The following is a 115,343-nucleotide window of genomic DNA, read 5'->3' on the forward strand; positions in this document are numbered from 1 at the left end:
GAGCCGGATGCGGCGATGGATCAACTCGAGCATCTGCTCTCGATACCTGCGGAAATTTCCGTGCCGTTGGTACGCATCGATCCCAGATGGGCTCCGCTCCGCGGCACCCCCCGGTTTCAGGCAGCCGTGGCGGCGAGATGATCGGCAAAACAATCTCGCACTACAAGATCATCGACAAGCTCGGCGAAGGCGGCATGGGCGTGGTGTACAAGGCCGAAGACACCAAACTCGACCGGATCGTTGCGTTGAAATTCCTCCCCCATCACCTGACGGCAAACGACGCCGAGAAGGCGCGCTTTCTCCAGGAAGCGAAGGCGGCATCCTCCCTGAACCATCCCAACGTCTGCACGATTTACGGGATCGAAGAGGCCGACGGGCAGCAATACATCGAAATGGAGTACGTGGACGGCGTCACCCTCCGCCAGATCATCCCGATCCAGAAGCTCAGCGAGGTGATCGCCTATGCGATTCAGATTGCGGATGCCCTGCAGGAAGCCCACTCGAAGGGGATCGTCCATCGCGATATCAAAGCCGACAACATCATGCTGAATGCAAAAAAGCAGATCAAGGTGATGGATTTTGGGTTGGCAAAGCTGAAAGGCACCTTGAAACTCACCCGGACTTCCAGCACGGTGGGCACGCTCGCCTACATGGCGCCAGAGCAAATCCAGGGGCAGGATGTCGATCAGCGAAGCGATATTTTTTCGTTCGGCGTGGTGCTGTTTGAAATGCTGACCGGCAAGCTCCCGTTCAGGGGAGACCATGAAGCCGCAATCATGTATTCGATCGTCAACGAAGAGCCGGAATCCGTGCAAAAATACAAGCCGGATCTCCCTCCGGAATTTCTGCACATCCTCGGCCGCGCGCTCGAGAAGGACCCCGCAGACCGGTATCAGTCCGCGCAGGAAATGCAGATCGATCTTCGCCGGCTGCAGAAGCAATCGACCAAAGTGTCGCGCACGTCGATGGCGGACATGCCCGTTCCGACGCAAGAATCGTTGAGATCTCCCGGACTCGAAGCGCCCCCGGCGCGGAAAGCGTTTCCCCGGAACAGCATGCTCGCAATCGGTGCGGTACTGCTCCTCGGCGTTGCAATCGCGATCTACAGGATGTTCGTCTCGGGGACATTCACCAGTCGTGAGGAGCCCTTCAAGTCCCACGGGATCACCCGCCTTACGACATCCGGGAAGGCGTCCCGGGCCGTCATCTCCCCGGACGGCAGATACGTCGTTCATCAGGTCGTCGAGGGAGAGCTGAAGAGCCTCTGGGTGCGGCAGGTTGCGACGACAAGCAACGTGATGATCGTGCCCCCCGCCGACTTGACGTATCGCGGCATCACCTTCAGCAACGACGGCAACCTGATCTACTACGTCGCGATCGACGACGCCAATCCCAATGGCGCGCTCTTTGAGATTCCAGTGTTGGGCGGCAGGCCGCGTAAAATACTCAGCGATCTTGCCACCGGCGTGACGTTTTCTCCCGACGGCAAGCGATTCGCATTCGTCCGGCAGTACCACACCGCGGGGGAGGAGGCCCTGATGATTGCGAATCTTGATGGATCCGGGGAACGGAAGCTGGCAGGGCGTGTCGGAGACGACTTCTTCATCACGCAAGCCGGAATGGCGCCCTCCTGGTCGCCGGACGGGAAGATGATCGCAATACCCGCCGCGAGTAACAAGGGCGTGCAACACGTCAACCTGATGGGATATTCGGTGGAGGATGGATCGGAAAAGATGCTATCGCCCGAGAATTGGATGTTCGTCGGACGCATCGCCTGGTTTCCCGACGGCAGAGGTCTCGCCGCTCTGGGGACAAAGGTGGGGTCGACCAACAACCAACTCTGGTATGTGGGCTATCCCGGAGGAACCAGCAGAAATGTCACGAACGATCTTAGCGACTACGATATGGCGAGCCTCGGCGTCACGTCGGACGGAAAATCCCTCGTAACGACGAACGTGGAGCTGCATTCGAATATCTGGGTGATGACGAAATCCGAATCGGGGACGGAAGCCTGGGATGTTCAACGGGCCGTGCAGATTACTTCCGGCGCGGCGACACGCGACGGTTTTTCAGGTATGACCTGGACACCCGATCATAAGATAGTCTATTCCTCGCTTTCGAGTGGGACGATGGGCCTCTTCAGCATGGACATGAATGGCTCCAACCCGCATCAGTTGACGCTCGGCCCTCATCGGGAATACAGTCCGGCTGTTTCTCCCGACGGAAAATCTATCGTGTATGTAAGCGATAAGGACACGACTGCGCACCTCTGGCGCATGGATATCGACGGCGGAAATCCGGCCAGGCTGTCTCATTGTGAAGATTATGGGCCAACGGTAACACCCGACGGGAAGTTCGCCGTGTACTCCGGGTGGGCGACCGGGAAGACGCTGCTTTACAAGATACCTCTGGCTGGTGGCGACTCCGTCAATCTCTCCGCCAATCCGGCCTCCTCTCCGGACATCTCGCCCGATGGCCGGCTGATTGTCTGCAACTACTATGATGAAAGGTCCCGGATTTGGGGAACGGGTATTCTCACACTGGCAGGCGGAGTCTTACAGCGGTTCTTCACCCGTTCTCATTCCTCGGACAATTTTGGATGGTACCCTGACGGAAAGTCGATCACCTATGTCGAGACTCGAAACGCAGTCTCAAACATCTGGAGCGTGCCGGCATCAGGCGGTGAGCCGAAACAGCTCACAAATTTTACGACAGGCCTCATTTACAGGTATTCGTGGTCCAATGACGGCAAGTATCTCGCGCTGGCCCGCGGGCAGCAGGAAACGACTGATGTAGTCCTGATCACTGAGAGCAAGTAGCACCCGACACCACCGTATCTTCAACCTGTGATTCTGAGTCCTGCCTGCGCGGGATGAACTTCGCGAAGGATCTCATTCATTCTGCAATAGATAAAGCATCATGATCGGATCAACAGTATCGCATTACAAGATTCTTGAAAAATTGGGGGAAGGCGGGATGGGCGTCGTCTATAAGGCCCAGGACCTGAAACTCGACAGGCCTGTCGCGATCAAATTCCTTCCACCACATCTCTCGGCGTCCGAAGAAAACAAAGCGCGGTTCATGCAGGAAGCGCGGGCAACCGCTGCGCTGAACCATCCGAACATCCTGAACGTGTACGATATCGACGAGCAGGAGAACCGGATGTTCTTCGTGATGGAATTCATCGAGGGGAAGACGCTGAAATCCCACATCATGAGCCTGAAAGCGGGGGAGGGCATCCCTGTCCGACAGGCGATCGATTGGACGATGCAGATCGCCCAGGGACTGAAGGCGGCGCATGAAAAAGGGATCGTCCACCGGGACATCAAGCCCGAGAATATCATGCTCACGAAGGACGGCCACCCGAAGGTCATGGACTTCGGAATCGCGAAGCTGAAAACCGGGACGGGATTGACCAAAACGGGCACTTCGCTCGGAACTCTCGCCTACATGTCCTCCGAGCAGGCGCAGGGCCTGTCGGCGGATCAGCGCTCGGACATCTGGTCCCTTGGAGTGGTCCTCTACGAGATGCTCACCGGCGAGCTCCCGTTCAAGGGAGAACACGAGGCGGCGCTCATGTACCTGATCGTGAACGAGGAACCGCTTATGCCGAGTTCGCACGACCGGAGAATCCCCCCGGCGGTCGATTCGTTCGTGTTGAAGATGATTACGAAGGACCGGGAGCGGAGATTTCAATCGATGGACGAGGTGCTCGCGTCTTCGCGGGCTGTTCTTTCTGACATCGAGAGCGCGGGCCAGGCCGGTAAAGCGAAGGCGATCGCACTCCTTCCGTTCGAGAATATCAGCCCTGACAAGGAGAGCGATTATTTTAGCGATGGGCTGACCGAGGAATTGATCCTGAGCCTGTCCAAATTGAAGAACATGAGGGTGGTGTCGCGGACAAGCACGATGCAATACAAAGGGACCAAGAAAGACATCAAGACGATCGGCCGGGAACTCGGCGCGAGGTATATCCTCGAGGGGAGTGTGCGGAAGTTTCAGGAGGATCTGCGCATCACCGTCCAGCTCGTCGATGTGGAAAGCGATGCCCAGCTCTGGGCTGCGAAATACAAGGGAAAACTTGCGGACGTCTTTGACATACAGGAACAGGTCGCCGAGCAGATCGTCGACGCGCTGATGGTGAAATTGTCGCCGTCTGAAAAAGTGGTCCTCACAAAACGCTCGACGGAAAACCCGGAAGCCTTCGATTATTACATGCGGGCGAGAAACGCCCTCTACCGGAGGACAAAGACGGACATCAACTCTGCCATACAGCTTTTCCAGAGGGCGATCGAGCTCGACCGGCGGTATGCGACCGCCTATGCCGGGCTGGGCGAAGCGTACGCGACCCTCTATCAGGATCTCGAACGGCAGGACAGCTATCTCGATAAGGCGGTGGAAGCATGCCATAAAGCCCTCATGTACGATGCGACGCTTTCGGAGGCGTACGCCGCACTCGGGATCGCCTACTTCAACAAGAAATTGCTGGAAGACGCGCTCGGATCGGGCCGGAAGGCCCTTGAGCTGGACCCGAATAATTCCACCGCCTATTGGGTGTTGGGGAGGATTTACCACAGCACAGACCAGGACCGGCTGGCAGTAGATGTCTACAAGAAATGCATCGATCTCAACCCCGATTTTTACTCCGCGCATACCGATCTCTACACCTCCTATGAAAAATTGGGTGAGGTGGAAAAGGCGAAAGATGCCCTACAGAGAGTCCTTCAGGTGATTCCTCGATATCTTCAGAGCCATCCCGATGACGGGCGCGCACACATGCTCCACGGGATTTTTCTGGTCTATGCCGGACAAAACGAGGATGCAAAGGTCGAGGCCGCCAAGGCGCTATCGCTCAATCCCACCGATCCTCTCATGCAATACAACGGGGCATGTTTCTACGCCCGCATCGGAGAAACCGCCCTTGCTGTTGAATCGCTGCGAAATTCAGTGCTCTCCGGCTACCAGAACTACGAATGGATCAAGCGGGACACCGATCTCGACAGCATCCGCAATCATCCCGGGTATTTCGAGTTGATGAAGGGAAAGTAAGAGAGTGATCGGTCAAGATCGTAGATTCTTCGCTTCGCTCAGAATGACAAAAAGGAACCAATGATCGGACAAACAGTTTCACACTACAAAATACTTGAGAAACTAGGCGAAGGCGGGATGGGTGTGGTCTATAAAGCCCAGGATTCAAAACTTGACCGCGCCGTCGCAATCAAGTTTCTTCCCCCCCATCTTTCCGCCTCCGCGGAGAACAAGGCGCGGTTCATTCAGGAGGCGCGCGCAACCGCCGCTCTCAACCATCCGAACATCCTGAACGTGTACGATATCGACGAGCAGGATAATCGAACATTTTTTGTGATGGAGTATATCGACGGGAAAACGCTCAAATCACACATCGCGAGCCTGAAAGCCGGCGAAGGGATCCCCGTCCGCCAGGCGATCGATTGGACCATCCAGATCGCCCAGGGTCTGAGGGCGGCGCACGATAAGAACATCGTGCACAGGGATATCAAACCCGAGAACATCATGCTCACGAGGGACGGCCATCCAAAGATCATGGATTTCGGAATCGCCAAGCTCAAAGGGGGATCCGGGTTCACGAAAACCGGCGCCTCTCTCGGGACGCTCTCGTACATGTCGCCGGAACAGGCACAGGGGTTGCCGGCGGATAACCGGTCCGACATCTGGTCCCTCGGCATCGTGTTCTACGAATTGCTCACCAGCGAGCTGCCATTTAGGGGCGAACATGAGGCTGCGCTGCTCTACCTGGTTGTCAACGAGCATCCCCCCGCGCCGAGCCACATCGACCGGAGGGTGCCGCCGCAGGTCGATTCTCTGGCCATGAGAATGCTTGAGAAGGATCCCTCCGCTAGATTTCAAAACGCCGGGGAGTTGATCAAGGCGCTGCAGGAGGTGCGCGCCGAACTGGACTCTGCGACGGCGGGGAAGACGAAGACCATCGCGGTTCTCCCGTTTGCCAACATGAGCGCAGATCAGGAGAACGAGTATTTCAGCGACGGATTGACCGAAGAGATCATCGCAAGCCTCTCCCGGCTCAAGGATATGAAGGTGATCGCGCGGACAACTTCGATGCAGTACAAAGGGACGAAGAAGGACGTCAAGACGATCGGCAGGGAGCTCGGGGCGCGCTACATGATGGAGGGGAGCGTGAGAAAATTCCAGGACAACCTTCGCATCACCGCGCAGTTCATCGACGTGGAGGACGGCACGCAGCTCTGGGCCGAAACCTACAAGGGGACGCTCGCGGACGTCTTCGAGTTTCAGGAGAAAGTGTCCAAGCAGATCGTGGATGCGCTGATGGTCAAGCTTACCCCAACAGAGCAGGTAGTTCTTACCAAACGATCGACGCTCAACCCGGAAGCCTTCGATTGCAACCTCCGCGCCAGGAATTTTCTCTATCGCCGGACAAAAGCCAGCCTGCAATTTGCCATCCAGCTCTTCCAGCGTGCAATCGAGCTCGATCCTCGGTATGCGGGCGCCTATGCGGGATTGGGCGAGGCGTATGCTTCGCTGTTTCAGGACTTTGAACGGAACGACTCCTGGCCGACCAAGGCGATCGAATTCAGTCTCAAGGCTCTCATGTACGACTCCACACTCTCCGAGGCATACGCGGCGCTCGGTCTTGCCTATCTCAACACGAAAGCCCTCGATGACGCACTCACGGCGGGCCGGAAAGCGATCGAGCTCGACCCGAACAACTTTACCGGTTACTGGATCATGGGGAGGATCTATCATATGACGGACCGGGATCAGGAAGCGGTTGGCATGTTCGAGAAGGCGTTCGCGCTCAATCCGGATTTCTATTCCGCCGCCGCCGATCTCTGCATTGCCTATAGCCGCGTCGGCGACAAAGAGAAAGCCACAAGCCAGCTTCGCTCGAACCTCGAATTATATCCGCGGTATCTCTCTCAACATCCGGATGACGCGAGGGGACATATGTTCTTTGCCACCGACCTCGCCCAGGTACAGAGAAGGGACGAAGCAAAAGTTGAGGCGGCGAAGGCGCTCGAGCTCAATCCCAGCGATCCCCTGATGCTTTACAACGCGGCATGCTTCTATGCGCAAATGGACGAGAAACGGCTTGCGATTGAATCGTTCCGGAACGCCATCGCCGCGGGGTATGCAAATTTCGAGTGGGCGAAGCGCGATACCGATCTCGACTCCATCCGAACCGAACCGGGGTTTGTGGAGTTAATGAAGGGGAAGTAAGAGTTGTCATCCTGAGGGAGCGTAGCGACCGAAGGATCTCACACGCGTGTTAACGCACAAAGGACCATGATCGGCCAGACGATATCACATCATTGTCACCCTGAGCGAAGCGAAGGGTCTCAAAGCTAGATTCTTCACTTCGTTCAGAATGACAAAAGGGAATGTATGATCGGTCAGACAATATCACACTATAAGATACTCGAGAAATTAGGCGAGGGCGGCATGGGCGTGGTGTACAAGGCCCAGGACCTGAAGCTCGACCGCTTTGTCGCCATCAAGTTCCTTCCGTCTCATCTTTCCGCTTCGAGCGAGAACAAGACGCGTTTTCTGCAGGAAGCGAAATCCGCGGCGGCGTTGAATCATCCCAATATCCTCTCCGTCTATGAGATCGATGAGCAGGATGGGTCGTTGTTCCTCGTCATGGAGTTCATCGAAGGGCAAACGCTGAAGAATTATGTTTCGAAATTAAAATCGGGCACGGGCGTTCCCCTCCATCAGGCGTTCGAGTGGACTTCCAGGATAGCCCAGGGGTTGAGGGCGGCGCACGAGAAGAACATCGTTCACCGGGACATCAAGCCGGAAAACATCATGCTGACAGGCGACGGGCAACTGAAGATCATGGATTTCGGGCTGGCGAAGCTGAAAAGCGCGCGCGGCATCACGAAGACCGGCACCTCGCTCGGCACGCTCTCCTACATGTCGCCCGAACAGGCGCAGGGCCTCCCGGCCGATGGGCGGTCCGACCTCTGGTCTCTTGGTGTCCTCTTTTTCGAAATTCTCACCGCCGAGCTTCCCTTCAAGGCCGAGCACGAAGCAGGCCTCCTCTATCTTGTGGTCAATCAGGATCCCCCCGCGCCGAGCGACTTCGACAGGACCATCCCGCCGGCCGTCAACGACCTCATGAAGAAAATGCTCGCCAAGGATCCCGCGGATCGCTATCAGAACGCGGACGAATTGATCCGGGGATTGAAATCGGTGCAGGATGCGCTCAGCGCTGCCCCAGCGGCGGTGGAGAAGAAGGCGATCGCAGTCCTTCCGTTCGCCAACATCGGGGGCGACAAAGATAACGAGTATTTCGGGGACGGGCTGACGGAGGAGCTGATCGTCAACCTTTCGCAATTGAAGGATATCGAGGTCATTTCGAGGTCGAACTCGATGCAGTTCAAGGGGAGCACCAAGGACATCAAGGCGATCGGACGGGAATTGAGGGCGCGCTACATCCTCGAAGGGAGCGTGAGGAAGTTCCAGGATAACCTGAGGATCGCGGTCCAGCTCATCGACGTCGAGAGCGCCCGCCAGCTCTGGGCCGGATCGTTCAAAGGCACCCTTGCCGACGTGTTCGACATCCAGGAACAGGTCTCCAAGCAGATCGTCGAGGCACTGATGGTGAAGCTCACCCCGACGGAAAAGACGGTTCTCACGAAACGGACAACCGTGAACGCGGAAGCGTTCGACTGCAATCTCCGCGCGAGGGATTTCATGAACCGCCGGACGAAGACGAGCGTCAACATGGCGGTGCAGTTTTTTCAGAAGGCGATCGAGCTCGATCCCCGCTATGCCTCTGCGTACGCCGGATTGGGTGAATGCTACGGAACGCTCTACCGCGATTTCGACCGGAAAGAGATCTGGCTCGACCGGGCGCTCGAAGCGAGCCTCAAGGCGATCATGTACGACGCCACGCTTTCGGAGGCCTACGCGTCGCTCGCAATCGCATACTTCGGAAAAAAATCCCTCGGGGAAGCCCTTGAAGCGAGCCAGAAGGCGATACTCCTCGACCCGAAGAATTCCAACGCCTACTGGATCCTCGCAAGAATTTATCACACCACCGACAGGGAGAAGGAAGCGGTCGCAGCCCTTGAAAAAGCGGTGGCGCTTCATCCCGACTTTCTTCAGGCCTATGACGACCTCGTCATGTTTTACGAGCGGCTGGGCGACAAGCAGAAGTATTCCGATCTCATGAGCTACGTGCTCGAGGCGTACCCCCGTTATTTATCGCAACATCCCGACGATGCCTACCGCCGCATGGCGTTTGCCGTCCACCTGACCTACGTGCAGCGCAACGAGGAGGCGAAACGGGAGGGGGAAAAGGCCCTCGAGCTGAGCGTGGGCGACCCGATCATGATGTACTACGGCGCCTGTCTCTATTCCCGGCTGGGGGTGAAAGGGAGGGCGGTGGAGCTGCTGAAGAGCGCCGTGACAAGCGGATACGAAAACTTCGAATGGATCAAACGCGACCCCGACTTCGACTCCATCCGCAGCGAGCCGGGATACTCTGAATTGATGGAAGGAAAGTGACAATTGTCATCCTGAGCACATTCGCTTCGCTCAGTGTAAACTCCGCGAAGGATCTCCCTCACTCGGCATTGGAAAAAGGACCATGATCGGACAAACGATTTCACACTACAAGATTCTGGAGAAACTGGGCGAAGGCGGCATGGGCGTCGTCTATAAGGCGATCGATTCGAAGCTCGACCGGACGGTTGCGATCAAGTTCCTGCCCAAAACGCTCTCGGCTTCGGAGGAGAACAAGGCGCGGTTCATGCAGGAGGCGAAGGCCGCGGCTGCGTTGAATCATCCCAATATCCTCGGGGTCTACGAGATCGACGAAACGGATGGCAACCTCTTCTTCGCGATGGAGTATGTCGAAGGGAAGACGCTCAAGTCGCATATTTCAAGCTTGAAATCCGCGGCCGGCGTCCCGTTCGAGCAGGCCATGATCTGGGCGAAACAGATCGCGCAGGCGCTGAAGGCTGCGCATGAGAAGAATATCATCCACCGCGACATCAAGCCGGAAAACGTCATGCTCACGGGCGACGGGCAGGTGAAGATCATGGATTTCGGGATCGCCAAGCTCACGGGCAGCACCGGCGTGACGAAGACCGGAGTCTCCCTGGGGACCCTCGCTTACATGTCTCCCGAGCAGGCTCAGGGAGTGGCGGCCGATGTCCGTGTCGATATCTGGTCTCTCGGCGTGGTTCTGTACGAGATGCTGACGGGCGAGGTGCCCTTCAAGGCCGAGCACGAGGCCGGTCTGCTCTACCTGATCGTGAACGACGTCCCCCCGCCCCCGAGCGCGATGGACAAGAAATTTCCCCGGCAGATCGATCCCGTCGTGATGAAAATGCTGGAGAAGGATCGTGACAGGAGGTACGCTTCGATGGGAGAGGTCGTGGTCGCGCTCGACCAGATGAAGAAGGAGTACGAATCTGCGGTCTCCGCGCCGAAGACCAAGGCGATCGCCGTTCTTCCCTTCGGCAACATCAGCCCGGACAAGGAGAGCGACTATTTCGGCGACGGTCTGACGGAGGAGCTGATCGTCAACCTCTCGAAATTGAAGGAGATCCGGGTCATTCCGCGCGCCACGTCGATGCAGTACCGGGGCACGACCAAGGACATCAAGACGATCGGAAGGGAGCTTGGCACCCGGCACATTCTTTCGGGCAACGTGCGAAAGTTCCAGGATAATCTCCGTATCAGCGTCGAGCTGATCGATAACGAAACGGAGGAGCAGATATGGGCCGAGACGTATAAGGGGAAGCTTGCGGATATCTTCGACATTCAGGAGCAGGTCTCGAAGCAGATCGTCGAAGCCCTCATGGTGAAGTTGTCCCCGACGGAAAAAGTCGTCCTGACCAAGCGCTCGACGGTCAACCCGGAAGCGTTCGACTGCTACCTGCGCGCCAGGGACGCCCTTTACCGGTTGACGAAGAACAATGTCCATCTGGCGATCCAGCTCTTCCAGCGCGCCATCGAGCTCGATACCCGGTATGCCGCCGCCTATGCAGGGCTGGGAGAATCGTACGCGACGATGCACCAGTATTTTGAAGCAAGCGACATCTGGCTCGACAAGGCGATCGAAACCTGCCTCAAGGCGCTCATGTACGATCCAACTCTGTCGGAGGCGCATTCGGCGCTCGGCCTCGCCTATTTCGACAAGAAGGAGCTCGACGACGGGATCAGGTCGACGCTCAAGGCGATCGAGCTGGACCCGAACAACTACGTGGCCTACTGGATCCTCGGAAGGATCTATCATTCTTCCGATCGCGACCGGGATGCGATTGATGTATTCAAAAAAGCCGTCGCCCTCAACCCCAATTTCTATAACGCGTACAATGATCTATCGATGGTCTACGACGGCCTGGGGGAGAAGGAAAAGTATCAGGAAATGATCAACACTCTGTTGGGGTTCTACCCCCGCTACCTGTCGCACACCCCCGACGACGCACGCGGTCATATGTACTATGCGATCATCCTCGCGCAGGCGAACAGATTTGAAGAGGCAAAAGTGGAAGGGAAAAAAGCGCTCGAATTGAATCCGGGCGACTCCCTTATGATGTACAACGCCGCATGCCTCTATGCCCGCCTGAATGACAAGCGTCTCGCGGTGGAAACGCTCAAGCGCTCGATCGATGCAGGCCAGGAAGACTTCGAGTGGATCAAGCGTGACTCGGATCTGGATTCGATCCGCGACGAGCCCGGATACCTCGAATTGATGAAGGGGAAATAGCCCCCATCGATTCGCCCCGCCTCATGAGCTTCCGCCTCAACGGCAGCACCCTCGCGTTTGTTACATCGAACGAGTTCCCCGATCTGACTCCGGGCGACCGGATTGCCTCCGACGCGATTCGCGCGGAAGGCGGTTCCATTCTCCCGGTCCTCTGGGATGATCCGCATGCCGATTGGCAGAAGTTCGACGCGATCATCATCCGCTCGACATGGGATTACCACCTACGCCCTGCCGAATTCGCCCTCTGGCTTGACTCGCTCCAGCGCCGTCAACTCCCTGTGTGGAACCCGGTCAAAACCCTCCGCTGGAATATGGACAAGCATTACCTCCTCGATGTCGGGAAGAAGGGGGTTCCCATCCCGAAGACGATGTTTCTCGGTTTAGACGAACCGTTCGAGCCGGCGCGGGTAGGCTCGATCCTTGGAACGGGCGATGTGGTCGTGAAGCCCGTGATTTCCGCTTCGGCATGGAACACGTGGCACTGTTCTCTGAAAAAGCTATCCGATCGGGACGCCCAACGCTTATTGACCCTGCACGCCCAATCACCCTTGATGGTGCAGGAATTCATGCCGGAAGTCGGAGCGGAGGGGGAGTGGTCGTTGATATTTTTCGGAGGGCAGTTCAGCCACGCCGTAAGGAAGTACCCTGCCACGGGCGATTTCCGCGTCCAGGAAGCGCTCGGCGGGAGGTCCGAACTCGAGCCCGACCCTCCGCAACAACTTATCCGGCAAGCCGCCGGGGCCCTTGCCGCGATCGACACCCCTCTCTTATATGCCCGCGTCGACGGCGTCGTGCGCAACGGGACTTTCATTCTCATGGAGCTTGAACTGCTCGAGCCCTCGCTCTTCTTCGAGTTGAATCCTTCCGCGGCGGGAATGTTCACCCAGCACGTCGCGGCCGTGTTGCGCCGGTAAGTTGACGTTTTCCGTTCGTTTTGCTATATTCACGCAAGTCTTCACGGTATCCACGATAGATCGCTCACACTTCTTGAGGATTGAACATATGAAACAGACCCGGAATATTATCGGATTCATTCTTGTCGGCGCAGCGATGCTCTTCCTGTTCGGATGCTCTCAACCTCCGAAGGAGGAGGAACAAGCCGCCCGGGTAGCGCTTGATAGCGCACGCACGGCGGAAGCGCCCGCGTACGCCGCGAACGAATGGACCGACGCCGATCAGGGCATGACGGCGGCGGAGGCGAAGATGGAAAGCAAGGATTATGACGAAGCCAAGAGGCTCTTCCTCGACGCCCACGCCAAGGCGGAAATTGCGATCGATGCGGCGGCAAGGGGCAAGGCGCAACTGACGACGGAGGTCGATCAGCTGAAGGAAGCCACGCAGAAAAAGGTGGATGCGGTGAAAGCAGATCTGAAGAAGGCGCAAAAGAAGCTCCCCAAGAAAACCGCGTCTTCGATCGCCGCGACGCTCGGCGAGGCGGAAACGGACAATGCCGATGCGAATCAATTAATCTCGACCGGGAAGCTGATTGACGGGAAGGCCAAGCTTGTTATGGCTTCGGGCAAAGCCGATGAGGCGGCCTCGGCGCTCGCAAGCGCGATCGCTCCGAAACACCCGGCGAAGAAGGCGGTAAAACATGTTGCGAAGAAAACTTCAAAGAAATCGGCAAAAAAGCCCGTCAAACATACCGTGAAGAAAAGGAAATAAGGAGAAGCGTATGGATGCCAATTTCCTTCCGGAGCTGATCTCTCTCGTTCCTCTCGGCATCATGCTCTATTTCCTCTGGAGGGAGAGGAGTCATTTTCGTGCGATGGTCCCCTTTTTCGCCGCGGTGGCCTGCTTTTTCATTGCCAGATTGTCGGAGATGATGATCGAGATCCCGCTCTCACCCGTCGCCCCTCTCGTCACGTCTTCAAGCCTCTATTGGAAATCATTCAACGCCGCCGGCGACGCCGCGGACGTTTCTGCCGTTTGTTTCCTGATCTATGGATTCATCAAGTCTTTGAAGATTCAAAAGACGGAAGAAAAGCATGTCGAAGAGCTTGAAGCCCTGCTTCCCTTGTGCTCGAATTGCAAAAAATATCGCGAGGAAACCGGTCAATGGAAACCGATAGAGAAATATCTCCTGGAACACGGGGGTTCCAAGCTCACGCACGGACTGTGCCCGGAATGCATTCCAAAATTCTTTCCTAAAGCGGTCCAACGCAATTAGACCACGCCCCGTCGCGGCTTCTCCAGCGATTCGAAGGCTCGTTTACGGTAAGTCCGGCGTATCAAGACGAAAGAACAAACCACGAACTTCATCTATCCCAAGAAATAACGAGCCGTGCCAACATGAAATCATTTCTCTTTGTGCTGCTTTTCGTTGCCGCCGGCTGTGGCGGTGGCTACCACGAGATGATAACCTATCGACCTGCCGGAAGTGCGGAATCGCCGTGGCGTGTGGCCGCTACCAGAATCCGCGACTGGGATCGTGTCGAAGTGGTCATAAACGACTCGGTGGTTTGTACCGCGAACATCGGAATCATGGGGAAATCCGACGAGGCAAAAGGAGAATACAGAGGACACAAAGTCATAGCCAATCTGCAAAAGACCGAGGGTTTATCCGGGGAGGGCTTGCGATGTGTTGTGACGATCGACGGAGCGATGGCCGGTAAATTTGAGTGGTAGGAGCAGTTCCAGCGATTTCATCCCCGCCCCCGCTTCAGCTCACCGCCGCAGGGGCTTCTCCAGCGATTGAAAGGCTCGTTTACGGTAGGTCCGGCTCAGGGAGAGCCGAGTCCCGTCCTGCAGATAGACCGCATGGTCCCCGTTGAAATGCGGCCGGAGTTCACGGATCCGGTCGATGCGAACGATGCTCGAGCGGTGGATTCGGACGAAGACGGAAGGATCGAGGCTCTCTTCAAGCGCGGAGATCTTCTCGCGGAGCAGGTGCTTCTTTCCATGGAGTGAGTGCAGTTCCACGTAGTCACCCTCTGCCTGAATCCACTCGACATCCCCAACCGGAAGCACAGTCACCCTCCCCAACGACCTGATGATGAAACGCTCCGTATAGCGCTCTCCCCGGGGCTTGACGCTCTCGAGAAGATCGAGCATCTTCGCTCCCAGATCATCCGGCCTGGAAGTCGTAGCCATCCTTCGGGCCCGGTCGAGCGCCTCGCGAAACCGGGCGGCGTTCAGAGGCTTCAACAAGTAGTCGATCGCGTGCACCTGAAACGCTCTGAGCGCGTGAAGATCGTAAGCGGTCACAAACACGATCACCGGCATCTTATCCGCTCCGATCGCCTCGATCACCCCGAACCCGTCCAACCCCGGCATCTGCACGTCGAGGAAGACCAGATCGGGCCGCTTATTCTGAATTTCCTCCACCGCTTCCAACCCATCGGCACACTCACCGGCGATTGTAATATCCGGCTCATTCCTCAGTAGCGATCGAATTCCTTTCCGGGCAAGCGGTTCATCGTCTATGATTAACGCTTTCAATCGCGGCTCGCTCATGATGGGGTTGTCTCCGGCCTCGGTCGGAAAGGTAGGACGATCTCCACCACAAACCCACCCTCATCGAGCGCAGACATGGTCAACGTGTGATCCGATCCGTAGAGGTGCTGGAGTCGCGCCCGCGTGTTCGTGAGCCCGATTCCCATGCCGGATCCGGCCCGGCTCGTTCCGCGCATTCCGGGGCCGGTGTCCCTCACCGAGAGTTCGAGCTGCCCGTTGCGGCGGCGGGCGGTGATCCCGATGGTGCCGGGACCCGGCACGGAGGCGATCCCGTGGTGGATCGCGTTCTCGACGAGAGGTTGGAGGATCAGATAGGGGACGAAGACCTCCAGCGCGCCCGGATCGATTTGCCGTTCGATGGTCAAGCGTCCCCCGTAGCGGGTCCGCTCGATCAGCAGGTACCGGTCAAGAAATTCAAGCTCCTGGCGCAGAGGGACCTCCTGTGCGTTCCCGTACTCGAGCACAAACCGGAGAAGGTCGCTCATCTGACCGAGCATTTCTTTGGCCGACGCCGGATCCTCGTCGATGAGGACGCTCACGGCATTAAGCGCGTTGAAGAGGAAGTGGGGTTGGAGCTGCATTTTCAGCGCCTGAAGTTTCGCCTCCGCCAGTTCCGCCTCGAGTTCGGCGGTCCTTTTTCCGCGCTCAAGAGCCAGCTGGTAATAGTCGTAGGCATACGCGAGCACCACGATAAAGCCGAAACTGAGGAACCTCCAGGCATAGTTGAGGCCCAGCAGCGTTGAGAGGAACTCCTCCGTGTTGCGGATCGTGACTCCCGTGGCGAGGCCCGGGACGAGCAGCGTAAGGCCGATATAAGCTGCGGCATGGACAAAGGTGAAGACGAGGCCCATCCCCACCAGTTGAAGCGCGACCCCGAAGGAGAGTTTCGTCTTGCTCGAAAGGAGCAAGGGAGGGATGGCGAGAACGATCCAGATAACGGAGAAAATCAGAAGGTCCAGGAGAGAATCAAAGATCTCGGACGGTTTATTCTGCTGGAGATCGAGAATCGTCCGCTGAACGGCGAACATCGAGCAGGTCAGCAAATACATGCCGGAGACAAACCGCCAGCGCTGCCAGTTGAATCGTGTAAGAGTCGTCGCGTTCATGGTGATTGTCGAAGATAGGGAGATTCGGGCCGATTCGCAACGACCCGTGCGACAAACCGGTGCGCCGGCGCGACGAATCGTCCGTGTTTCACTTCGGCCAAACTCCTTTCCACCTCGTCATGCTGACATGCTCCTGGTCAGCATCTTTAAACGCTTTTAGAAAGATCCCAACCGGGAACATGTCGGGATCTTCGCAAAATCCTCCCAACCACGCGCCGCATGCCCGACACGCTTCGCCGCATGCCCCAACCCCCCGGCGATTTGTGATCGGATTTTCTCCCGGCTTTCGGTACGTATGGAGTGATGTAATTCCATTCGTCCGAGCTCAAAGGAGAAGAACCGATGCAGTTTACCCCCAAGCCCTTGAAGTTTCTCAAGATAATGCCGCTATTCTCGAGAGCGATAATTCCGGCATCGGCATTCATGTTGTTGGTGCTCGTAATGGCCGCGCGAACCGAAGCCCAGCAATTCACCAGAGTCGAATCGGGTGCGCCTTCGGAAGACATTGCCGCGTCGCGCAGCGTCAATTGGATCGATTTCAACGGAGACGGCTACCTGGACCTGTTTGTCTCGAGAGGGAAGCAGGGTGGACAGGACAACATTCTCTACCGGAACGACGGCCCGCCGCTCTATGGCCTCACGCGCATGGACACGCTCATTGTTTCGCTCGACAACCAGCCCTCGGACGGAAGCAGCTGGGGAGATTATGACAACGACGGAAATCCCGATCTCTTCGTGGTCAACTGGTACGACCGGAACAATATGCTCTATAAGAATCTCGGGAACGGAACCTTCGCGCAGATCTTCTCCGGAACCCCGGTGAACGATCACGGGTATTCCGAGACATGTTCCTGGGGCGACTACGACAACGACGGGCTTCTCGATCTCTTCGTGACGAACAGCGCAGGCGGGCTGAAGAATTTCCTTTACCGGAACCTCGGGAACGGTCAGTTCGATCGAATCACAACGGGGGTGATTACACAGGATAGCGGACCCTCCCGGGGAGCGAATTGGATCGATTACGACAATGACGGCGATCTCGATCTGTTCGTGGTCAACGAGAACAAAAAGAGCGAATTTCTTTACAAGAACATGAGGGTCGAATCGGGGGTCGACACCTTTCAAGCCATCACCGCCGGTCCTCTCGTGACGAGCGGAGGATCGTCCTGGAGCGCAAGCTGGGGGGATTTCGACAACGACGGGGATCCGGACGTCTTCATCACGAATTTCGGCGATGCCCCCAGTTTTCTATTTCAGAACGACGGCAACGATTCATTCACCCGTCTCTCGATGGGAACGCTGACGTCAGACACCGGACATTTTGCCACGGCCTCGTGGGTTGACTTTGATAACGACGGAGACCTCGACCTGTTCGTGACGACCGCTTACTCGGGAGGCGCCACGACAAACTTCCTTTACATAAACCAGTTGATGGAGACAGGAATACCGGCTCTCGTCAAGGTGACCGGCCAGCCGCTGGTCGAGGAGCTCGGGTACTGGTACGGAGTGAGCTGGGGCGACTACGATGAGGACGGAGACCTTGATGTCTTTGTCGCCGGCACCTTCGGCGAGAACAGCAAGAGTATCCTCTACAAGAATGACGGAAATTCCAACCACTGGCTCACGCTCGACTGCATCGGAACGGTATCGAACCGTTCCGCCATCGGCGCGCGCGTGAGAGTGAAGGCGACCATCGGAGGGAACCCCGTCTGGCAACTCAGGCAGGTCGAGGGGCAGAGCGGATACTGCGGCCAAAACCTGCAGCTCCATTTCGGGCTCGGGGACGCGCCGGTGATCGATTCACTGAAAATTGAGTGGCCCTCAGGTCTGGTGGAAGCTTATAGAACCGTTGGCGCAGACCGGCATCTCACGATTGCGGAGAACGACTCCACACCTCCGATTCTCTCAGATCCTCCATCGGGTTCTGAGCGTGTCCCGGAAGGGGCGGTCGTCCACTGGCATAAGTCGTACTATCCAGCCCCTTACCGCCTGCAGGTCTCCACGGAGGCAAGCTTTACGACCGGCCTTGTTGTGGATGATTCCAGCGTTACCGATACGATGAAGCCTCTGCCCGCACTCCCGGACAGGAAACGGTATTTCTGGAGGGTCCGGCCGGAGCGCACAATCCACAAGCATGCCTGGTCGGATACATGGTCGTTCGTCCTCGGTGCCTCCTCCTTTCAGTATTCCATGGCGCAATACTGGAACCTGGTTTCTCTGCCGGGTGTCGTGAATGATTCCTCGCGTGTCTCGGTTCTTCCCCCTTCATCGGGACCGGCATACGGGTATGATGGATTATCCTATCTTCCGCAGGATACGCTGACGCGCGGGAGGGGATATTGGATACGTTTTTCTCAGCCGGCCCCGGGCGAGGCTCTCGGGGATCCGTTCGGAGCTGACACGATCCCCGTGTATGAAGGGTGGAATCTCATCGGTTCGACGAGTACCCCCCTCTCCGTGCTGAACATCGCCTCCGACCCCGGATCGATGGCCACATCGAGATTCTTTGAATACTCCGGCGGCTATCGTCCGGCGGATTCGCTTCGTCCCTGGAGGGGGTATTGGGTCAAGGCGAGCCAGGACGGCAGCTTGATCCTTTCCGCCTCCCCGGCTGCATCCCAATCAGCGCGGATCAGAATTGTTTCCGCTTCAGAGACTCCACCTTCACCCCCGGGAGGAGCGGATGATGAGGCGGTGGGGGATCGACCGACAATGTTTGGGCTTCAGCAGAACTATCCCAACCCATTCAATCCTACGACGAGGATCTCCTATAGTCTGGCGCGACGTGTACACGTCACGCTTGACGTCTACGACATGCTCGGGGTGAAGGTATCGACGATCCGGGAGGGGGATGAGGAGGCAGGCACTCACGATGTCGTTCTGGACGGCAGCGCCCTATCGAGCGGAGTGTACTATTATAGGTTGCAGGCCGGAGAGTACACGGAAGCGAAGAAACTACTGCTTATTCGCTAATTTCCCAAGGGGTGCAAGCTCCGGCTGTGACTCGGTTTAGTCGTCTCTCTCCACCTCGTCATGCTGACATGCTTTAGGTCAGCATCTTATCTCGTTCCCACGCTCCGCGTGGGAGCGAGCGCGACCTGAAGGTCGCGCCTACCGACGCTTCGGGCTTGGAGGCCGCAGCCTTCAGGCTGCGTTTGTTCGGTTCGACAGGTCGCCGGACGTAGGGGCGACGCATGCGTCGCCCGAAAGGGTCATCGTATCATCTGAGCTTCCGGGCGGGGCATGCCCCGCCCCTACAAGGGCACGCGACCTAAAGGTCGCGCCTACCGACGCTTCGGCCTCGGTAGCCGCAGCCTTCAGGCTGCGTTTGATCGGTTTGACGGGTCGCCTGACGTAGGGCGAGGCATGCCTCGCCCGTCAAGACGGCTGTGCAAATCAATTAGAGAGTAGATTCGTCAGGTAGGTTCTGGAGTTACAACTGCGAAACAAAAAAGCAGAGCTAAGACCTCTGCTTTTGATGAAACCATTAAATATCAATACTATTTACTGACCATCTGTCGGTGCCCGGAGCAGGACTTGAACCTGTACGCCGTTGCCGGCACTAGACCCTGAATCTAGCGCGTCTGCCAATTCCGCCATCCGGGCTTGAAACTAAACCTGCTTACACCATCTTCTTCTGCGCCAATTCGTACGTTCGGGGCCAATCCTTGCATGCTGGGTACAAAAAGAGCCGCGTGGGGTGTACCGGCGTGGTGCAGGAGATTTTTGGTACACAATGGTACCAAATTTTGCGCTCATTATCAACCACCATTGATATTGGGCAGTGGGTGAATTTCAACCGCCGAGCACAAAACCGCAGCCTAAAGGCTGCGGCTACCAAGTCCAAAGCGTCCGAATCCGCCTTCCGCCGCGGAGCGGCGGAACGAGATCCGGGGTATCGGTAGCCGCAAGCTTTAGCTTGCGGGTTTTTGATCGAGGAGCTGTGGCATGGCGGGAAAAAGACCGCAGCCTGAAGGCTGCGGCTACCAAGAGAAGGCCGCAGAGGTAACGGTAGGCGCGACCTTTAGGTCGCGTGCCCGCAGCCTAAAGGATGCGGCTAAAAGCGTTGGAAGATGCTGACCAGGAGCATGTCAGCATGACGAGCTGGAGAGATAGACGGCCAAACTGAGGCGCTACCTTTTTCCACTTGACGTTTTCCCCGAAACTCTTTATCTTCCCGCGTTCACCACCCACCATCAATCCGGAGGAGCCATGCAGCGATCGATCGTTCTTCTATGCGTTATCCTTCTTGCGGCCGGAACTCTCAGGAGTCAGGGCGTAACGACCGCCTCGATGTCCGGCATCGTCACAACCGACCAGGGCGAACCTCTGCCCGGCGCGAATGTCGTGGCTGTCCACGAGCCGACAGGAACACGGTTCGGAACTTCCACGCGTATAAACGGACAGTTCGACATACCCAATATGAAGATTGGCGGGCCATACACCCTCACCGTTACTCATATCGGTTACAAGAGCGACAGCAAGAAGGATCTCTATCTCAGCCTGGCACAGAGCTTGCGCTCGGATTTCCAGCTCGTCGAGGAAGCCGTCCAAGGGAGGGAGGTCGTCGTCACAGCGGACACCGATGCGGTCCTCAACAGCGGCAGGACTGGAGCGGCGACATTCATCACTCCCAGCCAGGTGCAGGAGCTGCCTTCGGTCAAGCGCAGCACCCGGGACCTCACGCGGGTCGATCCCCGGAGCGACGGAAACTTCAGTTTCGGCGGAAAGAACTGGCTCTATAATAACATCTCCCTCGACGGATCATATTTTAACAATCCGTACGGCCTTGACGACCCCGCCCCCGGCGGCCAGACGGGCGCCGAGCCGGTTCCCTTCGATGCCGTCGAGCAGGTTCAGGTGTCTGTGGCTCCCTTCGATGTGCGCGAGGGGGGATTTACGGGCGCAGGGATCAACACCGTCACCAAGAGCGGAACAAATGAGATCATGGGTTCGATGTACAACTTTTACAGAAACGCAGACCTCGTCGGGAATTCGGTGCGGGGAAACAAGGTATTGGCAAATCCCACACTCGCATTTCATCAGTCCGGCTTTACGCTCAGCGGCCCGATCGTTCCAAACACCCTCTTTTTCTTCATGAACGGAGAAGTCGTGCGGAGGGAGGACCCCGCATCGGACTTTGCGGCGAATCATGGACAGTCCGGATTCGGCATCTCGCGGGTGCGGGCGTCCACCATGGACTCCATTCGCCAACGGATGCTCGACGTCTACGGATACGATCCCGGCCCGTACGAGGGGTACAATCATTCGACCGACAACGACAAGTTCCTCGCCAAGCTCGACTGGAACCTGAACGAGGACAATAACGTGACGCTCCGTTTTGATTATCTGAACGGGCGGCGCGAGCTCGGCCCCCACCCCTTCGTTCTGAGTTACGCCAACACGGGACGCGGACCGAATGAAAACAGCCTCCCGTTCCGGAACTCCGGGTACCGCATCAACAATCATCTCAATTCGTTCGCGCTCGAAACAAACAGCCGGTTCGGGACGATGGCGAACAGGTTCTTTGCAAGCTACAACAGGTTCCGGGATTTTCGCGATCCCTTCAGCAGGCCCTTCCCCACGATCGAGATCGGACAGGACGGTGTCACGTATACGACCCTCGGGCATGAACCCTTTTCGATCGACAACACGCTCGACCAGGATGTCTGGCAGTTTACGGACAATTTTACCTATTCCGCCGGCCAGCACGTGTTGACGCTCGGCGGCAACTTTGAGAAGTTCTCGTTTTTCAACTCGTTCAACCTCTTCCGGTACGGAGTCTTCTTTCTCCCTCCGTCGATAGGGGGTTCGACGTTCGATTCTCCCGCGGAGTTCTTCCAGTATACCGATCCCTCGGACACCTCGAAATTCCTGAACTGGAACGCGCAGACTGCCGCCGCCGACAAGAGCCCGTTTAAGGGCGAGGATATCAGCGCGGGACAGCTTTCGTTTTACGGACAGGACGAGTTCCTGGCGACGAGGGAGCTTAGCCTCACTTACGGCCTGAGGGTGGACATACCGATCTACTTCACGACTCCGGTGGACAACCCGTTCTCCCGGTCGCTTCTATCGCTCGACGGAGACGGAAACCCCGAAACGATCGACCAGAGCAAATTGCCCTCGGCGAAGCCGCTCTTCTCGCCCCGCGTGGGGTTCAATTGGAACGCATCGGGAGACCGGACCACGCAGGTCCGTGGGGGCACCGGAATCTTCACCGGGCGGATCCCGTTCGTATGGTTCGGCAATAACATCTCCAACCCCGGCTTCAATCCGAATCTTCCTCCCTGGGAGCAGACCTTCTATGTAAACGCCATGGCGACCGATTTCAAATGGCCGCAAGCGTGGACGAACAACATCGCCGTGGATCACATGCTTCCGGGGGACCTTCTCGGGACACTCGAATTCCTGTACAGCAAGGACATCAACGCCGTCTACCTGAGAAACGGCAATCTGGGCGCGCCGATCGGAAAAGTTTCGGTTGACGGGCGCCCCTATTATCCCAGCGCCCAGCTCAATCCGTCGATTGGCGGACTCTTCGTCATCGACAACACGAGCGAGGGATATAACTGGAACGTCACCGGCCAGCTCCGGAAAACGTTCGATTTCGGACTGCATACCAGCCTCTCCTATACCTATCTCGAGGCGAAGAACCAGATGAAGTCGACCGAGATCGCGAGCGTGCTCTGGAGCGGGAACCCCGTCCAGGGCAATCCCAACAAGCCCGAGCTGAGCTTCTCGGAGTTCGGCGAGAGACAGAGAATCATCGGCACGGCCACTCTTCGCCACGTCTGGTCTGAACATCTGGCCACGAGCTTCGGGGTCTTCTTCGAGGTTGCCGAAGGCAACACCTTCGCGGGAGCGGGAGGGAACCGGTATTCGTTTACGTACTCCGGCGACGTGAACAATGACGGGAGCGGGGGAAACGATCTCATGTACATTCCGAGAGACCAGAGCGAGATAACGTTCGCCCCGTATACGGACAAGAACGGGAATACGGTGACCGCCGCCCAGCAGTGGGCTTCCTTCGATGCGTTCATCCGGCAGGACGACTATCTGAACTCGCACAGAGGCCAGATTGCGGAACGCTTCGGCGCGCTGAATCCCTGGTTCAGCAATGTCGACTTTCGCGTCCTCCAGGATATCACGTTTATGTTCAGCGGTCAGCCCCACACGTTCGAGCTCAGCGCCGACATACTCAATGCCGGCAATCTCCTGAGCTCAAGCTGGGGGGTCCGGAGCGCGGCAAGTGCCGCCGCAACGACTCCCCTCGTCCTGGCGCGTGTCGACAATCCCTCTCCGGGGGTTTACAATCCCGTATTCAATTATAAGGCCCTTGCCCCGACTACCTTCACGGATGATCCCGGGCTCAACTCCCGGTGGCAGATCCAGCTGGGGCTCCGGTACATGTTCAATCATTGAGAATCCTTCAGGTTTTTCGCTTTCGTGCGAGGGGGGGGCCTCTCCCCCCTTGCATGTGAGCTCACCCCTCCCGGCCCACCGTAGCCCGGCTACGACAACCAACCTAGAGTAATCGCGGTATCCAAACCCGCATTAATTACATAAATCCTCCTATTGATATTGTGAGGCGTCCTATTTATTATTGATGGGAGCTGCTTTCGGAGAAAAAGTATTCTTCTTCAAACATCCGGCTCCCGGCAACTTCGGACTGGAGTGCCATCCGTTGGCCGACCCCACCGTGACGCGCGGCGTGTCATTCAAACTTAGGAGGAACATCTCCGATGGCAAAGGATAACGGCAGTAAAAGGCAGCACACCGATACGCAGCCTTTGAGCGAGTCTACGATCTCCTTGCTCCGCGAGCTGGTGGCGCATCTGAGGGATAACCGCTCCCAACTGCGGCAGGACTGGGCCAGGCGAATCACCGAATCACAATTCCTGACGGCAATGTCCCAGGATGAGGTCTTCGCCGAGGCGACCACGGTCTACGACAGCTATATCGGGGTCCTCGAGACGGGGAGCGTCGAATCGCTGCAAGCGTATGCGCGCGACCTGTCGGAGCGGATCATCCCGCGCGGAGTCGAGACTCATGAAGTGATCGGCATCGTGCTCCTCCTGCGCGACGTTCTGGCCCGATTTCTGTTCGCAAAGTATCAGAATGATTTCGCCCTCCTTAACAGGATTCTTGACGTCTACGAGCCCGCTGCCAACCGGGTCGCCAACACCGTCGCGGTCGGTTTCGTGCAGGAGCGCGAGAGGATTATCAGGCAGCAGCAGGAGGCGATCAGGGAGCTTTCCACGCCGGTTCTCCAGGTGCGTGAGCGGCTCCTTATCCTGCCCATCATCGGAGTGATCGACTCCCAGCGCGCCAGGCAGCTCACCGAACAGCTGTTGCGGGGGATCCGGGCGAACCGCGCCAAGGTGGTCGTCATCGATATTACCGGGGTCCCGTCGGTCGACTCCACGGTCGCCAACCACCTCGTGCAGACCGTCGAGGCGTCGAGACTGATGGGCGCCACTGTGATTGTCACCGGCCTTTCTTCGGAAATCGCCCAGACACTCGTCACGATCGGCGTCGATCTCGGAAAGATGAAAACCGTCGGAGACCTCCAGGGGGGAATCGAGGAAGCCGAAGGTCTCCTGGGATACAAAGTCAACTTATCAGATCAGGAACCGTCCGAGACGCTCAAGCAGGAGAACTAGTCCACCCCCATCACAGAGGCAGGGGAACAGAATGCGGGTTCCGATCCTTAAACAGGGCGAGTATCTCATTGCGATCATTCAGTCAGCCCTGACTGACGAAGACCTGCTGCAGCTCCGGGATGAGTTGACCGGACAGGTCGGGAGGTATCGCGCCCGCGGAGTGATCGTCGACCTCACCGCTCTTGACGTCATGGATTCCTTCGCCACCCAGACTCTTCGATCACTGGCTCATATGATCAAACTGCGGGGCGCCGAGATGGTGATTGTCGGGGTTCAGCCCGAGGTGGCGTTTACGATGGTGCAGCTCGGGTTGACACTCGAAGGGATCTCGACTGCGTTGGACCTTGAGGAAGGCCTCAGCCAGCTGAACCTTCGGGCAAAGGGAGCCATGGCGCGTGGAAGATGAGGTTCGGGTCTCCATCGGATCGGAGTCCGACATCGTCACCGCCCGCGAGCAGGGACGGCTGATGGCGCGGGAGATCGGGTTCGATGGAAGCCAGCCCACGGTGATCGCCACGGCTATCTCGGAGGTGGCGAGAAACATGCTCCAATATGCGGGGGGCGGGGAGCTCGTGATACGGCGGGTCCATCATAGCGTCAACGGAGGGATCATGATCGTGGCGAGAGATCACGGGCCGGGGATCAAGGACCTCGACCTCGCCATGCAGGACGGTTTCACCACGGGCAGGGGGCTCGGAATCGGTCTTCCGGGCTCGCGCCGGCTGATGGACGAGTTTGAGATCTCGTCGGCAGTCGGCGAGGGAACGACGGTCACCATGAAAAAGTGGGTATTGCACGAGCGATGACCCTCCTCACCGAACACTCCACGCTCGACTGGGCAATCGCCGAACTTCCTCTCGCAGGGGAAGCCAGGTCGGGCGACCTGCACATCGTCAAACAGTTCGACCACAAATTACTCGTCGGTGTCGTGGACGGCCTCGGGCATGGCAGCGCGGCGGCGGACGCTTCCCGGATCGCGGTCGACGTGCTGGAGGAAAACCCGCACGGCACGCTCGAGAGTCTGGTCGCGCGTTGTCACGGGAAGCTGAAGGGGACGCGCGGAGTGGTCATGAGCCTTGCCTCGATAGATCTTCGTGAGAACACCGCGACCTGGATGAGCGTAGGGAACGTCGAGGCCGTTGTCCTGCGGAAGGATCGTCCCGGGATCGAACATTTGATGCTCAACGGGGGAGTCGTCGGTTACAACCTCCCGCATCTTCGTCCGGCTCGCCTCGCTCTCAGCGAGGGCGACGTCCTGGTATTCGCCACCGACGGGGTGGCAGGGGAGTTCGCATCGGCCTTGAGCCCCTCGGAGCACCCTCAGAAAATGGCGGACAGAATTTGCGCGGATTTTGGGAAAGGGACGGACGACGCTCTCGTGCTGGTTCTCAAATATGGGGGATTGCGGACATGAACGATCAGCACAAGGAACTGACGGACGACTACACAAAGGGATTGAGCAATTACGTCTCCGGCGCCGGAGAGTCCGCGCTGCAGCACGCCTACGAACTCGGGCGGCGTGCGATCAAATCGGGGGTGGGCTGTCTCGACCTTGCCCATGTGCACCAGGAGGCTCTTGTCCAATCAATTCTCGGGGCAGGCTCCGGTCCGGAGGGCGCGCGCATCGCGAGGCTCGGGGGCGCTTTTTTCGAGGAGAGCCTCTCGCCGTACGAGATGACTCACAGGGGCTACCACGAGGTCATGACGGATTTGAGCCGCAGGGCTGCGGAGCTCGCGGTGCTCAACACGAGGCTCGAGCGCGAAATCGAGGAGCGCAAGAAGGCCGAGCGAATGCTGCGGGCGCTGCCGGAGCGGATTCTCGACGCGCAGGAGGCCGAGCGGAGACGCGTCGCCCACGAACTGCACGACGACGTCTGCCAGCGGCTCAGCGCGACAAAGCTCCACATCGGCGCGTTCGAGCAGGAAGTGAAACAGAACCCCAGGCTGCGCTCAAAACTGCAGAACATCAAGCGGCAAATCAACATCAACATCAGGGAGGTCCGCCGCATCGCAGCTCATCTCAGGCCCGCGGCTCTCGACGAGATCGGCCTGCACGTGGCGCTGAGGCTCTTGTGCGAGGATTTTCAGCAAGTCAACCGCGCCACCCGGGCGCAGTTTGAGATGAAGGCGCCTTCCGCCGCCCGGGTCGGATCGCACGTGGAGCTGGCGCTCTATAGGATCGCCCAGGAGGGCCTCTCCAATGTCGCCAAACACGCGCATGCCAAAAAAGTGCTGGTCCGGCTCGGCCGCGAAAACGGATTCGTCCGGCTCGATATCCGCGACAACGGCCGCGGCTTCGAAGTCGACAGGCCGTCGGCGAACTCCACGCGCGGGTACAAGCTCGGACTCCTGAACATGAAGGAAAGGGCGGAGCTTCTCCATGGCTCGTGCAAGATCACATCTGCGCCGGGCAAAGGGACGCACATCCGGATCGAAATCCCGGCAGCCACCGGGCCCTCTCATGAATAAGATCAAAGTCCTCTTTGCGGACGATCACGGAGTGGTTCGAAGCGGTCTGCGGGCGCTGTTCCGGAGTTCCCCGGAGTTTACCGTCGTGGGGGCGGCCCGCGACGGGGAACAGGCGGTTCGTTTGGCCGCGAAAACCAGGCCCGACATCGTCCTTCTCGACATCTCGATGCCGAAAATCAACGGCATCGAAGCGACCCGCATCATAAAGCGGGACAATCCCGAAAGCAGAATCCTGATCCTGACGATCCACGAGGACGAAGACTATCTGTATGAGATCATCCGTGCGGGCGCGAACGGGTACGTCCTGAAAAGCGCCGAGAAGAGAGAGATCTTTGCCGCGGTGCACGCGGTCGCGGCCGGCGAGAGCTTTTTTAGCCCGGGCATGTCGAAACTCATCCTCGACGGGTTCATCAAAAAGGCGAAGGCCGAAAAACCGCAGCGGGAAACGGCCGGCGATCGCCTGACCGCCCGCGAAGCGGAGGTATTACGGCACATCGCGCAGGGACTCTCGGGACCGAAAATCGCCGAAAAACTCTTCCTCAGCGTAAATACGGTGAACACGCACCGGAATAACCTCATGCAGAAGCTGAATATTCACGACACCGCCGCGCTCGTCCGCTATGCGTTTGAGAACGGGTATTCCGATCTCACCCCCTCATGAGAAATAACTAGAAGGTACGCCCGCCCGACTAGCCTCCATCGGGTAGGCAAAAATTACTCATTTCCGCCGATTGTGGTTCACCGGAAACCGGATTATCTTCCATAAAACAGCCGAACTCACTTCGCACCATGAACCTGGATTCTGGAGTTCTCGTTCACGAAGCGTCCCCCTCTGAAGGGGGGTCTCAAGCCCGGACACCGAAAGGGGTCGAACCGGTGCTCCTGGGACGGAGTGCGTCCATCGGCGAGATCCGGTCGGCGGTTGCGCTGGTCGCGAAATCTCCGACCGCCGTCCTCATCAGCGGGGAGAGCGGGACCGGCAAAGAGGTTGTCGCACGGCTGATTCATGCGCAGAGCGACCGGGCGAACAAGCCGTTCATCGCCGTAAATTGCGGAGCGCTTCCCAAGGATGTGATTGAGAATGAGTTGTTCGGCCACGAGAAAGGGGCTTTCACCGGGGCTCTTCCGAAAAAGGCGGGTTGCTTTGAGCTTGCCGAGGGGGGAACGCTGTTCTTCGATGAGCTCGCCGAAATGCACACGGAGACTCAGGTGAAGCTCCTCCGCGCGATCGAGCTGAAGTGTTTCCGCAGGCTCGGGGGGACTGAGGAGATACGCGTCGACGTCCGGACACTGGCGGCGACGAACCGGGACGTGTCGGCCGCCCTGAAATCGCGGGACTTGCGGGAAGACCTCTACTACCGTTTCAGCGTCATTGAAATCTTTATTCCGCCTCTCCGGGAGCGGAGGGAGGATATCCCGATCCTCCTTGAGGCGTTCCTCGGAGTGTTCGGCGAGCGATACGGGAGAACCGGCCAGTCGTTTTCTCCCGATGCGGTGGAAATGCTGACCGGGTTCGACTGGCCGGGTAACGTGCGCGAGCTGAAAAACGTCGTGGAGAGGGCGGTCGTCATGTGCCTGGAGGACGTCATCCATCCAAAGTATCTGCCCGAGAAGATCAACGGAAGCAGGAAACCATCCTCCCAGATCAGCATTCCCGTCGGAACGTCGCTCAAGGGAGCGGAGAAGGCGATCGTTCTCCAGACGCTCGCCTCGGTGCAGGATAACCGGTCGAAGGCGGCGAGGGTGCTCGGCCTGAGCCGGAGAGCCCTGCTCTACAAGCTGCACCGGTACGAGAACGGGGTGTGAGAATAAAAGCAGCATCAGGCTTTCGCCCGATGCTGGCTGGTGGATTCGCCGGAGAACGGCGTGAATGCCCTGTCGCCCCTCTTGTTGCCTGCGACGTTCCTTACTTCAGGAGTACAAGTTTCTTGCTCTGCGTGAAGCTGCCGGCATCGAGCCTGTAGAAATAGGTGCCGCTTGGCATGCCGCCGGCATTCCAGACGGCCTGAAACGTGCCGGCGCCGAGCTCTCCGTCGAGTAGGGTCGCCACTTCCTGGCCGAGCGAATTATAGACCTTGAGTGTCGCATGCCCCGCCTCCGGAAGCTCGAACCGGATCGTCGTCGATGGGTTGAACGGATTCGGAAAATTCTGGCTGAGGGCGTACGATTGCGGAATCCCCTCTTCTACCTGCTGCACCGAAGCAGTTCCATACGCGGAAACAAAAGTCCGCCTGTTTGAAGTCCTGAACGACCAGACCGCGGACCACGAGCTCGTCCCGCCGGCGTTCGACGCATTCACCCGCCAGTAGTAGGTTGTGTTGCTTGAGAGGCCGGTCAACGCGAAGGAAGCCGCTGTCAGCGCCGCCTGATCCGAGACGAGGCCCGAGAAGGCGCTGCTGGCCGAGACCTGCAGATGGTATGAACTCGCTCCCGCCGCCGGGTTCCACGTCAGGGTCGTGCTGCCGGAGACCTTGCTCGCCCCGTTGCCCGGTGAAACCAGCGTCGGGACGGGCGGCGCATTCGGCGCGGAGGCTTGCGTCGCAAACGAAAACGTGTTCGACCAACCGCTCGTTCCCGCGGAATTTGTCGCGTTCACTCGCCAGTAGTAGGTGGTTCCGGTTGCGAGCCCGGGAGCCGTCGCCTGGGTCGCCGCGATGCCGCTCTGATCGAGTGCGGTTGACGAAAAATCCGTTCGGACCGAAAGCTGCAGCCGGTACGATGATGCCCCCGTGGAGGCACTCCATGCCAGCGTCGGGTTCGTAGCAACGTTCGAGGCTCCGCTTACCGGGGCGCTGAGTGCCGGGACGGAAGGGACGGAGGCAACAGCCGTTCCCCCGAACCGGACGTCATCCACATAGAAGGTCTGCGCCGAACCGCTCATGTCCATGATATCCAGACGGCTTACCACTTGCCCGCCCGGATTCAGCTGGCTCATCGGGATCGATACCTGGACCCACTGGCCGGCCGCCGGTGCTCCGTAGCTGACGCGCGGAAAGGCCGTGCCGAGCTCGTTTTCGAACAGGAGCGATAATGAGACTCCCCCCGAAGGCGAGAAGATCGCAAGTTTGACGCTCGAATAAGACGAGGTGTTCACGTTGACGGGCGCTCCCCAGTTGCCCGAGTGCACGCTCAACCCTCCCCATGCGCTTTGGACGACCTTCATCGAAGTTGCCCCGCTGTAATGCTGCTCGCTGTTCGAAAAATCGACCGTCGCGCCCCATGATGCGTCGATCCATGGCGCAAGCAATCCGTCCTGAGACACCCAGAGGTCGGATGTCGCCGGTTGGGCTGCGGCGGTCGTGAAACTATTGGCAGTCGACCAACCGCTGGTGCCGGCGCTATTCGTGGCGTTGACCCGCCAGTAGTAGAGCGTGCTGTTGGCCAGGCCGCTTGCGCTTGAAGCGGTGCCCTGGATTCCGCTCTGGTCCGCCGCTATTGTCGAGAAAGCCGGGCTTGCGGAGATCTGGAGACGGTACGAAGACGCGCCCGTTGAAGAATTCCACGAGAGCGAGGGAGTCGTTGGGACGTCTGTCGCCCCGTTTGCCGGCGCGGCCAGGATGGGTGCTGCGGGTGCGACCGGCGCCGTCGCGGCCGTCGAGAAGCTGTACACACTCGACCATGCGCTCGTTCCGGCGCTATTCGTGGCGTTGACGCGCCAGTAGTACGTGGTGGAGTTGGCAAGCCCGCTCACGGCCGATGAGAGCGGAACGAGCCCGGATTGATTCACGATCGCGGGTGCAAAGGACGTGTTGGACGCGACCTGCAGTCCGTAGGACGAGGCGCCCGTGGAAGCGCTCCAGGAGAGCGTTGCCGCAGTCGCCATTCCGGTGGTACCATTGAGCGGCATGGCGAGCGCCGGGGGAGCCGGCAGGGCCGGGGTGGGAGTCCCGCCGCCGATCGCCTGCTTCACCGCCTGCAGCAGCCGGTCCCGGTTCGGAAACGTCCCCGGGAGATACCCGCCGCCGAGCTCCCAGATGATGATTCCGCCGATTCCCTTGCTTCGGGCGTACTCGACTTTTTTCCGGCAGGTGTTCTCGTTGTCATAGGAAATAAACATGTCGCCGGTCGAACCCGCGTTGTCAAAACTAAGATACGAGGCCTGCGCGCTCGAATCCCACCGCTCGTTCGCGGACTGGTAGTAATTCTGAAGGATCGTGTAGTACGGCACATTTGATTGGAGCGAGGGGGCGGCCGACCAGCTCTGGCGCGGAGCCGTAGCTCCTCCTGAAGGCGTTCCCGTGCCTCCACTCCAGACATAGCCGTAGAAATCGATCCCGATGCCCAGCTTGTTCGCCGCAATTCCGCCGGACACGAAATCGTCCACCATTCCGTTCGCCGAAGGGACGTACCCGCCGGTGCTCGGGAACTTGAACCCGCCGTCATAGATCGGGGAATTATGCCACGTCACCCAGCCCGGCCAGGGGCCCGACATGTCATAGGTCATGATGTTGACCTGGTCGAGCTTCGACTGAACCTGCGCGATGATCGCGGGCTGCCATCCGGTTGCCGCGGTGAGCATCGGTCGGGGGCTCACCCCATCCAGGGCAGTCCGGAGAGCGGTGATGAATGCGACATACTGGTTTGCGTCGCCCGCATTCAACGGTTCCCAGTCGATGTCGACCCCGTCGTATCCCCGGCTCGTCGTGAACGAGACGATATTCGAAACAAAGGTGTTCATCGTTCCGCCGCTTGTCGCTCCCAGGAATCCACCCTCGGTGTTCCATCCGCCGATGCAGACCAGCGCCTTCCTGCCGGCGCCATGGGCCGCCTGCACCAGCGCGGCGGAGTTCGCCGGGCTGATGCTGTTGCTCAGATAATCGAGAGAGCCGTTGGTTTGCGGCACGAGAGCGAAGTGGATAATATCCGTCACGGCGGAGTAGTCGATTTCCGAGGGGGGAAGGTACCCCTGGTTCCAGCCGGCATAGTAAGCGCTGACCCAGGGATTCGACTGGGCATGCGCGGTGAGAGTCGCGAGGGTTGTTGCGCCCCACACCAGAAGTAAGACGATGATGCGATGTTTCACGATGAAGTTCTCCTTTACGAATGTTGATGATTGATGTTCGTTGTGCCCGGCACTCAAGCGGGAGGCCTCTCCGGATCGGGATCAAACGGCGCCAGACTCTTCTGACCGGCAATGCGACCGGATTTCGGCTCCTGGGCAAGACGCTCGAAGAGCGCCGCCAGCTCGAAGATCTGCGTCGATTTGTCGAAGAAAAAGGCCGCTCCGGCTTCGAGGCAGGTCTTCCGGTACCGCGGATCCGCAAGATTGGTGAGCATCACCACGACGATACCGGGATGATCCCTCCTGATCTGACGCAGGAAGTCGATCCCGCTCGCTCCCACAAGCTGGATGTCGAGGATGACCACATCGGGCTTGAGGCTCGTCACCGAACTGATCACCAACGCGGAATCGGTGGTGTAGCCCGCGATTTCGACCCCTTCGACATCGGATAAGAGGGCTGCGAGCCGAAGGCAGATGAGAGGTGAATCGTCGACTATCAGTACTTTCATATCCTCAGGCACCGTTTTTACTCGAGTCGTTTCCAAGCGTATCTCCTGTGGTGTCATTCTTGCGTCGTGTACAAGGTACGAAGCCGGAGATGCCTGCGGTATCGGTAAAGCGATGAAAACCGTGTAGTAATTTGGGAAGCGGGACTACGGAGAGGGGAATGAGATCGGCCGTTGGACAAAGTGGAATGGTAATCGGATGGAGGGGAGAACTATAAAGATCCCGGCCTGAAACATGCCGGGATGACGAGCAGAGGAGTTTATCCCGCGCAGGCGGGACTCAGGATAACAAGATCAGGGAGGGGGCCTCCCGGAACCTCAAGCCGGTTGCTTATCGGTTTGCGGTTGCGGAGAGGGAGGTACGGCGAGAATCGGAAGGGAGATCTAAGAGATCTCCCGACATCAAACCCCGGAGCCCCAGGAGGCCGGCGGGGAGGACGAACGCGAGCATCTCGCCGAAAATCCGCACCTCAAGGATGCTTCCCACCAGCATCGCCGCCCCGAGAAAGGGGAGAGCGGCGAGGAACGTGCGTTTCACGAAGCGCTCGCGGATCAGCCGATACCCGGCCAGCGCGGGAAGCCACCAGATCGCCACGGCGCTCAAAAACAGCGGATAGCTCTTCGGATTCCGGAGAAGAGTCAGGTTCGCGGCAAGATGTTCTTCAAACAATGATCCTCCCTCGGTCGGGTTGGAGCCATACATCGTGAAGAGAAGGTATTTTACACCCGCCCAGACGGCGAACTGCGAGAGAGAGTGCATCGCGATGGTCCTCGTCCGCTCTCTTCCAAACGCGTCGAGAGCATACGCAAGTGTCAGAACCAGCGTGGTCTCCCGATTGAACGTCCCCACCAGGAAGACGCAGTAATAAGCCGCCCGCCATTTCCTGGAAAGACAGATAAGCCCGAGGATCGTGATCAGGAGCGCGGGAATGTCGTACGGCGCCCAATAGGGCGCATACCTGGGCAACAGGTAAACCCAGGGGAGGGCCAGGAAAAGGCTCATCGACATGAGCGATCCGGCAAGTGTATCCCGGATAAACTGGAGGAGATAATACCGGAACGCAAGAAGCGCGCCGACCACCGAGGCGAACTCAAGGGCGATGGCCGCCCGGGCGATCCCGGCCGGAACGTTCTGCGTGATCCAGAGCTGTTCCGCCACATGGAAAGGCGGGATGAACCCCGACAGGAGGTTGATGATCCAGATCGTGAGCACGCGGTACTGGAAGGGAAGATCCGCCCGATAGGTTGTAAGTTGTGCGAGCGTGCATCTCCCGTATTCGGCGTCGAGCTGGAACCTCAGGATCGTGAAATAATAGGCGAACTGGCACGCGAGAAGGATGAACGCGCCATGGATCACCCACGGGGGGAGGGCGTTCCGCCTCACGTCCTCGTGAGATCTGTACCCGCTCCGGGCAAGGGGGGGAGCGGAGAGGAGATCAGTCGAGAAGCTTCTGTTCAAGCGCATAGTGAATGAGTTCCGCGGTCGATTTCATATGCATTTTTTGCAGCAGCCGGGTGCGATAGGTATTGACAGTCCTGACGCTCAGCGAGAGCTGGTGCGCGATTTCTCGGGCCTTCTTGCCCGCCGCGATCATCCGAAGAATCTGAAATTCGCGGTCGGAAAGCGATTCGTGCGGTCGTCTTACCGCACTTGTGTCGATCTCTTCGGCCAGCTTCTCGGCGAGCGAGTTGCTGACATATTTCCCGCCCCGGTGAACCTTCCGGATGGCTTTCACAAGCTCCTCGGGCGCGCTCTCTTTCGTGACGTACCCCGAGGCGCCGGTCTTAAGCACCCGCGTGGCGAAACGATCTTCCGGATGCATGCTCAGGATGAGGATGGGAAGCCTGGGGAATTGCTGCCGAACGTCCTTCAGGGCGTCGAGGCCGCTCGTTCCGGGAAGGGAGATGTCGAGGACCAGGACGTCGACCTCCTTCTCCCGGAGAAGATCAAGCATTTCCGCAGCGGTCCTGGCCTCGCCGGCCACCCGCATATCGGATTCCGCCAGGAGGATTTTGGCGACACCTTCCCTCATGAGGGGGTGATCGTCGGTGATGAGGATTCGAATCATTGTGCCTCCCCTCGGGAAGAACCCTGGCGGAGGGGGATTGTGACCGTCACGATCGTCCCTTTTTCTTTACCCCGCGCGATCTGGACTTCCCCCCCGAAGAGATGGGAGCGTTCCCTCATTCCGAGCAACCCAAGCGAGCCGGGTCCCTGGAGCTCCTCCTCCGTGATCCCCCGCCCGTCATCGGCGACGACGAGGAGCAGCTTCCCCTCTTCGGTGCGAAGAGTCACGTCCACTTCGCTTGCTTTGGCGTGGCGGGCGATATTCGTGAGGGTCTCCTGAAAGATCCGGAACACGGCGATCGACTTCTCCTGATCGAGCTCGAGCGGCGCGTCCGTAAGGTTCAGCCGGGCCGGGATCCCGGTCCGGTGCTCAAACTCCTGTGCCTGCCATTGCAACGCCTCCAGGAGCCCCAGGTTGTCGAGGACATCGGGTCTCAACTCTGTGGCAATCTTTCGCACCGATTTGATCGTCGTATCGACCATCTTTTGCATCGCGGCGATCTCCGCCTTCGCCTGGGCGATCAGGCGCTCGCCGTTCCGGCCGGACAACTTCCGGTCCAGCATCGCGAGGTCGATTTTGACCGCGGTCATCATCTGTCCGAGCTCGTCATGGATCTCCCGCGCGATCTTCTTTCGCTCCTCCTCGCGGGCGTTCTGGAGGCGTGCCGCGAGGGCCCGGAGCTGGCGGCTCGTGCTCCTCAATCCCTCCTCCGCCTCCCGCTTCTCCCTCTCCGCCCGCTTTTTCGCGAGGACGTTCAGGACGGCCTGAGGGAGCCGCTTGAGACTCGTCTTGAGAATATAGTCGTCCGCCCCGGCCTTCATGCATTCCACGGCAACTTCCTCGGACTGGCTCCCCGTGACGAGAATAAAGGGGATGCTGAGGCGCAGGCTTTTCAACAGCCGGAGGGCCTCAAGCGCGCTGAACTGGGGGAGGGTAAAATCCGCGAGAATGATGTCGGGCAGCGGCGTGTTCAGCTCCTGGAGGAATCCTTCCTTCGACTCGACCCGTTTCGAGTGAAACGAGATTTGCGACGCCCGCATTTCATGCTCGGCAAGCTCCGCGTCGGAGGGGGTATCCTCCACGAGCAGTATCCGAAGCGGTTGGTTCATCGCAGCGGCGGCGGCTGATTCAATAAGAGCCAGTAGAGGCCGAGATCCTGAACGCATCTGACGAATTTGTCGAAGTCGACCGGCTTGACGATATAACTGTTGACCCCGAGCCGGTAGCTTTCAATGATATCCCGGTCCTCCTTGGAGGAGGTCAGGACCACGACCGGTATCATCCGGGTCCTGTCGTCGGCTTTCATCCGCCGGAGCACTTCCAATCCGTCGACCTTCGGCAGTTTCAGGTCGAGCAGCACGACCCGTGGAATGCGGCCGGCGGGCGGGGGATCTCCCGATTCTTTGCCGAACAAGAATTCCAGCGCTTCCGCTCCATCGCTCACACGAAAGACCTTATTTGCCAGCTTGTTTTTATCGAGAGCCCGGAGCGTGAGCTCCGCGTCATTTGGATTGTCCTCTACGAGGAGGATCTCTACGATATGTGCTTCAGCGGCCATTCGCCCCGCTCCCTCCGGGTGTTACCGGGGAAGTGTGAAATAAAAGGTCGCCCCGCCTCCAACGGTGGCCTCGGCGCTGACCTCCCCGCCGTGCCGGTCTATGATCCGCTTCACGATCGCCAGGCCGACCCCCGTTCCCTCAAACTCCTTATCGCTGTGAAGTCGTTGGAAGACTCCGAACAATTTGTTTCGGTACTGCATGTCGAAACCGACGCCGTTGTCCTTGACATAGTAGAGCAGCTTTTCCTGCCGGGCGCATCCTCCGATTTCGACGGCTGGAATCTCCCGCCGCTTACTGAACTTCAGGGCGTTGGAGATGAGGTTCACGAATACCTGGCGGATCAGCGCGGGATCGCCGCGCGCCTCCGGAAGCGGCCGGATGGTGACCCGGGCTTCCGTCCCGGAATCCGGCTCCTTCAGATCCTCGGTGACCGACGTTGCAAGCGCGGTCATATCAATTCCGGAATAGCTCAGCGGTTGGCGGCCGATCCGGGAAAATGCCAGCAGATTGTCGATCAACTCTCCCATCCTCAGCGCCCCGTTCCTGACGATGTTCAGAAGCCGCTGCGCTTCGGGATCGATCCCTTTGGAGAAATCTTCCACCAGGATTCTCGAAAAACCGACGATGGCGCGGAGGGGCGCGCGAAGATCGTGGGAGACCGAGTAGGTGAACGCCTCGAGCTCCCTGTTGACCGCCTCCACGCGGCGAAACTGTTCCTGCACGTCTTTCCGGTCGGTGATGTCCCGGCTGTTCAGAACGATCGCCCGTATGCTGGGGTCCGCGAGGAGGTTCGTCCCGACGCTCTCCAGCCATCTCCACGACCCGTCCCTGTGCCGAAACCGGTACTGCGCGGTTGCAGATTTCCCCGCCTGGTCGCGGATGCTCGTCACGAGCTCCCTGAGATACTGAGAATCGCCCGGATCGATGAATTCGAAGACCCCCCGGCCGACGACGTCTTCCGTCGCATACCCGAGTATCCGTTCGGCGGAAGGCGCCATGTAGAGGACTCTGAAATCCGTATCGATCAGCGCGATCGCATCGCTGCTGTTTTCAATGAGCGCGCGGAAGCGCCTGGCCTGCTCCAAAACCTTCTCCTCGACAGCCTTGCGGTTCAGCATCTCGCCGATCTGCTGGCCCAACGCCCCGACCAGCTGCAACAGGTCGTTGTCCGGTTTCCGGTTTTCACGCGAGAAAAGCGTTACGACCCCGACGATCCCCTCATTTGTCCGGAGCGGAAAGGCCGACAGCGCGTGCAGCCCCATCGCCGCGAGGTTGGGAGCCAGGTCCCAGTTCGCGAACGCCCCGGCTTCGGAAATCCACATCGGTTTTCCCGAAGCCCAGACCGACCCGGGGAGTCCTGTCCCCTCCGGATAGAACGTCCGGCGGCAGATCGGGACGAGAGTCGAGGCGTCGAGGGACGGGCTGTGCCACTCGCCGGCCAGGCGGAGATGCCTCTTGTCGCGGTCGACCCGCCAGAGCATTCCCAGATGCCACCGCTCGATGACGCAAATCGATTGCAAGAGCTGATGGACCGCGTCCGGCAGGGAGGAGGTCTCGGCCAGCACACGCGTCACCACATACTGCAACCGGAGACGCCGCTCGGTCCTGAGCCACCCAAGGTCCGATCCCCGGTTCTTGAGTTCATCGAGCTGCTGGCGGAATTCGTTCAGCTCCTTGATAAACTTCGCGCTCATCCTCGTCCTCCGGCGGATTCAACTGCTGAACTGATGGGCTTCCGTCGAGTCTTTCAGAGCCACCGTGGAGGCTGTCCCTCCGGTTACCGCAAGCTGAATTTCGTCGAAATAGGCGGCCCCCACGAAATGCTGATGACGAACCGCGTCAAAACCGTGCTCCCGCTCGAGTTCGAATTCCTCCTCCTGGAACCTGGAATAGGCCGCCATACCGTCCTCCCGGTATTCCCGGGCCAGCCTGAACATGCTCGCGTTGAGCGTGTGGAATCCGGCGAGCGTGACAAACTGAAACCTGTAACCCATCGCCCCGAGTTCATTCTGGAATCGCCAGATCGTTTCGGGACTGAGGTTCCGGCGCCAGTTGAACGACGGCGAACAGTTGTAGGCAAGGGGCTTGTCGGGAAAATCCGAATGGATCTCCCCGGCAAACCTGCGCGCCTCCTCCAGATCGGGAGTTGACGTCTCACACCAGAGGAGATCGGCGAACGGAGCATACGCCCGGGCTCTGGCGATCGCGCAGTCAAGCCCGCCCGTGATGCGGTAGAATCCCTCGCCCGTCCGCTCGCCCGTCAGGAATGGCTCATCGATCGGATCCGCCTCTCCCTGAATCAGCCGGGCCCCGTTGGCATCGGTTCGCGCGATGAGGACCGTCGGGACTCCAAGCGTGTCGGCGGCGAGCCTCGCCGCCGCAAGTTTTTGGATGAATTCCCCCGGCGAGACGAGCACTTTTCCTCCCATGTGCCCGCACTTCTTGGCGGCGGAGAGCTGATCTTCCAGGTGGATTGCCGCAGCACCGCTCTCGATCAGGGCCTTCGTGACCTCGAACGCGTTGAGAGGGCCCCCGAATCCGGCCTCGGCATCGGCCACGATCGGAGCGAACCAGATCGGTCCGGCGACTCCTTCCATGTGCGCGATCTGATCCGCCCGCCGGAGCGCGTTGTTAATCCTCCGGACGACGTTCGGAACGCTGCTCGAGGGATAGAGGCTCAGGTCGGGATACATCTGGCCGGCGTCGTTCGAGTCGGCGGCAACCTGCCACCCGCTGACGTAGACAGCCTCGAGTCCCGCGCGCACCTGTTCCACCGCCTGATTGCCCGTCGAGGCCCCGAGAGCCCGGACGTATCCGTCCCTCTGCAGCAGCCTCCAGAACCGGGCGGCACCCATTTGTGCCAGCGTCTGTTCGATCCGGATCGATCCCCGCAGGCGGAGGACCGCCTCCGGGGTGTAGGGACGCTGAATTCCAGTCCAGCGCGGATCGAGCGTCCATGAATTCAGCATTCGTGAAGCCTCGTGATTGGTGTTCATACCTCCTCCTTTCGCCTATTCCAGGTATGTGTACGCGATGCTGGTGAAAAACTCACTGAACATTCTGCCGACGACGAGCTTATCGAGCAATTCTGCCGCCAATCTGAATTTCCTCTGGTCGCTTTCCCCGGGGACGGATTCGGAGAGGAGTCCGGCCAGTTCCTCAGTCACGATCTTGCGGTAGAGGTCGAGGGTGATCTTGCCGCCGGATGAGAGATGCGTGGTTTGATGGTGCAGCCACTGCCAGAGTTGCGCCCGCGATATTTCGGCCGTGGCGGCATCTTCCATGAGATTGTTGATGGGGACACACCCGATTCCCCTCAGCCACGATTCGAAGTATTCCAGCGCGACCCGGATATTGACCCGCATCCCCTGCTCGGTGATGACAGGTTTCGGGACGGTCAGGAGATCGGCGGCGGAGATATTCACGTCCTCCCTCTTCCGGTGAATCTGGTTCGGCCCCGGCATGTAGGCGTCGAAGACATCCTTCGCCACCGCGACCAAACCGGGATGCGCCACCCATGTGCCGTCGTGCCCGTCCTCCGCTTCTCTCATCTTGTCGGCCCTGACTCTCGCAATCGCCTCCTCGTTGAGCCGTTGATCGCCTTTGACAGGTATGTGAGCCGCCATTCCTCCCATCGCGTGAGCCCCGCGGTTGTGGCATGTCCGGATCAGGGCCAGCGAATAAGAATGGAGGAACCGGGTGCTCATCGCGAGGCGCGAGCGGTCCGCCAGCACGAACTCCGGGTAGTGGCGGAATTTCTTGATCATGCTGAACAAATAGTCCCACCGTCCGCAATTGAGGCCGGCCGAATGGTCCCGCAGTTCGTAGAGTATCTCGTCCATCTCGAACGCGGCGGGAACGGTCTCGATCAGCGCGGTGGCGCGGATGGTGCCGGCGGGAAGGCCGAGTTTCTCCTGCGCCATCACGAAGACGTCGTTCCAGAGCCGCGCCTCAAGATGGCTCTCCATTTTGGGGAGATAAAAGTATGGCCCCGACCCCCTTTCCGTAAGAGCCCTGCCGTTATGGAACATGAACAGGCCGAAATCGAAGAGGGCGGCGGAGACCGGCGAGCCGTCGACCGTGACATGCTTTTCCTCCATGTGCCACCCGCGCGGACGGACCATGAGCGTCGCGATCTCATCCTTCAGCCGGTACTCCTTCCCCTCCGGGCTCCTGAAGCTGATGGTGCGGTCGACCGCTTCGATCACATTGAGTTGCCCCCGGACGATGTTGGTCCAGGTCGGGGAATTGGCATCCTCAAAATCAGCGATGAACACGTTTGACCCGGAATTCAGGGCGTTGATGATCATCTTTCGATCCGTGGGGGCGGTGATTTCCACCCTCCGGTCGAGCAGATCCTTCTTGATCGGCGCGACTTTCCAGTCGCCTTTCCGGATGTTCGCCGTTCCCTGCAGAAAATCGGGCAGCTTGCCCGCGATAATGTCCACCTGGCGTTCCCATCGTTTCAAAAGGAGGAGTTTGCGCCGCTGGCCAAACTCCCGTTCCAGTCCAGCGACAAAAGCGAGGGCGTCCGGGGTGAGGACCCTTGAGAATTCAGGCCTCGGGGGGGCGGATATCTCCACCCGTCCGGGCAGCCTAATGGCTGTTTCTTGTTTCGTGAGCGTTTTCATTCGATAACCCCTTCCACCTCCTTAATGCCGTTACGATGGTACCCTGTCTTGTGATTGATGATCCCCGGCTCCCCCGGACGGAGATAGTGACTCATTTCGTTTACGGCCTTCCCGGCGGCGCCGGGAATCCGGAAGCCGGAGCGGGGGCTGCCGGAGAATCCCCGTGGTTGTTCGCAAGGAGGAGCGTGAGAATTCCGACGCCCAGAACGGCCGCTCCGGCCCCGATCAACGGGGACATTCCGAACCCGCCGGACGCCACCTCCCGGACGCTGACCGCGAAATAGTAGTCGTTTCCCGCGAGGCCCGCCGGGAATTCCTTTGCGAAACCCCATTCGATCGTCCTGTTCACGCCCGAGTACCGGCCGGGACCGAAATCTCCGCTCAGATTTTTCGGGCTATAACTGAAGGAAGAGTCGCTTTCCTTTCGCAGGCTCACGGATACCTCCACCTCGGCGTCCGCCGGAGCGGACAGATCGTAATGGATGAGAATTCTGTCGCCTGCGGGAACAAAGCGGACGTTCGTAGCGCGGAGTTCGCCGTCCCGGGGAAACCCCGCGGCCGCCGCCGGCTCCAGGGCCAGCAAAAGCGTCAGGAGCCAGCCGAGGCTACCGGTTCTTCGGACAAATGATTGCATACTCCCTCCATTCCAGGTTGAATCAACACAAACCTTCTGTCGTACACGGAGTCGCCGCTCTGAAGCCTGAAGATGTAGACTCCGCTCGGAACCTCGCTCGCATCGAACCGGACTGTATGAACGCCGGCAGTCCGGGCGCTCTGCTCGAGGGTGAGCACCTCCGTTCCGAGAATATTGAACATTTTGAGGCTGACATATTGGTCGTGCGCGAGGACATATTCGATCATGACCGTCAAGTCATTGGAACCCTGGCCCTGCCCGATCAGGCGGGCCTTGCGGATCGCACTCCGTTCCGCCACTCCGGAATCTCCGGCCGGAAGCGCTCGCAGGGAGAGGAGCAGGAGGGCCGTCAACCCGAGCGCCCGGATGCCCGGTCTCTTCGCCCCCCGATTTCCGGTTTGAACCTGCACGCTCATCACGAATCATCTCCTTATCGAAGCAAGAGCATCTTCCGCGTGATCCACAGGCCCCCGTTCGCGATCAACCGCGAGAAATACGTTCCGCTCGGCAAACTGTTCCCCGACCGGTCTCTTCCGTCCCAGGAAAACGTATGCCGGCCCGGAGTTATTTTCCCCCTGTAGAGTACCTTCACTTCCCGGCCGAGCAGGTCGAAGACTCCGAGCGCAATATCGGATTCAAAGGGGATCCCGATCGAAATATCGGTCGATGGATTGAACGGATTGGGATAATTGTCGCCGAGGACAAACCCGCCCGGCCTGAGGGATTCCAGTCGCGCTTTCACTGCTTCCTCCTTCCCGGCGACGACGCTGAATTTCATGCTCCCGCCGGTGTGAATGAAATTGTATGCGGTGTCTTTGCGAAGGTCGACGGAAACGGCGCCGGTCTCATCGATCAGGACGAGACTCAAATCCGGCGGAACCCCCGCGAGCCCCGAGAAAACAAGGCCGAGCCTCTCCCGCTCCGTCGAGAGAACTTCGAAGCGCCATTCCTCCAGGTCCCCGGTTTCCGGCCGGATGTCGGTGGCGAAGCGCGGGTAGAGAGAATCCCATTCCGGCCTGTCGAAAAAGATGAGCGGGCCGGAGGAAAACCCCGCGGGTTTGCGGAAGTCGAAGCGGTTAAGCCCGCGATCCGCGCCTCTTGAAACGCCGAATCGGGTCGACCGGTCGGTCACCCCGGGCGAGCTGAGAATAATTCCGACGCGCCAGTCGCCCCCGTTTTCTCCCGCCGCGACCGTGGAGGCGGGAATCGAGGCGCCGGAAGGATAGGGGATTTTCAGCACCGCCAGATTCGCCGCATTAAAGAAATAATATCCGGAATAAGGCTGGAGGGCCGGTGACTCGTTGAACGATCCGTTAAAGGCGTAGATCGGATCGGGGGCATTATTCGCGGCCTGTACGGCGCTCCAGGCCACGGGTATGACAAATGGGTTTGTGATCAGGTTCCACCCCGCATGAAGGGGTATCCCGGCATTCCCTGAATTATCAAGCTGAACGGAGGGGGCGGTCCCGCTTACGCTCCACGGCCCGTTCTTGATGAGCCAGTAGGCGCTGCCGGCGGAAAATCTGAAGGGTGAAGCAGCGCTGAACTGTCTCATGAAATTTGAGGGCGATCCGTTATCCCAGTAGAGCTGCCAATCGACGCCGGAGTGTCCTCCGAGGATTGAATCGGCGCGCGCGTTGGTGGCGCCCGGGAGTCCGACAATCCGGTAGTCGGCCGGTGTGAACGAGCCCCGATCCGCGTGAGACGGAAATTGGACCGTCGCTCCGAGGCTCAGCGTCGAAGGATAGCCGGGAGACCGGGTCGTAAAATAGCGGTCCTGCCCGTACGCAATCCCGGAGTCGTTTTGAGCGACGACCCTGTAATGGTACGAGGCGCCCGGGGAGAGCCCGGTGACGACCGCGCTCACCGGGATCGCGCTTGAGCCGGTGACGGGGCTCTGTGCCGCGGGTATCTCGTATCCGTACGATTGGGTGGCGCCATACTGGAATTTGACGGTCGTCGCCACCCCGTTTGCATTCACGGTTCCGTTGAACTGCGCGGAGGTCGTGCCGACACCCGAGGTATCACCGGTGGTTGCGACCGGCACGGGCGTAACCCCGGAAGCGGTCGTGAACTGCCAGACCGACGACCAGTTGCCCCAGCCTCCCGGGTTCCAGGCACAGACCCGCCAGTAACATGTGACATTGTTCTGAAGGGGCCCCGCCCTGTCGGACGTGAAGGCGAGCGACGAATCGTCGAGCATGTTCGGCGAAAACGATTGGTTTTGAGAGAGCTGGAGCCGGTATGCGGTCGCCGTCGGAGAGGCGTTCCACTCGAGAGTCACAACCGCCGGTTGCCCGGTCGATCCGTTACCCGGGGTTGCGAGCGCAGGCGGAGGGGGAGCGGGGGGAATTGTGGTGAAACTCCAGATCTGAGACCACGCGCTCCGGTTGCCCGGAACGACCGTGCGCACGCGCCAGAAGTAGGCGGTGTTTCGCTGGAGAGGTCCGATCGCTCGCGACGTGACCGGGAGCGACGTGTCGTTTTCCACGATTGTCGCGAACGAGGCCGTGCTGGAGACCTGGAGGTCGTACGAATCGGCCCCCGCGGATGCGTTCCAGGCGAGCGTGGGAGACAGGGGTTGGTTCGTCGCGCCGTCGGGCGGGGACGCGAGGGTCGGCGGAACAGCGGACGTCACGCCGGTCGCGAAGCCCCACGTCTGCGACCAGTCGCTCCAGCCGCCCACCCCCGCGGCAGCCACCCTCCAGTAATAGATCGTGTTATCGGCCAGCGGCCCGACCTGGCGCGCGGTGGCCGTGATCAGCGAATCATCCAGGAGCAACGCCGCGAAGGTGACGAGGGTGGAAACCTGCACACGATATCTGACTCCCCCCGGAGAGGGGTTCCAGTCCAGCGTCAACGTCATGGACTGTCCGGTGGCCCCATTCCCCGGCGATGAGAGGATCGGCGCCGCCGGTGCTGCGACGATCGTCGTAAAGCTCCAGGGCGCCCCCGTTGCGGCGGTGCTTCCGCCTGCATTCTTCGCCGTCACGCTCCAGTAGTAGGTTGTGCCGTTGGCGAGCGCCGCGTATGCGTAGGAAGTTCCCGATTGATTTGAACTCACGTTCGTGGTCGGAGGATTGCTCGTGCCGAGAAAGACGTCGTATCCGGTGGCGCCGGAGGAACTTTGCCAGGCAAGCGTACCGGCCAGCGCCTGGTTCGCGGCTCCGTTCGCGGGGGAGGAAAGGCTGAAAGCTCCGGGAGGCGAATCACTCGTGGTGAAGTTCCAGACGGCCGACCATGCGCTTGTCCCTCCGCCATTCTTCGCGTCCACCCGCCAGTAGTAGGTCGTGCCGTTGGAGAGCCCCGTCACCTGGCGGGATGTCCCTGTCAGGGTCGAATCGTCGAGGACGTATGATTGAAACGTGGCGCTCGTGGAAACCTGCACATGGTAGCTCGCAGCTCCCGATGAGGAATTCCAGGAGAGCGTTACAGTGGTGGACTGTCCGGTCGCTCCATTCCCCGGCAATGAGAGGACCGGCGCCCCCGGAGCCCCGACGACTGTCGTGAAGCTCCAGGGTGCGCCCGTTGCGGTCGCGCTTCCGCCGGCGTTCTTCGCCGTCACGCTCCAGTAATAGGTTGTGCCGGCGGCGAGCGCCGCGTATGCATAGGAGGTTCCCGCCTGATTCGAACCGACGTTCGTGGTCGGAGGATTGCTCGTATCGAGAAAGACGTCGTATCCGGTGGCGCCGGAAGAACTTTGCCAGGCAAGCGTACCGGCCAGCGCCTGGTTCGCGGCTCCGTTCGCGGGAGATGACAGGCTGAACGCTCCAGGAGGCGAAACACTCGTCGTGAAGTTCCAGACGGCCGACCATGGGCTCGTTCCTCCACCGTTCTTCGCATTTACCCGCCAGTAGTAGGTCGTGCCGTTCGAGAGCCCCGTCACCTGGCGGGATGTCCCTGTCAGGGTCGAATCATCGAGGACGTATGATTGAAACGTGGCGCTCGTGGAAACCTGCAAACGGTAGCTCGCAGCTCCCGGTGAGGTGTTCCAGTCGAGCGTCACCGTCGTGGGCTGACCGGTCGCCCCGTTGGCGGGCGATGAGAGGACCGGCGCCCCGGGAGCCGCGACGATCGTCGCGAAACTCCATGGGGCGCCCGTTGCGGTCGCGCTTCCGCCGGCGTTCTTCGCCGTCACGCTCCAGTAATAGGTTGTGCCGGCGGCGAGTGCCGCGTATGCGTAGGAGGTTCCCGCTTGATTCGAGCTGACATTCGTGGTCGGAGGATTGCTCGTATCGAGAAAGACGTCGTATCCGGTGGCGCCGGAGGAACTTTGCCAGGAAAGCGTCCCGGTCGGCGCCTGGTTCGCGGCTCCGTTCGCGGGAGATGTCAGGCTGAACGCTCCGGGAGGCGAAACACTCGTGGTGAAGTTCCAGGCGCCCGACCACGCGCTCGTTCCGCCGCCGTTCTTCGCATTTACCCGCCAGTAGTAGGTCGTTCCGTTCGAGAGCCCCGTCACCTGGCGGGAGGTCCCTGTCAGGGTCGAATCATCGAGGAGAAGCGATTGGAACGTGGCACCGGATGAAAGCTGCACACGATAGCTTGCAGCTCCCGGTGAGGCGTTCCAGTCGAGCGTCACCGTCGTGGGCTGACCGGTTGCGCCGTTGGCGGGCGATGAGAGCGACGGCACCGCAGGTGCTGCGACGATCGTCGTGAAACTCCATGGCGCGCCCGTCGCGGTCGCGCTTCCGCCGGCGTTCTTCGCCGTCACGCTCCAGTAGTAGGTTGTGCCGGCGGCGAGCGACGCGTATGCGTACGAAGTTCCCGCTTGATTCGAGCTGACATTCGTGGTCGGAGGATTGCTCGTATCGAGAAAGATGTCGTATCCGGTGGCGCCTGTGGAACTTTGCCATGAAAGCGTCCCGGTCAGCGCCTGGTTTGCGGCTCCGTTCGAGGGGACGGTCAAGCTGAAGGCCCCCGGGCCGGAAACGGCTGTCGCGAAGCTCCAGACGCTTGACCAAGCGCTCGTCCCGCCGCTGTTACTCGCGTTCACCCGCCAGTAGTATGTCGCGCCGTTCGCAAGGCCCGTCACCTGGCGCGCTGTCCCTGTCACGGTCGAATCATCGAGGACGTATGTTTGAAACGTGGCGCCAGTGGAGACCTGCACACGGTAGCTCGCAGCTCCCGGTGAGGTGTTCCAGTCGAGCGTCACCGTCGTGGACTGTCCGGTCGCCCCATTCGAGGGCGAAGCGAGTCCGGGAGCGCCCGGCGGCGCGACAGCGCTCAGGGAGGACAAAATGTAAATCGCATTTGCGGCATAAAACCCGGTGCCCTGAAGGTATGTTACGTTTACGGATGCGAATTCTGTGTTGGTCGACCGCTGCCACACCCGGTAATAAATCCGCTCCCCCGCAGCCATCCCGTCGATCTGGGGAGTCTGATCGTCATCTCCCCAAACGGTGAGAGCGACATTCGTGTCGCTCCACACAATCGCGCCGGTACAGAGCCCGGCGGGAGTGAACGCGCCGATTTCATCGCCCGCTGCGAGCGGCGTGCCGCTGATGTTGGGGTTCAGCGTGAGCGGGGTCGCAACCGTTGCGTTGTTTCCCGTGTTGGCGGTGAACCTGAAGTGAGTTTGTCCCGATGCGGAGGAGAGCACCGAGAGGAGCATGAGAATCAAGATCACGGCTGAGCCGGAACCCGGGCAGCCATCACTCTTTCCGCGCGTATGCATCAGTCGAGGACTCATCGGAGCACCAGCATTTTTCTTACGGAGACGAAGGTCGACGCCTTCAAGCGATAGATATATGTTCCACTCTGAAGCCCGGAACCCTGAAATGCCACACGGTGGAATCCGGCGGGCTGAGATTCGTTGACAAGCACGGAGACGCGGTTACCGGCAACATCGTACACCTCCAGAGTCACTCTTGCCCTGAGGGGGAGCCCGTACTCGATCGTGGTCGAGGGGTTAAACGGGTTCGGATAATTCTGGCCGAGGCTGAACTGTGCCGGGAGCCCCTTCGTATCTTCGACTTTTGCCGTCTGATTGGCGGTCAGGGAAGACAAGACGAAGATTCCGTTCGCCTGGAACGCGCCAGTGCCCGTCGCATAGGTCACAGCAACGTTCTGGTATTCGGTGTTCGAGGATTGGCGCCAGAGCCGGTAATAAATCTGTTCCCCCGCCCTTAAGCCGTCGATTCCGGGAGTCTGGTCGTTATCTCCCCATACGGTGAGAGCGGCATTTGTGTCGCTCCACACGATGGCGCCGGCACAGAGCCCGGCGGGAGTGAAGGCGCCGATCTCATCTCCGGCGATCAAAGTCGTTCCGCCGATGTTCGGATTCGCCGCAACCGGTACCGCCACCGTGGCGTTGTTGCCGGTATTCGATGTGAACGAAAAATGGACGACTGCTTCGCTCCCCGATCCCGAGAGCCCGAAACCTCTGCGGTCCGTTGAGTTTCCCGTGCCCGCCGCACCGGGCGGGGGCAACCCCGGCGCGTTATCCGGGTACGTGAGGACCGACGCCCGCGTCATATAGAGCTGGTATCCCTGCCCGGGATTCATTCCTCCCATGGTGTTGATGCCGTAGGAGGGCCAATAGACCTGGCCGGCATTATTCTTGGCCAGTACAAGGTCGGCGGCGATGCTTGCCAGGCATGAATCCGCCCGCAGGGGAGCGCTCCGGACATAACCCACCATGTTCCACCCCTGGACCAATGAAATGGGGGATGCGCCCGGCAAAAGCTCGGCGCCGGTCACCGGCAACGTGTCGGCCGAGCGCATGTAGAGTTGGTAGCCGTCCCGGGAGTTCCAGTTTCCGATGGCATTGATGCCGTACGCCGGCCAGTAGACCTGGCCTGCGCCGTTTTTCAAGAGGACCATATTCGCTTTGATGGCCGCGCACATTGAGTCGAGGTTAAGGCTGGGGGGCTGTATGAAGCTCGAAATCATATTCCACCCCTGCGCGACTGTTATTCGCTGGGTCACCACCCCGGCAATCGTCGTGAAGCTCCAGGGTGCGCCCGTCGCGGCCGTGCTTCCGCCGGCATTCCTCGCCGTCACGCTCCAGTAGTACGTTGTCCCGTTCGCAGGGACTCTGTAGACATAGGATGTGACGGCCTGATTCGAGCTGACAACGGTCGCCGGGGGATTGTTTTGATCCAAATACACGTCGTACCTGGCGTCGACGGAGGAGCTTTGCCAGACGAACGTGCCGGTCAGGCTCTGGTTTGTGGCTCCGTTCGAGGGAGAAGACAAGCTGAAGGCTGACGGGCCGGAAACGACGGTTGTAAAGCTCCGGACGCTCGACCATGCGCTGACCCCGCCGGCGTTCTTCGCGCTCACGCGCCAGTAATACGTGGTCCCGTTCGCGAGGCTCGTCACCTGCCGTGATGTCCCCGTCACGGTCGAATCATCAAGGAGAAGCGATTGGAACGCGGCGCCCGACGACACCTGCACGCGATAGCTTGCCGCTCCGGATGAGGAGTTCCAGGAGAGTGTCAATGTCGTGGCCTGTCCGGTCGCCCCGTTCGCCGGCAGTGAGAGTACCGGTGCCGCCGGTGCCGCTACGATCGTCGTGAAGCTCCAGACGCTCGACCATGCGCTTGTCCCGCCCGCGTTTGACGAGTTGACCCGCCAGTAATACGCCGCGCCGTTCTGGAGGCCCTGAACAGGCAGGCTGGTGCCGGTGATCCCGGAGTCGTCCACCGCCGGGAATTTAAACGTCGATGTGGTAGATGCCTGGAGGTGATAGGAAGTCGCTCCCGCGGACGTGGCCCACGAACATGTGAGACTCGTCGATACGCCGGTGGCCCCGTCGGTTGGGCTCAAGAGAACCGGCGGAGGCGGAGCCGTTGCAACCGTGGTGAATCGCCAGGCCGAAGACCACTCTCCCGCCAGAATCAATGTGAGCGATCTGACCTTCCAGTAGTATGTAGTCGCATTCAGCAAACCCGGGACCGACGTCGAGTTCCCGGGAATCGTGGAGTCTTCGTACACGACCGCTGTGAAAAGAGAGTCGAGCGAAACCTGGAGATTGTACGTCGTGGTGCCGAGTACCGTGGTCCACCTGAGGATCGGCGAGGTCGGCTGGTTGATTGCATTGTTGGAGGGGGACAGGAGCGTCGGCGCCGGGAGAATCTGCGCTCCCGCGAATTCGCAGGTCCCCGCCATTAACAGGACGAGGGCGTAGGAGCGTTTCATACTTCCTCCACGGCGAGTATAGTTTCCGGCCGGGACACCGCCGCTCCCACCTTCTGTTTCTCCGGTTCATGAACTTTCAATTCTTCCAACCGGATCCGGGATTGCCGGACGACGATCCCGCGCAGGCGGGCCGAGCCTTCGAGCCGCTTCAGAATCGCGGGCTTGATGCTCCGGCTGGCAATCAGGAGTTGATCGATCCTCGTTTTGCGAAGGAGGCTGCCGAGTTTCCAATGCCCCCCGAAGACCGGGTAGCCGTTCACGGTCTTTCCTTCCAATTCGGGGTCATCGTCGAGAAAGCCGACGGGGACCAGTCCAGGAGTCTGGTCGTTCAGAATCTTCTGAAGGATGAGGACCCCGTCTGTGCCGGCTCCGTAAATCAGCACGCGTTTGCCCCGGGTCTCCTCGCGGCGCGACAAGTACTTGAGAACAGGGAACGAAACCCTTGTCCCCGCGACCATCGAGAAGAGGAAGTAGAAATCAAGGATGAAGCCGGTGAACCCCAGGCCGGCCGCGCGGGGGGAGAGCGCCGTCGACAGGATCCAGGTCAATCCCACGGCCGCGGCCACCGCCTTGAGGACCTTGAGAAGGTCTCCGACGCCGAAGAGGCGCATGGTTTCCCGGTAGAGGCCGCAGAGGTAGAACAGGGCCAGCTGCACGAGCCCGAACGCCCCCAGGGAAAGGAGCCCGTCCCCGGAAAAGCACTCCGCCCCGCGGCCCGTCAACGCGAGCGACGCCCAGTACGAGAGGAGGGTGAAGAGAATATCGAGTATGCCGAGGAACGCCGGCCGGTGCAGGAGCGGCGACTCGTAGATCGGGAGGAGCGCGCCGTTGCGAAGAATGGCCATCTCGCGGTATTTCAGCTTTTGGACTCCCACGATCGACCCCGCGGCGATGCCCAGGACGATCAGCGAGTTCGCGGCGCTATTGCTGATCTGGAGCGCGAAGGCGGCGGCCCCGAAGGCGCAGGAGACGCCATACATCACGATCACCGCGCGGCGATGCGGCAGCCCCTGGGAGATAAGCCGGTGATGGATATGCCGTTTATCGGGAGTTACCACCGCATGCAGCTTTCGAAGGAGAGGGCCGGAGCCGGAGGCGAACGGGGGGAGAGAGCTGAGAATCCTCCGGATCGTGGAGACCAGCGTGTCCATGATCGGCAACCCCAGAGCGAGGATCGGGATGAGAATCGTAAATGCGGTCGATCCCTTCGTCGAGCTCTGGATCGAGAGGAGCGCGAGGGCGAATCCGATGAGGAGGCTCCCGGAGTCGCCGAGAAAGACGCGCGCCGGGTTGAAATTATATCGCAGGAAACCGGCCAGAGCCCCGGCCAGGCAAATTGAAATGACCGCGATCGCATAGTGGTGCGAGAGAACGGAGATGGCGCAGATCGCCACCGCAGAGATCGCCGCGATTCCCGACGCCAACCCGTCCAGCCCGTCGATGAGGTTAAAGGCGTTCGTCACGCCGACAATCCAGAGGACGGTCACGGGATAGTCGAGAAACCCCAGCTCGAAGAGATTCGAGCCAAGAAGATTGGTGAGCGCCGGAATATGGAACCCCGCGAGATAGACGATCGTCGCGGCCAGCACCTGCGCCGCAAACTTGTGCCCGGGGTTCAGCGGCCGGATGTCGTCCCAGATCCCGGTTCCGAGAATCAGGAGAAACGAGCCCGCGAGCAGGAGGACCTGTTGCGGGTCGAAGCGTGAAATCGAATGGAGCATCGGCACGAGCGGATAGAGCGCGAGCAGAGAGAGAAGCAGGCTGGCATAGATCGCCACACCCCCCAGCCTCGGCATCGGTTGGAGATGGATCTTCCGCTCGCCCGGCGGATCGATCGCCCCGATCCGGTGCGCGATCGTTATGACAATCGGGGTGATCAGGAGCGACAGAACCATGGGGAGGCCGAAACTCAGAACGATATCGAAGAGGGTTGGCATAATCAGGCTTCTCCTCGGAAATTACAATTCCACCGAGAGCGAAACTTCATGAAATTCCTCGTTGCTGCCGTTCGGTGAGACGGCATAATCGACCTCGAATCCCTCTGCGCAGACGCCGAAGCCGCATCGCGCAAGGGCGCCGGATGATCCGGTCACATAGCCGATGCGGGCGGCGATGAACCGGACGGGGTAGAATTCCACCCCCAGATGGTACCATGTCCCTCCTTCGCCGAGAAACTTCGTGTTCTCGAGCGCGAGGACAAACACACGCTCCCTTTTGGAAGCGGGGAACTGCATCACCGCCCCCACCTTGAGGATCCGGGGAAGCTCCTGCGACTCAATCCGTACTCCGGTTGTCCCGCGGACAACGGCGATGTCCGTGCCCGTGGAGTAGCTGATCCCGTAGCTGGTGCCGGGATCGGGATAGTAGACTCCCCCTATCGAGAAGGACCGCGACCGGAGCTGAGAAAGCCCGCCCTGGGCGTTCTCGAATCCGAACCTGCCGCCGAGACTCAGCATCGGGATGATTTCCCTGGCGTAGGCCAGATCGATGCCGTACTCCGAGTAGGGGTACTCGCCGGGGTTCGGCCTGTTCCCCGGGCCGAGATGATCGACGGAGACTCCGATTCCGAATGTGTTGTACCGGGCAGGGGAATAACGGGCCGCAATCCTCTCGCTCATCCAGGGAAACCTGATTTCCTGGTGGTGCGTCGCCGCGATCGAAATGTTATCGAGGAACGAGAGCGAGGCCGGGTTTCCGTAGAGGCCGCTCGCATCGAAGACCTCCGCGGCCGAGACGTCTCCCAGAGCCGCGTACCTCCCGGATAACCGGGGACGGAACCCGACGGAGTCCTGAGGGAGCGCAAGAATTGGCATCATGACCATCATTCCCAACATAATCAGCAGCAGACCGCCCGATCGCGTGGCGCAGATGCTCTCCGGTGTCATCAGGGTTCTCAATGGACCACCGTGAAGAATCCGAAGATGAGCACGGCATCGCGCAGGAAATCGGAAAACTCCCTGATGACATTTTCATTCTTCGGGACGAAGACCGTATCCCCCGGCCTCACTTTCGGAAGGCGGTCGACGGTCCCGTTTTCAAGCGCAGCCCCCAGGTCCACTTCAATGGGGTCTTCGCTCTTCCCCGAACGGATGATCTTGACGTGGTGAAGATCGGATTCGGGCGTCGAGCCCCCCGCGCTTGAGAGCACCTCCACGACGGAGGCCTCCGACATGAGCGGAAAATTGTCCTGCCGGGTGACGGCTCCGATGACCGTCACCCTCTGGTTGTTGAGGCTCACCACCGAGACGATTATTCTTGCGTCTCCCTTGACATATTCACTCAACCGTTGCTTGATAAGCTTCTGAAACTCCTCCTTCGTCATGCCCGCAACCGCGAGTTCGCCGACGAGAGGCACGATGATTATGCCGCCCTCCCGAACGACCGTTTTCGTGCCGAATTCGGGATACCCCCACACTGTCACTTCAATCGAGTCGCCCCGTTTGATGGCGTATCCCACCGATTGCGTATCCAATGGCAAGGTTCCGGCCCCCGACCGGGAGTAGGTTCGAAGGCCGTCCTGAACGTTGCTACTCTGCGAATTGCAGCCGAAACAGAGCATACCCGCCAAAAGCAGGGAGGCGATGTGCAATAGTTGCATAGCGTCCCGCCGCCGGCTGATGAATAATTGCATAGAAGGATCCCCCGATCTGAGGATTAAGGCCCCGCGAATCGCAGCCCCATCTCCGCCCGGTCGCAGGCGAACAGGCTGCAACGGGTTTCTCGGGCGCGAGCGTGGATGATTTGGTCCGTTCATCGGAGGGGGAGGGGACAAGAACCGTACCAATTCCGGCAGGACTTCCGCGCGCCCCGCCCGGTGCGCTCCGGAGCGCCTCCGGGGGAGGGGGAATGGACGGGGCCGCGCAGTTTGTGCGGGAAGCGCAGGGTCCTCCGGACCGAAGCGCAACAAATCTTGCGCATCGGTATCGCATGACGCCTGAAGAGTCATGCTTCCCACTCTTATAATAGGCCCGGTTGGGGCTGGAATGGGGGAGGGTTTGGTATGGGAATTGCTCGATTCTCCCTTGCCTGCCGCGGCAGGAAGACTGAATCTCAAGAACAAATGAGGTCAAACGTGATCACTTCTCAATTTTCGATCCGGGATATAAAGAATCTCCTCCGGCGGAGGAGAAAACTGGTGAAGCTCTCGTTTGGCCTGATCTTCATCATCAGTTCGATCGGGGCGTTCGTTCTTCCGAGAAGGTTTGAATCTTCCATAACGATTCTGGTCCAGAGGGACGAAACGCTGAATCCGTTGATCAGCTATGAGATGGCCGTGGCGATGACATCCGAAGACCGGCTCCGGACGTTCAACGAGATCATTTACAGCAGGCCGAGCATGGAGTCGCTCATCGACACGATCGGGTTGCGGCCGCAGATCCGTTCGACCGCGCAGGAAGAGGACCTCATCCGCGACCTGCGCAAGAACGTGAAGACCGAGCGGAAGGGAGACTCCTTCTCGCTGACCTATACCGATGTCTTCCCCCAGCGGGCGCGGCTCGCGGTCTCCGCGCTCTCGAACTATTTTATCACCACCCGGCTCCAGGTGGAGCGTCAACGGGATGAGCAAACGGTGGAATTTTTCGAAAAAAAGCTGGAGGAGCTGCGATTGAAATACGAGCAGAACCAGAAGCAGATGGTCTCCCTCCTGCGCGAGCGGATCCAGGAACTGCCGAAGGAAAACCGCACACTCTATACCCAGATGGAGGACATCGACAAGCAGATCGGTGAAATCGACGGGAGAGTCCAGGGCTACCAGCACGATCTCGCCCTCCTCCGCTCGTTCCCGGGAGCGTTTCAGTCCGAGGAGGGAAAGCAGGCGCTCGACGAACTCCAGCGGTCCGACATCCCCTTTTCCGGCGAGCTCAGGACCCTCTACTCGAAGTACGATGAGTTGTCCCGCAAGTACACCTCCAAATATCCGGAGGTTGAAAAGCTCCAGGCCCAGCTGCTCGATCTTCTCGAACGGATGCGCAAGGGGGTGGAAACGGAGATGGCGAAGCAGCAGAACGACCGGTGGGACCTCGCAAAGCGCCGGGGGCAATCGATCAGCGACCTGAAGCAGGCCTCGGTCGCCCAGCGCGTCGACGGGGATCAGGAATCAAATTTCGGGATCTACCAGAAACTCTACGACGAGATGAAGGTGAAGCTCGAGCAGGCCCGGACGGCGCGCGACCTCGGGAAGAACGCCGCCGACCAGTTCATCATCATCGACCCGCCTCAGGTTCCGGTGGAACCGTCCAAGCCCAACCGGACAATGATCGTGGGGGCGGGGATCGGGTTCGGACTCCTGATGGGCCTCCTTTCGGCCGTCGCCGCGGAGTTGCTCGACACCCGGATCAGGGGCCCGAAGGATGTCGAAGAATACGAGAAACCGATCATTGCTTTCATTCCCGAGAGACTGTGAGAATCCATGCGTGAAGAACTGAAAGGCCCCGTCGCGGCCGTACCATCGGCCGCGCCGCAACTTATTCCCGGATCTGCTCCGCGGCCCCTGGACCGGCCGTTACGCTCCATTATTATGCGTGAGGGAGTGGCCGGCGGGATCGACGGTTCCATGATCGGATTCGAGTACTACAATTGCTTCAATTACTCGCTCCTCACCGGCGCCGACAATTCCCTGAATCTGACGCTCGGAATCACGAGCGCTAGCCGCGGGGAGGGAAAAACCGTCGTCGCCTGCAACCTGGCCGTCTCACTCGCGCTGGCGTGCGGAAAGGAGACCGTGCTGGTAGACCTTAACCTCGAGCATCCCCGGCTGCATGACGCGTTCGGGATCCCCTCCGCCCCCGGGCTCTCCGAGGCGTTGCACCACGGGCCGATCCATCTCTCGCGGACCTCCATCGAACACCTCTCCGTTCTCACCGCGGGGGGATTGAACGGTCACGACCGGTCCCCGGAGGCGTCCCGGCGGCGGGCGAGGGGCGGAGGCGCGCGCGCTTCCGGGGGGCATCTGATCGGGCTTGAGAACATTTCGGAGTTCCGGGAAATCATCCTTGCGCTCGAGGAACGGCACAATTTCGTCATCGTCGACATGCCCTCGATCGATTCGAACGGATTCCCCATTCTCTACTCGAATGAGCTCAACGGGCTCCTGGTCGTCGTCGACAGCCGGCGAACCAGGCGCCCCGACATCGAGAAGCTCTTCAGGCTCGTCCACAAACGGCAGGTCCTGGGGTTCGTGTTCAACCGGTTTGAGCACGACGAGTTTTAGGGATGGCAGGAGCTGAAAAAGCCCGCCCGCGCCAACCGACCTTCTTTCTCCTCGGTGTGCGGGTCGATTCGCTTGAGTTCGGGGTTGCCCTGGAGATGCTGGAAGGATTCGCGGCTCACAGGGATTCCCTCCCGCCCCGGACGGTTCTCTTTGCGCGCCCCTGTACGATCGCGGCCGCGAGGAGAGATCCCCAATTAAAAGAATGCATCTCCCGCGCGGATCTGGTGCTCCCGTCAGGGGCGTGTGTGGCGGCTGGCGCAAGAATACTCGGAACCCCGCTTCGGGAGGAATTGAAGAGAGATCAAATCTTGTCCGCGCTTCTCGAGAGCGCGCAGAGATCGGGAAAGACGGTATTCCTGGTGGGCGGGGAGCGGGAGAGGCCCGGAGAACTCCGTGCTCACGTATACATCAGTTACCCCCGGCTCAGAATCGTAGGCTCACTCGATCGCTTCGCCTCCTCCCGCAACGACGATCGCGCCGTAAAAGAAATCAATGGGGCCAACCCCGACATCGTCCTTGTGGCGATGGAGACTCCGGAGGCGGAGGAGTGGATTGCCCGGAACGCTCCGCGGCTGAGGGCGGGGGTTTGCATCGCCGCCGGAGGAGAGATTGAGCTTCTGCGCGGCCACCTGAAGAATAAGCCCGGTTGGATCGGCCGGATGCGAATCGGGAGACTTTTGCGCTTGTTACGGGGTCCGGCCGCCGCGGGGGTTCGCCCGTTTCTTCATGCCGTGCGCTTTCTTGCGCTTGTCGCCGCAAGGGCTCTTGTGCCGCGGCGTCTGCGTCTCATCTACCACAGAACGATGGCGTTGTGGTAATGCCTCGGCTTCCCGTTGGCTGTCATCCTGAGGGAGCGTAGCGACACTTGTCATTCTGAGCTGAACGGAGTGAAGCGAAGAATCTCCGGCCCCGAAAGAATGAGATCCTTCGCTTCGCTCAGGATGACAAATAAAGCTCAGGATGACAATGAAAGAAAGAGGCACCACCGCCTTTGTAGGAGCGTTGACGCGTTTCAGTCAGTTATTTTCATGCCCGGCAATCCTGGGTGTCGGGGGAGGGGCCACCTTCCTGATCGTCGCCCGGATCTTCCCGATCATCCGCTGAATATCCGTGCTCTTTTCGATGTACTCGAGCGCTCCGAATCTCATCGCCGCGCTCGCCGCTTCCGAGGATCCGTACCCGGTTACGAGTATCACCCGCGCATCCCGGTCGAACCTCCTGATTTCCCTGAGCACATCGATCCCGCTCCGGCTCGGCAGCCCCAGGTCGAGGAACACGACCGCGGGCCGGTGGTGCTGGTAGAGAAGGACGCCCTGCGGGGCGTCCGCGGTCGATATCACGGAGTACCCTTCCTTTGAAAGGATCCTCGTCAACAGCTCGAGATCCAATTCATCGTCGTCGATGACAAGTGCCTTGTGCATGGAACCTCCTGATGATGTTCGGTTCAGTGAGTGCTTCGATGGGAGAAATCGTGAAACCGCGGGTCTCCCGCCTCGCGGGCCGTCCGGATCCACCTCTGCGGCGTGCCGCGCAGGATCAGCCTGCCATAGAGCATGAGTTTCCATGCGGCATACCATGGGACGTACAGCAGAGCCCTGTAGAGAGATTTGTCGGCCCGAACGGCGATGAGGCCGAGGAGCGCATGCGACATTCCGAGCGCCAGGATTCCGAACCACATCAGCGCATAGGGGAGGGCAGCCGTCCACCCCGCGGCCGCGAGAAGCAGATGGGTTCCGGCCAGAAGAGAAACAAAAGCGAGCATCGTGACGAGCGGCGGCATCAGCAGGTCGAGAAGGGCGTCGAACAGCCGGAACGATTTTTCCTTCACGATTTCCCGGGCCAGCAGCGGCGCATACCGGCGGATCACGGGCAATCTCCCGGCTTCCCACCGCGCGCGTTGCGATTCGGCGTGCCTCGCCTCGGCCGGCATCGTGGCGATCACCTGCGCCTCGGGAGCGAATGTCACCGGGACGCCGTGCAGCAACAGGACGATGCCGTATTCGAGATCTTCCGCGAGCGAATAGGCCGACCAGGGGACCGCGGCGAGGATCTCCCGGGAAAAACACATCCCGTTGCCCCGCAGGCCGGCGGAGCAGCCGATCGATTTTCTTCCGAGAGGGCGCGCAACATTGTAGAGTGTGAATCCGGCACGGGTGATCTCCGAGCTCCAGATTCCGGGCCGCGGCCGCACGATGTCCGCCGCCTGGACGACCCGCGCGCCGTTCTCAAGGTAGAGGTTGAGCACCCGAAAAAAATCGGCGGAAACCTCGCTGTCGGCGTCGACGACAACGAGGGCGTCGTATTCCTCGCCGGATCCGGCCAGGCGGTCGAAGCACCACCGCAGGGCATGCCCCTTTCCTTTCAGAGCCGTGTCGCGCCGTTCCCAGGCCGCGGCGCCGGCGGAGCGGGCGACATCCGCCGTTCGATCGGTGCAGTTATCAGCCACTACGATCACCCGGAGCCGGCCGGCCGGGTAATCGCCGGACATGACGCTTCGGACTGTCCGTTCGAGGACGGTTTCCTCGTTGTGCGCGGGAATGATGCAGACAAATTTCTTCAGCCCCGGGCCCCGGGCTTGCGGCATTCCCCTGTCAAAGAAGGCGAGCCCGCTCAGGCACACAAGATATCCGAGGAGGAATCCGATCAGGGAGCCGGCCGCCAGTTCGATCACCGCGAGGGCCATACACCTCCTTAACAGATTTGCGAGAGTTTGCCCTCCCTGCCGACCAGAAAATCTCTGATCATCCAGAGAACGATCGAAGGACGATGCCATGCGTCCCTGCCAAGATACGGGAGCGAACCGCATCCGTACGGGACGTAGAGGCGCTTGGGAATTCCCGGGAGGCCGCCCAACCCGTCCGCAATCGAAGGGAGCCCGAAGAGTTGCTCCAGCTCGCAGGGGGTGCCGGATTGCCGGAGCATCGCAAGGGCGTCACGGGCGAGGGATCGGTCATGGGTTGCGATCGAGACGGGCGACTTCCGGCCGGTGAAGATTTGCACCAGCTCGAGGAATCGTTCCCGGCGGCCGTGATCCCGGACGGAGGAATCGGTCCACTGTCCGCGCACGATCCGCACCGGTATTTCCCGTCTCGCCAGCCGCTCGGCGTCGGAGAAGCTTCGCTGCCAGCGGGCCGGGAGGGTGCACCAGACGTTGCTGTGGAGCGCGTGCAACTCTTCCACTGCTTCGAGCGTCCGCCCGGCGCCTTCGGGGTGCTGGGCGTCGAAGCGGAGTTGGAGCCCCGCCGTCCGCGCGAATTCCAGGAGGGGGATCAGGAGCGTGGTCCGGTAGCCCAGCGCCGGGAACTTTATGGCGAGCGCGCTTCCCTTCTGGTCGTGGGCGATTGCCCTTGCCGCGATCAGGTATTCGAAGACGGTGTACTTCGGAGGGTCGGAAGGGTTTTCCCACCGGCTGAGCGTGATCTGCCATCCGCTCCGGGCGGCCTTCCGGCAGGCGCGGAGCGCGTCGCCGAGCTCCGCCCCGGCGATATGGGTCGAGGCGAGCCGGCTCTCTGCGTTCGTTTTGATCCTGTCGATTGCATCCATAGTCACCTCACCCGCCCCTCCTTCCGCGAAGGATCCTTTCCGCGGCGTGCAGCATTCCGTCGTGCCCAAGATTCCACAAGCCCGCAGGCGTGGGCGGATAAATCCGGTACGTATTGTAGGAATGCACGCGATCCGTCCAGATCCCGATCCACGGTTCAAGGTCTCCCAGGAATTCGAAACCCTTCAGACGCCGCTCGAACGAGTGGCGGATCATTTCATGCATGAGCACGATCCCGGGCGAGCAGCGCCGGAACGATTCATTGTAGCCGATTTTCAGGATCCAGCAGGAGCCCGCGTATTCGACGGCAAGTTGCGCTGCGACCGCCTCGCCGTTGATGCGCATGAACGCAAGGCGCAGGATCCCCGACCTCGCGGCCGAGCAAGAGTAAAGGGTAAAGAACCGGCGCAAATCCGAATTGGATCGCATGCTTGTTCCCCGGCGCTCCTTCCAGCCGGTGGCTTCGACGCGGAAGATTTCTGGGAGGTATCGCCCGACGGTGGCGGGGGTGGGCGAAACGAACTCGAATTCCACACGCCCGATGCTCTCCGCCCTCCTCCGCGCGCGCCTCAGGTCGGATCTCCGGCGGGCCGAAAGACTCTCCTCGAACCCGGACCACGAGGCGCCGATAGGCAGCCACTGGGATTGGGAGCGGCCATGGAACGAAACAAGGCCCTGCGACCGTGCGACCCTTCTGACGAGCGAGGGGTCCAGGTGCTCCGCGGGAATGCGTCCGAGGAAGATGGTCGCGCCCGTCGAGCAGATCGCCTCGAGGAGCCGGAGCCGGGATTCCGCGTCGCGGCAGATCAGGCCGCAGGGTTCCCCGAGAAGGGAAGAGCCGATAAGCTCCGTTCGTTCGAGCCCGCCCCGCCGGGTGACCGCGAGGGGAGCGAGAGCCGCAAGCTCGCTGTCCCGGCGAAGCGCGATCACCGAGAGCAGAGCAGCGGCGGGAAGCACGGCTGCAGCCGCCTCAAACCATTCGTACCTCAAAAGCGGAGTTTCGAAACGCTCCGCCAGCCCGTTCCATTCATCCTGCAGCGAAGAGAGATCCGCGGGGTTCCTGAGAAGAGTAACTGTCCACCGGTGAGTGGACCGATCCGCCCCATCCGGGGCGGACTCCGGGCGCCCGGGGGCGATGCGCTCGCCCGCGGCCGGGTTCTGAGGGGCGGCGACATTTGTTCCGTACGGATGTAGAAGCATTGTATCTCTCACAGGCATCCACCTCTTTTCATTGGTTGTCCTCCAGGACGGCCTGCTCAGCCCTCTTCAGGGGAGGGCTCTTCAGCCGATCCTCCCGGACGGGCGCCGGCGACCCGGCGTCCCGTGGAAGAATCCGCATCGCATTCCGTCTGAGAAGCTTTCGTTTCAGAAACCCGAGCGCCGAAACAAGAAAAGGGACCGGATCGCGTGGGTCGAACACCCCGTACTGTTTTTTCGTCATGAGCGAGCGGAGGTATGCGCGGAGAGTCCACTCCTTCGTCTTCCTGTAGCCCCCGAAGAAGGCCCGCAGGTCCTGTTTGACGTAGAGAAGCCGCGTGCCGGCGCGGTAGGAAACCTGAGGAGTATTCGAAAGTCCGTTCTGGTGGCGGTACGCGATGTAGGAAAGGTTCGCCCCCGCGTAGGCGCCGAGGAGCTCCCAGAGATTGTAGCGGGGGTTGATCTCCAGGATCTTGAATTCGGCGTCGTCCGGGTCCCACTTATAGTCGATCTTGACGATCCCCTGGAAGGCGATGCGGCGGAGGTAATCGATGCTGCGATCGGCAAGCGCTTGTTGATGCAGGGTTTCGATATAGACGCTGCCGCCGGTGTGCGGGGGATACGTCCGGATTTTTCTGCCGATAAAATAGCCCAGGCAGCGGGATTGCTCATCGAAGTAGCCGTGAAAGCTCACGATCGCCTCGTCCCGCCCTTCGATGTATGATTGGATAAGGAACCCTGAAGCGCGCTCGGGGAGGGCCGCGCAGAAGTCGGCGAGAGCGCCCGGCGATTCAAAACGGCGGAGCGCTTTTTTGTACGGCCCGAACCTCGCCTGCTGTTCTTCCGTCTCCCATACCCAATCCTGGCTGAATGCGGGCTTGACGATGCACGGAAACTTGACGAGAGGGAGCATCACGAGCAGTTCCGACTTGTCCGCCACAATCCGGGTCGCCGGCGCGGGAAGATTGTGAAGCCGCGCGAACTCCGCAAAACGGACCTTATTGCAGAGCGCCTCCATCGTCGCATCGGAAGGGAGGAGAAAACGATAGACCTCCTGAAGTTGTCGCCGGAAGCGCCAGACAAACGTCAGCTCGGCGTCGGAGGCGTAGTACAGGACCGAACCCTCGCCGACCGACTTTCCGAAATCGAGCATCAGTCGCAATAACTCCTCTTCGCGGCCGGCGTTAAACCCCGGAACCACGAGCCGCCGTGCGCAGTAGCTCGAATGGAATGCGATCTCATCCGGCTGTGCAGACGCGACGTGGGACCCGATCCCGGCGATGCCGAGCGACCGCACGATGTCATACGCCGCAGGAGATCCCCCGGCCGAGAGGACAACGGCCTCTTTTCGTCTATTGTTTTCCGGCATGTTGCACTCCTCGCAGTGATTCCCGGTGGTGATCTTCCCTGATGCCGTTCCCGGACTCGTCCGCGTCATCGGTGCGGTGTCCGGATGGTCCTTTCGTCCCCTTTATTGGCGGGAGGTGAAACTTTGCACGCAGGGTCTTCAGCCTGAAGCGAACATACGCCAGGACGGCAGGAAGCGGGACGTCCTGGATGCGGCGCTGGACGTCGAGAAGAGAACGCTCGATGGAAAGCTGCCTCCGGACTGCGAGCATCCCCCCGATGATCCCCCGGACCAGGCGCCGGTAGCTCCGCCGCGAGCCCGGCCGGATCGCCCAAAGCGTGGAATTGCGCGTGGACCGGGATGTCATCTCGAATTTGTACTCCTCCGTTCCTCGGAGGAATTCGAGGCTGGAGAGAGATCGCTGGACCGAGTACTCAACCATCGAAAGAAGAAGCGCGAGGCCCGGCCGCGATTTTGACCATGGCGGGCGGTCGTCAAAGCCCGAGAGATAGTCGTAGAGCCGGCCGTGGAAGACGAACCCGAGGCGGACGGCGCGGAGTTTTCCCTCGAGCCGGACGCCTTCGCACCAGATCCACCCCCGGTTCCAGAATTCGCGGAGCACCGCCTCCTGAAATTCGCCGAATCCCGGCAAGAAAAACAACCCCGGGTATCCGAGATGGTTCCATCGCGCCTGGTGGAGCGCCACGAGCTCGCGGAACAGGCGGTTGAGCGACTCAAGGGAGTCCGCCCGTTCGATCGATCCTCCCGGCGTCTCCGAGATCGCCCTCCTTGCCTGATTCAACTTGCGGCGCACGTGGGGGCGGAGGCCTTCGAGGTAGTCCGGGAGAGTCGCCGGCGGCTCGAGCCTGGGTGCGGTCTCGGTGAGCCGCGCGCTGCAGCGGATCTTCCGCGCGTGAAGCTCGGCGGGGAGTCCGGCCAGAACGCTGCTCTCCGCGGGGAGATGCTCCAATTCGATGTCGTCATAGACGGAAGGATGTTCGTCGAGGTAGCGGGCGAATTCCCGCGGGACGACCGACCGGTACGAGGGATGGATGATGGAGTCAAGAAAATCGCTCGGCCCGGCTTTCGACAGTGCGCCCCGGGAATACCTCCCCGTCACCCCGCAACCCATGAACCGCAGCCGACTCCAAACCCGCTTGCCGAGGAGATCGGTGACCTCGAGAAAGAGCGGAACGATCCCGGCAAGCGTCCGGCGATCCCTGAAAAGAAGGATGTGCGGCGTGCGCGCATGGTCTTCGCCGAAATAATTCCACCAGTGAAAAAGCCATTCGAACGTTTGGAAGGGGGTGACCTCGGCCTGGAAGGCGAGCGCGTTCCACTCGTCCCGGAGAAGGGAGAACGCCGCCGCATCCCGAATCGCCTCGACGGAGAGCCGGGTCGCCCCGCGTTCGTTGCGTCCGTCCCCGGCCGCCGTCCGGCGCGGCCGGCCCGGGGCGACCGCGCTCACGTATCTTAACGTCTGCATGAGGCCTCCAGAGTTCGGGGCGGTTCCGTCTCCGCCGTCGCGTCTTTTCCGGGCCCGGCGCCGTTATCATGTTGCCGGCCGTAGAGGACGCATCCCGCCTTCCACCGCGCCCATCCGTAGTACTGGAACGGGGTCAGGAGCCGGAGTGCGAATCCGCTCGTGGTTGTCGTATTGAGGATTGTGATCCGGCGTATCTCGTAGGGGTCCTCGCCGAAATTCGCCGGACCCGTTGAGACGCCGCAGGCGATGTCATAGCCCGCGTGCTCGACCATTTCCTTGACGTACGGATTGAGAGAGCCGTACGGGTAGGAAAAGCTTCGCACGGGGGAATTCAGCAGAATTTCGAGGAGAATTCTCGACCGGGAGATCTCCTGCCATGCGTCGTAATCGGTCAGCGCCGTCAATTTCGTGTGGTTGAGGGAATGCGACCCGATCTCAAATCCGGCCTGGTGCAGTTCGACGATCTGCCGGCGGTCCATCAGGGCGACCTCGGGGAGGGACTCGGAGCGGTCCCAGAAATTGGTCGCGGCGCCCTGATACCCGAGGACAAAAACCACCGCTTTCGCACCGAATTCCTGCAGGAGGGGAAGCGCCACATCGTAGGTATCCCGGTAGCCGTCGTCGAAGGTGAGGATCACCGGCTTCCGCGGAAGATTCAGCTCGCCCTGGAGAAAGAGCGAGTAATCGTTGAACGTGATCGGAGTGAATCCCCACCGGTCGAGGAGTTCGAGCTGCTTTTGAAACTCGCGCACATGGACGCACGTCCAGTAGGCTTCGCTGAGCGATTTCTCCTCGACGATGCGGTGATACATCAGCACCTTGATCATCCTGGGATTCCCCCCGTTGTGGAAGCGCCTTCTACCGCTCATAGGCCGGTTCCTTTCCCGCGAGGGTGAACCTCGGCCGGGGACGCGTAAGTTTCCGGATGAAGCGCTCGACCTGCTCCCCGATGACGTTCCACTCATATTTCGAGCGCGCGAGTTCGCAGCTCTTCTCGATGAGGCGGCCTCTCAGGGCGGAGTTCGACAGGAGCTCCACCACGGAAGCCGCGAACTCCTCCGGGCGGTCGGCGATCAGCACTGATTCTCCGTTCTTCACGTCGATCCCTTCGCAACCGATGTTCGTCGAGACGATCGGCTTTTTCATCGCCATTGCTTCCATCACTTTCAGCCTCGTCCCGCCCCCCATGCGCAGCGGCACCACGTAGACGCTCGAGCGCCAGACGTAGGGACGAACGTCCTCGACGTACCCGGTGATGACCACGTTCGGCGCCGCCCGGTTCAGGAGCACGCGCGGGGGCTTGTTGCCGACGATATAGATTCGCGCCTCCGGGATGGCCCGCTGGATGAGCGGGAAGATCTCGTCGAGGAAGTAGAGCATGCCGTCGTAATTCGGGACGTATCCCATCATCCCCGTGAAGACCAGCGAGTAGGGCTCGCTCGGCGTTTGCGCGGGCCGGAAGTACGAGGTGTCGACCCCGTTGGGCACGAGGAATTTCGGAACGTCCGGAACCGAGGCGGAAAGAATCGCCCTGTCCCGTTCGGACGTGACGAAAATCGCATCCTGCCTGCGGTACGCCTCCAGTTCCTCGTGAAGCAGTTTTCGCGATTCCCGGCGGTAGTGATATTTTCTCAGCCAGGAGCGCGCATTTTCAGCCCATCTGGAAAAATTGTCGTATTCGACGTTGTGCGCGTCCAGGATGCGCACGGCGTCGGTCCCGACGCGGAACGCAGCCATCATGCAAAATTCCGTCTGGACGACGTCGAAGGAACGGCGGTCGAGGAGCCGGTTGATCGTCGCCTGCATCTCGTTTGAGATGAAGATCGACTGGAGAAAGCTGAATTTTGTGAAGTGCGCATAGGCCTGGCCGAGGCGGCGGTACCGTCCGACCCACGGATAGGGGACCACATGGACGCCCTCGAGCTTCGATTGAAAGGCGCTTCCGATCAGGGACGAGGTCCCGGGGTCGCCGAAGCAGGCCACGGTCACGTCATGGCGCATGGCAAGATGCTTGAGGAGATGATGGATCCTGAGAGTTCCGCCGGAGATTGTCGGCTCGGGGGAGTAGGGCATGAGATGCAGGATCTTCATGATGGGACGCCTCTTGTCGCAGCGGAAGTGTTTTTCCATTTCCCCGGGATGAGGGAGTATTTTACGAACGCCAGGTCGGTGCGCCGGATCGCCCCGAACAGGATCAACGAAACTCCGTAGAGGAGGAGGCCGGCCCCGCCCCAGAGGAGAAAATGAACTCCCGAGCGCTCGAAGATCCAGCAAAAGCAGCTCATGACGAGCGAGGCGGCGAGGCCTTTGAGCGGAAGGCCGATGGAGGCCCCTTCAAAAATCTCCCCGGGGGTCAGATAAATCGCGATGCACATCACGAGGAACTCCGTCATCAACGTGGCGATCGCCGCGCCGATGCCGCCGTTGCCGAAATGGGACTGGGCGAAGGGAATCAAAAAGACATTCGCGAGCGGGTTGAACAGCATCGCAACGAACGCCGCTCCCGCCCACTGGCGCTGCAGGTTTGAGGCGATGAGCGTCGAGGCGAGGATCGAGTCGATCGAGACGAGCACGAGGCCGGGAGCGAAGATTTTCAGCAGCACCTCCGCCTGCCCGTAGCCCTCCGATCCGAAAAACAGATCGATAATCTCATGGGACGAGAAGAAGACGAAGACGCAGATCGGCATGGCGGCGAGCAGAATGAAATCGATGCTGTTCCGGGTGGTCCGCGCGAGCGACTTCGTGTCACCCACCGAGAGTCTTGAGAGGACCGGGAGGACGGCGGTGGAGAAGATGCTCGGCAGGAACATGAGGACGTCGAAGAACCTGTACGCCGCCCCGTACCACCCGACGACCACCCCCGGCACCATGAGCGAGAGCATCACGGCGTCGATGCGATAGTAGACGACCCCGAAGAGGGACCAGAGAAAGTACGGGAGGTTCGTCTTGAGCAACTCCCTCATGGAGCCCCACCGGGGCCAGGGGATGCGCGCCACGATGCGCCGTGCAAAGGCGGCAAGAATCCCGAAGTTGAGAAGGGAGCTCAGAGCCATGACGAGGGCGATGACGACGGCATGAGCGCCCATCAGGAGGGCCGCCACTCCGACGAGGGCGACGCAGAACCGCTCCGCAATTCCCCCGAGGGCCGGGTACTGCATGAGTTCAAACCCCTGGAAGCAGCCCGAGAGCGCCTTTCCTGCGCACTCCCACACTTTTGCAACGATGAGAATCACGATCAGCGCCAGTACGGGGCCCGGATATCCCGCCGCAAACGAGAACCCCACGAGCGCGGTTCCGGCGATGACCCACATGAGAACACGGATCCCGACCGTATCCGAGAGCAGCCGGGGAGCCCCGTCGCGCGAGCGGGAGACCTCCTTGGCGAGAAAATAGGGGCCGCCGTACTCGATCACCATCTGGGCGATCATCGCGATCGAGATGGCCAGGTAGAGCCTGCCGTACTCCTCGCTTCCCAGATAGCGGGGGAGGAAAAGCATGAGCACGAAGCTCGACGTCCAGGTGATGACCTGCGAGACCATCATCACGCCGGTGTTCCGGGCGATGGACTGTGCGATTTCCCGGCTCATGAGGCCGCCGCTTTCCTCAGCATCGATGACCTGAGCGGGCGAATGCCCAGCTTCCTGCCGGCGAGCAGCAGGAGGAAGTAAGGGATCTCGATGAACACGCGCTGCCATTTGGTCCGCGGATCCTGCAGGAGCCTGTAGACCCATTCGAGGCCGAGTTTCCGCATCCAGAGCGGCGCCCGCCTGCGGATCCTGGCAAGGAAGTCGAACAGGCCCCCGACGGCAAGGCAGACCGCTGTCTTCAGTTCGCCGGCGTGGCGCGCGATCCAGAGTTCCTGGTTCGGCGAGCCGAGCGCCACGAGCAGGATGTCCGGCTCCCTCGAATTGATCTCCTCGATGATCAACGGCTCCTCCTCCGGGGAAAAATACCCGTTGTACGCCCCCGCGATCCTCAGGTTCGGAAAGCTTTCCGCGACATGGCTGAGGCAGGGGCCGATCACCGACGGATGCGCGCCGAGAAAGTAGACCGACCAGCCCTTTGTCTCCGCCTCGCGAAGAACCTTCGGGGTGAAATCGGTGCCGTTGAGGTTCTCGGCAATCGGGGTCTTGAGAATGCGGCCGGCGAGCCTGAGCCCCGATCCGTCGGGGAGCACGAGGTCCGCGTCGTTCAGATGGCGGTGAAAATCCCGGTTCCGCCTCGAGAGGAAAATGCTGTGGACATTCGTAAAGAACACCTCGCGGGCGCGGCCGTCGTGATGGTTGACGAACCACCGGATGGAGGAGAGGGCCCTGTCGGATGTGGTGTTGTCGACCCGCGCGCCCAGAATGTAGACCCGGCGCCCGTTTTGTCCGCGTATTCTCATGCCGGAGTTTCCCCGAAGTTGTGCTGCGCACCCTTCCCGCCGTCGCGGCGGTCGATCGGTTCCAGCGCCGAGAGCAACCCCATCAGCGTCCCCAGGAAGATCATGTTCCGGTAGAAGGTCAGCTGGAGATCGTAATTCGAGACGATCATCTGATTCACGACCGCCGCAACGCTCACCGCTGCGATTGCTTTCAGGTAGGGGTCGTTCAACCGGGCGAGAGTCCAGGAGGCTTTAAACACGAATGAGTCCATGAACAGCCAGAAGAAACAGAACCCCACCGCCCCCATCTTGACCAGGAGCCACAGAATTTCATTGTGGGAGATGTAATCGCGGAGCGGAAAATCGATCTTCGCGAGAGGGAGAGGCATTTCATACTTGTTGCCGAAGCCGATCCCCGCGACCGGGTGGTGCTGGACCGTGGTGGCAAGGTCGAATTTCTCGAGTTCCCGGTAGAGATTGGAATAGTACCGCTCGCCCGCGGCCTCGGGAGCCACGCTCATTCCCGTTTTCACGAGCTTCACCGGCGAGGCGAATTTGCTGTCGCTCTCCCAGAAGATCCCGCAATAGAGCGCAAGGACTCCCAGGACCGGGACGACGGTGCGAAGCAGCATGCGCCGGCCGGATTTCGGGATGACTGCGACGAAGGCGGCGAGCGCGGGGACGATCGCCGCATAGGCCGAACGCCGCTGGCCCGTAAAGAACCCGAACAGGAGCGGAAGCAGAAGAACCATCAGGGCCACGCGCTGGTTCGTTCGCGCGTCGAAGATCACCAGGGCAAGGAGAAAGATCAGGAGATCCAGGATGAACACGGGGTCTTCGTGGTTTGTCACGGTCATCGAGCCCGCGAAACTGAAACCGAGCTCGGCGAATCTCACGATCCCCTGAAACGCCTTGAAGGAAATGGCTCCGATGCAGACCCAGAGCAGCGTGTGCGCCTGTTCCCTGGTTTGGATGATCTGGGGAACCAGCACGTATAACAACCCGAGATACATGAGCGCCCGCACCTCCCAGAGGGCGGGCAAAAAATCTCCTCCCCGCCACAACCCATACGCGAACGAACACGCAAGCGCAAGGAAAAAAAGGAGCGCACTCCCCCAGACGGAGATGCTCCTGATGCGAGCCTCTCCTTTCAAGCCCGCGAGGACGAGCCACACCAGGATGAGGAGCGCCAGTTGAAGCTCGAGCGGGTTCGCAACCGCGTTCTCCCAGTGCGGCAGATAGCTGATCTCCTTGATGTTCAGGAAATAGAGGGGCTTGAAGGTCCATGAGTCGAAGCCGGGGATTTCGTACTGGTCGAACAACAGGACCATCCCGATGAAGAAGAAGAATCCCCAATCGAGACGGCAACACGAGAGCACGACGATGAAAAGCGTCGCTGCGACCGCCGCCGTCGCGAGGACGTTTCCCCCGCTGGTGAGAAGCGCCGCCGCGACAATGAGCGGGCCGAAGATCGCGAGGGACGCCACCAGCACGCCTTCGACCGAAAAGTCGATGCGCCAGGCAGAGTCCCTCTGGGAAGTCGTGTACTCGTTTGCCATAATCGTTACGGCGAGGGAAGTTGTCTCGTGAACATATCGAACAACACCACGCCCGCCTGGACGACCGCGAGCGCGAGGAGAAAGAGATACGCACCGATCGCCGGCCTGCGGGTCCGCTTGCCCGCTCCGACCGCGATGAGAAGTCCGAGCACTATTCCGGCCATGGAAATCATATTGATGTTACCGGTGCAATTGATGTGCCAGCGCTGCGGGGGGAGTTTGTCCCCCCTTCAGGCGGAAGAAGGCTTCGCCTGCACGCGCCCTTGCGCAAATTTTTCACAGTGGCGCAATGCGTTCTGCGCACAAACGTAACCGTCCGGGGCCGGGAGATCCTAGCGGGGGAGGTCGGTGTCGAAGAATGGGAACCACCTGGTGGAATACCGGATTTCCTTACACCGTTCACCGACTTTGCGGGCGGGCACTCCTGCCACGATCGTGTAGGGATCGATGTTTTTCGTCACGACGGCGCCTGCGCCCACGACGCAACCTTCGCCCAAATTCACCCCCGGCATCACCATCGCGCGGGCGCCCAGCCAGGCATGGTCCCCGATGATGACCTCGCGCCCGATTGTTCCGAACTGCGGGTCCCCCAGATCATGCGTAAAGGTCAGCAGGTAGGATTCCGGGGAAATATTCACGTTTGCGCCGATTGTGAGACCCCCCCGCCCGTCCAGGTAGCATCGGCGGTTGACGACCGAATGGTCGCCGATGCTGATTCGCCTCCCTGTGATGAAACACCCCATGTGAACGGCCGTCCCCGCCCCGATCCTGATCCCGAATACGACGCTCAGATAGGCATGACGGACAGAATAGAGGGGTACATGGGTGACGAAGTTGTTGTAAAAATAGAACAGAAATGCGACTGCAAAATTATGAATGCTCCTCATCGTATCAACCGGACTATGGTGGCAATGTATTGAGAGCGACAATAAACATGCCGAACGATCTCTTGGCATTGACTCAGTCTTCTCGTTCCGCCGCTCTGCGGCGGAATGCATACCGGGACGCTCTGCGTCCCAACCTCGTTGCGGCGCAGAGCGCCGCGGATCACGTTCCCACGCAGAGCGTGGGAACGAGTAAATTTGGTAGTGCCTCGGTTTGGTCGTCTATCTATCCAACTCGTCATGCTGACATGCTTTAGGTCAGCATCTTTCAACGCTTTTTGAGAGAACCCGAGGAGGAACATGCCCGGGATAACGGGCTTGGATGAAACCGGGACGCTGCCTATTGTTTTGTATCTCCATGGATTCTTCTACATGGCATGGAAATTGTAGGCGAGGGAGATGGATCTCATCGTCATGAGATGTTGGAAAAAAATAGTGTTCGTTCTTGGATGCGCGGCCATTGCCGGTTTCCTCGCGCCGTCTGCGCACACGCAATCATCTCCGTGGGTCACGGGCTACTATGCGGGATGGAACCAGGGGGGCTATAATAACGGGGTCCTGCCCGCTGAGGGGATCGATTACTCGGCTCTCACTCATATCATCCATTTTTCACTCGTTCCGAACGCCGACGCCTCCCTCGACACCAATTCGAACAGCCTCCACCAGATAAATTCGACGGCGTTGCTCCCGAGGGCTCATGCGGCGGGTGTGAAGGTTCTGATTGCCGTTGGCGGCTGGGGTTCGGCCCCGGCGTTTCGCGGGGCGACGAGCGCGGCAAATTTGACGCTCTTCGTGGCCAATCTGGTCTCGTTCATGCGTGTGCGCGGATACGACGGAATTGACCTCGATTGGGAGGTACTGGAGCCGGGAGATTCGCTTCAATTTGCGCTCTTTGTCCGGCTTCTGAGGCAGCAGCTCGACGCTCTCTCTCCACGGGGACTTTTGACCGCCGCGGTGGGATGGAACCCGCGGATCATCGCGTCTCTTGCCGGTCAGTTCGATCAGATCAATATCATGTCTTACGACATCTCCGGCCCATGGCCCGGATGGGTGACGTGGCACAATTCGGCATTGTACGACGGGGGCTTTGTTTTCCCGAACGGTGGAGCCCCGCCGCTCTCCGCCGACCGGTTCATATCGGACTTTGCCGCCGCAGGGGTGCCGAGGAGCAAGATCGGAATCGGAATTGATTTCTATGGGTACGTCTGGAGCGGGGGACAGGGAACCTCCACCGGCGGGGCCGTCAAGCCGCGGCAAACATGGTCTTCACCGCCGGCTGTGCGCGGAAATGTCCCCTACCGTGACATCATGACCGTCTACTACAAACCCGAATACTATTGCTGGGATTCCATTGCGGCCGCTTCATATTTGGGTGTCGACCTGCCGGGCTCCGACAGCGACAAGTTCATCTCCTATGATGACGGCAATATGATCAGGGCCAAAGTCCAATACGCGCGGAGCACGGGCCTCGGCGGCATCTTTATCTGGGACCTGGGCGGCGGATATCTTCCCGCAGGCGTGCCTGAGAGGGACCGGCTTCTCCACGCGGCGAAGAAAGCAGTCCACGGGGTTGCAAATCCCCCGGAGATCCCGGAGGCCGGAAGCCCGCCCAACAATCTTGTGGGGCTCACGACCAACCCGGTGCTCCGGTGGGAGCCCTCCCTTGAGGCGATAGGGTACCACCTGCAGGTTTCGCGGTCACCCGATTTTTCGACACTCGACATTGCCAGGCATGCGGGGACCGCCAATTCGGCATCCCTCCCGGGGCTCCAGATTCAAACGACATACTACTGGAGAGTCCGCGCCGTGGACATTCCCGACACCAGCGCCTGGTCTGCGACCTCCGTCTTCACAACTGCCGCCGATACGCTTCTCCCGCCCTCCTGGATGTACATGAGCCGGACGGGGAAGAGCGCGACGATCGTCATCCCGCGCGACGCAGACGTGAATCTCGACACGATCGCGATGCAGCCCGGGAATGCGATCGGAGTGTTCTTCAGGCAGGACGGAAAAGACCTTTGCGCGGGATTGAGTCTCTGGCGCAGGGGGGTGGATTGCACAATCACATGTTGGGGGGACGATTCTTCAACGCAAGCAAAGGAGGGCTTTTCCCGGGGAGATACCATCTACTACCGGATTTGGGACCGTTCGAGCAGGATGGATCGTCCCGTGCCGGTCGTGTATCGCTCAGGGACGAAGACGTTTCTCAATGGAGGCAGGTACATTCTCCGCTCCATCGGGAAGTTACGCCTCACGGGAGAGGTGCCGCGCCAGTTTGAGCTTGCGCAGAATTATCCCAACCCTTTCAACCCTTCCACCGTCATACAATACTCCATCCCCGAAAACGCCCGCGTCAGGCTCGAGCTCTACGGCCTCCGCGGTGAGCGGGTCGCGGTCCTTGTCGACAGGACATCCCCTCCCGGAACGTACCGTGTTACCTTTCGGACGGAGGATCTGGCCTCGGGCGTCTATTATTATCGGCTCAGCGCCGACGGGTTGAAGGAAAGGAGAAAGGTCTTCGAAGAGACGAAAAAAATGCTCGTCGTGAAATAAGGACGCCCTTCAATCCTCCGGGAGGTGCTTCGAAAGCCATTCGCTCACGTGCTCCATCACCGGGCCTGTAAACGGTTTCACGAGCGTCACGACAAAGAGGCGCGCGCTGTCGCTGAGGTAGGGCACGAACTTGTTGAAGATGGTTCTTGTCTTTTCGAACGTTTCGATCGCGTACGACCCGTCGCAAAGCTTTACGTGCTTGTAGTGCTTGATAAGGGAAGGCACTTTGTCGGCTTTCGGGTCTACCTTGGTAAAATCGTAAGTTATGAGGAGCACTCGCATGGCCGTCTCCTTCTGATGAACAGCGTCAGCCTCCTGGTTGCTAGCGGAAAAGTACAGAGGGATACTTGAAATGTCCAGTTAAAAGAAATTTATTCGGAAAACGATGGGAACGGCGCCTGCGATTAGATGGCATTAATATTATTTAACCGGGAATGGGATGGCGATCGCAGGCAGGTGCTGTGAACGTATCCGGATAAGGAACGGCAGGCCAGAAAGATTTATCGGGTAAATCGCGTAATCGTTGCGCTATCTCACGTTTCCACGGGGGGGTAATGCGTAGATTCGTTGCAGAGTTTCTCCCGTTCCCATCTCGATTAATTGCCGAAAACCCTTATGAGTGCGCCTATCGTCGATATTCTTGCCTGGACTGCAATAGTCATCATCACAGTACCGCTCGGGTTCCTCGCGGTGAACCGGTATAACCGCTTCTCTCGCGACAACGCCCGCCAGAGAGGGCTGTAGATCTCGTTCAGCCGAAATCGGTTTGAAAAACTGTTGACTTTGTCAGAACCCGTTGGTACATTTCCGCAGAGGCTTTCTTAAGCCCCCAATGCCTCATCCGAAAATGCAATGAGACAGAATCCCGAATCCGCTGGGTCCGGGATTTTTTTTGTCCTGCCTGAATCCTGCGTCAAACGCGGGAAGAATGTAGAGGAGACGGTAGCCGCAACCTTTAGGTTGCGCCGGCCAACGAAAAAAGGTAGAGGAGCCGGTAGGCGCGACCTTCAGGTCGCGTGATATCTTGGTTCGTGGGAAAGCGGCTCGGTTACAGGACTTGGAAGGAGAGCAGGGAGGTAGTCGCGGCCGGTTACTTGCGTCCGCAGACCTGGTTGATGGAGGTGATCAAGTTCTCGAAGTCGAACGGCTTCGGCAGAATCTTATCCGCGCCCAACCTCAAACTCTCGTCGGTCAGCTGACTTTCGTTCACGGCCGTGACCATGATGACCTTCGTCTGGTAATTCAATTCCCGCATCTGCCGCAGAAGATCGATGCCCGTCAACCTGGGCATGAAGTTGTCCAGGACCGCGACATCGTAGGAATGCGAGCTCAGCTTGTCGAGGGCGGCCATTCCATCGAGCGCCACGTCGACCTGGTATCCCCTTTCGCTCAGCAATTTTTCCGAAAGTTGATTAAGGGAGATGTCGTCGTCGACGAGGAGGACGCGGAGGGGTGTATTCTTCGTTTTCGGATGTTTTGTTCTCATAGTGTAATGTAGGCTTTGCGGAGCTCAGATTCAACCCGGCGAATTGAAGGGTAGTGCTTCAGTTTGAACCCAATTCTCTCCAACTCGTCATGCTGACATGCTCCTGGTCAGCATCTTTCAACGCTTTTAGAAAGATCCCGACCTAGAACATGTCGGGATGACGAGATAAGATGAAAATGCGACAGTACCAATCAAACCTTCGCCGCCTGAGGGCCCGGATGTCTTACGGTGTCTTGATAGGCCATCGCTTTCAGGAGTGTGATCCGTTTGGAGATGGGCGGATGGGTGCCGAAGAGTTCGGCGGTAAATCCTTCCTTCGCGTTGATCAATCTTCCCAACGGGTCGACGATGCAGAGATGGGCGGTCCCTTTTTTGACGGAGGCGGTCGGCGCATCCGCCGATTCCAATTTCTCGAGCGCGCTCGCCAGGGCAAGAGGATTGCGTGTCAGCTCGGCGCCCGATGCGTCGGCGAGATACTCGCGCCTGCGGGAGACCGCCATCGCCAGGAGCTGGGTGATCAATGGAGCAAGAATGACCGCAAGGAGCCAGATCGCAAAGAGAATCAATACGACCGGACCTCCGCTTCGCGATCTCCGGCCCGGTGATCTGCCGGCCGCCCTCGCGCCGCCGAACCTCATCATGTTGCGCATTCCGTCGGAGATCAGGAGGATGCCCCCGATGAGCGCCGCGACGACGGTCATCAGCCGGATGTCGAGGTTCTTGATATGGCTCATCTCGTGGGCGATGACTCCCTGGAGCTCTTCCCGATTAAGAGTCCCGACCAGCCCCTCGGTGACCGCGATGTAGGAATGTTCGGGGTCCTTCCCCGTCGCGAACGCGTTGGGGTCGGAATCCGGGACGATATAAAGCTGGGGGCGGGGGAGGCCGGCGGCGATGGCCATTTCATCTGTGACGTTCTGCAACATCCGGTACTCCTGGGAGTCTGCCGGAACCGGGAAGGCGTTCGTGCTCCGGAGGATTCCCAGAGCGCCCCCTTTCAGGCTGTACATGGCCGACATGGAGCCGAAGAGAAGCGCGACGAAGGTCGCGATCGGGAACCCGAAGGAGGGGTCGCCAAGCAGGCCGAACGGGTCGACGCCAAAGTAAAAGAGGTCGAACCCGTAACCGATGAAACAGAAAAAGAGGATGAAGAGCGTGATGATGACAACGGTGGATCTGCGGTTCCGCTGCTGTTGCTCGTAAATATTGGGAAGATTCTCCATCTCTGGAGGATCTCTACTTCTTCAGCGAAAGGTCCACCGTCGGGGCTTCCCGTTCCTCCGCACGCTCGACCTGGAAGAGCTCCACCTGCTGGAACTTGAAGAGCGTCGCAATGGCGTTTCCCGGGAATGTCTGCTGCGCGATATTAAACTTTGTCGAAATGTCGTTATAGAACTGCCGGGCGAAGCTTACCTTGTTCTCGGTGCTCGTCAGCTCTTCCATCAGCGACTTCACGTTCTCGTTCGCCTTGAGATTAGGATAGTTCTCGACGAGGGCGAAGAGGCGGGACAGGACTTTTGACAGCTCCCCTTCCTTCTCGGCGGAATCGGCCACGCTGCTCGCGCCCGCCGCGGCATTGCGCGCTTCGATCACCTTCCGAAGCGTCTCCTGCTCGAACTCCATGTACCCTTTGACGGCGTTCACCAGGTTGGGAATCAGGTCGTGGCGCCGCTTGAGCTGCACGTCGATCCCTTTCCAGGCGTTTGTGACCTGGTTTTTTGCGGTGATGAGGGAATTGTACTTCAGCACCACCCAGATCGCGATCGCACCGATCAGCAGCAATGGCAACAATGCAAACATAGACCCTCCGAGGTTGGTACGGTGATGGGGCAACAGTAATGAAAGATAGAGAAACGGGGGGCTGGAATCAAGCCGGCGGCTTCGAGCCCTCTCTCCGGGGCTCAGTTGGGCCTTTTTGAGACGAACGGATTTCCGCGGATGTAGAACCTCCACCTTTTTTCAACTCCGCGTGTGATGCCGATCCGGGGACTTGATGCAAGGGCGGAGTCCGGGACACGCTCGCCGCGGGTGATGAACAGCTCGTTTCCCAACAGGTCGGCTCCGTCGTGCTCTCTCGCTATCCCGAACGCCTCGCAGAGTTTCGCCGGGCCGTTCGTCAGCTGGATCAGATTCTTCAGGGCGTGATCCGGAGGCGGGATTTTCATTCCCCTGTTTGCCGCCATGTATTCGATCCCCCCGACCGGTTCCACGGCGCGCAAAAGCACCGCTCTTCCCCGGCCCTCGTTCCCGGTCACGACGTTGCAACAGAAGTGCATTCCGTAGGTGAAGTAGACGTAGAGATGGCCCCCGGACAAGAACATCGCCTCGTTTCTCTCCGTCGGGCCGCGGTAGGCATGGCTTGCGGGGTCAAGCTCCCCGAGGTAGGCTTCGACCTCGACGATCTTTCCAACGAGTAGTTTGCGGCCGGTCCGGCGGACAAAATACCTGCCGGGGAGGTCCCTTGCGACGGTGAGGGTGGAACGGAGGTAGAACGACCGGGGGAGCTTCGTACTCTTTGTGGGCAGGGGGATTCCGGAAAAAACCCGGCTCGGTTATCGCTTCGAGAATTCCTTGATGATCCGGTCGGCGTCGTCCTCGGAAATGCCGGTGCCGAGCGGCCCCGCTTTCGGTTCGGGGTTCGGTGCCGTTTCCTTGTGCGATTGAGCGGGGACGTTTCCGGCTTTGAGGCGGATCCGCTCGTCGATCTCATCGATCCAGGACTTCACAGGCGCGGCTTTCGGGACAACCGTCGGGGCGTTGTGGCTGATCGCCGGCTTGAACGCCGCTTTCTCGTGCGGAACGGCCGGGGTCTCCCGCTTTGCCGGCGCGGGCTGCGCCGGAGCAAGATCGCCGTCGGGCGGATTGATCGGGCGGGTTTCGAAGGCAAGCCGCTTGACGTTGAACATGTGTTTCGCCGAGACGTTATCCGAGATGATCGATCCGCCGAACGTTCCCGGTCCCAGCGTCATCGAGGGAGAAAGCTCGTTCGTGTACCCGACGGCCCCCAGAGCGCCCTGGGTGTTGACGAGAATCCGGAAGGCCGGCTTCTCGAGCGCGAATTTCATGATGATATCCTCGTCCATCGAGTGGATCACGAGCGTGTGCCCGATCCCGCCGAACTCGAGGAGCTCGATGCAGCGCTCGCACCCTTCCCGCCAGTTTTCGACCGTGTAAAACGAAAGGACGGGCGAGAGTTTTTCGCGCGAAAGCGGATACTCCCTCCCGACGCCGCTCATTTCGGCGACAAGAATCTGCGTGTCCGCCGGCACGCTGATCCCCGCCTTCTGGGCGATGAACGTCGCCGGTTTTCCCACCATGTCGGGATTGATCGCGCCACGCTGGTCGAACATCAGCCGGCTCAACTTCTCCTTGTCGTCTCCCTCCACGAAATGGCATTTCCGCTTCTTGAACTCATCGACCACCGCATTCTTGACTGGGGAATCGACGATCACGGAAGCTTCCGTCGAGCAGAGGACCCCGAGGTCGAATATCTTACCCGAGCAGATGTCCGCGACCGCTTTCCGGATGTTTGCGCTCTTTTCGATGTATGCCGGCACGTTTCCCGAGCCGACTCCATAGGCCGGTTTTCCGGAGCTGTACGCGGACCTGACCATCGGATTGCTTCCCGTGGCGAGAATGAGGGAGACGAGTTTGTGCTTCATCAGTTCGTTCGTCGCCTCGATCGTCGGCATGGAAAGGCAGGCGATGAGGCCCTGGGGAGCGCCGGCCGCCTCCGCCGCCTGCGCGATCACGTGCACCGCCTCAACCGTTGACTTGGCCGCGCGGGGATGGGGGCTGCAAACGACCGCATTCCGTCCCTTCACCGATATGATCGACTTGAACATGGCCGTCGAGGTGGGATTCGTGGACGGGATCAGCGCGCAGACCACGCCCATCGGCTCCGCGATCTCGATGATTTTCTTTTCCCGGTCCTCACGGATGACGCCGACAGAGCGGAGGTCCTTGATCGACTCCCATACCCGGCGGGTGGCAAACTCGTTCTTTTTCCTCTTGTCCTCGGGTTTACCGAACCCGGTCTCCTCGTGCGCCATTCTTCCGAGCCTCTCCGCGGCATCATAGCCCGCGTCCGCCATCGCCTTCACGATGCGGTCGACTCTCGCCTGGTCGTACGCCCGGAATTCGAGCTGCGCCTGCTTGGCTTTCTGCACGAGGTCGCGCATCTCCTGTATCGATTGCAGATCTTTGTCGAGTGCCATAGGTTGATCCCGCTATTCAGTCATGTAGGATTAGTGGTTCTCCAGAAGGTATCCGCCTGTCCAGAGGTGCAGGCCCGTGCGCTCGTCGTGCGCCCGCGCAAGTTCCTCGCCTTCGAGCTCTTCGATGGAGACTTCGCAGGCGAAGAGGCGCGTGCCGGGGAGGAGGTGGCCTCCGACCGTCTTCCCCTGAGGGTCGCCGAGAAGGATATGGACGTGGACGAAGGGCGCCCCGTCGCGCATGCTGACGTTACCGGTCAGGCTGAGGATCTCCATTCCGCCCGGGAATTCCAGCGGATTGTACTTTTTGGTGTTCTGATCGTAGAAGGCAACGACCGCGTGCGTCGTCGCACCGATCGCCTGCACACGCCCCAGGGTGATATTCTCCCTCCGGACGATCTGAGTGAGCCCTTCGTAGAGGTCGGATCCGTAGGGAAGTTGGCCGAGGAAGATCCGTTTGGTGCGGTAGCCGCTCATCACTTGGGCATTCTTACAATCACTGTCATCCTGAGCACATTCGCTTCGCTCAGTGTAAACTCCGCGAAGGATCTTCTTTCCTGTCGGTCGAGATCCTTCGGTCGCTCCGCTCCCTCAGGATGACAAACTGGTGTGAGAGTCGGCATCCCGCTAATTGGTAAAGTTCAAACCTTCCTGGCCCGGAAGCGACTTGGTACGGCGCAGTTTGAAATGGGTGTACGCGAGCTCCGTCGCTTCGCGTCCGCGCGGGGTTCTTTTCAGGAAACCCTCCTGGATCAGGTAGGGCTCATAGACCTCTTCGATCGTCCCGGCCTCTTCTCCCACAGCGACCGCGAGCGTGCTCACGCCCACCGGCCCGCCGTTGTACTTCTCGACGAGCGCAAGGAGGATCCGCTTGTCCATCTCGTCGAGGCCGTGGTCGTCGACTTCCAGCATGCGAAGCGAGTACTCCGCAACGCCGAGGGTGATGACGTGCCCGTATTGCTTGAGATTCGACTCGGCCTGCGCAAAATCCCTGCACCGTTTCAGGAGCCGGTTCGCGATCCTGGGTGTGCCGCGGGAACGGCGGGCGACCTCGGAGCACCCGGCTCCGTCGATCTTCACCTGGAGAAGCCGCGCGGAGCGGTGGATCACCGACTCAAGGTCCCCCGCGAGGTAGTAGTCGAGGCGGTTGCTCACGCCGAAACGCGAGCGGAGGGGGGCGGAGAGAAGTCCCGCCCTCGTCGTGGCCCCGACCAGCGTAAAATGCGGAAGTTTCAGCTGAACGCTCCGGGCGTTCGGGCCGCTGTCGATCACGATGTCGATCTTGAAATCCTCCATCGCCGAGTAGAGATACTCCTCGACAAGAGGGTTGAGGCGGTGGATTTCGTCTATGAACAGCACGTCTCCGGCGCTCAGGTTGGTGAGGACGCCGGCAAGGTTATACGGTTTGTCGAGCGCGGGGCCCGATGTCGCCTTGATCTGGGCGCCCATCTCGTTAGCGATGATGTAGGCCAGGGTGGTTTTTCCCAATCCGGGGGGGCCCGTCAGGAGAACGTGGTCGAGGCTCTCGCCGCGCTTCTTCGCGGCGGCGATGAAGACCTTGAGGTTATCGACGATTTTCTTCTGGCCGACGAAGTCGGTGAACTCGAGCGGGCGGAGGGAGTGGTCGAACTCGACCTCGTTCTCGAGCCGCTCGGGGGTGGTCGGATCCTGTCGCTTGGTCATGTGATGGTGAATTTACAGAGATTGGGGAAGAATAGCAATCAAATTGACGCACGCGACCTGAAGGTCCCGGCTACCCGTCACTTTCCGGCGTGGTGGAGGGCAAGCTTGATGAGCTCTTCAACGGTGAACTCCTGATGGTTCGCTTCCCGTATGACGGTCTGGATCGCCTTCTCGGCGTTCGGGCGCGAATATCCGAGGGACATCAGCGCGACGAGGGCTTCGGAGCGGATTCTGAGCTGCCCGCTCGTGGGGACGGCGCCCGCTTCGGCGGCGTCGGCTCTGCCGAGCTTGCTCCGCAACTCGAGGATGATCCGTTCGGCGGTCTTGGTGCCGACCCCGGAGATGGAGGTGAGGGCCGCCAGGTTGCCCGATGCGATGGCGTTCCTGAGTTGGGCGGGACTGAGGCCCGACAATATTCCCTGCGCCATCTTGGGGCCGATGCCCGAGACCGAGATCAAGAGCCTGAAGAGCTCGCGTTCGGCGTCGGTTGCGAATCCGAAGAGTTGCAGGATGTCCTCGCGGACGTGCAGGTGGGTCAGGATTGTCACGGAGCCCTCGGATTGCGCGACGCTCTCAAACGTGGAGAGCGAGACGTTCAGCAGGTAACCGACGCCGTTCACGTCGATGACCAGTTCTGTGGGAGATTTGCGGACCAGCCTCCCTGTGAGCTGCGCGATCATCGTGCCTGCGAGCGGGGGGCGGGGAGAACCTTATCGGGATGGGCGGCGAGGTAACTTTTCCAGCTTCCGGACGTTGTGCGGGGAGCAGCGTGGCGGCGGTGCAGATGGCACATGGCGACCGCCAGGGCGTCGGTGATGTCGTGTTGAAGGGGGGACTTCTTCAGGTTGAGAAGCACCGTCACCATGTACTGGACCTGCTCTTTGGAAGCGGTGCCATTCCCGACGATCGCTCGTTTCACCTCGCGCGGAGAGTACTCCTGCGTCGGGATCTCTCTTGAAACAGCTGCGAGCATCGCGACGCCCCGCGCGTGGCCCAGTTTGAGAGCCGACTGCGCGTTCTTCCCGTAGAAGGCGGTCTCGATCGCGAATTCGTCCGGATGGTGGGTCTCGATCACTTCGCTCAGGATGTCGAAGATCCGCTTGAGGCGCAGCGGCATGGAAGCGCGTCCGTCGTTTTTGATGCAGCCGGATGCGAGAACGTTCATGCTGCCGTTCCGGTCCTCGATGAGGCCGTATCCGGTCGCCAGCGTGCCGGGATCGACGCCGAGGACGATCATCGCCCCTCCTCAGGCGTTGAAGGAGGCGAGGACCTTCTCGTCGATATCAAAATTCGCATAGACATGTTGAACGTCGTCGTGATCCTCCAGGGCATCCATGAGCTTCAGCATCTGCTCGGCGTCTTTTCCGGCGACCTTCACCGTATTTTCGGGGAGAAGCTGGATCTCGGCGACCTCCATCTTGATCTGTTTCGCTTCCAGCGTCTGCCTCACCGTCTCCAGCATTTCCGGAGCCGAGGTGATCTCGAACACTTCGTCGTCGGCCTTCATGTCCTCGGCGCCCGCGTCGAGAATGATATTCACGAGCGTGTCCTCGTCGGAGGCGTTCTTGGCGACATGGATGATCCCCTTCCGGTGGAACATCCATGCGACGGAATTGGACGCGCCGAGTTTCCCGTTGTTGCGCTCGAGCAGGTGCCGGATTTCGGAGACGGTCCGGTTCTTGTTGTCCGTCACCGATTCGATGATCAGGGCCACGCCGCCGGGGCCGTAGCCTTCGTAGGTGATTTCCTCGTAGACGACGCCGGGGAGCTCACCCGTTCCCTTCTGGATCGCCCGCTTGATATTGTCGGCGGGCATGTTTGAGGCCTTCGCTTTCTCGATCGCGAGGCGGAGCCTCGGGTTCCCTTTCGGGTCGCCCCCGCCCATGCGTGCCGCGATGATGATTTCCTTGATGATCTGCGTGAAGGCCTTGCCGCGCTTCGCGTCGGTGACGGCTTTCTTCCGCTTGATGGTCGCCCATTTGGAATGTCCGGACATGGTCAGTTTTCCTCTTTATGTTGCCTGAGATCCTTCAGTTTCAATTGCGGGAACACTTCGGCGCTTCCCGAACCCGAGTTCGAGCCGGGAGCGAGCCACTCGTGCTCGTCGACGGAGAAGACCAGGTCGAGCGCCCGGCCGTCGCCACGGACGTCGTCCATCATGGAGCCAAGCCCGAATCCGATCGTGTCGAGGACATGCCCCTCCTGCCGTACTTTGAATCGCAGATGATTCTTCCCGACGATCCGCGGAGTGCCGATCACTTCGACTTTCCGTGCGAGGAAGATGGGGCGCATGTTCCCGGGGCCGTAGGGGGCAAATTCCTTCAGGATGCGGAGGAACCTCGGAGTCAGCTCCTTCAACGCCATCTCGCTGTCGATCTTGAGCTCGGGAGTCTTGACGTCCTCCGACATCAGTTCGTCCACGGCGATGTTAAACGCCTTCCGGAATTCGTCCACCCTGTCGAGCTCGACCGCAAGGCCGGCCGCATATTTGTGCCCGCCGAACTGGATCAGCTTGTCCTCGACCCTCTTCAGCGCCTGGTGGATGTCGAACCCGACGATGCTCCGCGCGGAACCGCGAGCGACGCCGTCGATCGTTGTCATCATGATGGTCGGGCGGTAGTATTTTTCCACGAGCCGGGATGCCACGATGCCGATCACGCCGGGGTGCCAGTCCTCATGGTGGAGCACGATCGCGGGGTCGGTCTCGATGTCGAGCAGCGAGTCGACGAGCTCCTGCGCCTTGATGAACGTGTCCTCGTCGATCCGGCGGCGGTTCCGGTTTTCTTCCTCGAACACCTGGGCGAGCATCACCGCCGACTCATTATCCTCCCGGGTGAGCAGTTCCACGGCCCGGGAGGCGTCTCCCATCCTGCCCACGGCGTTGATCCGGGGCGCGAGGACGAAGACGATCTGCCCGGTGGTGATCTTCCCGTGCTGCGTGCCGGAACTGTCGATGAGCGCGCGCAGCCCGGGCCGGGGGGAGGCGTTGATCCGTTCCAGCCCGATCTTCGTGAGGATCCTGTTCTCGCCGACGAGCGGTACGATATCCGCGGTGGTGGCCATCGCCGCAAGGTCGACGTACTCGTAGACGCTCTCGTCCTGGTTGAGGCGCCGGGCGATCCCCTGCAGGAGCTTGAAACCGACGCCGCACCCGCAGAGGTACTTGAAGGGATAACGGCAGTTCGGCTTCAGGGGGTCGAGCACCGCCGCGGCGTCCGGAATCGCTTCGGCGGGTTCGTGGTGGTCGCAGATGATGACGTCGATCCCCTTGGAGCGCGCATACTCGACCTGCTGGATCGCGGTGATCCCGCAATCGACGGCGACGATGAGCGTGACCCCGAACTCCTTTCCGCGGTCGATCCCCGCGGCCGATATCCCGTATCCTTCGTTGATGCGGCTCGGGATGTGGAACATCGTCTCGAGCCCGAGCTTCCTGAAATAGAGGTAGAGCATTGCGGCGCTGTTGGTGCCGTCCACGTCGTAATCGCCGAAGACAAGCACCTTCTCCTTCTTCTCGACCGCCCGAATCACGCGCGTGACGGCCTCCTCCATATTGTCCATCAGGTAGGGGTCATGCAGGTCGGTCAGTTTTGGGCGGAAGAACTCGCGCGCCTTTTCGTAGGTGTTGATGCCCCGGTTGATCAGGACCCGGGCGAGGATTTCGGAGATGTTGATTTCCTTCGCCAGAGTCCCGGCGAGGCCGGATTCCGGCGCGGATGCGATGGTCCAGCGATATTCTCTTTTCATGAAACGAACAACCCCTTCTTAACGATGGCGAGCGGGCGGGAGTCCCTCCCGGGTTCCGCTCCGGGGCTCCGTCCGGGAGGCCCGTGCCGGAAGAAAAAGTACCGCGCGTCTGTAAGCCGAATTCTGTGTCCGGTCCCGGTGAAGGGCCCGGATCGCAATCATTTATCTGGTTCCGTCCTTGCGGGCGGATTCTAGCGACCTACCCGTCCTGCAGCCGCGCCGGCGAACCGGCACGGGAATGAGCGGACAACTCATCGCCCGGGCCCGCCCCGAAGGGCGGGTTGCCGGGCAGACAGGACTTACATGGTCTTGCTCCGAGCAGGGTTTGTCGGCCCGCAACATCGCTGTTGCGGCGGTGAGCTCTTACCTTTCCAGGCAGCTCTTGCGAGCGGCCTGAAATCCCGGCGGAGTATGAACCCCCCGGCGGGACGCCTTTTCACCCTTATCCCGCCCGGGATCGCCGGACACCGGCCGGCTTTTTCAAGAACAGCCGGGGAGAGGCGAAACTCTCGGGCGGGACGGTATGTTTTCTGTGACACTCTCCGTTACCTCCGGCTTTCGCCGGCGGCACCCCCGCTTTCGCGGGGTGCTCTGTCCTGTGGAGTTCGGACTTTCCTTCCCGCCGGTTTGAGCCGGCGGAACGATTGCGCGACGCGCAGTAGCGGTGCGTTCCTTCCGTATCTGTGGAGGTGATGATGTACCGGCCGCCGCAATGAAACGGGGCCGGGTGGTGAATTAAACTTCGAGCGCCTGCCTGCTGTCGATTCCCGCGTTCGCCAGGAGGTCGGCGTCGCGGTTTCGCTCCCGTTCGACGTGGACGATCTCGAACGCGAACGGGGCGGAGGAGAGAAGCATTTTGGCTTCCATAAAATGGCGCTGCAGATTCTTGTCCCTCACCCGGTACTCGCCGCGCATCTGGCGAACCATGAGCTCGCTGTCGGAATGGACGATGAGCTTGCCCGGGCGGAGCGCGATTGCTTTTTTCAGGCAGGCGAGAAGCGCCCGGTATTCGGCGACATTATTCGTGGTCCTGCCGATGTACCCGGAACCCGAGTAGACGACGGCTCCCTGTTCGTCCCTCAGGATCACCCCGATGCCGCTCTCGCCGGGGTTGCCGCGCGAGGCGCCGTCGGTGTGTGCGATCAGCGTCATGTGAGGCTGAGACTCATCTCGACGATGTGGTCCGAGACGAGTATGCGGCCGCAATGCTCACACTGAAACAGTTTGGAGTTCTGGCGGATCTCCAGGATCTTTTGCGGCGGGACGCGGTTGTAGCAACCGCCGCAGGCGCCCCGTTTGACCGCGACGACCGCCTGGCCGCCTTTCGCTTTCTTGATCCTTTCGTACCGCTCGACGTCCTCGTCTTCGACGCGCGCGAGGATCTTCTCGCGCTCGTGCTGCAGCTTCAGCTCTTCCTTCTCGTGCTCCTTGTTGACCTCGCGGAGTTCCTTCTGTTTCTCGGTAAGCTCGGCGTTCACTTCCTCGAACTGGGCCGTGGCCGTTTCCAGATCCGATTTGAACAGTTGCATCCGTCCTTCGAGGAACTCCATTTCCTTCTCGAGCTTCACGGCCTTGGCTTCAGCCGCCTCGATTTCTTTCGTCAGCGCGTCGTATTGCTTGTTCGACTTGACGTGGAGCTGCTGCCCTTTGTATTTCTCGACTTTCTCGGCGCAGTCGATGATCCCGACGTCCGCGCTGTCGCGGTCGATTTTCGCCTGCTTCATCCCGTCGGAGAGGGCCTTGACTTTCGCCTTCGCCTCGGCGGCCCTTGCCTGGAGGTCGGCCACGATCCCGGGCAAATCCCCCTTGAGATCGAGGACTTCCTGGAGCTGTGAATCCACGTTTTGAAGAGCGTACAGGTACTTCAGTTGTTTCTCCACAGTAGGTTCCTTCATGACATGTGATACTGGACGAAATTTTTCATTCGACTTGATGGATACACTTTTACGCCTTTCCGCGGCCCGCCGAGATGTTGTTGTAGATGCTCGACGATCCGCGCGACGACGGGTTGCTCGGTTTCGTAATGGCCCGCGTCGACGAGCGCGAGGCGGTTGTCGCACTCCTGGAACAGATGATACGAACAATCCGAGGTGACGAACGCGTCGGCGCCCCGCTGGATCGCGGCCGCGAGGAGGTCCGAGCCGCTCCCGCCGCAGACCGCGACGCGACGGACCGTCTGCCGGGGCCTGCCCGAGTACCGGACGCACGCCACGCGCAAGCTCCGCTCCACGTGCCTCAGAAAAGCCGGGAGCGGCATCGTCCGCCGCAACGTGCCGATGGCGCCCGCGCCGTACGATTCGCCCTTGTTCGCCAGGTGGTACAGGTCGTACGCGACCTCTTCGTACGGGTGGGCGGCCCGCAGCGCTCTCACCACTTCCTCCGCGCGCCAGCGGGGAAGGACCATTTCCAACCGCACCTCATCGACCTTCTCGAGCCGGTTCACGCCGCCGGTGAACGGTTTCGCTCCGGTCCTCGCCTTGAACGTCCCCGTGCCTTCCGCGCGGAACGAGCAATCGTCGTAGTCGCCGATCGTCCCCGCGCCGGCACCTGCCATCGCCGAGGCGACCGCCTCCAGATGCGCCTTCGGGACGAACGTCACGATTTTCATGAGCACGCTCTGATCCTTCCGGAGGAATTCAAGGCCGTGCAACCCCAGCCTGCGGGCGAGCGCGAAACTGACCCCGTCTTGCGCGAAGTCCAGGTTGGTGTGGGCCGAGTAGAGGGCGATGCCGCTCCGGGCGAGCATATGAACGAGTCTTCCCACCCGGTCCTCCGGCGTCAGGGACCTGACCGGATGGAACAGGAGGGGATGATGGGTTATGACCAAATCTATCTTCTTCGACCGGGCTTCGAGGAGGACCTCGTCGGTGACGTCGAGCGCCACCAGGATCCTGCGCACCCGCCGTTTCATCGACCCGACCTGAAGGCCGACATTATCGCGATCCCAGGCGATCTCTTTCGGCGCCCAGGATTCCAGGACGTCGTGGACGTCGCGAACGATCATCCGGTCCGCGCGCAAGGGCAAAAAAAATGTCCCGTTTTTTGGCGGGACAATCTAGGCGGCATGTTCACAGTCTGTCGTCATTCGTGGGCTTTCAGTGACGTGGGAAGTTTTTGTTTCTCTCGCTGAATGCCGTTTTGGAGGACGACCGTCGTCGCGGGATGTATTGTGAACCGAAATTCATTGACGCAATAATATAGGAAATCTCCTTCAAAAAATCAAGCGTTGGAGCGGTCTTCCGGGGAGCCGATGTTCATATCCCGGAGCGTGATGATCTGTTTTTCGAGAAGCAGGATGCTCGAGTTGAGCTCCTCGAGGAGTTTCTTATCCTTGGGAGCGACCGCAGCGCGTGCGAGGATGTCGGCGCTGATCTTGATCGCGGCGAGCGGATTGTTGAATTCATGGCACATCGTGACGACCAGCTCCCGGATCGCTTCGGCCCGCTTCTCCGCGATCATCGATTCGTGCTCGGCGACCTGGATCCGCCTTTTGATCCGGACCCGGTCGACGACGTTCGTGATCGTACGCGGGAGCACGGTATCGACCGCCTCTTCCTTCAGAATGTACTCCTCCACGCCGTATTTCATCGCTTCGATGGCGATCCGGAACTCTTTGCTGGAAGTAAGCAAAATGATGGGAATGGGATTAGCGCTCTCGGAGATCCGGCGGCTGATTTCAAGCCCGTTGCCGTCCCGGAGGTAATAATCCATCAGAATGACGTCGATATTCGGGTTTTTGGCGAGGGCCGCGTCCACGCCTTCCCCGTTCTCGGCGATGGAGATCTCAAACTTTGTTCCCTGGAAGGCGCGGAGGTTGTGCTGCAGGAGCCCGGCGTACTCGGCGTCGTCGTCTACGATCAAAACGTTGATGCTATTCTTCTCCATCGGGGGTCTTTGTTGCCACCATTATACTGTTTATCCAAAACAATTGCAAGATACGCGCTCTGAAATTGACTTTCTGAGCTTAATTGATTAGATTTAAACGCTTTGGCGCGATCAATGGATCTAACGAGTGAGAACTAATGATTTCGATGGCCAAAAACCGGATTCACGATTTCGTCGTTCGGCTCAATTCGAGCGACGCTTTGCTTCTCGGAGTGGGCGTAGCCGCCATTGTGGTCGGCGTCCTCGTGGACGTCTTTATCGTCCGGCTGCTCTGCCTGTTCGTCGTAATCGGCTCGGCGATTCTCCTCTATGCCCTCCTGCGCGTGCGGCAGATGAACATGCACTTGGAGACGGCGGGCGTCAAATCACCATTTCATTCACAATCTGCGAGTGAAGGAATGAAGAAACTTGTCTTCGACGATTTGAGACAATCCGGCCAGACCTACCTGGTGGAGGAGGTTCAGGCGGAGCATTCCGGGGGCGGATCCTCGGATATCGCGCCGGAAGCTCCCGGGAGCAATCCGCCGCACGTCACCCCGTTCCAGGGGTACGCCGCGGAAGCGCAGGAACCCCCTTCGGCAGCGCGCGAATTTCAAATCTCGGACTTTTTCGATTTTGATTCGGATATTTACCGCGGGGACCCCGAGCCGCGCACCGAGTTCAATTTTCTGCTGCACAAGGTTCTTACGGTGATCAAGGAAGTTCTCTTCGCCCACTCGGCTGTGTTCTTCTGGGCCAACCGGGAGAAGGGGCAGATGGTGATGGAGGCCAGGGTAAGCGACGGCTCGAATTTTATCAGCTCGCGAAGGTTCACGATGGGCCACGACCTCACGAGCAAGGTCGCGGAGAGCGGCAAGCCGGAGCTCGTCACCGAGGTGAACCCCCGGTCCGAACTCGAGCTGCTCCCGTATTACGATACGCCCGAATCGATCAAGTCGTTCGTCGGCGTGCCCGTCTATTTTTCGCGCAAGATGAAAGAGCACTCCGTCGAGCGCCCCGTCGGGGTCATCGCGGTCGACAGCAAGGCCTCCGACGAGTTCGGAGAGGAAACGCTTGCCCTGCTCGGACAGTTCACGAAGCTGGTTTCGGCGCTGATCAAGAGCTACACCGACAAGTACGATCTCCTGCTCGACTCCGAGTTGCTCCGCTCGATCCGCCGGATGCAGGAACGGATACGCAAGAGTTTCTCGCTCAATATCATCGTCCAGGCCCTCTCCGACGAGACTTCGAAACTCGTGAGCTGGGACTCGCTTTCGGTGGTCTTGTACGACGAGCGGAAGCACGCCTGGATCGCCAGGAAGGTGACGAACCGGTCCCTGGAAGGAAGCATCATGCTGGAGCAGGCGATCGATTTCCCCGACAGCATCGTGGGCCAGACCATCAGGAACAACGCCCATGCGGTCGTCGACGATCTCGAGAATTCGACCTCCCCGCGGTATTTTCAGGGCGAGAAGGCGGCGAGGAACGGCTCGTTTATCTCGGTTCCGATCAGCTCCGTCAACAAGTGCTACGGCGCGCTCAATGTCGAAAGCAAGGATAAGTATAATTTTTCCCGGCAGGACATCGAGATGCTCTACCGTCTCGCCGAAAATGCCGCGTTCGCCCTGGAGATTCTCTATCTCCAGGAAGCGATCAACGAGTATGTCATCATCGATCCGCTGACGGGTGTGTACTCCAAGAAATTTTTCCTTCAACGCCTGGAGGAGGAGCTCCACCGGGCGGACGACCATGCGATGGAGCTGTCGTTCCTCTTCCTCTCGCTCGACAGGACCGGCGAGATCGGCGACCGGTTCGACCAGGAGGGGACGGACCGCGTGATCGCCACGCTCGCGCAGGCGATCCGGGCGAGCATCCGGCCCTACGACATCGCGGGACGTTACGCCGCGGACCGGTTCGGCATCGTCCTGGCGAATACCGCATCGAGCGACGCGTATCTCTGGGCGGAGAAAATCCGGAAGAGCATCGCCGGGCACGTCATCAACTCGGACGGCAAGAGCTTTTCGGTCACGGTGAGCATCGGAGTATGCGGAGCCCTCGAAGAAATGAAAAAGGAAGAGTTGCTCGGAAACACCGCCGCCGTGCTGAACAAGGCGACGGAGTCGGGCGGCAACGCGGTGCGAATTTTTTAATCAATAGAACGGTTCAACAGGAGAAGAAAATCAATGGCAAAGCAGCAATCGTTTGCAGATAAAGTGGCCAAAGCCGCTGCCCAGGGGGGAAAGAAATGCCCGAAGTGCGGAGCGATCAGGGTGCCCATCCTCTATGTCAAGTCGGAACCTTCGAAGCACGGAAGCGTCCGGTTCAGCCACAGGCGGGTGCAGATGTGTACCTGCAATGAGAAGGAACTCTACGCCTGATCTCCGGCTGCCGCACGTTGGCACTCACCGTAGCGAAGCGGATCATTCAAACAAGTCTGGCGGGGTCCGGTAGTTCGCGGAGATGACACGAGTCATGCCGCGATCCCCAGGCAGTTGTCCCCATTCTCAATCGGCGTCACGCCCGGCCTGTCCGGCTGGTAACCAACGAATGCCTCAAACCGTATATACCATCAAAGAGGGCCTCTGAATGTTTCTCGGTAAGGTTGTCGGAACGGTCTGGGCTACGAGAAAAGACGAAGAACTCGTCGGCCTGAAATTCCAGATCGTGAAACACATCGGGTTGGATTACGCGTTGAAGGATACCTTCGTCGTCGCAGTCGATACAGTGCAGGCGGGAACGGGCGACGTCGTGCTCGTCTGCAGCGGCAGCTCGGCCCGTCAAACGGCTCAAACGAAGAACAAGCCGGTCGACGCGGTGATCATGGCGGTCGTCGATAAACTCGACATCCCCGACTGACCCGAAGGGTCATCCCGACATGCTTCAGGCCGGGATCTTTCTTTTGCTCGTCATCCCGACATGTTTCAGGTCGGGATCTTTCTGAAAGGGTAGCATGTTCTTCGCGAAAGTAATCGGCACCGTCTGGGCGACCCGGAAGGACGAGAATCTGAAGAGCTTCAAGCTCCAGTTCATCCAGCCGGTGACCGCCCGCCTTGAGAAGGTGGGAGACCCGATTGTCGCGGTGGATACGGTCGGAGCAGGCGTGGGGGAGACCGTGTTTTACATTACGGCCCGCGAGGCGACGATCCCGCTCCCCGTCGAGATGGCCCCGGTCGATGCGAGCATTCTCGGCATTGTCGACCGGATTGACGTCCAGAAGTAGCAGGCAGGCGGCGATCCGGCGGCGGAGTCCATCCGGAATCCGCCGAACTTTTTTCGCCCGTTCAGGGGTTCCACTATCGGGGGAGATATTCATCATCAGGAAGGTGCATGGCGAAGGTAAATAAGCAGTATACCAGCAGGGAGAGCCAGTCCCTCGACAAGTACCTTCAGGAAATCGGGAGGGTCGAGCTCCTCGAAGCAGAAGAGGAAATCGATCTCGCCCGCCGGATCAAGAAGGGCGACCAGAAGGCGCTGGAGAAGCTGACCAAGGCGAACCTGCGGTTTGTCGTCAGCGTCGCCAAGCAGTACCAGAACCAGGGCCTTTCTCTCGGCGATCTGATCAACGAAGGCAACCTCGGGTTGATCAAGGCCGCCAAGCGGTTCGACGAGACGCGCGGATTCAAGTTCATCTCCTATGCGGTGTGGTGGATCAGGCAGTCGATCCTCCAGGCGCTCGCGGAGCAATCGCGCATCGTCCGGCTTCCGCTCAACCGGGTCGGCGCGCTGAATAAGATCGGGAAGGCGTTCAGCACCCTCGAGCAGGAGTTCGAGCGCGAGCCGAGCGCCAGTGAGCTCGCCGAAGAGCTCGACATGTCGCTCTTCGAAGTGGCCGACACGCTCAAGATCTCCGGCCGCCACCTCTCGATGGACGCGCCGTTCGCGCAGGGAGAGGACAACCGGCTCCTCGACGTGATCCAGGACGAGCGGACCCCGTTGCCCGACCACGCGCTGATCAAGGAGTCGCTCAGCAAAGAGGTCGAGCGCGCGCTCGGGACGCTGACGGAGCGCGAAGCGGAGGTGATCCGCCTCTACTTCGGTCTCGGCCGCGAGCACTCGTTGACGCTCGAAGAGATCGGCGAGAAATTTCAACTCACGCGCGAGCGCGTGCGGCAGATCAAGGAGAAAGCCATCCGGCGGCTCCGCCATGCTTCCCGAAGCAAACAGCTCAGGGCGTATCTTGGGTAAGGACGCGGGCCATTTCCTGTCTGGGATGGCCCTTGCGTTCCGGTGCGGCGGTCCGCCGATCCTTCCGTTGCGAACAATCGTTCTTCTCCTCCTTCTCGTCTCCTCCTTTCTCGTCGCGGGTTGTTCCGCCACCTCCCCCCGTTTTACGTCCGGCGGCTCCAACATTTCCGACGAAGAGTCTCATGCAAAGGGAAAGAGCAGGAGCCGGGGAGAGGACGCCGGGCGCCCGACCTCGGCCCCTTCGCGCGTGGCGGCGAGGGTCCAGCCACCTGCGGAGGCGCGGGAGAACAATCCCGGCATCGACCGCCACAAAGTCCTCGACGACATCATGGACAAAATGGGAATTCCGTACTCGGAAGGAGGGTCGGACAGCGAGGGGACCGACTGCTCGGGCTTCACGGCGGCCGTGTACCGCGAGGCGATCGGACGGGAAATCCCCCGGTCGTGCCGCGAGCAGTACGCTGCCGGCCAGCCGGTCGCCCGTGAAAAGCTGATGTTCGGGGATCTGGTGTTTTTCAATATCGAAGGGCGCCCCCTCTCACATGTCGGCATTTACGTCGGGGACGGGCTCTTCGCGCACGCGAGCGTGTCGCTCGGCATCACGGTCTCGCTCCTCGACGCGGAGTACTATGCGCGTAGCTACGCCGGCGCGCGCCGGGTCGTCCGCTGATCCGCCTGCCTTGTTTTTTGCCCCATCCGTTTTTATATTGAATCTGAAGCCCCCTAAAAAACATGCCCGTTCTCCCCATTTACACATATGGAACCCCCGTCCTCCGCAAAAAGGCGCATCCGGTCAAGGAACTGACCGATGGGACGATACGGCTCATTATGGACATGTTCGAGACGATGCATCATGCGAACGGGATCGGGCTTGCGGCGACCCAGGTCGGGGCCATGCAGCGCGTCATCGTGATCGACCTTTCCGACATGGAGGAGACCAGGGACCTGAAGCCGATCGTTCTCATCAACCCGGTGATCGTTTCCCAGGAAGGCCTCTGGACGATGGAAGAGGGGTGCCTGAGCATTCCCGATGTACGCGACGAGGTGGAGCGCTCCGAAAAGGTCAAGGTCCGGTTCAAGAATGCGGATTATCGCGACACGGAGCTCGAAGCGACGGGGCTTCTGGGAAGGGTCATTCTCCATGAAATCGACCATCTGAACGGCGTCCTGTTTCTCGATCATCTGCCTGCGGCAAAGAAAAAGCTTCACAACCCCCAGTTGCGCAAAATTCAGAAGGGGGAGTTCGAGGTTTCCTACCCGGTCGTCACGACTGCGGAGGTCGCGGTTTAATCCGTCGGTGAAGACCGATTCAACCAGGAGCACATGCGCATCGTCTTCATGGGAACTCCCGAATTTGCCGTTCCCAGCCTTCATACTCTCCTCGAACACGGGTACACCATCGCGGGGGTTGTGACGGCTCCCGATAAACCTGCCGGAAGGGGCCTTCAGCTCTCGGAATCGGCCGTGAAGGCGGCCGCCGTCAAGCGCGGACTGAAGGTGTTGCAGCCGGAGAAGTTGAAGGACCCGGCCTTTGCCGCCGCTCTGAAAACACTGGACGCCGATCTGTTTGTGGTGGTGGCCTTTCGCATTCTCCCGCCCGAAGTGTTCCTCATTCCGAAGCGGGGCGCGTTCAATCTCCACGCGTCGCTCCTCCCGAAGTACCGGGGAGCGGCTCCGATCAACTGGGCGATCATCAAGGGGGAGCGCGAAACGGGAGTGACGACATTCTTCCTGGAAGAAACCGTCGATACCGGAACGGTCATCCTGCAGGCGCGCCTGCCGATCCGCGACGAGGAGACCGCCGGCGAGCTGCACGACCGTCTCTCGGAGGTGGGAGCGGAGATTGTCCTGCACACGGTGCGGCTGATCGAATCCGGAAAGGCGGTGCCGAAGCCGCAGGACGCGACTCTCGCTTCCCCGGCTCCCAAAATCCAGAAGGAGCATTGCCGGATCGATTGGTCGAAGAGCGCGGCGGAGGTGCATAACCTTGTCCGCGGACTTTCGCCGAAACCGTCGGCGTTCACCTATCACAACGAGGCGCTTTTGAAAATATTCAGGACGACGGTCGCCGGGGGAGTGCAGGCCAAAGCGCCCGGGGAGATACTCGATATTGGCGGGCATCTCGTCGTCTCGGCGGGGGAGGGCGCGGTCGAGGTCACTGAACTCCAGCAGGAAGGGAAAAAGAAAATGCCGGCGGGAGAATTCCTCCGGGGGTACCGGATAGCTGCCGGGGAAAAGTTCTCGTGAAGCCCGCATCGCTCCGCAGCCAGGTCTCGCAGGTCGTCCTCCTTGCGGCGATCCTCGCGTTCGCTTACAATTCGTTCTCGATCAAACGCATTCCGCTGGTGCGCCAGGAGGTCGTGAAGGTCGCGGTCTCCGATTCGGAGCTCTTCCACGGCCGGAAAAGCCCGGTCACGGATACCGGAAAGGCCCGCCCGGACACTCCCCGCGTCAAGGTCATTGCCCCGCTCCACGATAGCGCGCTCGCTCACGAGGATACGGCGGGGGCGTTCCCCCCGGTGGAGGAAAAGAAGGACTTTTACAGGATCATCTCGCTCTCGCAACTCAACCGGCTCCTTGCGGAGGGACATTACCTCCTGATCGATGCCCGCGACACGGCCGCATACAGGAAAGGGCACATCAAGGGGGCCCGGAACATGTTCGGACTCGCAACGGACCAGTTTTTCCCCGAGCTGGCCCCGATGGCGCGGGATACCCTCACTCTTATCTATTGTAATAACCCCGACTGCCACCTGGGCCGCATGGTCGGCGATTTCATGCACGCAATCGGGTTCACAAACCTCTATCTGTATGACGACGGGTGGGACGGCTGGGAGAAGGCCGGAATGCCAATCGATTCAAGCCTGGTGGGGGGGCCCTGACGCACATGATGAACCTCCTCTCGAACAAGTACCTTCTCCTCGCGGCCCGCTGCATTCTCGGGATCGTGTTCGTCTTTGCGGCCATCGAGAAGATCGCGGCGCCCGAGGCGTTCGCGATTTCCGTCGAGGCGTACCGTATTCTCCCCCTGCCGGCCATTAATATCTTCGCGCTGCTCGTTCCCTGGCTCGAATTGTTGTGCGGGCTCTTTCTGATGGCGGGGCACCATCTCCGGGGAAGCTCGCTCGTCGCGAGTATCCTGCTCGCCGGATTCACGCTGGCAATCCTCTCCGCGATGGCCCGGGGACTGACCATCGATTGCGGTTGTTTCGGGGCGGCCTATCAGACGCCCGTCACCTGGACGCGCGTGCTCGAGGATCTTGGACTCGTCATCCTGGGAGGGTACGTATTTCTCGTTTCGTCGCGTCCCGCCAGGCCGGCCGGGGGCGGCGATTCCGCTGTCGAACCCGCCGGACCGGCGCCCGCGCCGTGACCAAATTGTCATCCTGAGGGAGCGAAGCGACCGAAGGATCTCGCTCTTGCCGTTGCTTTAACCACAAAAAAATTCTATATTGGCAGTCGAAACTCCCTGACGGCTCATCACACTTCAAACTGGGATCACAGCACCGCTTGAACTTCGTACTCTGGGTCTGCCGAAGCATGCACATCATCAGCATCGTGATCTGGCTCGGCGGCCTGATGTTTCAAAGCGCAGTTCTTCAGCCGATCCTCCAGGCAGATTCCGGTTTCTCAGGCTCCCTCAATAAAAAAGTGAGCCGCCGGTTCGTCGGATTCATCTGGATGAGCGTCTGGACGATGCTGGTGACGGGAGTGATCATGATGCTTCTCAGCCCGCGGTTCATCTGGTTTCAATACCAGGACCGCTGGTCGGCCATTCTCGGGCTCAAACAACTGTTGTTCGTCCTCATGGTTTTTTACTCGATCGGGTACGCCAGGATGCTGAAGTATCTCGAATCCCCATCCTCGAACGGGGGCTTCAATGAAAAAGCCGAGTTGTACCGCCACCGCGTCGACCAGTTCCGGCGGATCAATATCGTCCTCGGAATCATCGCCATGTTCCTCGGTGCCGCACTGAGCGTCTATGCATAAGGTTGTCACGATCGCAAATCAGAAGGGGGGAGTGGGTAAGACCACGACGGCGATCAATCTTGCCGCCGGAGTCGCGGTAGCCGAGTTTCCGACCCTCCTCATCGACAGCGATCCCCAGGCGAATTCCACGAGCGGGCTCGGGATCGAGCCCCGGGAAGACCGGAAGAACGTGTACGACGCGCTGATCGGCGAGACCGATCCCCACGAGATCGTCCTCAAGACCGACATGCCGTACCTCTCGCTCCTGCCGTCGAGCATCAACTTGGTGGGAGCGGAGCTCGAACTCGTCGACGTGGAGCGGAGGGAACATATGATGGCCGCCCTTGTCGCGAAGCTGCGGAGCGAGTATGAATACATCTTCATCGATTGCCCCCCGTCGCTCGGGCTCCTGACGTTGAACGGCCTCGTGGCGGCGGATTCGGTCCTCGTGCCGGTGCAGTGTGAATACTTCGCCCTCGAAGGACTGGGATCGTTGCTCGACACGATCGCGATGGTCAAGAACGACCTCAACCCCCGTCTGGAGATCGAAGGGGTGCTGATGACGATGTTCGACAGCCGCCTCCGGCTCTCGAACCAGATCATCGAGGAAGTCAGGAAACACTTCGGCGAGAAAATGTTCAAGACGATGATTACGCGCAACGTGCGGTTGAGCGAAGCGCCGAGCTTCGGGAAGCCCGTGTTGCTCTACGAAGCGGTCTCCTCGGGAGCCAGGAACTACATGCAGCTCGCAAGGGAATTCCTCGACCGGCAGCAGGCTCCCGCCCACCACGATCATATTATTCCGGAGAGTTATGTCCAAGGCTAAACATGGATTGGGGAAGGGCCTCTCCGCCCTGATACGCAGCGTACCACCGGAAACCCGCCCCGAGCCCGCGCCCGTCCGGATTCCCGAACGGAACATCCCCGAAGGGACGATCACCCATCTCGAGATCGCGAAGATCCGGCCGAATCCGTTTCAGCCGCGCGCGGATTTCGACCAGCAGGCTCTCGACGAGCTCAAGGAATCGATCCGGGAGAAGGGGATCATCCAGGCGGTCACCGTCCGGCGAGCGGAAGACGGGATGTACGAGCTGATCTCGGGCGAGCGGCGGATCCGCGCGTCGACGGAGATCGGACTCGAGTCGATACCCGCCTATGTCATCGAGGTCAGGGACCGGGCGGAAATGCTCGAGCTTGCCCTGATCGAGAACCTGCAGCGCGAGCATCTGAACCCGATTGAAATCGCGATTTCCTACCAGCGTTTGATGCACGACGTGGGGCTCTCCGCCGAAGATGTCGCGAAAAAGGTGAGCAAGGACCGGACGACCGTCGTGAATTTCCTCCGCCTCTTGAAGCTCCCCGAAAAGATCCAGGAGACGCTGAGGAAGGGGCTCCTGACGATGGGGCATGCGAGGGCTCTCGTCGCGATTCCGGACGAGAAAACCCAGCTACGGTTCTTCGACCGGATCATGAAGCAGGATTTGAACGTGCGGCAGGTGGAAAAACTTGTCCGCGAGTTCGCGAAAGCGCACGACCGCAAGACCGTTCCCCTTCCAAAAGGGCCCGGCACGGCGGTCGACAGCATCGCGGAACGCATTCAGCAGATTCTTGCAACCAGGGTCCGCGTGAACGTCCACGACGGCGGACGCGGGGAAATCGTCGTCGAGTTCTATTCGAGCGACGACCTCGGCCGTTTGTTCGACCTCATCGCCTCCATCGAGCACTAACCAACTCCATGCCCATTACCGTAGTTCTCACGAACGACGCGCCGGCACCGATCGGCCCCTATAACCAGGCGATCGCCGCCTCAGGCACGTTTCTTTATACTGCCGGGCAAATTCCGATCGATCCCAAGACGAAGATGGTGGTCAACGGGGACATCAAGGCGCAGACGCGGCAGGCACTCGAGAATATCAAGGCCATCCTCTCCGGGGGCGGGTCCTCTATGGAACGCGTCGTGAAAACAACCGTGTTCCTCAAGAATATGGACGACTTCTCCGGGATGAACGAGGTCTATGGGGAATTTTTCAAGGTCAATCCTCCCGCCAGATCGACTGTCGAAGTTGCACGCCTTCCCAGGGATGTGAAAGTGGAGATTGAAGCGATCGCTCTCCTGGAAGACGGTCGGCGCTAGACCCAGGTGGCGCCTCTCATTGTCATCCTGAGGGAGCGTAGCGACCGAAGGATCTCCTCAGCCCTCCTTGTAATTCTCCAACTAGTAGTATCAGCTGCCTTCTGTTCCGCTCGTCCCATCGGTCCCCCTCTGCCGTCCGACACCACCGCCTCCCAATCGAAACGTCCCTCCGATTCTCTTGTCGTTTCCGCGAAACGCTCGGACACATCCTTCGTCCGCCCGTCCAAGTCACCCTGGCTCGCCGTCGGCTTTTCGGCTGCGGTCCCGGGTCTCGGCCAGATCTATAATAGAAGCTACTGGAAGGCACCGATAGTCTGGTGTATCGGAGGGTATTGGGTCTACGAGTGGATCCATCTGAACAACAGCTACAAGGACTATCAGGAGAAGTACAAGCAGAGCGTCACGCCCCTCCAACCGGGCGGCAACCCTTTATACCTCCTGAACCGGGATTTTTACAGGGATCAGAGGGACAAGTTTGCTTGGTACCTCGGCGCCCTCTACCTTCTGAACCTCGTCGACGCGTACGTCGACGCCAGCCTTTACGATTTCGACGTGGGACCGGACCTGACCGCAGACGGAAGGGTTGTTCCCCGGTTCAGGGCCTCGATACACGTGGGGTTTTGACTACCCCTTCAACACTCCCTCGATCGCTGCTAATTCCTCCGGGGTAAAATCGAGCCGTTTCAGCGCGGCGACGTTCTCCTCGATCTGTTCAACCCTGCTTGCCCCGATCACGACCGAGGTCATGATGTCGTGCCGGAGGACCCACGCAAGGCTCATCTGCGCGAGCGATTGCCCTCGCTTTTTCGCAATCCCGTTAAGCGTTCGAAGAGTGTCCACTCTCTGAGCGCTGATCGACTCGCGCCTGAGGGAAGAGTCCTTCTGCGCCGCCCGGGAATTCTCCGGAATGCCGTCCAAATACTTGTCGGTGAGAAGCCCCTGGGCGAGAGGGGAGAAGGAGATGCAGCCGATCCCTTCACTCCGCAACACATCGAGCAGCCCGCCTTCCACCGATCTGTTGAGCATGTTATAGACCGGCTGGTGGATCAGGCACGGGGTCCCAAGCCGCCGGAGAATCTTCGACGCCTCGAGGGTCTGTTCCGCGCTCAGGGATGAAACGCCGGCATAGAGCGCCTTGCCTGCCCGGACCGCGTGATCGAGAGCGGACATCGATTCCTCGAGCGGGGTTTCGGGATCGGGGCGGTGGAGATAGAAGATATCGACGTATTCCAGTCCCATTCGCTTCAAGCTCTGGTCGAGGCTCGACAACAAATACTTCCGCGAGCCCCATTCCCCGTAAGGGCCCGGCCACATCCGGTAGCCTGCCTTCGTCGCAACGATCAGCTCGTCGCGGTAGGACGCCAGATCTTCCCTCAGGATTTTTCCGAAGTTTACCTCGGCCGATCCCGGAGGCGGGCCGTAGTTATTCCCGAGGTCGAAGTGTGTGATGCCGAGATCGAACGCCCGCAGGATTCTTTCCCGCATGCTGCCGGGCGAGTCGGCCCCGCCGAAATTCTGCCAGAGCCCCAGCGAGACGGCCGGGAGTTTCAGGCCGCTTTTTCCGCAGCGGCGGTACTGCATCTCGTCGTATCGATTTTCCAACGGATGGTATTTTTTCATGTTGTTCCCTTGAGCAGTTGTTCTCTTGTTAATCGATCACGGCGATTCCCTCCCGGAATGTCGGGAAGGAGAGCGCCGGCAGAAGCTCTTTCTTCATCCGGGAAGTGTCGGCCACGACCGATGTCATCCCCATCGTAACGATATCCCGTGTCAGAGGTGCGGAGGTGCGAAATATCAGCGCTCCTGTTTGGCACCATGCGGCCGCCCAATAGAACACGAAGTCGGGCATCCTCGGTGGCTTCGGGTACCCCCAATGATCCGCCAGCCGGTCGAGGAAATCCTGCAGCACGACGGGCTCGTCGTCGCACACATTGTAGATTCCGGCAATCCCCTCAGCGCGGATGGCGATATCCAGGGCCTTTAGAAAATCCTGGATCGCGAGCAAGTGAAGCCAGGTGGGTGTTTTCCAGATTGCGAGCATGCGTTTTCTCAGGAGCGAGCGCGCCGCTTCGATGAGCTTGATGTTCTTTCCGTAGATCACGCCGGCTCTGAGGACGACCGCCTCCATCCGGGTTCCCATGCTCGCTTCGAAGAGATACTTCTCGGCGTCGAGCCGTGTCCGGGAATGGATCGCGTTCGGGGATGCGTTTAAGACGCCGCGGGCAGGAACGGCGGGAGTCGTCTCGCCCTCCACATGCGGAAAGCTGACGAGGATGATGCGTCGAACCGCTGTCCGGAGCGCGGCGTCCACCAGGTTTTTTACGTACAGGGTGTTTGTGACGGGGAGGAAGCGTTCCGGCCTCGGTTTAAACAGCACGCCCGCAAGATGGACGATGCAGTCGACCCCTTCGCAGGCCTTCATAAGAAATTCGCGATCGGCGAGGTTTCCTTTGAGCACGGTAACGTTCGGTGAGGAGAGAATCTCCGGCGCCGGCTCCTTCCGGTGAACGAGCAAGCGCAGGGCGTCGCCGGAGGGGATCAGATAACGCGTGAGCTGCGTGCCAAGGTTCCCGGCGGCTCCCGTGATGAGGATAATCATGCCGGCATCGGCTCTCTCCTTGTCAGAAATCGAAAGTAGAGGATGCCGCCGATATCGAAGAGGCCGTGCCCGATCATCGGGACTGCGAGGTCCCCTGAAAACTTGTATGCCAGCCCGAACAGCAATCCGTGCGCGAACGCCCAGTAGCTGACTACCCGGATCTCCCTTTTACCGACATGCGCGAGGCCGAAGAGGATGGTACTCGCGACGATTCCCCACTGTCCCTGTATGAATCCACGGAAAAACAACTCCTCACCGAACGCCGCCGTGATCCCGCCCAGGAGCGCCTGGAGAAGCGATATTCCCGAATATTCCTTTGCGAGCGATTTCGTAAGTTCTTCGGCATACCCCCGACCCCGGATCAGCGCGTACCCGTTCTGGACCGTGAACGTCCAGACCGTGACCACGGCTGCCGAGACGAGACCGAAGACGATCGAGTAGGAGGTGAGCGAAATCGTAACGGGCACGTGGAAGTACGAGATCCCGAAGAGTCCCGCGCCGCCGAGAAGAACTGTCACGCCGAGGTTGAGCCAGATGTACTTCTTGACGTAAAAAAGCATGTGCGTCGCTCCTTGCAAGCGGCGGTTTTAACCGGCGCCGAGGGGCGCAGGTTCGGTGTCGTGAATGCGCCTCAGATCGATCCCGAGATTCGGCCCGCCCGCGTCGATAAACATGTCGCTGAACTTTGCTCCCCAGATGACCTCGTGATGCTTGTACGAGGAGCGCGTATGCACGGTCTGGGAGAACGTCTCATCGACCGCGGTGAGGAGGACCATGAATTCCGCGTCGGACGCCTCGAAGGCCTCTTTCGTCACGCCGAAGAGAGGGCTTGTGGGATCGATCGGGTGGACGACCACCCAGTGGAGAGGAAAGAACATCACACCGCTCCGCTCGAGCGTGAGAGGATGAAAACGGCGGGTGGAGATGCCGTTTTGAAACTCGGTCCTGCTCAGCACGACGGTCGCCTTCACGTCGATCAGCTCGCTGCTCCGGGTGTTCGCGATCCGGAACTCGAACGCGGTGATGCCCCTGTACGGGGCGATGATCGCATCTTTGCTGAAGATGATTTTTGCCCCGGGCCGGGAAAACCGGGCGAAGAGTATTCCGGTTGCGAGGGCGAATCCGAGGAGACCCGCCAGCGCCTCGACGGTCACCAGGAGGTTTGCCGCAAGCCCCCTCGGGCTGAATACTCCGTAGCCGATCGTCGCGAGCGTTTGCACGCTGAAGAAGAACGCTTCGGTAAACCGTTCGGCAAACGTTACGCCGGTCGCCCCTTGAAGAGCTCCCGGGCCGCAGAGAACATACAGAAATGCAAAGAGGGTGTTCGTCAGAAAGTAGCAGAGGATGAGGAGGAGGATGAACTTCGTCCAGGAGATCGTCAGAAGCAGATGGTATCTGTTCTGGGATTCGCCGAACGACAGGCCGAGCCGGGCTGCGTTGAACGTGCCGTCGCGGTTGAGGAAGCGGACGCGGCTTTGCTGGGCGACGCGCGATCCGAGTCCGAGATCGCTGCTTTCATCCTCCGGCTTTCGGACAGGGGCCGCCATGGGTCAATGCCCGGAGTACATTTTCTCCCCCGCCTCGACCCGGAACGGAAGATGGTTCTGCCGGGGAGGGATCGGGCACGTCGCGAACACCGTGAACACGCAGGGCCAGTTGTACGCCTTGTTAAAATCGAGAATCACCTTCCCCGCGGAGTCGGGAAGCGCGCTGTAGAGCTGTCTCCCCAAGCCGTACGTCTCCTTGCCCGCCGTGGCATCGCTGAACATGATGAAGAGCTGGTTCTCGTTGCCTGTCTCGATCACGGGCTCCAGCCGGTATTCCTTCCCCTCCACGCTGAACACGATCGCGCCCGGACAGGTATCGTTCTCGGTTGTCCCGATCATCGTCGCGATGGGAATGATTTTCGGAGGGCGGTAGGGCTCGAAGCGGGCTTCAAACCGCCACTTCGGATCGGCCGGAAAGTATTCGAGGCCCTTGAAGTTCACGCGCGCGGGATTCTCCTTGTCCTTCACCCGCACGCCGATCTTGTCCGAGCGCTTGATGGTGTAAAAGCTGAGCGAGCCGAGTGTGATCACCGTGGGTTCCTCATCGTCCGACTTGAGCGCCATCGAGGTCACGACCGAGTCATGGTACTTGAGCCCGGATCCCGGACGGGCTTGCAGCCGGAGAGCCCCATGTTCGAGCCAGATCGATCCGGCGACCGCCGGCGCCTTGCCGGCAGGGAGGATGACCGTATTCGTGGAGTCGCTCCCGAGCTTGTTCTCCCCCTCTTTAAGCCAGGAGAGGCCGCAAAGGGTCAACCAGCCGTCGTCGCGAGTCAACCGCGTAAGCCGCGTCGACTGCCACTCCTGAATTTCCTTCCGGAAGGCGGCGGGATCGGGCCCGCTTGCCGGTTGGGTACAACCTTCGCATACGAGGAACAAGAGGAGAACCAGGGCTGCGGACCAGGCGAAGGAGCGGCAAAAAATCGACGGCCTTTGTTTCATCGCTGACCTATTGGAGAAAAAAAGTCTCTGAGTCTATTCCCTGTGCGTTTCCGCGGGCGAGTGCTCGGGGCACCCGCACTTCCTGAGCAGAAGCTCCCATGTATAAATCCCGGTGGCATGGCCGTCCCCCCAGTGAAGTTGAATTGCGTACGACCCGACCAGTTGGATCTCCTTCAGATCGTAACGCCCGGCGACGGTGCGGTCGGGTTCCGGGGGCCTGTAAGAATGCATGAGGAGCGTCTCGCCGGAACAGGTCGCGCACGGACAGAAATCGCGCAGGTCCTCGAAGGTGTAGGTGCTTTCGTGTCCGTTGTCCCATATCAGTCTGAGCTCATTGGGACTGATCTTCTTGATGCTCCTAGGTTTCATGTTTCCTGGCGGTATCCGCCGGCTGTTACCTTCACATCGGTTCCCCCCGGAATTACTTTACCGAAATCAGCTCGAGTTCGAACACCAGCGTCGAATTGGGGCCGATAAGCGGGCCGGCGGGCTGGTCCGCATAGGCGAGGCTCGGGGGGACGAAGAGTTGCCACTTCGATCCGACCGGCATCAGCTGCAACGCTTCCACCCAGCCCTGGATCCAACCGCTCACGGCGCGGGTCACGGCCTGACCCCTTTTGTACGAGCTGTCGAACTCCGTCCCGTCGATCAGCGTGCCCTTGTAGTTTACCGTGACTGTCTGGCTCAGGGTCGGCTTCGGTCCCGTTCCTGCCTTCATAATCTTGTATTGCAACCCGGAGGCGGTGGTGACCACTCCCGGTTTCTTCTTGTTCTCGGCGAGAAACGCCTCGCCGTCCTTTTTGTTCTTGTCGCCAAGCGTTTTCATCCGCTCTGCCTGCGAGGCCATCATCCGCTGCTGGAGCCCCGCGAGCGCGTCCGTCGCCTGGTCCTCCGTCATCAGGGTCTTTCCTCCGGACATCACATCCTTGACCGCCTGCGTGAAGACCAACGGATCGATGTCGACCGATTGCCGCTTGAAATTATTGGCGATGTTCATTCCGATGCCGTAGCTGACGCTGTCTTTCTGGGTCTTTATCTGCACTTTTTCTTGAGTGTTTCCCTGGCACGCCATCAAGACGAGAGCCATCACGGGAATGAATGCTATTTTCATCAAAAACTCCTTCGGTTGAGTGGATCAGGTTTCAGAAAAGTATGAATCAAAATACCACTTTGGGGAGGATATTCCAAATTCGTTAATGTCATCCTGAGCGTAACGGAGTGAAGCGAAGGATCTCCACACGACGATCTACGAGATCCTTCGCTTCGCTCAGGATGACAAAATTAGGCACCGTGCCAGGTTCGTGGATTTGGTCCGGATATTATACAAGAATCCCGGCCCGCGTGTGCAGGCCGGGATTCCGTTTCAGCATCAGCCCCCGATTGTTGCGGTTGAGATTGAGGGCTTCGTTATCGCGAGTTACTTCCAGCCTTTGTGCTTGCCGTTTCCGCGGCCGTTGCCGTTGCCACGGCCGTTGCCATTGCCATGACCTTTTCCTTCATGGTCCCCCCGCGACCGGAATTTTTCATGGATATCGGCAAAGCTCTCACCGTTCGACCGGTATTTGATCACCTCGGGAGCGCTCCAGCCGTAGCGGTCCTTCATCCAGTGCACGTTCACGGCAGTGACGACATCATTGTCCGAGAACCTTTCCCGGCGGTGCTTCTTCCAGTAACCGTAGGCATGCCCGAAAGGCGGCCCGGAGACGCCCGATTCGTTAATATAGTAGGCGTCACGCGATACGCCGCATCTGTCGGAAATGTCCACCCAGCTGTCTCCGCGGACACGCATCTGACAGATATCAGACGGCGAGTATCTGGAGTGCCGCGCGATGAAATAGACGACAGGCACCTCGTCTTCCGCAATTCCCCGCTCGTGGATGATCGTGACTTCCCGCTCGGGAACGCGGTAGTAGTCGCCGATCGCCATATAGAAATTCTCCACCCTTCCGTTGCGGATGTTGAGGCCCATCGACGTCTGCGCCGCTGAACGATCCGGCGATGACAGCATTGCCATCGCGATGAGCGCAGTTGCGAATAATGAGGTACGCATGGTGTTTCTCCTTTCGTTAGTGAGTGAAACTGCAGAGCTTAAGCCACAAAGCCCATGCCAACGGCGTCCCCTTCGTTCCGGCACTATTATTGAATGAAGGACGTCCTGGAACGGTACCTTCGGAAATCCGGCGACAATCGGCGGATAAAGGCCGGGGATTAAAATATGTTAACCCCAGACTTGCCAAAGGAGAAGGCCGCCGATTGCGTATCCATTAGGTCGCTCTGTCAGGAAAATAGGACGCCGGAAAATCATGCCTGAAATGGGGGATTTTTACGCAACATCTCCCTTTCACCAATAGGCGTCGTCGCGACATGTCCTAGGTCGGGGTTTTTTTAAAAACGTTTTAAGATGCTGACCTGGAGCATGTCAGCATGACGATTTTGGGAGATATTGCGTCAGCCTGCGACAACATTCAAATTTCGAGTATTGACATCAGAGGCGGAATCCGCTATATTGGCACTCGATGCTCAATTATATCTGGCTCGCACTGATTTCCATCGGCGTCGGGGTTGCGATTTGGAGCGACGCCCGAGACCTCTCCGCGAACACCTACCATAACGGACAACAAATCAGCGTCACGATCGAGCATCCCGACCAATGGGATAATCCGGGGCAGGACACCAAAGCTCTCCCGTGCACGCTCATCGTCACGCCGGCCGACTTCAACGCCGCCTACGGCAGTTCGGTGAAAGACACGATCCGGCAAAAGGCCGAATACGTCGCGGGCGCGCTGCACGTGTTTGTCGATGCCAACACGCCTGATCTCTGGAAAGACCTCTTTAAAGCGCAGCGAAACCCCGACTTCCTGCTCGCCCGCGTGGCGTGGCCCAGCGCAAATTCACCGAACCGGATTCCGGAAATCGTCTTCGATCCGGTCAGATTTGTGAAACTCAATGCGGTGACGAACGACGGCATCATCAAGTACGCGAAGACCGCGGTCGAGCTCGCGATCGGGCTGATCGGCATCATGGCGCTCTGGCTCGGGATCATGAAGGTCGCCGAGCAGGCAGGGCTCGTCTCAAAGCTCGCGGGGCTCCTGAAGCCCCTGACCACCCGGCTCTTCCCCGATGTTCCGCCCGATCATCCCGCGATGGGCGCGATGATCATGAACATGTCCGCGAATATGCTCGGGCTCGCCAACGCGGCGACCCCCCTCGGGCTCAAGGCGATGGAGGAACTGAACAAGCTGAACAAAAAGGCGGGGACGGCCACCGACGCGATGTGCACTTTTCTGGTGATCAATACCAGCAACCTTCAGCTCATCCCCGCGACCGTGATCGCGATCCGCGCTGCCGCCGGCTCGGCGAATCCCACCGAAATTCTCGGGCCCGTCATCGTCGCGACCGCCGTGACGATGACCGTGGGGATCACGACGGCAAAGCTCCTCGCAAGGCTTCCGCTCTTCAGGCGGCAGCTCGAGGGGGAAAAGAGCTGACCGGAATGCTCTCGACGTTCGCCGATATCATCACGATCCTCTCGATCCTCGCGATTCCCGCGCTGATCCTCTTCATCGTCCTCTACGGCGCGCTGAAGAAGGTGAAAATCTATGAAGCCTTCGTAGAGGGAGCGAAGGAAGGTTTTAATGTCGGGGTCCGCGTCATCCCGTATCTCGTCGCGATGCTCGTGGCGATCGGCATCTTCCGCGCCGGCGGCGCGATGGAGATTCTCGCTTCGATTCTCTCTCCCGTGACAAGACTCATCGGCATGCCCCCGGAGGCTCTTCCGATGGCCCTGATCCGGCCGCTCTCGGGAAGCGGTGCGCTCGGCCTGATGGCGGAGATCGTCAAGACCCACGGCGCCGACTCGCTCGTCGGGCGCATGGTCGCGGTGATGATGGGGAGCGGCGAAACGACGTTCTATGTCCTGGCGGTCTATTTCGGTTCGGTGGGGATTTCCCGGACGCGGCAGGCGGTCCCGGCCGGGATTGTCGCCGATATCGTAGCCGTCCTCATGTCTGTCTGGGTGGTGAACCTCATATTTCACTGACGGGGCAAACAAACGCAGGCTAAAGCCTGCGCCTACCAAGCCCGAGACATCGGTGGGCGCGACCTTCAGGTCGCGTGCTGTTTAACGCAGGCTAAAGCCTGCGCCTACCGTGCCCGGGACATCGGTAGGCGCGACCTTCAGGTCGCGTGCTTGATTTTAACGGGTGCCTTCCCTATATTCAGCAGTCCGGGCGCGTTTACCATCACATCACATAATTGCGGTCAAAAGTCTGAACGCAGGCACCAATGATGAACCGATGAACGTCCTGAACAAGCTCGTCGTAGCGACACTCCCTGCCGTCCCCAAGCCCATTATCCGACAGTTCGCAAACCGCTATATCGCGGGTGAGGAAATCTCCGACGCGGTCCGCGTTGTGCGGGACCTCAACTCGAAGGGGGCGATGGCCACGCTCGATGTTCTCGGCGAGGACATTCATCTCCGCGAAGAGGCCGCCGCCGGGACCGAAATGATCATCCGCGTGCTCGACACCATTCACGACGGGGGGCTCGACTCCAACGTCTCGATCAAGCTCTCCCAGCTCGGCCTGAAACTCGACCGCGCCTTCTGTCTCGATAATACCTGCCGCATCGCAGCCCACGCCCGCGCGCTCAACAATTTCATCCGGATCGACATGGAGGACTCCTCCTGCACCTCCGACACGATCTGGGTCTATCGCCAGCTTCGCAAGGAATTCGACAACCTCGGGATCGTCCTCCAGGCATACCTGAAACGGACGCGCGCCGACGCCGAGGCCCTGCTGGGCGATGGGTTGAAGAGCTTCAGGCTCTGCAAGGGGATCTACGTCGAGCCGGAGGCGATCGCCATTAAAGACAGGGCCGGCATCAACCGGAATTTCATCGAGGTGCTGGAGCTCATGCTCAGGAGTCACGCCCGGGTCGGTATCGCGACGCACGACGCCGCGCTGGTGGAGGCGGGGTATCGCCTGATCCGCGAACTTCGCGTGCCGGAAGCGGAAGTGGAATTTCAGATGCTCCTCGGCGTCCGCCCCGAGCTGCGAGAACGGATCCTGCGCGACGGCCACCGCCTGAGGATCTATGTCCCGTTCGGGAAACAGTGGTACCAGTATTCCATCAGGAGGTTCAAGGAAAATCCACAGATCGCCGGTTACGTCCTGAAGGCGCTTCTCAACCGCGGTCATCTCAACTAATCCTATCATCTCCGGGCACTAACGAGAGGAAGGCTCTATGGCTGAAACCAGCACGAAATCAACTCCCGAGTTCAAGCCGTTTATCGCGGCGGAGACGATCATCCCCGAATTCACACCGCGGGCGATCGTACTCGGGGCGTTGTTCGGGATCATCTTCGGCGCAGCGACCGTCTACCTCGCCCTCCGGGCGGGCCTGACGGTATCCGCATCGATTCCGATCGCAGTCCTCGCGATCGCCGTGTTCCGGAAACTCGGCAAATCGACGATTCTCGAGAACAACATAGTTCAGACGATCGGCTCCGCGGGCGAATCGGTCGCCGCGGGCGTCGTCTTCACGGTGCCCGCGTTGATCTTTCTCTCCGGAGGGGAACACTATTTTCAGTACATGCAGGTGTTCACGCTCGCGCTGGTGGGCGGGCTCCTCGGGGTGTTCTTCATGGTCCCGCTGCGTCGCTCGCTCATCGTCAAGGAGCACGGGAACCTTCTCTATCCGGAAGGGACCGCGTGCGCGGATGTGCTGATTGCCGGCGAGAAGGGAGGTTCGCTTGCGAAAAAAGTCTTCGCGGGCCTCTGGTTCGCGATCGGCTACAAATTTCTCAACGAAGTGCTGGGCCTCTGGAAACAGCAGCCGATCCTTCAGAGCGGCGGGAAGAGCACCTACCCGAACGCCACTCTGAACAGCGACATTACTCCGGAATATCTCGGCGTCGGTTACATCATCGGGCCGAAGAACGCCGGAAACCTCGTTTCGGGAGGCGTGCTCTCCTGGCTCGTCCTGATCCCGCTCCTTTCGCTCTTCGTTTCTGACGACCGGGTGATCGCGGACCTCAAGGCGCTGAGTTTCACCGACGCCTGGATCGCGGGACATTCCCATGCGGACTGGTTTTACCGGGCGTATATCCGGTATATCGGCGCCGGGGCCGTCGCGGCGGCGGGAATCATCACGCTGGCGCGCAGCCTTCCGACGATCGTCTCCTCCTTCAAGGACAGTCTTGCCGATTTGCGCGGCGGTTCGGCCGGAGCGGCATCCCAGGTGCGGACTGCGCGCGACATCCCTATCACATGGGTGGTCGGCGGCTCGCTCCTTCTCGTCGTCATCATGGCGGTCCTTCCGAACATGCCCGGGACATTCCCCGGGTCGTTGATCATGTCGGTGCTGATCGTCGTCTTCGGGTTCTTTTTCGTCACCGTTTCAAGCCGGATCGTCGGGATCATCGGCTCTTCGTCGAACCCGATCTCCGGCATGACGATCGCGACGCTGATGGCGACGTGCCTCATCTTCGTGGCGATCGGATGGACGGGAGCGGAATACCAGGCGGTCGCGCTTCTCATCGGATCGACGGTGTGCATCGCCGCCGCGAACGCCGGGGCGACGTCGCAGGATCTGAAGACCGGTTACCTCGTCGGCTCGACGCCGATCAAACAGCAGATCGGATTGCTGATCGGCGTGCTCGCCTCCACCGCGGCGATCGGCGTGACGCTTTTTATCATGGACAAATCGGTCCCGGGCGAGATCCACGGCATCGGTTCCGCAAAACTCTCCGCTCCGCAGGCGACGCTGATGGCGACGATCATCAAGGGCCTCCTTGCGCAGCAACTTCCCTGGGGGCCGGTCTTCGTCGGGGTCTTTGCGACGATCGTGATCGAGCTCGCCGGGGTCCACGCGCTCTCCTGGGCGGTGGGAGCCTATTTGCCGCTCTCGACGACGTTTCCGATCTTCATCGGCGGCCTGATGCGGGTGCTCTCTGAAAAGATCTCCGGCAAACACGAAGAAAGTGAAATCGGTCCGGGGATGCTCTATTCGACCGGTCTGGTCGCGGGCGGCTCGCTCGCCGGCATAGCGATCGCGATCCTCATCGGCTTTGGGGGCGACCTCGGCGATACCCTGAACATCGGCAAGAACTACTTCGACAAGCTCGGTTTGGGGGGAGACCTCATTGCGGCGGCAGCGTTCGGTATCATGTGCCTCTTCCTTGTCCGTGCCGCCACAAGCAAGAGCGAACTCGCATAACAGCAATCATCAGGAGAAACCGTCTGTGTCGGATGCCATCAGGGGCCTGAAGCCCGAGCTTGTCTGGAAATACTTCGCGGAGATCTCCCGCATCCCCCGTTGCTCCAAGCACGAGGGCGCGATCGCGGAGTACGTCATCGATACCGCCAAGAGGCTCGGGTTGCAGGCGATGCAGGACCGGACCGGCAATATCGTGGTGAAGAAATCCGCCTCCGCGGGCCTCACGCGGGCCCGGGGCGTCGTGCTTCAGGGCCACCTCGACATGGTCTGCGAAAAGAACGCCGACAAGGTGCACGATTTCACCACCGATCCGATCGTCCTCGTGCGGAAGGACAACGTCGTGATGGCGGACGGGACGACGCTCGGCGCCGATAACGGCGTCGCGGTGGCGACGAATCTCGCGCTCATGGAGGACAACACCATCGAGCACGGCCCGCTCGAATTCCTCTTCACCATCGACGAGGAGACCGGCCTGACCGGCGCGGCCGGCCTCACCGCCGATTTTCTCGACGGCAAGATTCTTCTCAACCTCGACTCGGAGGAGGAGGGCTCGCTCTACGTCGGGTGCTCGGGGGGAAAGGACACGGTCGGAACCTGGCGCGTGAAGTTTGAAGCTCCGCCAGAAGGCTCCGTCGCCTGCCGCGTGGCTGTGAGCGGCCTGAAGGGCGGGCATTCCGGGCTGGAAATCGACAAGGGGAGGGGGAACGCGATACGAATCCTGAACCGGGTCCTTCTCCGGTTGAACCCTCTCGGCGCGCGGCTCGCGTCGATCGACGGCGGAAACAAGCGCAACGCGATCCCGCGCGAGTGCGCGGCGGTAGTGTTCCTCCCGAAGAAAAAACTCGCGGAAGCCGACGCCGCCGTGAAGTATTCGAACGTCACGCTGAAGGGGGAACTGGCATCGGTCGACCCCGACCTCACGGTCGCCCTCTCGGAGCTCCCGGCCCAGGCGAAATCGAAGGTGATCACGAAAGCCGAGCAGGATTCGATCCTGAAGGCGATCTCGGCTCTCCCCCACGGCGTCCTCAAGATGAGCGCCGACATTCCGGGACTCGTGGAGACGTCGACGAACGTCGCGGTCGTCAACACCGGCGCAAAGGGTGTCGCACTGGCGACAAGCCAGCGGAGTTCCGTCGCTTCCGAGCTCGACGAAGCCGTGCTGACCGTCCAATCCATTTTCGAGCTCGCAGGCGCGACCGCCGAGGTTTCGGACGGGTACCCCGGGTGGAAGCCGAACATGAATTCGCAGGTCCTGAAGCTCTGCAAGGAAACGTACAAGTCTCTCTTCGGGAAGGAAGCCAGCGTCAAGGCGATCCACGCCGGGCTCGAATGCGGGATCATCGGGGAACGGGTCCCGGGAATGGACATGATTTCGTTCGGCCCGACGCTGGAGGGGGTCCATTCGCCGGACGAAAAAATCTATATCGATTCGGTCGAGAGATTCTGGAAATTCCTTCTCGCGATACTCAAGAACGTTCCCTGATCCCCTGCTCCGCGACGTTCCGGTCCCCGCTCCCCGGGTTCGGCACACGCACGCGCCCGGCCGGCACCACACTCATCATCACTTATCGACGGAGGTACCATATGAAAACCACATTCCTTGCGGCTCTGCTTGCGGTCTGCTCCCTGACGCTCCGGGCGGGGACGCCCCCCGATAACGCCAGGACCGTTCCTGCGTTTGAGAGGCTCAAGTCCCTCGTCGGCACATGGCAGGGAAAGGATGAGGAGGGAAAGCCGGTGACGATCACCTACAAGATGGTATCCGCCGGGACCTCGCTCATGGAGACGCTCGACATGGCGGAGAACAAAGAGGCCATGATCACCATGTATCATCCCAACGGCGACAAGGTGATGATGACGCACTACTGTTCCATGGGAAACCAGCCGCGCATGCGCGCCACGGGCCTCTCGAAGGACGGCCTGAAGATGAGCTTCAAGCTGATCGATGTCACCAATCTCGCGGACAAGAAGGAAAACTACATGCACGCGCTTACGTTCACGTTCAAAGACGCCGACCACTTTTCGCAGCAGTGGACGATGCTCATGGAGGGTAAGACAGAGCATCCGTCGGTCTTCGAGTTCGAGCGTGTGAAGTAGAGGGACTCCCCATGCCTCCATCCACCCCCGGCGCCGCAGGAGACTCTTCGAGCCAGCTTTCCCCCGCGCTCCAGCATTTCAAGCCGTATGTCCCCGCGACCGAATCGCCCGCGGAGGCCACGTTCCGCGCGCTGATCCTCGGTTCGGTCCTCGGAATCATCTTCGGGGCTGCCTCGGTCTACCTCGGCCTGAGAGTCGGATTGACGACATCCGCGTCGATTCCGATCGCCGTCATGTCGATCACGATTCTCAAGAAACTCGGCAAATCGACGATCCTTGAGAACAACATCGTCCAGACCGTCGGTTCCGCGGGTGAATCGATCGCGGCGGCGGTGGTCTTCACCGTTCCTGCGCTGATCTTCCTGGGGTACGCCTTGAGCGCGTCGCTCACGCTCCTCATCGCCCTGACCGGAGGGGTTCTGGGAGTCCTGATGATGATTCCTCTCCGCCGGTATCTCATCGTCAAGGAGCACGGAAATCTCCGGTTCCCCGAAGGGACGGCCTGCGCGGAAATCCTGAAAGCGGGCGAGACCGGGGGCACGAGCGCCGCGAAGATCTTCAAAGGGATGGGGATCGGCGCGATCTTCAAGATCATGCCGTCGATCTTCGGGTTCTGGAAACCGACTCCCACGGTGGATCTCGCTTCGTACCCGGGCTCTTCGATCGGGATGGATGTGTCGCCCGAACTGATGGGGGTGGGGTATATCATCGGCTGGCAAACCTCCGTGATCATGGCGGCGGGCGGGTTGCTCTCCTCCTTCATCATCGGTCCGATCATCGCCTTCGCGGGCAAGAGCGCGACGGAGGCGATCTATCCGGCGACCAAGCTGATCAGCCAGATGAGCCCGTACGAGATCTGGCGCAGCTACATCAAGTACATCGGCGCGGGGGCGGTCGCGACAGGAGGGATCCTGGGGTTGTTCCGGGCGCTGCCGGCGATCTGGGACTCACTGAGCGCGTCCTTCAAACAGCTCACGGCGGAGCGGCTCGGGAACGGCGGCCATGCGCATATTGAGAGGACGGAACGGGATACGCCGATCAGCGTGGTCGCCTTCGGGTCTCTCGCACTCGTATTTTTCATCTGGCTGGTGCCGACCTTCCGCATGAATCTCCTGGGCGCCGGGCTCATCGTACTTTTCGGATTTTTGTTCTCGGTGGTGTCGGCGAGGATCACCGGGATCGTCGGCTCATCCTCGAGCCCGCTCTCCGGAATGACCATCGCGGTACTAATGGGAACCTGCCTGATCTTCCTCCTGGTCGGATGGGGGGGGTCGTCGTACACCTATCTGGCGCTCGTCATCGGCGCCGTCGTCTGCATCGCGATCAGCAACGCCGGGACCACCGCGCAGGACCTCAAGACGGGGTTTCTCGTAGGCTCCACGCCGCGCGCCCAGCAACTCGGGCTCCTGATCGGCGTCGTGACCTCCGCCTCCGTCGTCGGGTACACGATGATTCTTCTCAACACGAGCCAGACGAAGGAGATCGCGCTCGACAAACCGTTTCCTCCCCCGGCCGCCGCGATGCAACATGCGGAACCGATCGAAGCGCGCGACGGAAAGTCGTACCTGCTCGCGAAGGTGAGCGGGGTCGAGGGGGTGGAGCCCGGCAATTATCTCGTCGACCAGCAATCGGGCCTCGCGGTCAAGCGGCGGATCGACGGGATCGGGGGCCAGCAACTTGCCGCCCCGCAGGCGAACCTGATGGCCGTTCTGATCGGCGGGCTTCTCGAGCAGAAACTGCCGTGGGGGCTCATCATGATCGGCGTCTGCATCGCGCTGTTCATAGAGCTGATGGGGATGCATTCGCTCACGTTCGCCGTGGGCGTCTATCTCCCTCTCTCCTCCACGCTTCCGATTTTTGTGGGAGGCCTCGTCCGGAAAATCGCCGACAGGGTCTACAAGCGCAAGCCCGACGACATGGAGGAAAGCGAGGGGACGCTCCTCTCCTCCGGCCTCATCGCAGGCGGCGCGTTGATAGGCGTCCTGGGAGCGTTTCTTCATTTCGTGACTCCCTTCGACGACGACGACACGGGCCTGCCGTTGAACCTGGCCTTCGGATACAAGGCGTTTCGTTTTCTGTGGGATATGGATTACCTCTCCGTCCTGATGTTCGCTCTCCTGGCCTACCTGGTTCTGAGGGGCGCCGGCGGGGGAGCCCGCCTCCAATCCGGGAATGAATCTTAGGAAACAGGCGTTTCTCTAAGGGAGACTTGAAAGAGTACCTTCACAAAAAGCATTTCACGCTCGAGCAGGCGAGAAGGATGCTCATGGGAATCACGCCCCTGATCGACGAGCTGGTGGCCCTGAAAAAGAAGCTCGATGCCCGGGGGTTTGACGTCTACCGGCACGAGTATTTCGGCGGGACCGGGCCGAACGGCGAACGGTTCTTCCCCCCGGAACTGGAGCGATTGGTCGAAATAGCCAAGAATCTGGACAAGAAAGGGATATTGATCAAAGGGCTCGACGAAGGATTAATCGATTTTCCTCATATGCGGTCTAATGGAGACGAAGTCTATCTTTGCTGGAAGGTGGGG

101 protein-coding genes, 1 tRNA gene and 1 other RNA gene (1 of these 103 running past the window's edge) are annotated in these 115,343 nt (G+C 60.0%); 46 read left to right on the forward strand and 57 right to left on the reverse strand.

Translation table 11 applies throughout. The features are described 5' to 3' along the window. The first annotated feature begins 137 nt into the window (after positions 1-137). From VI215_13100 to VI215_13140, 9 genes are all read left to right on the forward strand, one after another. Entirely contained in the window at positions 138-2,819 is a 2,682-nt protein-coding gene (locus VI215_13100) for a protein kinase (protein HEY6193254.1), read from the forward strand. A gap of 100 nt (positions 2,820-2,919) precedes the next feature. Next, positions 2,920-5,049 (forward strand): protein kinase, encoded by a 2,130-nt coding sequence (locus tag VI215_13105; GenBank protein HEY6193255.1) that lies wholly within the window; start codon positions 2,920-2,922, stop codon positions 5,047-5,049. A 60-nt stretch (positions 5,050-5,109) separates the two neighbouring features. Then, positions 5,110-7,236 (forward strand): protein kinase, encoded by a 2,127-nt coding sequence (locus VI215_13110; GenBank protein HEY6193256.1) that lies wholly within the window; start codon positions 5,110-5,112, stop codon positions 7,234-7,236. A gap of 165 nt (positions 7,237-7,401) precedes the next feature. Then, positions 7,402-9,531: a protein kinase gene (locus VI215_13115; GenBank protein ID HEY6193257.1), complete on the forward strand. Its 2,130-nt coding sequence runs from the start codon at positions 7,402-7,404 to the stop codon at positions 9,529-9,531. A gap of 82 nt (positions 9,532-9,613) precedes the next feature. Beyond that, positions 9,614-11,743 (forward strand): protein kinase, encoded by a 2,130-nt coding sequence (locus VI215_13120; protein ID HEY6193258.1) that lies wholly within the window; start codon positions 9,614-9,616, stop codon positions 11,741-11,743. Between the two features lie 23 nt (positions 11,744-11,766). Next, positions 11,767-12,657 carry a hypothetical protein gene (locus VI215_13125; protein HEY6193259.1) on the forward strand — a complete coding sequence of 297 codons (891 nt, stop codon included), beginning with the start codon at positions 11,767-11,769 and terminating at the stop codon, positions 12,655-12,657. A gap of 88 nt (positions 12,658-12,745) precedes the next feature. Continuing rightward, positions 12,746-13,408, forward strand: coding sequence for a DUF4398 domain-containing protein (locus VI215_13130; protein HEY6193260.1), 663 nt, complete (start codon positions 12,746-12,748; stop codon positions 13,406-13,408). Between the two features lie 10 nt (positions 13,409-13,418). Further along, positions 13,419-13,913, forward strand: coding sequence for a hypothetical protein (locus VI215_13135; GenBank protein ID HEY6193261.1), 495 nt, complete (start codon positions 13,419-13,421; stop codon positions 13,911-13,913). A gap of 122 nt (positions 13,914-14,035) precedes the next feature. After that, positions 14,036-14,371: a hypothetical protein gene (locus tag VI215_13140; protein HEY6193262.1), complete on the forward strand. Its 336-nt coding sequence runs from the start codon at positions 14,036-14,038 to the stop codon at positions 14,369-14,371. Positions 14,372-14,410: 39 nt separating this feature from the next. Here VI215_13140 and VI215_13145 read toward each other — a convergent pair whose 3' ends face one another. After that, positions 14,411-15,199, reverse strand: coding sequence for a LytTR family DNA-binding domain-containing protein (locus VI215_13145; GenBank protein ID HEY6193263.1), 789 nt, complete (start codon positions 15,197-15,199; stop codon positions 14,411-14,413). Beyond that, positions 15,196-16,305 (reverse strand): histidine kinase, encoded by a 1,110-nt coding sequence (locus VI215_13150; GenBank protein ID HEY6193264.1) that lies wholly within the window; start codon positions 16,303-16,305, stop codon positions 15,196-15,198. Before VI215_13150 ends, VI215_13145 begins: the two co-directional genes overlap by 4 nt. Positions 16,306-16,746: 441 nt before the next feature. On the opposite strand from VI215_13150, the gene VI215_13155 reads away from it, so the two are divergent. Next, entirely contained in the window at positions 16,747-19,278 is a 2,532-nt protein-coding gene (locus VI215_13155; protein HEY6193265.1) for an FG-GAP-like repeat-containing protein, read from the forward strand. A gap of 549 nt (positions 19,279-19,827) precedes the next feature. Here the strand turns inward: VI215_13155 and VI215_13160 are convergent. After that, positions 19,828-19,911 (reverse strand) — tRNA-Leu (locus tag VI215_13160). Positions 19,912-20,517: 606 nt separating this feature from the next. Between VI215_13160 and VI215_13165 the strand changes: the two genes are divergently transcribed. The 8 genes from VI215_13165 to VI215_13200 all read left to right on the forward strand — a co-directional run bounded on the left by VI215_13165 (position 20,518) and on the right by VI215_13200 (position 29,243). Beyond that, positions 20,518-23,727, forward strand: coding sequence for a carboxypeptidase regulatory-like domain-containing protein (locus VI215_13165; protein HEY6193266.1), 3,210 nt, complete (start codon positions 20,518-20,520; stop codon positions 23,725-23,727). A gap of 320 nt (positions 23,728-24,047) precedes the next feature. Further along, positions 24,048-24,968 (forward strand): STAS domain-containing protein, encoded by a 921-nt coding sequence (locus VI215_13170; protein HEY6193267.1) that lies wholly within the window; start codon positions 24,048-24,050, stop codon positions 24,966-24,968. 31 nt (positions 24,969-24,999) lie between these two features. After that, positions 25,000-25,374, forward strand: coding sequence for an STAS domain-containing protein (locus VI215_13175; GenBank protein HEY6193268.1), 375 nt, complete (start codon positions 25,000-25,002; stop codon positions 25,372-25,374). After that, positions 25,364-25,774 (forward strand): anti-sigma regulatory factor, encoded by a 411-nt coding sequence (locus VI215_13180; GenBank protein HEY6193269.1) that lies wholly within the window; start codon positions 25,364-25,366, stop codon positions 25,772-25,774. Before VI215_13175 ends, VI215_13180 begins: the two co-directional genes overlap by 11 nt. After that, on the forward strand, positions 25,771-26,382 hold the full coding sequence (locus VI215_13185) for a SpoIIE family protein phosphatase (GenBank protein ID HEY6193270.1): 612 nt from the start codon (positions 25,771-25,773) through the stop codon (positions 26,380-26,382). Before VI215_13180 ends, VI215_13185 begins: the two co-directional genes overlap by 4 nt. After that, positions 26,379-27,437, forward strand: a complete 1,059-nt coding sequence (locus VI215_13190; protein ID HEY6193271.1) for an ATP-binding protein — start codon at positions 26,379-26,381, stop codon at positions 27,435-27,437. Before VI215_13185 ends, VI215_13190 begins: the two co-directional genes overlap by 4 nt. Continuing rightward, entirely contained in the window at positions 27,430-28,098 is a 669-nt protein-coding gene (locus VI215_13195) for a response regulator transcription factor (GenBank protein ID HEY6193272.1), read from the forward strand. The genes VI215_13190 and VI215_13195 overlap by 8 nt, the downstream gene beginning before the upstream one ends. Before the next feature lie 128 nt (positions 28,099-28,226). Continuing rightward, complete coding sequence (locus VI215_13200; GenBank protein HEY6193273.1) at positions 28,227-29,243, forward strand: sigma-54 dependent transcriptional regulator; 1,017 nt, start codon at positions 28,227-28,229, stop codon at positions 29,241-29,243. A gap of 100 nt (positions 29,244-29,343) precedes the next feature. Here VI215_13200 and VI215_13205 read toward each other — a convergent pair whose 3' ends face one another. From VI215_13205 to VI215_13280, 16 genes are all read right to left on the reverse strand, one after another. Continuing rightward, the gene (locus VI215_13205) at positions 29,344-32,460 is read right to left on the reverse strand and encodes a glycosyl hydrolase family 18 protein (GenBank protein HEY6193274.1); all 3,117 of its coding nucleotides are present in this window, start codon (positions 32,458-32,460) and stop codon (positions 29,344-29,346) included. A gap of 53 nt (positions 32,461-32,513) precedes the next feature. Further along, positions 32,514-32,948, reverse strand: coding sequence for a response regulator transcription factor (locus VI215_13210; protein ID HEY6193275.1), 435 nt, complete (start codon positions 32,946-32,948; stop codon positions 32,514-32,516). Positions 32,949-33,276: 328 nt separating this feature from the next. Further along, positions 33,277-34,410, reverse strand: a complete 1,134-nt coding sequence (locus tag VI215_13215; protein HEY6193276.1) for a hypothetical protein — start codon at positions 34,408-34,410, stop codon at positions 33,277-33,279. Next, positions 34,382-35,014, reverse strand: coding sequence for a response regulator transcription factor (locus tag VI215_13220; protein HEY6193277.1), 633 nt, complete (start codon positions 35,012-35,014; stop codon positions 34,382-34,384). Before VI215_13220 ends, VI215_13215 begins: the two co-directional genes overlap by 29 nt. Beyond that, complete coding sequence (locus VI215_13225; protein ID HEY6193278.1) at positions 35,011-36,123, reverse strand: response regulator; 1,113 nt, start codon at positions 36,121-36,123, stop codon at positions 35,011-35,013. The genes VI215_13220 and VI215_13225 overlap by 4 nt, the downstream gene beginning before the upstream one ends. Next, on the reverse strand, positions 36,120-36,572 hold the full coding sequence (locus tag VI215_13230) for a response regulator (GenBank protein HEY6193279.1): 453 nt from the start codon (positions 36,570-36,572) through the stop codon (positions 36,120-36,122). Before VI215_13230 ends, VI215_13225 begins: the two co-directional genes overlap by 4 nt. 21 nt (positions 36,573-36,593) lie before the next feature. After that, the gene (locus VI215_13235; protein ID HEY6193280.1) at positions 36,594-38,267 is read right to left on the reverse strand and encodes a PAS domain S-box protein; all 1,674 of its coding nucleotides are present in this window, start codon (positions 38,265-38,267) and stop codon (positions 36,594-36,596) included. Positions 38,268-38,285: 18 nt separating this feature from the next. Then, positions 38,286-39,569 (reverse strand): isocitrate lyase, encoded by a 1,284-nt coding sequence (gene aceA, locus VI215_13240; protein HEY6193281.1) that lies wholly within the window; start codon positions 39,567-39,569, stop codon positions 38,286-38,288. A gap of 15 nt (positions 39,570-39,584) precedes the next feature. After that, the gene (gene aceB, locus VI215_13245; protein HEY6193282.1) at positions 39,585-41,204 is read right to left on the reverse strand and encodes a malate synthase A; all 1,620 of its coding nucleotides are present in this window, start codon (positions 41,202-41,204) and stop codon (positions 39,585-39,587) included. 100 nt (positions 41,205-41,304) lie between these two features. Next, entirely contained in the window at positions 41,305-41,838 is a 534-nt protein-coding gene (locus tag VI215_13250) for a hypothetical protein (protein ID HEY6193283.1), read from the reverse strand. Further along, on the reverse strand, positions 41,793-42,254 hold the full coding sequence (locus tag VI215_13255) for a T9SS type A sorting domain-containing protein (GenBank protein ID HEY6193284.1): 462 nt from the start codon (positions 42,252-42,254) through the stop codon (positions 41,793-41,795). The genes VI215_13250 and VI215_13255 overlap by 46 nt, the downstream gene beginning before the upstream one ends. Positions 42,255-42,268: 14 nt before the next feature. Then, complete coding sequence (locus VI215_13260; protein HEY6193285.1) at positions 42,269-47,464, reverse strand: FlgD immunoglobulin-like domain containing protein; 5,196 nt, start codon at positions 47,462-47,464, stop codon at positions 42,269-42,271. Between the two features lie 59 nt (positions 47,465-47,523). After that, on the reverse strand, positions 47,524-49,980 hold the full coding sequence (locus VI215_13265) for a T9SS type A sorting domain-containing protein (protein ID HEY6193286.1): 2,457 nt from the start codon (positions 49,978-49,980) through the stop codon (positions 47,524-47,526). Continuing rightward, positions 49,977-51,917, reverse strand: a complete 1,941-nt coding sequence (locus VI215_13270; protein ID HEY6193287.1) for a hypothetical protein — start codon at positions 51,915-51,917, stop codon at positions 49,977-49,979. Before VI215_13270 ends, VI215_13265 begins: the two co-directional genes overlap by 4 nt. A 21-nt stretch (positions 51,918-51,938) precedes the next feature. After that, positions 51,939-52,796, reverse strand: a complete 858-nt coding sequence (locus VI215_13275) for a hypothetical protein (GenBank protein ID HEY6193288.1) — start codon at positions 52,794-52,796, stop codon at positions 51,939-51,941. Positions 52,797-52,873: 77 nt separating this feature from the next. After that, the gene (locus VI215_13280) at positions 52,874-53,578 is read right to left on the reverse strand and encodes a polysaccharide biosynthesis/export family protein (GenBank protein HEY6193289.1); all 705 of its coding nucleotides are present in this window, start codon (positions 53,576-53,578) and stop codon (positions 52,874-52,876) included. A gap of 537 nt (positions 53,579-54,115) precedes the next feature. Between VI215_13280 and VI215_13285 the strand changes: the two genes are divergently transcribed. Genes VI215_13285 through VI215_13295 form a run of 3 tightly spaced genes read left to right on the forward strand, consistent with a single transcriptional unit; the run spans position 54,116 to position 57,009 of the window. Further along, the gene (locus tag VI215_13285; protein HEY6193290.1) at positions 54,116-55,384 is read left to right on the forward strand and encodes a hypothetical protein; all 1,269 of its coding nucleotides are present in this window, start codon (positions 54,116-54,118) and stop codon (positions 55,382-55,384) included. Positions 55,385-55,390: 6 nt separating this feature from the next. After that, complete coding sequence (locus VI215_13290; GenBank protein ID HEY6193291.1) at positions 55,391-56,191, forward strand: CpsD/CapB family tyrosine-protein kinase; 801 nt, start codon at positions 55,391-55,393, stop codon at positions 56,189-56,191. A gap of 2 nt (positions 56,192-56,193) precedes the next feature. Further along, positions 56,194-57,009, forward strand: coding sequence for a WecB/TagA/CpsF family glycosyltransferase (locus VI215_13295; protein HEY6193292.1), 816 nt, complete (start codon positions 56,194-56,196; stop codon positions 57,007-57,009). A gap of 198 nt (positions 57,010-57,207) precedes the next feature. Here VI215_13295 and VI215_13300 read toward each other — a convergent pair whose 3' ends face one another. The 13 genes from VI215_13300 to VI215_13360 form a co-directional block, all read right to left on the reverse strand. Then, a complete protein-coding gene (locus tag VI215_13300) occupies positions 57,208-57,612 on the reverse strand; it encodes a response regulator (protein HEY6193293.1) in 405 nt (134 codons plus the stop codon). Positions 57,613-57,635: 23 nt separating this feature from the next. Further along, positions 57,636-58,874 carry a glycosyltransferase family 2 protein gene (locus tag VI215_13305; protein ID HEY6193294.1) on the reverse strand — a complete coding sequence of 413 codons (1,239 nt, stop codon included), beginning with the start codon at positions 58,872-58,874 and terminating at the stop codon, positions 57,636-57,638. Between the two features lie 8 nt (positions 58,875-58,882). After that, a complete protein-coding gene (locus VI215_13310; protein HEY6193295.1) occupies positions 58,883-59,740 on the reverse strand; it encodes a proline dehydrogenase in 858 nt (285 codons plus the stop codon). 1 nt (position 59,741) lies between these two features. Beyond that, complete coding sequence (locus VI215_13315; protein ID HEY6193296.1) at positions 59,742-60,932, reverse strand: GNAT family N-acetyltransferase; 1,191 nt, start codon at positions 60,930-60,932, stop codon at positions 59,742-59,744. Positions 60,933-60,960: 28 nt separating this feature from the next. Beyond that, positions 60,961-62,298 (reverse strand): hypothetical protein, encoded by a 1,338-nt coding sequence (locus tag VI215_13320; GenBank protein ID HEY6193297.1) that lies wholly within the window; start codon positions 62,296-62,298, stop codon positions 60,961-60,963. Beyond that, complete coding sequence (locus tag VI215_13325) at positions 62,282-63,763, reverse strand: GNAT family N-acetyltransferase (GenBank protein ID HEY6193298.1); 1,482 nt, start codon at positions 63,761-63,763, stop codon at positions 62,282-62,284. The genes VI215_13320 and VI215_13325 overlap by 17 nt, the downstream gene beginning before the upstream one ends. Next, complete coding sequence (locus tag VI215_13330; GenBank protein ID HEY6193299.1) at positions 63,751-64,632, reverse strand: polysaccharide deacetylase family protein; 882 nt, start codon at positions 64,630-64,632, stop codon at positions 63,751-63,753. The genes VI215_13325 and VI215_13330 overlap by 13 nt, the downstream gene beginning before the upstream one ends. Beyond that, positions 64,622-65,854, reverse strand: coding sequence for a glycosyltransferase (locus tag VI215_13335; protein ID HEY6193300.1), 1,233 nt, complete (start codon positions 65,852-65,854; stop codon positions 64,622-64,624). Before VI215_13335 ends, VI215_13330 begins: the two co-directional genes overlap by 11 nt. Next, positions 65,851-67,350 carry a flippase gene (locus VI215_13340; protein ID HEY6193301.1) on the reverse strand — a complete coding sequence of 500 codons (1,500 nt, stop codon included), beginning with the start codon at positions 67,348-67,350 and terminating at the stop codon, positions 65,851-65,853. Before VI215_13340 ends, VI215_13335 begins: the two co-directional genes overlap by 4 nt. Then, positions 67,347-68,150 (reverse strand): WecB/TagA/CpsF family glycosyltransferase, encoded by an 804-nt coding sequence (locus VI215_13345; protein ID HEY6193302.1) that lies wholly within the window; start codon positions 68,148-68,150, stop codon positions 67,347-67,349. Before VI215_13345 ends, VI215_13340 begins: the two co-directional genes overlap by 4 nt. After that, complete coding sequence (locus tag VI215_13350) at positions 68,147-69,688, reverse strand: O-antigen ligase family protein (protein HEY6193303.1); 1,542 nt, start codon at positions 69,686-69,688, stop codon at positions 68,147-68,149. Before VI215_13350 ends, VI215_13345 begins: the two co-directional genes overlap by 4 nt. Before the next feature lie 5 nt (positions 69,689-69,693). Further along, positions 69,694-69,852, reverse strand: coding sequence for a hypothetical protein (locus VI215_13355; protein HEY6193304.1), 159 nt, complete (start codon positions 69,850-69,852; stop codon positions 69,694-69,696). A gap of 168 nt (positions 69,853-70,020) precedes the next feature. Then, positions 70,021-70,575, reverse strand: a complete 555-nt coding sequence (locus VI215_13360) for an acyltransferase (GenBank protein HEY6193305.1) — start codon at positions 70,573-70,575, stop codon at positions 70,021-70,023. Between the two features lie 411 nt (positions 70,576-70,986). On the opposite strand from VI215_13360, the gene VI215_13365 reads away from it, so the two are divergent. Further along, positions 70,987-73,125: a glycosyl hydrolase family 18 protein gene (locus VI215_13365; GenBank protein ID HEY6193306.1), complete on the forward strand. Its 2,139-nt coding sequence runs from the start codon at positions 70,987-70,989 to the stop codon at positions 73,123-73,125. 9 nt (positions 73,126-73,134) lie between these two features. On the opposite strand, the gene VI215_13370 is transcribed toward VI215_13365, so the two are convergent. After that, on the reverse strand, positions 73,135-73,407 hold the full coding sequence (locus tag VI215_13370; protein HEY6193307.1) for a hypothetical protein: 273 nt from the start codon (positions 73,405-73,407) through the stop codon (positions 73,135-73,137). 333 nt (positions 73,408-73,740) lie between these two features. Here VI215_13370 and VI215_13375 point away from each other — a divergent pair, with 333 nt between their 5' ends. Continuing rightward, positions 73,741-73,869: a hypothetical protein gene (locus VI215_13375; GenBank protein HEY6193308.1), complete on the forward strand. Its 129-nt coding sequence runs from the start codon at positions 73,741-73,743 to the stop codon at positions 73,867-73,869. Between the two features lie 346 nt (positions 73,870-74,215). Here VI215_13375 and VI215_13380 read toward each other — a convergent pair whose 3' ends face one another. The 16 genes from VI215_13380 to VI215_13455 form a co-directional block, all read right to left on the reverse strand. Beyond that, entirely contained in the window at positions 74,216-74,611 is a 396-nt protein-coding gene (locus VI215_13380) for a response regulator (GenBank protein HEY6193309.1), read from the reverse strand. Between the two features lie 191 nt (positions 74,612-74,802). Next, positions 74,803-75,834: a M48 family metalloprotease gene (locus tag VI215_13385; protein HEY6193310.1), complete on the reverse strand. Its 1,032-nt coding sequence runs from the start codon at positions 75,832-75,834 to the stop codon at positions 74,803-74,805. A gap of 13 nt (positions 75,835-75,847) precedes the next feature. Then, the gene (locus VI215_13390; GenBank protein HEY6193311.1) at positions 75,848-76,411 is read right to left on the reverse strand and encodes a LemA family protein; all 564 of its coding nucleotides are present in this window, start codon (positions 76,409-76,411) and stop codon (positions 75,848-75,850) included. Between the two features lie 101 nt (positions 76,412-76,512). Further along, entirely contained in the window at positions 76,513-77,142 is a 630-nt protein-coding gene (locus tag VI215_13395; protein ID HEY6193312.1) for a DNA-3-methyladenine glycosylase, read from the reverse strand. Between the two features lie 21 nt (positions 77,143-77,163). After that, positions 77,164-78,828, reverse strand: a complete 1,665-nt coding sequence (locus tag VI215_13400) for an acetaldehyde dehydrogenase (acetylating) (GenBank protein ID HEY6193313.1) — start codon at positions 78,826-78,828, stop codon at positions 77,164-77,166. A gap of 30 nt (positions 78,829-78,858) precedes the next feature. Then, positions 78,859-79,302: a PPC domain-containing DNA-binding protein gene (locus VI215_13405; protein ID HEY6193314.1), complete on the reverse strand. Its 444-nt coding sequence runs from the start codon at positions 79,300-79,302 to the stop codon at positions 78,859-78,861. A 150-nt stretch (positions 79,303-79,452) separates the two neighbouring features. Continuing rightward, a complete protein-coding gene (gene ruvB, locus VI215_13410) occupies positions 79,453-80,508 on the reverse strand; it encodes a Holliday junction branch migration DNA helicase RuvB (protein HEY6193315.1) in 1,056 nt (351 codons plus the stop codon). A 77-nt stretch (positions 80,509-80,585) separates the two neighbouring features. Beyond that, positions 80,586-81,188: a Holliday junction branch migration protein RuvA gene (gene ruvA / locus VI215_13415; protein ID HEY6193316.1), complete on the reverse strand. Its 603-nt coding sequence runs from the start codon at positions 81,186-81,188 to the stop codon at positions 80,586-80,588. Then, positions 81,185-81,745 carry a crossover junction endodeoxyribonuclease RuvC gene (gene ruvC / locus VI215_13420; GenBank protein ID HEY6193317.1) on the reverse strand — a complete coding sequence of 187 codons (561 nt, stop codon included), beginning with the start codon at positions 81,743-81,745 and terminating at the stop codon, positions 81,185-81,187. Before ruvC ends, ruvA begins: the two co-directional genes overlap by 4 nt. Before the next feature lie 9 nt (positions 81,746-81,754). Then, positions 81,755-82,504, reverse strand: coding sequence for a YebC/PmpR family DNA-binding transcriptional regulator (locus tag VI215_13425; GenBank protein ID HEY6193318.1), 750 nt, complete (start codon positions 82,502-82,504; stop codon positions 81,755-81,757). Positions 82,505-82,506: 2 nt separating this feature from the next. Continuing rightward, on the reverse strand, positions 82,507-84,255 hold the full coding sequence (gene recJ / locus VI215_13430; protein HEY6193319.1) for a single-stranded-DNA-specific exonuclease RecJ: 1,749 nt from the start codon (positions 84,253-84,255) through the stop codon (positions 82,507-82,509). A gap of 96 nt (positions 84,256-84,351) precedes the next feature. After that, positions 84,352-84,915: RNase P RNA component class A (gene rnpB / locus VI215_13435), an RNA gene on the reverse strand. Positions 84,916-84,990: 75 nt separating this feature from the next. After that, the gene (locus VI215_13440; protein HEY6193320.1) at positions 84,991-85,407 is read right to left on the reverse strand and encodes a ribonuclease HI family protein; all 417 of its coding nucleotides are present in this window, start codon (positions 85,405-85,407) and stop codon (positions 84,991-84,993) included. Further along, entirely contained in the window at positions 85,404-86,135 is a 732-nt protein-coding gene (locus tag VI215_13445; protein HEY6193321.1) for a C4-type zinc ribbon domain-containing protein, read from the reverse strand. The genes VI215_13440 and VI215_13445 overlap by 4 nt, the downstream gene beginning before the upstream one ends. 11 nt (positions 86,136-86,146) lie before the next feature. Continuing rightward, entirely contained in the window at positions 86,147-87,280 is a 1,134-nt protein-coding gene (locus VI215_13450) for a Nif3-like dinuclear metal center hexameric protein (GenBank protein HEY6193322.1), read from the reverse strand. A gap of 194 nt (positions 87,281-87,474) precedes the next feature. Then, positions 87,475-88,140, reverse strand: a complete 666-nt coding sequence (locus VI215_13455; protein ID HEY6193323.1) for a response regulator — start codon at positions 88,138-88,140, stop codon at positions 87,475-87,477. Between the two features lie 146 nt (positions 88,141-88,286). On the opposite strand from VI215_13455, the gene VI215_13460 reads away from it, so the two are divergent. The 15 genes from VI215_13460 to VI215_13530 all read left to right on the forward strand — a co-directional run bounded on the left by VI215_13460 (position 88,287) and on the right by VI215_13530 (position 99,031). Next, entirely contained in the window at positions 88,287-90,269 is a 1,983-nt protein-coding gene (locus VI215_13460; protein HEY6193324.1) for a sensor domain-containing diguanylate cyclase, read from the forward strand. Between the two features lie 33 nt (positions 90,270-90,302). Then, positions 90,303-90,497, forward strand: a complete 195-nt coding sequence (locus tag VI215_13465) for a hypothetical protein (GenBank protein HEY6193325.1) — start codon at positions 90,303-90,305, stop codon at positions 90,495-90,497. A 208-nt stretch (positions 90,498-90,705) separates the two neighbouring features. Next, positions 90,706-90,975, forward strand: coding sequence for a EutN/CcmL family microcompartment protein (locus tag VI215_13470; GenBank protein HEY6193326.1), 270 nt, complete (start codon positions 90,706-90,708; stop codon positions 90,973-90,975). A 94-nt stretch (positions 90,976-91,069) separates the two neighbouring features. Beyond that, positions 91,070-91,339 (forward strand): EutN/CcmL family microcompartment protein, encoded by a 270-nt coding sequence (locus tag VI215_13475; protein ID HEY6193327.1) that lies wholly within the window; start codon positions 91,070-91,072, stop codon positions 91,337-91,339. A gap of 107 nt (positions 91,340-91,446) precedes the next feature. Next, positions 91,447-92,304 (forward strand): sigma-70 family RNA polymerase sigma factor, encoded by an 858-nt coding sequence (locus VI215_13480; protein ID HEY6193328.1) that lies wholly within the window; start codon positions 91,447-91,449, stop codon positions 92,302-92,304. 67 nt (positions 92,305-92,371) lie between these two features. Then, positions 92,372-92,974 (forward strand): NlpC/P60 family protein, encoded by a 603-nt coding sequence (locus tag VI215_13485; protein HEY6193329.1) that lies wholly within the window; start codon positions 92,372-92,374, stop codon positions 92,972-92,974. A 62-nt stretch (positions 92,975-93,036) separates the two neighbouring features. Then, positions 93,037-93,594 (forward strand): peptide deformylase, encoded by a 558-nt coding sequence (gene def, locus VI215_13490; protein ID HEY6193330.1) that lies wholly within the window; start codon positions 93,037-93,039, stop codon positions 93,592-93,594. Between the two features lie 33 nt (positions 93,595-93,627). After that, positions 93,628-94,551 (forward strand): methionyl-tRNA formyltransferase, encoded by a 924-nt coding sequence (gene fmt / locus VI215_13495; protein HEY6193331.1) that lies wholly within the window; start codon positions 93,628-93,630, stop codon positions 94,549-94,551. Next, positions 94,548-95,186 (forward strand): rhodanese-like domain-containing protein, encoded by a 639-nt coding sequence (locus tag VI215_13500; protein HEY6193332.1) that lies wholly within the window; start codon positions 94,548-94,550, stop codon positions 95,184-95,186. Before fmt ends, VI215_13500 begins: the two co-directional genes overlap by 4 nt. Positions 95,187-95,191: 5 nt before the next feature. Then, a complete protein-coding gene (locus VI215_13505; protein HEY6193333.1) occupies positions 95,192-95,677 on the forward strand; it encodes a MauE/DoxX family redox-associated membrane protein in 486 nt (161 codons plus the stop codon). 137 nt (positions 95,678-95,814) lie between these two features. Further along, the gene (locus VI215_13510) at positions 95,815-96,294 is read left to right on the forward strand and encodes a hypothetical protein (protein ID HEY6193334.1); all 480 of its coding nucleotides are present in this window, start codon (positions 95,815-95,817) and stop codon (positions 96,292-96,294) included. Further along, on the forward strand, positions 96,287-97,099 hold the full coding sequence (locus VI215_13515; GenBank protein HEY6193335.1) for an AAA family ATPase: 813 nt from the start codon (positions 96,287-96,289) through the stop codon (positions 97,097-97,099). The genes VI215_13510 and VI215_13515 overlap by 8 nt, the downstream gene beginning before the upstream one ends. Continuing rightward, complete coding sequence (locus VI215_13520) at positions 97,086-98,000, forward strand: ParB/RepB/Spo0J family partition protein (GenBank protein ID HEY6193336.1); 915 nt, start codon at positions 97,086-97,088, stop codon at positions 97,998-98,000. Before VI215_13515 ends, VI215_13520 begins: the two co-directional genes overlap by 14 nt. A gap of 8 nt (positions 98,001-98,008) precedes the next feature. Beyond that, complete coding sequence (locus VI215_13525; GenBank protein HEY6193337.1) at positions 98,009-98,407, forward strand: RidA family protein; 399 nt, start codon at positions 98,009-98,011, stop codon at positions 98,405-98,407. Positions 98,408-98,413: 6 nt separating this feature from the next. Next, a complete protein-coding gene (locus VI215_13530) occupies positions 98,414-99,031 on the forward strand; it encodes a DUF5683 domain-containing protein (protein ID HEY6193338.1) in 618 nt (205 codons plus the stop codon). Here VI215_13530 and mgrA read toward each other — a convergent pair whose 3' ends face one another. The 8 genes from mgrA to VI215_13570 form a co-directional block, all read right to left on the reverse strand. Continuing rightward, entirely contained in the window at positions 99,032-100,027 is a 996-nt protein-coding gene (gene mgrA / locus VI215_13535) for an L-glyceraldehyde 3-phosphate reductase (GenBank protein ID HEY6193339.1), read from the reverse strand. Positions 100,028-100,055: 28 nt separating this feature from the next. Further along, positions 100,056-101,006, reverse strand: coding sequence for an NAD-dependent epimerase/dehydratase family protein (locus VI215_13540; protein ID HEY6193340.1), 951 nt, complete (start codon positions 101,004-101,006; stop codon positions 100,056-100,058). Further along, entirely contained in the window at positions 101,003-101,566 is a 564-nt protein-coding gene (locus VI215_13545) for a type II CAAX endopeptidase family protein (GenBank protein HEY6193341.1), read from the reverse strand. The genes VI215_13540 and VI215_13545 overlap by 4 nt, the downstream gene beginning before the upstream one ends. A 27-nt stretch (positions 101,567-101,593) precedes the next feature. Further along, positions 101,594-102,553 carry an ion channel gene (locus tag VI215_13550; GenBank protein ID HEY6193342.1) on the reverse strand — a complete coding sequence of 320 codons (960 nt, stop codon included), beginning with the start codon at positions 102,551-102,553 and terminating at the stop codon, positions 101,594-101,596. Positions 102,554-102,556: 3 nt separating this feature from the next. After that, a complete protein-coding gene (locus VI215_13555) occupies positions 102,557-103,495 on the reverse strand; it encodes a DUF1684 domain-containing protein (protein HEY6193343.1) in 939 nt (312 codons plus the stop codon). A 33-nt stretch (positions 103,496-103,528) separates the two neighbouring features. Continuing rightward, positions 103,529-103,864 (reverse strand): DUF971 domain-containing protein, encoded by a 336-nt coding sequence (locus tag VI215_13560; GenBank protein HEY6193344.1) that lies wholly within the window; start codon positions 103,862-103,864, stop codon positions 103,529-103,531. Positions 103,865-103,916: 52 nt separating this feature from the next. Next, on the reverse strand, positions 103,917-104,606 hold the full coding sequence (locus VI215_13565; GenBank protein ID HEY6193345.1) for an FKBP-type peptidyl-prolyl cis-trans isomerase: 690 nt from the start codon (positions 104,604-104,606) through the stop codon (positions 103,917-103,919). A gap of 306 nt (positions 104,607-104,912) precedes the next feature. Next, entirely contained in the window at positions 104,913-105,545 is a 633-nt protein-coding gene (locus tag VI215_13570) for a hypothetical protein (GenBank protein HEY6193346.1), read from the reverse strand. Positions 105,546-106,011: 466 nt separating this feature from the next. Between VI215_13570 and VI215_13575 the strand changes: the two genes are divergently transcribed. The 8 genes from VI215_13575 to VI215_13610 form a co-directional block, all read left to right on the forward strand. Further along, entirely contained in the window at positions 106,012-106,983 is a 972-nt protein-coding gene (locus tag VI215_13575; protein HEY6193347.1) for a nucleoside recognition domain-containing protein, read from the forward strand. Positions 106,984-106,988: 5 nt separating this feature from the next. Beyond that, positions 106,989-107,534: a spore maturation protein gene (locus VI215_13580; protein HEY6193348.1), complete on the forward strand. Its 546-nt coding sequence runs from the start codon at positions 106,989-106,991 to the stop codon at positions 107,532-107,534. 256 nt (positions 107,535-107,790) lie between these two features. After that, entirely contained in the window at positions 107,791-108,702 is a 912-nt protein-coding gene (locus VI215_13585; protein ID HEY6193349.1) for a proline dehydrogenase family protein, read from the forward strand. A 37-nt stretch (positions 108,703-108,739) separates the two neighbouring features. Next, entirely contained in the window at positions 108,740-110,713 is a 1,974-nt protein-coding gene (locus tag VI215_13590) for an oligopeptide transporter, OPT family (protein HEY6193350.1), read from the forward strand. Between the two features lie 25 nt (positions 110,714-110,738). Further along, entirely contained in the window at positions 110,739-112,196 is a 1,458-nt protein-coding gene (locus VI215_13595; GenBank protein HEY6193351.1) for an aminoacyl-histidine dipeptidase, read from the forward strand. Positions 112,197-112,297: 101 nt separating this feature from the next. Further along, positions 112,298-112,810 (forward strand): hypothetical protein, encoded by a 513-nt coding sequence (locus VI215_13600; protein HEY6193352.1) that lies wholly within the window; start codon positions 112,298-112,300, stop codon positions 112,808-112,810. An 11-nt stretch (positions 112,811-112,821) separates the two neighbouring features. After that, a complete protein-coding gene (locus VI215_13605) occupies positions 112,822-114,993 on the forward strand; it encodes an oligopeptide transporter, OPT family (GenBank protein ID HEY6193353.1) in 2,172 nt (723 codons plus the stop codon). Between the two features lie 26 nt (positions 114,994-115,019). Then, positions 115,020-115,343, forward strand: partial view of a DUF2203 domain-containing protein gene (locus VI215_13610; GenBank protein HEY6193354.1) — the 5' portion only. Its footprint extends 72 nt past the window's final position; only the first 324 of its 396 coding nucleotides appear in the window; the start codon lies at positions 115,020-115,022; its stop codon lies off the right edge, out of view.

It is taken from the genome of Bacteroidota bacterium (assembly GCA_036522515.1).
In the GTDB taxonomy this organism is placed as follows: domain Bacteria; phylum Bacteroidota; class Ignavibacteria; order UBA10030; family SZUA-254; genus VBOC01.

Coding starts and splice junctions, on each gene's coding strand:
- VI215_13100 (HEY6193254.1), top strand. CDS start 138: ATGATCGGCAAAACAATCTCGCACTACAAGATCATCGACAAGCTCGGC.
- VI215_13105 (HEY6193255.1), top strand. CDS start 2,920: ATGATCGGATCAACAGTATCGCATTACAAGATTCTTGAAAAATTGGGG.
- VI215_13110 (HEY6193256.1), top strand. CDS start 5,110: ATGATCGGACAAACAGTTTCACACTACAAAATACTTGAGAAACTAGGC.
- VI215_13115 (HEY6193257.1), top strand. CDS start 7,402: ATGATCGGTCAGACAATATCACACTATAAGATACTCGAGAAATTAGGC.
- VI215_13120 (HEY6193258.1), top strand. CDS start 9,614: ATGATCGGACAAACGATTTCACACTACAAGATTCTGGAGAAACTGGGC.
- VI215_13125 (HEY6193259.1), top strand. CDS start 11,767: ATGAGCTTCCGCCTCAACGGCAGCACCCTCGCGTTTGTTACATCGAAC.
- VI215_13130 (HEY6193260.1), top strand. CDS start 12,746: ATGAAACAGACCCGGAATATTATCGGATTCATTCTTGTCGGCGCAGCG.
- VI215_13135 (HEY6193261.1), top strand. CDS start 13,419: ATGGATGCCAATTTCCTTCCGGAGCTGATCTCTCTCGTTCCTCTCGGC.
- VI215_13140 (HEY6193262.1), top strand. CDS start 14,036: ATGAAATCATTTCTCTTTGTGCTGCTTTTCGTTGCCGCCGGCTGTGGC.
- VI215_13145 (HEY6193263.1), bottom strand. CDS start 15,199: ATGAGCGAGCCGCGATTGAAAGCGTTAATCATAGACGATGAACCGCTT.
- VI215_13150 (HEY6193264.1), bottom strand. CDS start 16,305: ATGAACGCGACGACTCTTACACGATTCAACTGGCAGCGCTGGCGGTTT.
- VI215_13155 (HEY6193265.1), top strand. CDS start 16,747: ATGGCCGCGCGAACCGAAGCCCAGCAATTCACCAGAGTCGAATCGGGT.
- VI215_13165 (HEY6193266.1), top strand. CDS start 20,518: ATGCAGCGATCGATCGTTCTTCTATGCGTTATCCTTCTTGCGGCCGGA.
- VI215_13170 (HEY6193267.1), top strand. CDS start 24,048: ATGGCAAAGGATAACGGCAGTAAAAGGCAGCACACCGATACGCAGCCT.
- VI215_13175 (HEY6193268.1), top strand. CDS start 25,000: ATGCGGGTTCCGATCCTTAAACAGGGCGAGTATCTCATTGCGATCATT.
- VI215_13185 (HEY6193270.1), top strand. CDS start 25,771: ATGACCCTCCTCACCGAACACTCCACGCTCGACTGGGCAATCGCCGAA.
- VI215_13190 (HEY6193271.1), top strand. CDS start 26,379: ATGAACGATCAGCACAAGGAACTGACGGACGACTACACAAAGGGATTG.
- VI215_13195 (HEY6193272.1), top strand. CDS start 27,430: ATGAATAAGATCAAAGTCCTCTTTGCGGACGATCACGGAGTGGTTCGA.
- VI215_13200 (HEY6193273.1), top strand. CDS start 28,227: ATGAACCTGGATTCTGGAGTTCTCGTTCACGAAGCGTCCCCCTCTGAA.
- VI215_13210 (HEY6193275.1), bottom strand. CDS start 32,948: ATGAAAGTACTGATAGTCGACGATTCACCTCTCATCTGCCTTCGGCTC.
- VI215_13215 (HEY6193276.1), bottom strand. CDS start 34,410: ATGCGCTTGAACAGAAGCTTCTCGACTGATCTCCTCTCCGCTCCCCCC.
- VI215_13220 (HEY6193277.1), bottom strand. CDS start 35,014: ATGATTCGAATCCTCATCACCGACGATCACCCCCTCATGAGGGAAGGT.
- VI215_13225 (HEY6193278.1), bottom strand. CDS start 36,123: ATGAACCAACCGCTTCGGATACTGCTCGTGGAGGATACCCCCTCCGAC.
- VI215_13230 (HEY6193279.1), bottom strand. CDS start 36,572: ATGGCCGCTGAAGCACATATCGTAGAGATCCTCCTCGTAGAGGACAAT.
- VI215_13235 (HEY6193280.1), bottom strand. CDS start 38,267: ATGAGCGCGAAGTTTATCAAGGAGCTGAACGAATTCCGCCAGCAGCTC.
- aceA (HEY6193281.1), bottom strand. CDS start 39,569: ATGAACACCAATCACGAGGCTTCACGAATGCTGAATTCATGGACGCTC.
- aceB (HEY6193282.1), bottom strand. CDS start 41,204: ATGAAAACGCTCACGAAACAAGAAACAGCCATTAGGCTGCCCGGACGG.
- VI215_13250 (HEY6193283.1), bottom strand. CDS start 41,838: ATGCAATCATTTGTCCGAAGAACCGGTAGCCTCGGCTGGCTCCTGACG.
- VI215_13255 (HEY6193284.1), bottom strand. CDS start 42,254: ATGAGCGTGCAGGTTCAAACCGGAAATCGGGGGGCGAAGAGACCGGGC.
- VI215_13265 (HEY6193286.1), bottom strand. CDS start 49,980: ATGAAACGCTCCTACGCCCTCGTCCTGTTAATGGCGGGGACCTGCGAA.
- VI215_13270 (HEY6193287.1), bottom strand. CDS start 51,917: ATGCCAACCCTCTTCGATATCGTTCTGAGTTTCGGCCTCCCCATGGTT.
- VI215_13275 (HEY6193288.1), bottom strand. CDS start 52,796: ATGATGCCAATTCTTGCGCTCCCTCAGGACTCCGTCGGGTTCCGTCCC.
- VI215_13280 (HEY6193289.1), bottom strand. CDS start 53,578: ATGCAACTATTGCACATCGCCTCCCTGCTTTTGGCGGGTATGCTCTGT.
- VI215_13290 (HEY6193291.1), top strand. CDS start 55,391: ATGCGTGAAGAACTGAAAGGCCCCGTCGCGGCCGTACCATCGGCCGCG.
- VI215_13295 (HEY6193292.1), top strand. CDS start 56,194: ATGGCAGGAGCTGAAAAAGCCCGCCCGCGCCAACCGACCTTCTTTCTC.
- VI215_13300 (HEY6193293.1), bottom strand. CDS start 57,612: ATGCACAAGGCACTTGTCATCGACGACGATGAATTGGATCTCGAGCTG.
- VI215_13305 (HEY6193294.1), bottom strand. CDS start 58,874: ATGGCCCTCGCGGTGATCGAACTGGCGGCCGGCTCCCTGATCGGATTC.
- VI215_13315 (HEY6193296.1), bottom strand. CDS start 60,932: ATGCTTCTACATCCGTACGGAACAAATGTCGCCGCCCCTCAGAACCCG.
- VI215_13320 (HEY6193297.1), bottom strand. CDS start 62,298: ATGCCGGAAAACAATAGACGAAAAGAGGCCGTTGTCCTCTCGGCCGGG.
- VI215_13325 (HEY6193298.1), bottom strand. CDS start 63,763: ATGCAGACGTTAAGATACGTGAGCGCGGTCGCCCCGGGCCGGCCGCGC.
- VI215_13330 (HEY6193299.1), bottom strand. CDS start 64,632: ATGAGCGGTAGAAGGCGCTTCCACAACGGGGGGAATCCCAGGATGATC.
- VI215_13335 (HEY6193300.1), bottom strand. CDS start 65,854: ATGAAGATCCTGCATCTCATGCCCTACTCCCCCGAGCCGACAATCTCC.
- VI215_13340 (HEY6193301.1), bottom strand. CDS start 67,350: ATGAGCCGGGAAATCGCACAGTCCATCGCCCGGAACACCGGCGTGATG.
- VI215_13345 (HEY6193302.1), bottom strand. CDS start 68,150: ATGAGAATACGCGGACAAAACGGGCGCCGGGTCTACATTCTGGGCGCG.
- VI215_13350 (HEY6193303.1), bottom strand. CDS start 69,688: ATGGCAAACGAGTACACGACTTCCCAGAGGGACTCTGCCTGGCGCATC.
- VI215_13355 (HEY6193304.1), bottom strand. CDS start 69,852: ATGGCCGGAATAGTGCTCGGACTTCTCATCGCGGTCGGAGCGGGCAAG.
- VI215_13360 (HEY6193305.1), bottom strand. CDS start 70,575: ATGAGGAGCATTCATAATTTTGCAGTCGCATTTCTGTTCTATTTTTAC.
- VI215_13365 (HEY6193306.1), top strand. CDS start 70,987: ATGAGATGTTGGAAAAAAATAGTGTTCGTTCTTGGATGCGCGGCCATT.
- VI215_13370 (HEY6193307.1), bottom strand. CDS start 73,407: ATGCGAGTGCTCCTCATAACTTACGATTTTACCAAGGTAGACCCGAAA.
- VI215_13375 (HEY6193308.1), top strand. CDS start 73,741: ATGAGTGCGCCTATCGTCGATATTCTTGCCTGGACTGCAATAGTCATC.
- VI215_13380 (HEY6193309.1), bottom strand. CDS start 74,611: ATGAGAACAAAACATCCGAAAACGAAGAATACACCCCTCCGCGTCCTC.
- VI215_13385 (HEY6193310.1), bottom strand. CDS start 75,834: ATGGAGAATCTTCCCAATATTTACGAGCAACAGCAGCGGAACCGCAGA.
- VI215_13390 (HEY6193311.1), bottom strand. CDS start 76,411: ATGTTTGCATTGTTGCCATTGCTGCTGATCGGTGCGATCGCGATCTGG.
- VI215_13400 (HEY6193313.1), bottom strand. CDS start 78,828: ATGGCACTCGACAAAGATCTGCAATCGATACAGGAGATGCGCGACCTC.
- VI215_13405 (HEY6193314.1), bottom strand. CDS start 79,302: ATGAGCGGCTACCGCACCAAACGGATCTTCCTCGGCCAACTTCCCTAC.
- ruvB (HEY6193315.1), bottom strand. CDS start 80,508: ATGACCAAGCGACAGGATCCGACCACCCCCGAGCGGCTCGAGAACGAG.
- ruvA (HEY6193316.1), bottom strand. CDS start 81,188: ATGATCGCGCAGCTCACAGGGAGGCTGGTCCGCAAATCTCCCACAGAA.
- ruvC (HEY6193317.1), bottom strand. CDS start 81,745: ATGATCGTCCTCGGCGTCGATCCCGGCACGCTGGCGACCGGATACGGC.
- VI215_13425 (HEY6193318.1), bottom strand. CDS start 82,504: ATGTCCGGACATTCCAAATGGGCGACCATCAAGCGGAAGAAAGCCGTC.
- recJ (HEY6193319.1), bottom strand. CDS start 84,255: ATGAAAAGAGAATATCGCTGGACCATCGCATCCGCGCCGGAATCCGGC.
- VI215_13440 (HEY6193320.1), bottom strand. CDS start 85,407: ATGACGCTGATCGCACACACCGACGGCGCCTCGCGCGGCAACCCCGGC.
- VI215_13455 (HEY6193323.1), bottom strand. CDS start 88,140: ATGGAGAAGAATAGCATCAACGTTTTGATCGTAGACGACGACGCCGAG.
- VI215_13460 (HEY6193324.1), top strand. CDS start 88,287: ATGGCCAAAAACCGGATTCACGATTTCGTCGTTCGGCTCAATTCGAGC.
- VI215_13465 (HEY6193325.1), top strand. CDS start 90,303: ATGGCAAAGCAGCAATCGTTTGCAGATAAAGTGGCCAAAGCCGCTGCC.
- VI215_13470 (HEY6193326.1), top strand. CDS start 90,706: ATGTTTCTCGGTAAGGTTGTCGGAACGGTCTGGGCTACGAGAAAAGAC.
- VI215_13475 (HEY6193327.1), top strand. CDS start 91,070: ATGTTCTTCGCGAAAGTAATCGGCACCGTCTGGGCGACCCGGAAGGAC.
- VI215_13480 (HEY6193328.1), top strand. CDS start 91,447: ATGGCGAAGGTAAATAAGCAGTATACCAGCAGGGAGAGCCAGTCCCTC.
- def (HEY6193330.1), top strand. CDS start 93,037: ATGCCCGTTCTCCCCATTTACACATATGGAACCCCCGTCCTCCGCAAA.
- fmt (HEY6193331.1), top strand. CDS start 93,628: ATGCGCATCGTCTTCATGGGAACTCCCGAATTTGCCGTTCCCAGCCTT.
- VI215_13505 (HEY6193333.1), top strand. CDS start 95,192: ATGATGAACCTCCTCTCGAACAAGTACCTTCTCCTCGCGGCCCGCTGC.
- VI215_13515 (HEY6193335.1), top strand. CDS start 96,287: ATGCATAAGGTTGTCACGATCGCAAATCAGAAGGGGGGAGTGGGTAAG.
- VI215_13520 (HEY6193336.1), top strand. CDS start 97,086: ATGTCCAAGGCTAAACATGGATTGGGGAAGGGCCTCTCCGCCCTGATA.
- VI215_13525 (HEY6193337.1), top strand. CDS start 98,009: ATGCCCATTACCGTAGTTCTCACGAACGACGCGCCGGCACCGATCGGC.
- mgrA (HEY6193339.1), bottom strand. CDS start 100,027: ATGAAAAAATACCATCCGTTGGAAAATCGATACGACGAGATGCAGTAC.
- VI215_13540 (HEY6193340.1), bottom strand. CDS start 101,006: ATGATTATCCTCATCACGGGAGCCGCCGGGAACCTTGGCACGCAGCTC.
- VI215_13545 (HEY6193341.1), bottom strand. CDS start 101,566: ATGCTTTTTTACGTCAAGAAGTACATCTGGCTCAACCTCGGCGTGACA.
- VI215_13550 (HEY6193342.1), bottom strand. CDS start 102,553: ATGGCGGCCCCTGTCCGAAAGCCGGAGGATGAAAGCAGCGATCTCGGA.
- VI215_13555 (HEY6193343.1), bottom strand. CDS start 103,495: ATGAAACAAAGGCCGTCGATTTTTTGCCGCTCCTTCGCCTGGTCCGCA.
- VI215_13560 (HEY6193344.1), bottom strand. CDS start 103,864: ATGAAACCTAGGAGCATCAAGAAGATCAGTCCCAATGAGCTCAGACTG.
- VI215_13565 (HEY6193345.1), bottom strand. CDS start 104,606: ATGAAAATAGCATTCATTCCCGTGATGGCTCTCGTCTTGATGGCGTGC.
- VI215_13570 (HEY6193346.1), bottom strand. CDS start 105,545: ATGCGTACCTCATTATTCGCAACTGCGCTCATCGCGATGGCAATGCTG.
- VI215_13575 (HEY6193347.1), top strand. CDS start 106,012: ATGCTCAATTATATCTGGCTCGCACTGATTTCCATCGGCGTCGGGGTT.
- VI215_13580 (HEY6193348.1), top strand. CDS start 106,989: ATGCTCTCGACGTTCGCCGATATCATCACGATCCTCTCGATCCTCGCG.
- VI215_13585 (HEY6193349.1), top strand. CDS start 107,791: ATGAACGTCCTGAACAAGCTCGTCGTAGCGACACTCCCTGCCGTCCCC.
- VI215_13590 (HEY6193350.1), top strand. CDS start 108,740: ATGGCTGAAACCAGCACGAAATCAACTCCCGAGTTCAAGCCGTTTATC.
- VI215_13600 (HEY6193352.1), top strand. CDS start 112,298: ATGAAAACCACATTCCTTGCGGCTCTGCTTGCGGTCTGCTCCCTGACG.
- VI215_13605 (HEY6193353.1), top strand. CDS start 112,822: ATGCCTCCATCCACCCCCGGCGCCGCAGGAGACTCTTCGAGCCAGCTT.